This is a genomic window from Bradyrhizobium erythrophlei, assembly GCF_900129425.1.
In the GTDB taxonomy this organism is placed as follows: Bacteria; Pseudomonadota; Alphaproteobacteria; order Rhizobiales; family Xanthobacteraceae; genus Bradyrhizobium; species Bradyrhizobium erythrophlei_C.
The window spans coordinates 8,541,492-8,653,540 of sequence record NZ_LT670817.1; the positions used below are offsets into that span (position 1 = coordinate 8,541,492).

Consider the following 112,049-nt stretch of genomic DNA (forward strand, 5'->3'; position numbering starts at 1 on the left):
GTCATGGCCGGGCTCGTCCCGGCCATCCACGCCTTGCTTCCTCTGGGTTACGACAGACGTGGATGCCCGGGACGAGCCCGGGCATGACGCTGTTGAGCCGACTGCCGCGATCATCGCGCACCTGACGCACTGAGTGCCGTATCATTTTCGACCGCGCGCGCGGCGCGAATGAAGGCGCGGATCATCTCGGGATCCTTGATCCCGGCTGCCCGCTCCACGCCGGAGGAAACGTCGACGCCGCCGGCGCGGGTAACGCGAACGGCTTCCACGACATTGCCGGCATGGAGGCCGCCGGAAACCATGAACGGCAGCCGGAGATCGAGCTTCTCAAGCACATGCCAGTCGAACACGGCTCCGAGGCCGCCGGGGCGGGTGGCTTCGCTGGGCGCGCGGGCATCGAACAGGATGCGGTCGGCGACGGCGGCGAGGCCGGGCAGCGGCGCGAGATCGGAAGCACTTTCGACCGCGATCGCTTTCATGACCGGCAATCCGAAGCTCTGCCTGATGTCGCGCAGCCGTGCCGCGGTTTCCCGGCCGTGCAGTTGCAGGATATCGGGCTGCAGCGCCTCGACGATGTTGGCGAGCGTGGCATCATCGGCATCGACCGTGAGGGCTACCTTGATAGCGCGGCCCTTTGCCTGCCTGCCGAGTTCGCGCGCGGCCTCAAGACCCAGATGCCGCGGCGAGCCCGGAAAGAACACGAATCCCACCATGTCGGCGCCGGCCGCCAGCGCGACGTCGAGCGTTTCGCGCGTGGACAGGCCGCAAATTTTGACGATCAGGGACATGGTTCAAGGCACGGGTTAGGGCGACGACGGTGGAGCGGAAAAGCGCTCGCGATGGGCCGCGTTCTACAACGTCGCGCCCTGCTTGTCTCGCCCGCCCGCCCCATATCCGCCGCCCGGCTGCGGGGCAGGAATCCGCGGCAGATCGTATCGCGAGGGCGTCATGGCGCCGGCGCGCAGGTCGGCCATTTGCGCCCGCGCCTGCCGCGCGTCGGCTTCGTATTGCCGCGCGGCGCGGCGCCAGTGGCGCTGCCGGAACCAGGTCGCGGTGCCCCCCGCCACCACGCCCAAAATCGCTACCACGATGATGACGACGAACAGCGGCAGCGTGACGGCGACCGATGGATCAGTCGAATTGAACGGATCGAACGACACCGTCACCCAGTGACGATTGGCGACCGCGAAGACGACAAAGATCAGGCCCAGCGGAATCAACACCAAGCCTGTCAGAAATTTTCGCATGACCATCTCTCGCGTTGCTGGAGACTGGCGGGCGCGCAGACCAATCCGGGGCGGAATACGCGTAACGCCTAGGCGCCGGCGTCGGGCGCTCCGCCCTCGCGGTTCAGCCGTTCCCGCATTTCCTTGCCCGTCTTGAAAAACGGGACACTCTTCTGATCCACCGGCACATGGGCGCCGGTGCGCGGATTGCGGCCGGCACGGGCCGGACGATGCTTCACCGAGAACGCGCCGAAACCGCGCAGTTCGACCCGGTCGCCCCGCGCCAATGCGGCAACGATCTCATCGAGAATCGCGTTCACGATGTTCTCGACATCCCGCTGGTAAAGGTGCGGGTTGTGCTCGGCGATACGCTGAACAAGTTCGGATTTGATCATCGAGACTGGGACCCGGGAATGTGCGGACATCCATTTCCGTGAAAATGCCTTGAACTGTCAAGACGCTAAATCAGATTTGGGTCGCGCGAAAACACGTGACAAACGCCCCGATAGGGAATTGTGACAATACCCGCAGTGCGGGAGGAGGGGCGGAAACCGGACTTACGCGGCTTAATTCGTCCCCACCGGATGCCACAGTGCCAGCATGCCATCGAGACCCAGGCGATCGACGGCTTGCGCAACGCCGGCCTGCTCAACCTGCCGCGCGATCGCGCTCAAGCCGAGCGCGTCCAGGGTAATGGAGGCCGCCGTGCGCAGAAAAGTCAGGTCGCCGAACCGCGGCGCCAGCTTGTAATCGCGCACCGGCAGATCGGCCTTGACGCCCTTCTGGGCGACGAGCCAGGCCACGGCGGTTTTCTCGTCGCCGAGCTGATCGATCAGCTTGAGATCGACCGCCTGATGGCCGGTGAAGACCCGTCCGTCCGCAACCTGATTGAGCAAGGCGTCGTCCATGCCGCGCCGCTCTTTCACGAGGCCCCGAAACCACGCATAGGAATCCTTTACCAGCGCATCAAGCGCCGCGCGCGCTTCCGGACTGGTCGGCTCAAAACCGTTGGGCGCCGCTTTCAGCGGCGAAGACTTCACTTCTTCGACCTTGACGCCGACCGTTTTCAGCAAGTCGGTAAAATTCGGAAATTGAAACAGCACACCGATCGAACCGACCAGGGAGGTCTGCTGGGCGACGATGTGATCGGCCGCGATCGCGGTGATGTAGCCGCCCGATGCCGCCAGTCCCTCGACCACCACCACCAGCGGTTTCTTCGCCTTCAGGCGGACCAGCGCGTCGTAAAGCTGCTCGGACCCGGCGGTGGTGCCGCCGGGCGAGTTTATGTGCACGATGACCGCCGCCGCGTTTGATTTTTCCAGCCGTTCCAGCGCCTCGACGCGATCCTGGTCGCTGCGGATCAGGCCTTCGATGTTGACGCGGGCAATCGAGCCGGAGGTCGTTAGCGCGCTGCGGCCGCCCGGCGTCGCCAGGACAGCGATGGTGACGACCGCGGCGATCGCGACCACCGTCGCGACCACACGCCAGAACGTCAGCTTGCGGCGTATCCTGCGGCGATCGACGATCACGTCTGAATCAAGCGACATCGAAAATCTCCTCAGGAGCGGTCGTTAAGGGGGTCGCACGGTATTCCCTGCACAGCCTTAATATACCGTCCATCAGTTACATCAATTGCGGTGCAATATGAAGAAAACAAGGCCCCCGCGGCGCCATTCCCGCCGTCATGGCCAGGCTCGTCCCGGCCATCCACGTCCTTGTCTCAAGAAAGTAAGACGTGGATGCCCGCGACAAGCGCGGGCATGACGAAAGAGTGTTCATTTATCCGCCAACAAAAAAAGCCCCGGTCGAAACCGGGGCCCTGATTTGATTGTGACAATGAAGCGTGAGGCTTACTTGTCGGTGCGCTGCTTGAGCGCGGTGCCGAGAATGTCGCCCAGCGTCGCCCCCGAATCGGAGGAGCCGTACTGCGCGATGGCTTCCTTCTCTTCGGCGACTTCCAGCGCCTTGATCGAGACCTGCACCTTGCGGGCCTTCTTGTCGAACTGGATCACCCGCGCATCGACCTTTTCGCCGACGGCGAAACGCTCGGCGCGCTGATCAGAGCGCTCGCGCGCCAGTTCGGACCGCTTGATGAAGGTGGTGAAGTCGGTGCCCGAGATTTTCACCTCGATACCGCTTTCCTTCACTTCGAGCACTTCGCAGGTCACGACCGCGCCCTTCTTGACGTCGCCCGGCTCGGCGAAGGGATCGCCTTCGAGCTGCTTGACGCCGAGCGAGATGCGTTCCTTCTCGACATCGACATCGAGCACCACGGCCTTGACCATGTCGCCCTTCTTGAAGTTGTCGATCACCTGCTCGCCCGGAAGCTTCCAGTCGAGATCTGACAGATGAACCATGCCGTCGACGTCGCCCTCGAGCCCGAGGAACAGGCCGAACTCGGTCTTGTTCTTGACCTCGCCCTCGACCGTCGATCCGACCGGGAATTTTTCGACGAACACTTCCCAGGGATTGCGCATGGTCTGCTTGAGGCCGAGCGAAATCCGGCGCTTGACCGAATCGACCTCCAGAACCTGCACTTCGACTTCCTGCGAGGTCGAAACGATCTTGCCGGGATGCATGTTCTTCTTGGTCCACGACATTTCCGAGACGTGGATCAGGCCTTCGATGCCCGGCTCCAGTTCGACGAACGCGCCGTAGTCGGTGATGTTGGTGACGCGGCCGGTGAAGCGCGCATTAAGCGGGTACTTCGCCTCGATGCCCTGCCACGGATCGTCCAGCAACTGCTTCATGCCGAGCGAGATGCGGTGGGTTTCGTGGTTGATCTTGATGATCTTGACCTTGACGGTCTGGCCGATGGTCAGCACTTCGGTCGGGTGATTGACCCGGCGCCAGGCGATATCGGTGACGTGCAAGAGGCCGTCGATGCCGCCGAGGTCGACGAACGCGCCGTAATCGGTGATGTTCTTGACGACGCCGTCGATGACCTGGCCCTCTTCGAGATTCTGCACCAGTTCCTGGCGCTGCTCGGCGCGGGTCTCTTCCAGCACGGTGCGGCGTGACACCACGATGTTGCCGCGGCGCCGGTCCATCTTGAGTATCTGGAACGGCTGCGAATTGTTCATCAGCGGTGCGACGTCGCGGATCGGACGGATGTCGACCTGCGAACGCGGCAGGAAGGCCACCGCGCCGTCGAGATCGACGGTGAAGCCGCCCTTGACCTGATTGAAGATGACGCCGTGCACCTTCTCGTTATTGTTGAAAGCCTTTTCGAGCTTGCCCCAGCTTTCCTCGCGGCGCGCCTTGTCGCGCGACAGGACGGCTTCCCCGAGCGCATTCTCGATGCGGTCGAGAAACACCTCGACCTCGTCGCCGACCTTGAGTTCGCTTTCGCGGCCGGGCCCTGCGAATTCGCGCAGCGCCACGCGGCCTTCGGTCTTCAGGCCGACGTCAATGACGGCCATGTCTTTCTCGATCGCAACAACGATGCCCTTAATGACGGAGCTTTCCTGCAGATTGCCGCCGGCAAAGGACTCGTCGAGCATGGCGGCAAAATCGTCGCGGGAAGGATTATAGGAAGTAGCAGTCGAAGCCATTTGTTCTCCAGATGCGGGTGTCGCCGGCGATTGGGGTTAAGGGCGCATCGGGCGTGAAGTGTTAGAGGTCCGCAAACCCTAACGACCGCCTCGCGAAAAAAAATCGCAACAGCGGGCCGGCAGCATGCCTGCACGTTCGATACGTTGAATTCGTCCGGAACCTAAAACGAGTTTATCGATCTCGAAGCCTGGAGCGGGCTTTCCTCCAATGACGGCAGCGGTTTGGTTTGCAAGCCTTCAAATGAAAGCCTTCAAACCCGCTGCCGGCCCGCTCGGACGGCCTCGACAATGTCGATGGCGGCCCGGACGCCGCCTTCTATATCCAAATTGGAGTTGTCGAGCAAGTAAGCATCCGGTGCCGCTTTTAAAGGCGCGATGGTCCTGTTCTGGTCGCGCTCGTCGCGTTTGAGGATATCCGCCAGCACCGCCGCCTCGTCGGCGTTCTCGCCGCGCGCTTTCGCCTCCAGGGTCCGGCGCCGGGCCCGGACTTTCGGGTCGGCCACGACGAATATCTTCACATCGGCGTGCGGGCAGATCACGGTTCCGATATCGCGGCCGTCGAGCACCGCGCCGGGCGGATCGGCGGCGAATTGGCGCTGAAAATTCAGCAGTACCTCCCGCACCTTGGGGATCGCCGAAACCACCGAGGCGGCGTCGCCCACCTCCTGGGTCTTCAGCGCCGGGTTGCCGAACTTTTCGGGGTCGAGCTCGAGTGCCGCGGAGACCGCGAGCATCTCATCGGTCAGGTCGGCGCCGGCGTCCATGAGCGCCTTGGCCACCGCGCGGTAGATCACACCGGTATCGAGGTGACGATAGCCGTAATGCCTGGCGAGCCGCTTGCCGAGCGTGCCTTTTCCCGAGGCCGCGGGTCCGTCGATGGCGATGATCATGAAAACTCCGCCCCAAGCGAGCGCATCATCGGGATGAAATCCGGAAAGCTGGTGGCGATGAAGGCGGTGTCGTCGACCTTCACCGGCTTGTCGGAGGCTAGCCCCATCACCAGCGCCGACATCGCGATCCGATGATCCATGTGGGTGGCGACCAGGCCGCCGCCGGGCACGTAGCCCTTGCCCTCGACGATCATGTCGTCGCCGGATATCTCGACCCTGACGCCGTTGACGCGCAGCATGGCGGCGGTGGCTTCCAGCCGGTCGGATTCCTTGACCCGCAATTCCCGCAGGCCGCGCATGATGGTGGTGCCTTCGGCGAAGCTCGCCGCCACCGCCAGCACCAGATATTCGTCGATCATCGAGGGCGCCCGTTCGGGGGGCACCTCGACGCCGCGCAGTTTCGAGGCGCGCACGCGCAGCTGCGCCATCGGTTCGCCGGCATCGCCGCGCAGCTCGCTTTCCTCGATCGACGCGCCCATCTCGCGCAGCGTCGTGAGCAGCCCGGTGCGCAGCGGATTGGTCATGACATCCGACAGAACGAGGTCGGAGCCTTCGACGATCAGGGCCGCCACGATCGGGAACGCCGCCGATGACGGATCGGCCGGCACCACGACGTCGGCGCCGTGCAGCTCGGACTGACCGGTGAGCGCGATTTTGCGGCCGTGACGGCCCTCAGGCGTCGAGACGATCTGCGCCCCAAAATGCTTCAGCATCAGCTCGGTATGGTCGCGGCTCGCCTCGGTCTCGATCACGGTGGTAACGCCCGGTGCGGCCAGCCCCGCCAGCAGCACGGCGGATTTGATCTGCGCCGAGGCCACCGGCGTGCGGTACAGGATCGGCAAGGGATCGCGGGCCCCCTGAAGCGTCAACGGCAGGCGGCCGCCCTCCCCGCTTACGCCGACCCGCGCGCCCATCAATTCCAGGGGATCGAGCACCCGCCGCATCGGCCTGCTGCGCAGCGAGGCGTCGCCATCGAAGATCGCCGTGATCGGGCAGCCCGCCACCGCACCCATCACCAGCCGGCAGCCGGTGCCGGAATTGCCGAAATCGAGCGGATTCTCCGGCTGGGCGAAGCCGGCCACGCCGACACCCCGCACCGACCAGGCGAAATCGCCGGTTCGCTCGACCCGGGCACCCAACGCCCGCATCGCCTTGGCGGTATTGAGCACATCTTCGCCCTCGAGCAGGCCGGTAATCCGGGTTTCGCCGACCGCCAGCGCGCCCAAAATCAGGGCACGGTGCGAGATCGACTTGTCGCCGGGGACGCGGACCTTCCCGGTCAGGGAACCGCTGGGACGTGCCTCAAGCGGCGCTGGTTGATCGGGAAGGTGATTTGAATGAGTCAAGATTGTGTCCTCTGCGCCGGCGGCAGGTATCACATGGGCCGCCCGACGTCACGCGGCCGTCCGCCTTCCGCAAAGCGCTATTGACAGCAGCGTGGCAACTAGCCAAGTGAAGCACCGTTTTTCAGAAATTCCCAGGATTCCACACGTGGCCAAATCCGATCTCGGAACCAAACGCATTTGCCCCACGACGGGCAAGAAATTCTATGATCTCAACAAGAACCCGGTGATTTCACCCTACACCGGCGAGGTGGTGCCGATTGCGCCGATTCCGCCGCCGCGGACCCGCGCCGACGCCGCCGCCCGCGCCAGTGCGGCCGCCGCCGCCTCCGCCGCCGAGGCGACGCCGGAGCCGGTGGAGGCCGAAGAGTTGGTGCCGCTCGAGGAAGCCGATGCCGAGGAAAACACCGGCAAGGTCAAGGCGGTCGTTCCCGAGTCGGAAGACGACATCGAGATCGACGAGACCATTGAAGACGACGACGATGACGATTCCACCTTCATCGCCGACGAGGAAGAAGGCGACGAGGACGTCACCGACATCATCGGCGACGTCGGCGGCGACGAGGAGACTTGAGATCGGCCCTGAACTGTGTTCAGGGTTTTCTCCCGCGCATCACCCAAGGCGCGCGGGCAGCATGATCCGGAAAAGTGGCGACCGGTTTTCCGAAAAAATCATGCTCAAAAATAGAGTTAAGGGGCCATAGCTCAGCTGGGAGAGCGCTTGCATGGCATGCAAGAGGTCGGCGGTTCGATCCCGCCTGGCTCCACCACGCTTCGCCCTTCGGGCTACGCGTGGCGCAGCCACGCAAGAGCCCGAAGAGCGAAGCGTGCCCGGCGTAGCCCCCTTGGGCGAAGACGGGCTGGAGACGGGATCCGATACCATCTAAGATTTGGGCTCGCCCATAGGTGAGCGCCCATGTGGTACGTTTACATTATCCGCAGCATCCATTTTCCAGGACAGGAATACACCGGCGCGACCGCAGACCTGAAGCGGCGGATACCTGAACATAACGCCGGCAAGTCCACCCACACCGCAAAATTCACACCCTGGGAATTGGTTTGGTATTGCGCTTTTCCGGACAAATACAAAGCACTGGAATTCGAAAAATATCTCAAATCCCACTCCGGCCGGGCATTTGCGAAGAAGCGCCTCTGATGCTTAATGCGCGCGACGACGTCTCTCACTAACATCCGCAAGAAACGCCCATGACCGCAGAAACTGTCCCCGCCGGCGCGATGACCGGATTGCGCGTGATCGACCTGACGCGTGTGCTCGGCGGACCCTACTGCACGCAAATCCTTGCCGATCACGGCGCCGACGTGATCAAGGTCGAGCCGCCCGCCGGCGACGAGGTGCGTGACTGGGGACCGCCGTTCCACGACGAGGACGCGGCCTATTTCGTCGGCATCAACCGCAACAAGCGTTCGATCGGACTCGACCTCGCATCCGAGGGCGGGCGCGCCGTGCTGATGAAGCTGTTGGAGGGCGCCGACGTCCTGATCGAAAACTTCAAGCCCGGCACGCTCGACAGATGGGGCATCGGCAACGATGTGCTTCGGGCAAAATTTCCGAAGCTGGTGCACTGCCGGATTTCCGGCTTCGGCGCCGACGGCCCGCGCGGCGGCAATCCCGGCTATGACGCCATCATCCAGGCCATGACCGGAATGATCGCCGCGACCGGATCGCCGCAAAGCGGTCCGATGCGGATCGGCGTTCCCCTGGTCGACATCTCGACCGGGCTTTACGCGGCGATCGGGATTCTGATGGCGCTGTCGGAACGGCAAAAATCCGGCCTCGGGCAGTTTCTCGAAACCACGCTGTACGAAACCGGCCTGGCCATCATGCATCCGCACGCCGCGAATTATTTCATGCACGGCAAGCCGCCGCAGCTCACCGGCAACGAGCATCCGAACCTCGTGCCCTACGCGATTTTCCCGACCCGCACCGCCAATATCTTTATCGGCGTCGGCAATGACGGCACCTTCCGCAAGCTGGCCAGGGAGATCGGCAAGCCCGGACTCGGCACCGATCCGCGTTTTGCGCGCAACAAGGATCGCGTCGCCAACCGCGATGCGCTGCGCGTCGAGCTCGCCGCGGTGTTCAGCCAGCACGACGCCGAGCCATTGTGCGCCCGCCTGCTCGCCGCCGGTCTGCCGGCCGGCCCGGTGCAATCGATCGACACCGCGCTGACCAACGCCCACACCGTCCACCGCGGCGACGTCATCGAAAAGGACTGGTACAAAGGCGTGGCATCTCCGGTCCGCTTCGAGCGCACCAAGGCTGCGTTGCGCAACGTCCCGCCGAAATTCAGCGAGCACGCGGCCTCGGTGCTGACCGAGTTCGGATATTCCAGCGACGAGATCGAAGCCCTGGTCGGCCAGGGCGTGGTCTGCGGGCCCGAAAGGAAGCGCTAGAGAAAGATGGTTTTGGATTGAATCGGTCTGGACACTTCGGGTTCACACCTCTCCCCAGCGGGGAGAGGTCGATTTGCGCGGCAAATCGGGTGAGGGGGTGCTGCACCGACGATAGATCGTAACCCCTCACCCGGCGCTACGCGCCGACCTCTCCCTATGGGAGAGGTAAAGTTTCCGCTGCGTCGCAGCTCATCTCAACACGCTTTAGCCCCTATGGATGATGCGCTGCGCCCCGTCGGGTACGCCGGCGAGCCTCCGCCCATTTTACCGCTTCCCTTGGCCGGCGCTTCCCCCGTACCATCCGCTCGCTTATAGGTCATTTGCACGTCATCCGGCGCTGTTAACGCGCGCAATGATGGTGACGGTCCACTGGGGGAGGAATTTTTAATGGCTATCCGGCAATTAGGCGCTGCCGCGGCAGTCGCTGCCACGCTTGCACTCGCGACGCCCGCTTATGCGGTGACCGAGATTCAATGGTGGCACGCGATGACCGGCCCGAACAACGACGTCGTGGTCAAGCTCGCCAACGATTTCAACGCGTCGCAAAGCGACTACAAGATCGTCCCGACCTTCAAGGGCAGTTACGCCGATACGCTGAATGCCGGGATCGCGGCGTTCCGGGCCGGCAACGCGCCGGGCATCATGCAGGTGTTCGAGGTCGGAACCGCGACCATGATGGCCGCCAAGGGCGCCGTCAAACCGGTTTCCGAGCTGATGAAGGAGCAAGGCGAGACCTTCGATCCCAAATCCTATCTGCCGGCAATCACCGGATACTACTCGACCTCGAAGGGCGAGATGCTGTCGTTTCCGTTCAATTCGTCGAGCATGGTGATGTGGATAAATCTCGACGCTCTCAAGAACGCCAATATCGCCGAGCCGCCGAAGACCTGGCCGGAAGTGTTTGCCGACGCCAGAAAGCTGCATGCCACGAACCCGACCTGCGGCTTCTCCACTGCCTGGATCACCTGGGCGCTGATCGAACAGTTTTCCGCCTGGCATAACGTGCCGATCGGTACCAGGGCCAACGGCCTCGACGGCTTCGACACCGTGCTCGAGTTCAACACCCCGCTGGAAACCAAGCTGCTGGAAAACCTGGTCGAGCTGCAGAAGGACAAGAGCTACGATTATTCGGGGCGCACCAACACCGGCGAAGGCCGCTTCACGTCGGGCGAATGCCCGATGTTCATGACCTCCTCGGCGTTCTATCCGAGCGCCAAGGCCAGCGCCAAGTTCGCCTTCACCGCGATCCCGATGCCGTATTTTCCCGACGTCAAGGGAGCGCCGCAAAATTCCATCATCGGCGGCGCGTCGCTGTGGGTGATGGGCGGCAAGACGCCCGCGGAATACAAGGGAATCGCCAAATTCTTCACCTTCCTGTCCGACACCGACCGCCAAGTCTATCTGCACGAGGTTTCCGGGTATCTGCCGATCACGAAAGCCGCCTACGAAAAGACCAAGGCCTCCGGCTTCTACGAAAAAAACCCGATCCTCGAAGTCCCGCTGAAGGAATTGACCAACAAGCCGCCGACCGAAAATTCGCGCGGCCTGCGTTTCGGCGGCATGGTGCAGATGCGTGACGTCTGGTCCGAGGAGATCGAGGCGGCCCTCGCCGGCAAGAAGTCGGCGAAGGAGGCTCTCGATGCGGCCGTGTCGCGCGGCAACCAGATGCTCCGCCAGTTTGAGCGCACCGCCGTCAAGTGACGGCCGCGAGGATCGCGGCCGGGCGCAACCTGGCCGCGATCCGTCCAGCGAGGCATCATGGAAACCCGGGCGATCTTTTCAGGCAAGCTGCTGCCCTATCTTCTGATCCTGCCGCAGCTTGCGGTTTCCCTGATCTTTTTCTACTGGCCGGCGGTACAGGCGCTGCAGCAGTCGTTTCTGGTGCAGGACGCCTTCGGACTCTCGACCGAGTTCGTGTGGTTCGAGAACTACATCAACCTGCTGCAAACCCCTGAATATTATCAGGCGATCGGCGTCACCTTCGTGTTCTCGGCGCTGGTGGTGTTTTTCTCGCTCAGCCTCGGCCTGCTGCTGGCGGTGATGGCCAACCGCAACATCCGGGGCGTCCAGATCTATCGCACCTTTCTGATCGTGCCCTACGCGGTGGCGCCGGCGGTCGCCAGCGTGCTGTTCATCTTCATGTTCCAGCCCGGCCTCGGCATGATCGCGCGCGCGATGCAACGCGCGGGCATCGACTGGAATCCGGTGCTGAACGGCACCCATGCGATGATCCTGGTCGTCATCGTCGCGGTCTGGAACCAGATCAGCTACAATTTTCTGTTCTTCCTCGCCGGCCTGCAGGCGATCCCGAAAAGCGTGATCGAGGCCGCGGCGATCGACGGCGCCAAGCCGATGCGGCGCTTCTGGACCATCGTCTTCCCGCTGCTGTCGCCGACGACGTTCTTCCTGATCATCGTCAACATCACCTACGTCTTCTTCAACACGCTCGGCATCATCGACACCGCGACCGGCGGCGGCCCCAACGGTGCCACGCAAACCCTGGTCTACAAGGTGTTTCAGGACGGCAAGGCCGGCGCCGATCTCGGCGGCTCGGCGGCGCAATCGGTGATCCTGATGGTGATCGTGGTGGCGCTGACCGCGTTTCAGTTTCGCTACGTCGAAAAGAAGGTTCATTACTGAGCGCCATGGTCGAACATCGCCGATTTGGAAACTTGCTGCCCCATCTCGTCCTGCTGGCCGGCGTCGCCATCGTCGCCTTTCCGGTCTACCTCGCCATCATCGCCTCGACCCACGACAATGCGGTGATCGCCAACGGCCAGATGCCGCTGATCCCCGGCTCCCACGCCATCGAGACCTACTGGAACACCCTCGTCGCCGGCACCGGCAGGACCACGCGCCAGCCGGTCGGCGGCATGATGCTGAACAGCCTGATCATGGCGCTCGGTATCGCGGCGGGAAAGATCGCAATCTCGATCATCTCGGCCTATGCGATCGTGTTCTTCTCGTTCCCGTTCCGGATGACGGCGTTCTGGACCATCTTCATCACCCTGATGCTGCCGGTCGAGGTGCGCATCTATCCGACCTACAAGATCACCAGCGATCTGCACATGCTCGATTCCTACGCCGGGCTGATCCTGCCCCTGATCGCGTCGGCAACCGCGACGCTGCTGTTCCGCCAGTTCTTCATGACGGTGCCGAAGGAGCTGGTGGAGGCCTCCAAAATCGACGGCGCCGGCCCGATCCGGTTTTTCTGGGATACGCTATTGCCGCTTTCGGTCACCAACATCGCCGCGTTGTTCGTGATCCTCTTCATCTATGGCTGGAATCAATATCTCTGGCCGCTGCTGATTACGACGCGCGATGACATGCAGACCATCGTCATCGGCATCAAGAAGATCATCGACGTGCACGACGCCCTGACCGAATGGCAGGTGGCGATGGCGACCGCTGTGCTCGCCATGCTGCCGCCGGTCGCGGTGGTCGTGCTGATGCAACGCCTCTTCGTCAAGGGCCTGATCGAGACGGAGAAGTGAAGATGGCGAATAGCGAATGCCGAGGTGCGAGTAGAGCGGCTTGGCGCCCCTTGCCGGCTTGTACTTCCCTATTCGCCATTGGCTATTCGCTGTTCGCCCCTACCGGAAAATCGCATGGCTAGCGTCACGCTCAGAAACGTAACCAAGACCTATCCCGGCGGCTTTGACGCCATCAAGGGCATCGGCCTGGAAGTCGCCGACGGCCAGTTCTGCGTGCTGGTCGGCCCTTCCGGCTGCGGCAAATCCACGCTGCTGCGGATGGTCGCGGGGCTCGAGACCATCACCGGCGGCGAGATCGACATCGGCGGGCGCATCGTCAACTGGATCGAGCCGGCTGAGCGCGACATCGCCATGGTGTTCCAGAATTACGCGCTCTATCCGCATATGAGCGTCTACAACAACATGGCCTATGGCCTGCGCAACCGCGGCATGCCCAAGCCCGAGATCGACACCCGCGTCCAGGAAGCCGCCCGCATTCTCGAACTCGGTCCCATGCTCGACCGCAAGCCGCAGCAGCTCTCCGGCGGCCAGCGCCAGCGGGTCGCGATGGGCCGCGCCATCGTGCGGCAGCCGAAAGTATTTCTGTTCGACGAACCCTTGTCCAACCTCGACGCCAAGCTGCGGATCGCGATGCGCGTCGAAATCCGGAAATTGCAACGGCGGCTGAAGACGACGTCGATCTATGTCACCCACGACCAGCTGGAGGCGATGACGCTCGCCGATATTCTGGTCGTCATGAACGGCGGCCGCGTCGAGCAGATCGGCAACCCGCTTGATATCTACCAGAAGCCGGCGACGACCTTCGTCGCTTCCTTCATCGGCGCGCCGCCGATGAATCTGCTGCCGCTGCGGTCGGACGAAATCAAAGTGCAGTTCGCCGGCGACAGCGGCGCCGCGGCCGGCGAAGCCGGCATTCTGGGAATCCGCCCCGAGGACTTTGTGATTTCGAGCGATCCAATCGCCGGCGGCGGCCTCGCGCTCGAGCTCACCGTGGAAGCAATCGAGCGCGTCGGCGCCGAGACCTTCATCTACGGTACCCGCCGGCACGAAGTGCAAGGCGTTGCCGCCAATCCCGGGGAGTTGCCGCCGGGCGAAGTGATCGTCCGGATTCCCGGCGCGGTCGCGCCTGCCATCGGCGAGCGAATCAGGGCCATTGCGCCGCGCGAAAAATTGCACCTGTTCTCAGCCGACGGCCGCCGGCGGATCGACCTTTGAGCCCCGCCGCTCCGTCATTGAATGCGGTCCACCGCCCGGGTTCGCGGGGTGCTTGAACGCCTGCAGAATCATGCCCATATTCCCTGTCGACCCGGACGGCAGATTCGCCGGACGGCCAAAATGGGTGCCGCAAGGGCCCTGAAATGCCAAAGTCGCTTCGAGAGGACTTTGTAAATTATGTCTCGTGTTCCTTCGTTATCCAGTCCGTTCCTGCTGGGATTCGACGAAATCGAGCGTGTGCTCGACCGGGTCGTCAAGGGCGCAGACGGTTATCCGCCGTACAATATCGAGCGGTGCGACCGTAATAGCGGCCAACCCGAACGGTTACGCATCACGCTGGCGGTGGCGGGTTTCACCCGCGATCAACTCGATGTAACCATTGAGGAAAACCAGCTCGTGATCCGGGGCCGCCAGCAGGACGACAAGGCCCGGCAATATATCCATCGCGGCATCGCCGCACGCCACTTCCAGCGCACCTTCGTGCTGGCGGAGGGGATGCAGGTGCTGGGCGCGGACTTGAAAAACGGGCTGTTGTCGATCGATCTGGCCCGGCCCGAGCCGGAAAAGGTCGTTAAGACAATCGCTATCAATGAACACGAATAATGGAACGAGTAGCGGACTCGACCGCTTAGTCTGACAGAGGAGTCGAGACCATGACAGAAGTTGGTGTTGTGTTTGAACCCGAAAGCGTCTCCACCGAGGCGCTGGCGACACTTGGCGAGGGCCATATCGCCTATGTGAAGCAGATCCGTTCCGAGGACGTACCGGGACTGTTTCCGCAGGCGCCGAAGATCGCGCCGGGACTGAAGCTTTTCGCGCTGCATGCCGCCGACGGCACGCCGATCATGCTGACCGATAGCCGGGAAGCTGCGATCGCGAATGCATGGAGCAACGAATTGCAGGCCGTCAGCGTTCACTAAACGGAGGCTTTCGGCGTCGCTGAAGGAGTGCTTGCTGCGCTCTCGATTCAGCAAATTGAGATTCGTGATACGCGGGTTATGCGCCCAGTTTATCGGGAACATGCCCGTGTATTTTTTTGCCCGTCTTCCGCTTGTGAATATCCAATGCGCGCCCCAAAATCTGGTCACGGCGATAGCGATAGCGTTGTCATCCGGGCGCAATCACTTAAGTCGATCACTCGACAGAAGTTAAGCCATCGCCGACTGTGACCAGCCTGCGGTCGTTTTCAAGCTAAAAGCGCAACAATCCCTGAGCAATCCGAGTCGGGGGCCGCTCTACGCCGCACTCGCCGGGGGCAATGCCAGCACCGAATAGATCGCCTGCGCATCGCGCGAGGCGCGCAGCTTCTTGGCGACGTCCTGATCGCGCAACAGCCGCGCGATGCGGGCAAGGGCTTTCAAATGATCGGCGCCGGCGCCTTCCGGCGCCAGCAGCAGGAACACCAGGTCGACCGGCTGGCCGTCCATCGCCTCGAAATCGATCGGACGTTCCAGCCGCGCGAACAGTCCGAACAGCTTTTCCAGTTTGGGAAGCTTGCCGTGCGGGATGGCGACGCCGTAGCCGACCGCGGTGGTCCCAAGCTTTTCGCGCTGCAGCAGAACCTCGAAAACGGCACGCTCGTTCTGCCCGGTCAGGAGGGCGGCCCGCGCCGCCAGTTCCTGCAGCGCCTGCTTCTTGCTGTTGACCTTCAACGCCGGGAGAATCGCCTCGGGCGCGACCAGATCGGTAATCGTCATGGGGCGTTCCGAGGTGAATTGACCATCAGGTTGCGAAATGGGTTGCAGCGGGTAGCTTCAGGAAGATGGGGCGGGAGGCGGGCTTACGCCCGGGTCCTAATTGGGGGCTTCTACTCCAACGCAAGACCGGTGCCAACTCCCGTGAACCTGTTCCCTAGCCTCTATCCCCGGGGGCGGCGGACCATAGGGAGGGTCCCCGGAAGCGTCAACTCCGATTGACACGCTACTCCCCGGAGTTCACCGCCGGGGGGTCGACCCAGCCGACATTGCCGTCGGCCCGCCGGTAAATGATGTTCACCCGGCCGCTCGATCCGTGCTGGAACACGATGCAGGCGGCGCCGGTCAGATCCAGTTCCATCACGGCCTCGCTGACCGAAAGCCGCTTCAGCGACGTGGTCGCTTCCGCGATGATGACCGGGCTGTAGCCGGCCTCGTCGTGCTCGTCGTCTCCCGCGGGCGCCTCGATCACATAGCTGGGCGCATTGAGGGTCGGCGCGTCCATCCCGGCGAGCGCCGCCGAAGCCGCGTGGGCCTTGCGGGCCGAGCGGTCCTTGAGACGGCTCTTGTAGCGGCGCAGTCGCTTTTCGATCATGATCAGCGCCTGATCGGCGCTGGCATAGGCATCGGCGGCATTGGAATCCGCCTCGAGCGTAATTCCGGAATCCAGATGCAGCGAGCAATCGGTGCGGAAGCCGAAGCCATCCTTGCTCAGCGTGATGTGGCCGGAATAATTACCGTCGAAATATTTGCGCAGCACTTCATCGGTGCGCTCGCTGACGCGGCCGCGCAGTGCCTCGCCAACGTTGATGCTTTTTCCCGAGATCCGCAGAGTCATTGTTGGCGCCTCGATTCTGGAGCGGAACGGACACTATTCCGATTTGGCCCGGGCGCAATCACGCGGGCTGCGTATCCCGGGACCGGTCGGAGGATGCGGCGGGGGCCGAGAGCGCATTGCCGAGCATGCTTTGTTTGTCGCGGCGGCGCTGCACCGAGGACGGGATTCGCATCGCCTCGCGATACTTCGCGACCGTGCGACGGGCAATATCAATGCCGGATGCGCGCAATCGTTCCACGATGGTGTCGTCGGAAAGGATCACCGCGGGGTCTTCGGCATCGATCATCTGCTTGATGCGGTGGCGGACCGCCTCCGCCGAATGCGCTTCGCCGCCGTCGGCCGAGGCAATCGAGGCGGTGAAAAAATACTTCAGTTCGAAGCTGCCGCGATTGGTCGCCATGTATTTGTTGGCGGTCACCCGCGACACCGTCGATTCATGCATCTGGATCGCGTCCGCCACCGCCTTGAGGTTGAGGGGCCGCAGATGCGCCACGCCGTGGGTGAAGAACCCGTCCTGCTGGCGCACGATCTCGGTTGCGACTTTCAGGATAGTGCGGGCGCGCTGGTCGAGCGCGCGCACCAGCCAGGTCGCGTTCTGCAGGCAATCGGTGAAATAGGACTTGTCGCCGTCCTTGCGGACCGTCTTCGACAGCTCGGTATAATAGATCTGATTGACCAGCACCCTCGGCAACGTGTCGCTGTTGAGTTCGACGTGCCAGCCGCCATCCGGCCCCGGCCGCACATAGACATCCGGCACCATGGTCTGGGTTCGCGCCGAGCCGAACTTCAGACCCGGCTTCGGATCGAGACGACGAATCTCGCCGATCATGTCGGTGATGTCGTCATCGTCGACTCCGCAAAGCTTGCGCAGCGCAGCGATATCGCGCTTGGCCAGCAGATCGAGATGCTCGACCAGCGCCTGCATCGCGGGGTCGTAGCGATTGAGTTCGCGCAACTGGATCGCAAGGCACTCGCTCAGGTTTCGCGCGCAGACGCCGGGCGGATCGAATTTCTGCAGCACCGCGAGAACCGTCTCGACCTCTTTGGGCGAGGCTCCAAGCCGCTCGGCGGCCTGCCCCAGATCCGGCGGCACGTAACCCGCCTCATCGACGAGGTCGATGAGGTATTGCCCGATCATGCGCTGCGCAGGCGCCGCAAAAGCCACCGCCAGCTGTTCGGCAAGATGACTGCCGAGCGTGATCTCGGCAGCGACGAAGGCTTCGAGATTGTAGCTGTCATCGTTGGAGGCGCCGCCGCCCCACTCGGTATAGGCGGTCGGCGCCGCGTCCTGCGCGGTGCGCGCGGCGGCCTCCGCCGGCTCCTCGGAAAACACGTTGTCGAGGCCGGTATCCAGGGTCTGCTCGATCTCGGCGCGGCTGCCGAGGTCGCGATTCATCCACTCTTCCTGGGCCGGCTCGAAATTGTCGGAAGCGCCATTGTCCATCCCCGAACGCTCGGTGACAGCGTCGTCGTCATAGGCGGAACCGGAATCGTCGAAATCGGAAAATTCGGCTTGCTCAGGCGTCGGCTCACCCGGAACCGGGGGCTCAGTGCCGTCATTGGCGCGCTCGAGCAGCGGATTTCGCTCGAGTTCCTCCTCCACAAAGGCCGAGAGGTCGATATTCGACAGCTGCAGCAGCTTGATCGCCTGCATCAGCTGCGGCGTCATCACCAGCGATTGCGACTGCCGGAACTCTAATCTCTGCGTCAGTGCCATGGAGGCAAGAACCGATCCCTAAAAGTTGGTCCGATTCTTGCTTAAACTAGTCCGAAGCCGATGTACACGGCTTGACGGACTGGAAAAATGGACTATGCCGCCGCCGGCAAAAACGGGGTCCGGTTTTGCGTCCGGGCGCGCCATAGATTCTGAATGGAGGCATGACCTTATCGCCAAACCGCCCACACTTTGGTGGGTCGTGGGCTAAAGCCGGAATTCCTCGCCAAGGTAAAGGCGGCGTACATCCGGGTTATTGACGATTTCATCCGGATTGCCCTCGGTCAGGATTTCCCCGGCATAGACGATATAGGCGCGGTCGGTCAGTCCCAGCGTTTCCCGCACATTATGGTCGGTAATCAGCACGCCGATGCCGCGATTGGTGAGATGGCGGACAAGATCCTGAATGTCGCCTACCGCGATCGGATCGATGCCGGCGAAGGGTTCGTCGAGCAGCATGTAATTGGGGCGGGTCGCCAGCGCGCGTGCGATCTCGACGCGGCGCCGCTCGCCGCCCGACAGCGCAATCGACGGCGTCTTGCGCAGCCGCGTGATGTTGAATTCGTCGAGCAGGGAGTTGAGTTCGGCCTCGCGTTTTTTCCTGGAGGGTTCGACCACCTCCAGCACCGCACGGATATTCTGCTCTACCGTCAGACCGCGGAAAATCGAGGCCTCCTGCGGCAGGTAACCGATCCCGAGCCGGGCGCGCTGATACATCGGCAGCTTGGTGACGTCGTGGCCATCGAGCTCGATGGCGCCGCGATCGGCCTTGATCAGGCCGGTGATCATGTAGAACACCGTGGTCTTTCCGGCGCCGTTCGGACCGAGCAAACCCACCGCCTCGCCGCGGCGAACATAGATGCTGACGCCACGAACCACCTGGCGGGTGCCGAAACTTTTTTCCACGCTATGCACAGCCAGATAGCCCGTCCGCGGTGCCGGCCGCGGAGCCGCTGCCGCGCCATTGGTCTTCGGACGCGGCGGGGAAACCGGGCGCGGCTTTTCCGCCGGACGCGGCGTATCCAATTGCAGCGGGGCGTCGCGCGCGATCGGCGGCGCGTCGCGCACCGGACTGGTCAGGATCTCGCCCATGCTGTCGCCAAGCACGGTGATGTCTGCGCGGGAGCGCGCAAATCCTGGCGGACTGCGTTTCGCAGGGCGCCGACGGAACATGCCGAGTAAATCCACCATCCCCGCTTAGCTCAGCCTTTCACGGTGATTCCGTTGCGGCGCTCGATTCGCTCGCGCAACATGAAGGAATGGAGGTCGCTTGCCCAGCGGACCCCGCGCGATTGGAGGGCCGGATCGCGCCGCCGGGCTGTTCCGTAGATACAGGTTTACGCCGCGGGCTTCAACCTCGCCGCCCCGCGATAGCAGCCAAGCAATTGATATTATTTCGGTTTATTTGAAGCGCCGAAGGCCGGCAGAGGCGACCCCGCGCCGGGCGATGCCGGTCCGCAGCCCTGTCCCGACTGGATGAACAGCCCCTGGACCTTTCCGCTGTCGGATTCCACCCGCGATACCCCCGTGGTCATGTCGACCAACAGGCGGTCACCGCGAAGCACATTCTTGCATTGGGTCAGCACCACCCCGCCGAGCATGGTGATCAGGTTGGTCTTGGTATCGAACACGGCGGTGTCCCCGGTGACGACCTGATCCTTCTGGGTGACGATCACGTTGCCCTTGGCCTCCAGCCGCTTGATCGACGAACTTCCGCCGGGACCCGGGGTCGCGGACTGCATCGGCGCCGATTTTGCCGCCGCCGCCTTAGTGTTGGCGTTAGCGTTAGCAGCCGGCGCCTCCGATGGGGCCGGGCTCGATTCGTAAAACACCACAAGCGTCTTCGACGTCATGGTGGTGTCGCCCTGCACCACCTTCACATTGCCGGAGAAGGTCGCTTCCTTTTTCTTGTCGCGCATCTCGAGCGTGGCGGCTTCGATCTGGATCGGCTGGTCGCGATTCTGCGTAAACCCCTGCATGGCATTGGGCACGCCCTGCACCGAGCTCTGTGCACCGGCTTCGCCGGCGGCACTCATCGCCAGCACAAAAGCGGCGCTACAGGCGAAGCGCGCGATCCGCCTGTACGGGATGCAGCGCGAGAAAGACATCATCATGAACTTCATTTCGGGTTGGCGGCTTTGCCGGATTGAGACCGCGCTTTGGCCGGATGAACGACCGCGGGCTCGGGCGCCGCGGATACGCTGGCGGCGGGCGGGCTGGACGTCTCGGCGGGTGGCAGATGGTCCAAATTCATCACCACATTGCCTTCGAATCTCACGACTTCGCCGCCTCCTGTAATTCTGAGCCTGTCGGAGGTCAGGGTTCCGTTGAGCAATTTGACGTCGACATGCTCGTCCGACGTTACCGTGCCCTTGCCCATGTCGACGAACGCCTGCGTCAGGCGCGCCTCGTAGCCCGTGGAAGTCTGCAGAAAGATATCCTTGTGCAGATCCAGCAACTGGTCCTTGGAATTGAACAGGCCGTTGAGTGCATCCAGCGTGACGGTCGACTGGTCTTCCATCAACATCTTGGCCCGCAATGTCTTGAGATCGACGTGGTCCGGATCGGTCACATCCTGGGTCGCGGTTTTGGCCCACATTTCGTAGGGCCGCTGATCGGTCGTGTAGCCGGACAGATGCGGCGATTCCATCGTGATCTTGGTGCCGGAGACGACGAGGTTTCCGATGTCGAGCGGCAGCTTGGGCATCAGCATCCGGAACGGATTGAAAACCGACACCCCGACGATGGCCGCCAGCGCCAGGATCACGGCCGCCGGGACCGCGATGCGCAGCGCCCGCACCATCCGGCTGTGGCGCGCAGCGATGGCAAAGCGCGCCTCCATTCCGGCTTGATAGGCAGGATTCTGAACCGAATTCACCGCTGCTCCCAAGCGCTGGCGTCCCCTATTCTACCCGGGATGGCCGGATTATGCAGCCCGGACCTCCCGCTATGAGTGTGACCGAAACGGGGCGGAAGCCGGCCGGCTCGGCGCTTCAAAAGGGCCTCAGCCTACGAATGGGCAAAAATGTCCTCGGTGTCCCAGCCCTGCAGGTCGAGCCTCGCCCGCGTCGGCAAAAATTCGAAGCAGGATTGCGCCAGCCCCAGACGGCCCTCGCGCGCCAGCATGATATCGAGGCGCTCGCGCAGCGCATGCAGATGCAGCACGTCGGAGGCCGCGTAGGCAAGTTGCGCCTCGCTCAGGGTCTGCGAGCCCCAGTCGCTGGATTGCTGCTGCTTCGACAGATCGATGTTGAGCAACTCGCGCACCAGATCCTTCAGGCCGTGGCGATCGGTATAGGTGCGGGCCAGCCGCGAGGCGATCTTGGTGCAATACACCGGCTGCGGCATCACGCCGAAGGCGTTGTCGAGCGCGGCAATATCGAACCGCGCGAAATGAAAAATCTTGGTGATTTTCGGATTGGCCAGCAACGCCTTCAGGTTCGGCGTGTCGGTCTGGCCCTTGGGAATCTGCACCACGTCGGCGCTGCCGTCGCCGTTCGACAGCTGCACCACGCAGAGCCGGTCGCGATGCGGATGCAGCCCCATGGTCTCGGTGTCGATCGCCACCGAATCGGTGTAGCGGGTGAGATCAGGCAGGTCGCCGCGGTGCAGGCGTACGGTCATGTTGTTTACGAACCTCGTCGAATCGATGGGGGTCAAACTACCGCCCAAACGGTCAAGAGGCGAGCGTCCGGCGTGCTGTTCAGGCCACGAACATAGGTCAGAGCTGCGGAAAGCTCGCCGCGACGGCTTGTCGGCGATCCCGGTCGTTCCGGTCAAGGCCGAATCTGATCTGGAACGGATCGCCTCCGGTGCGGCCTGTTCCGGCCACCGTCCGGGCTTTAAAGGCGCACCGTTGCTCGCCTGAACCCATAGCAGTTGGAACCAGGGCCGCAGGGGATACATGCGGTAATTTTTATCGCGATTTTCCGGAATCGGCAGAATCGAGTCAATATAACTCGGCCGTCGCCACAACCGAAGGTGCCCTTGATGAAAATCGAACAGCAGCGCTTGCCCCGCCTCGCCGTGCTCATCGACGCCGACAATACCTCGCCGCAAATCGCCGGCGGTCTGTTCGAGGAAGTGGCGAAGTTCGGAGAAGCCAGCGTACGGCGCATTTACGGGGATTTTTCCGGCCCGCAGCTCAGATCATGGGCCGATATCCTGTCAAAGCACGCCATCGATCCCTACCAGCAGTTCGCCTACACCAAGGGCAAGAACGCCTCCGACATTGCGCTCGTCATCGATGCGATGGATCTGCTGCACAGCGGACGGTTCGAAGGATTTTGCCTGGTGTCGTCCGACAGCGATTTTACCCGGCTGGCATCCCGCCTGCGTGAACAGGGCGCCGACGTCTACGGATTCGGCAAACAGGACACCCCGGAAAGTTTCCGGCAGGCGTGCCGCCGCTTCATCTACACCGAGAATCTGGTGTCCGAGACACCGGCGGCCAATTCCGGCGCAGCACCGAAGTCCAGGTCACTGCAGCCGCCCAGCGCCGCGATCCCGATTCTGGAAAAGGCGATTTCTCAGATTGAAAGCGAGGATGGGTGGGTCAGGCTCGATACCGTGGGATCGGTGCTGGTAAATCTGGTGTCGGATTTCGACGTCCGCACCTTCGGTTTCAGGAAGCTGAGCGACCTCGTGCGCAACGGCGGCGGGTTCGACTTCGAGAAGATCGAGGGCGGCCACCTGCGTATCCGCGCCAAGCCCGCCGGCGGCGACAGCCCCAAGGTCAAAGCGAAGTGAATGCCACGGCGCGGTGATTTCGCGCAGGGCCGCCTGTGGGGTTCTCGGGCATGCAGAGAAATCATGGGCTTGGGCAGGAATGGTGCCCAGGAAAGGAGCGGACGATCCAGACAGCAATCCGGCGAGTCACAATGGCCCTGACCCACGTAGGGCACGCTTTAGACGGCTGTCGGTGTGCGGATCGACATAATGGAACAGGGCAGTCGCGCGCGTCTTGTCAGGATCGCAAGGCTCGTTGGTGTGGATGGAGCGATAGCCCCAGAAAAGATACAGGTTGCCCGGCTTCAATTTGATCCGGACCAGATGCGAAGAAGGCGCTTTCGCCAAACGCCTCAGCAGTAACTGTGTGAGCGGATTGTCTACGAGCAATTTATCAATCAGGTTTTGTGCATACCACGTTCTGACAGAGCGAGTGTTTGGAACCATGAGGAGTTCGCCGGAGTGCCGTCCTTCCGGAACACAGATCGGGAGCAAGGCAGTTAGCACATAGGAGTCGTAGTGGAACCGGAGCGAGTGTTGTTGACTCGAGGAGCCGGTCAGACAGCGCAGAATTTGGTAGTACGGCTGATCGGGGGCCTGATTTCCCGTCGCGCGTTCATAAACGCGCGTGCAAAGCCGTCGGAATATCGGGGATTTGGCCATTCGCTCAAGCGGCGTGCCTGCCAAATCTTCACAGCCCGTGAAACAGACATACTGGTTTCCCGCGGCCTGAACTGTATCTTCAACGAAGGCGTGAAGCTGATCAAGCTCGTGCTGCTTCAAATAATGGGAAACGACTCCATATCCGCCGCGATCGATCGAGCTGACCAACTCGCTGACCGACTCGTCCGACAAATCCGGAAATCCTCCGTTCAGCGAAATATCCGATGCACCCCCTGCAGTGGCCATGGGCGTACCCTTGGAATCCGCCCCCGCGCGCCGCGCGAAGCCATTTCAGCCGGCGCAGGCTTCGGACTGCTCGCGTGGCTGGCGGCATAATCTGCGGGAAACTTGGCGGCCCTTCCCCGATCTCTGGAAATCCATCGTCTAAATTGTGGCGGTATCGAGGCGTTATAGAGGCCGAGCAATGTCACAGGAACCAGCCTGCCCTGTCGTCTGCGCAACGACCCGACCACCCTGCCCCGCAAACCTATCTTCGGTGATTGGCTGCTCGAACGCGGCCTCGCCATGCTCTACGTCCCGAGCGGCATCAGGAAGAGCTGGCTACCATCGCCCGCCGCGATTGCTGGAGGCGGATCGCTCCATGACTGGAATGCGCCATCTGCTGAGCGGGTCATGCTGGAGGACGGAGAAATGGACCTCTCCGACATCAAGGACCGCCTGGGCATCGTCTTCAAGACAGTGAAGGGCGACCCATGGCCGTGAAGAACTGCTGGGGATCGTCGAGGCATGGAAGCCCAAGCTACTCGTGCTCGACAACCTCTGCACACTGGCCAAGTAATAACAGCACTATCTGACACGATGGTGCCCAGGAAAGGACTCGAACCTTCACGGCCGTTAAGCCACTGGCACCTGAAGCCAGCGCGTCTACCAATTCCGCCACCTGGGCCCGGGCCGGTTAGTACGGACCGGTTGCGCGCTTGTCAAATTGTTGAACCGTTGCCCAAATGCGCTGTACAGCGCCGGCATGTTGGCGTATCGCGAAACCGCTAAATCCTCCCACGACCGATCGAATTTGACCCCAGGAAATTGACTCCCATGGCATCGAATCTGGACACGCTGGTCACGGTTTTCGGGGGATCGGGCTTTCTGGGACGAAGCGTGGTCCGCGCGCTCGCCAAGCGCGATTACCGCGTCCGGGTCGCGGTGCGGCGGCCGGAACTGGCCGGGCATCTGCAGCCGCTCGGCAGGGTCGGCCAGATCCACGCGGTGCAGGCCAATCTGCGCTACCCGATGTCGGTGGAAGCCGCGATGCGTGACTCCCACGCTGCCATCAATCTGGTCGGCATTCTGACCGAAAGCGGTGAACAGACCTTCGAGGCGGTGCAGGGATCAGGCGCCGGCAGGGTGGCGAAAGCGGCGGCGGCCGTGGGCGCGCGGATGGTGCATGTCTCGGCGATCGGCGCCGACGAGAATTCGCCGGCGCGTTACGGACGCTCCAAGGCCGCCGGCGAAAGGGCGGTGCTGTCGGCCGTGCCCGAGGCGACGATCCTGCGGCCATCGGTGGTGTTCGGGCCGGAGGATCAATTCACCAACCGTTTTGCGGCGCTGGCACGGATGTCGCCGATGCTGCCCTTGATCGGCGGCGGCCTGACAAGACTGCAGCCGGTCTATGTCGGCGATGTCGCGACCGCGGTCGCCGATGCCGTCGACGGCAAGACCAAAGCCGGGGCGACCTACGAACTCGGCGGTCCGGAAGTGCTGACCATGCGCGAGATCCTGGAAATCATTCTCGCAACCATCGAACGCAAGCGCATGCTGGTTTCGCTGCCCTTCGGGCTGGCGAAATTGCAGGCGCTGATGCTGCAGTTCGCGCCCGGACCGCTGAAACTGACGCCGGACCAGGTGGTGCTGCTGCGGTCGGACAATGTGGTATCCCAGACGGCGAAGGCCGCCGGGCTGACCCTGGAAGGCCTGGGAATCGCGGCGGATTCGCTGGAAGCGATCGCCCCGCAATACCTCTGGCGCTTCCGCGCCGCCGGGCAGTTCCAACGCAATGGCGCGTGATTCATCCGTCGTCCCGGCGGACGCCGGGATGACCCGGAGCGAATTCTACCGCCCCATCGCCAGCGCGATCAGGCCGAGCGTGCCGACGATGACGCGCCACCACGCGAACAGCGTGAAGCCATGGCGGGTGACGTAACTCAAAAATGTTTTCACCACGACGATCGCGGTGATGAAGGACACCACGAAACCGATCGCGATGATCCCCAGATGATCGGCCGTCATCTCGGCGCGGCTCTTGTAGAAATCATAGGCGAAGGCGCCGACCATGGTCGGGATCGCCAGGAAGAAGGAGAATTCCGCCGCCGCGCGCTTGTCCGCCCCTAACAGCATCGCAGCCACGATGCTGGCCCCGGAGCGCGACACCCCGGGAATCATCGCCAGGCATTGCGCGACGCCGATCCAAAGATAGGTCAGCAGCGGAAACTTGGTCGCATCGTGTTCGTACGGCTTGTGATCGATCTGATCGACCCACAACAGGATCGCGCCTCCGACGATCAGCGAAAAGCAGACCACCCAGGGATTAAACAGAACTTCCTTGATATATTTCCCGGCGATCAGGCCGATGATCACCGCCGGCAGGAACGCCACCAGCAGGCCGATGACAAATCGCCGGTCGTCGGAATTGGAGAACATGCCGAGCGCGATCCGCCATAGTTTTGCGAAATAGATCACGACAATCGCGAGAATCGCGCCGAGCTGAATCAGCACGGTAAAACTGTTCCAGAAACTGCCCGCGCCGAGATCGAAGAATCGTTCCGCCAGCAACAGATGGCCGGTCGAGGAAACCGGCAGGAATTCCGTCACACCCTCGACGACGCCGAGGATCACCGCACGTACTGCATCAGACATCATGACTGGTCCGTTAGGATCGAAATGAGGCGAAAAGCCGGGCTCTTCTCGCTTATTCGTCCCTCTGCCGCAATCTCAAATAACGTGAAAACACAGGTTGCCTCATTCGCGCGCTCCGGTAGTTTGGCGCGTTGCCCCCGGTACAGCCGCCGCCTCGCGCGGTGAGGATTTCTTAAGCACCGCAAAACTATCAAGGGATACATGTTCACGCTGTTTCATCATCCGTTCTGTCCGCATTCGCGCTTTGTCCGCCTGGCGCTCGGCGAATACGGCCTCGATGTGCGGCTGGTGGAAGAGCGGGCCTGGGAGCGGCGCGAGGCTTTTCTCGCGCTCAATCCCGCGGGCACCACGCCGGTGTTGATCGCCGAAGGCCAGCCTTCGATTCCCGGCGCCGCGATCATCGCCGAATATCTCGATGAGACCCATGGCGCCGCGATGAAGCAACGCCGGCTGCTGCCGACGACGGCGGGCGAGCGCATCGAGGTGCGCCGGCTGATGGCGTGGTTCAACGAAAAATTTTTCGAGGAAGCCTCCAATCCGCTGGTCACCGAGCGTATCTACAAGCGCTTCATGAGCGAAGATGATGGCGGCGGGGCGCCGGCGGCGGATGTGATCCGCGCGGCGAAGGCCAATGTGCGCTATCATCTGGCCTATATCGGCTGGCTGGCGCAGACGCGGAATTTTCTGGCCGGCGACCGGCTGACCTATGCGGACCTCGCCGCCGCGGCGCATCTTTCGGCGATCGATTATCTGGGCGACGTGCCATGGATAGAGGACGACGCGGCAAAGGCGTGGTACGCGCGGGTGAAATCCCGCCCGTCGTTCCGCCCCTTGCTGAGCGAATGGCTGGCGGGCGTGCCGGCGTCGCGCACCTACGTGGACCTCGACTTCTGAACGCCCACCTCAAGCTGTCTCCCGCCGATCTGAAGGCTGGGCTCACGAGCGAAGCGCGCGCGCTCGGATTCGATTGCGTCGGCGTTGCCGATCCGGATGCGATCGGTCGCGCGGGCCCATATTTCCGCGCATTCCTCGACGCCGGCGCGCATGGCGACATGGACTGGCTCGCAGCTCATCCGGAACGCCGCACCGACCCGCGCGTGCTGTGGCCGGACGTGCGCTCGGTGATCATGCTGGGCGTCAATTACGGACCCGACCAAAATCCGCTGGCGATCCTCGAACAACGCACGCGCGGCGCGATCTCGGTCTATGCGCAGGGCGACGATTATCACGACCTGATCAAGAAGCGACTGAAGACGCTGGCGCGGTGGCTGGCCGCCACCTCGGGCGGCGAGGTCAAGGTGTTCGTCGATACCGCCGCGGTGATGGAAAAGCCGCTGGCGCAGGCGGCGGGACTGGGCTGGCAGGGCAAGCACACCAACCTCGTCTCGCGCGAATTCGGCTCATGGCTGTTTCTCGGCGCGATCTTCACCACGTCGGACCTGCCGCGCGACGAAGCCGACACCGACCATTGCGGCTCGTGCCGGGCCTGCCTCGATATCTGCCCGACGTCGGCATTTCCCGCACCCTACAAACTCGATGCACGGCGCTGCATTTCCTATCTCACCATCGAGAGCAAGGCGCCGATCCCACAGGAATTCCGCAAAGCCATCGGCAACCGAATCTATGGCTGCGACGATTGCCTCGCGGTCTGTCCGTGGAACAAGTTCGCGCAGGCCGGGCGCGAAACCAAACTCGCCGCGCGCGACGGGTTGCGCGCGCCATCGCTCGCCGAACTCGCCCGGCTCGATGATGCCGCGTTTCGCGCGCAGTTCACAAAATCGCCGGTCAAGCGCATCGGCCGCGACCGTTTTGTTCGCAATGTGCTGATCGCGATCGGCAACTCCAACGACCCTGCATTGGCGGCGGAGGCCGAACGCCTGCTCGATGACGCAAGTCCGCTGGTGCGCGGTGCCGCCGTGTGGGCACTGTCGCAACTGCTCGGGCGGGAGGAGTTTTTGGCACGCGCGGAAAAGGCGATCAACGCCGAGGTGGACGAGAGCGTGCGGACGGAGTGGCAGTCCGGTCGCACGAGCGCCCTTTCCTCATCCTGAGGAGCGGCCACTTGGCCGCGTCTCGAAGGATGGCCGCGAGTCCCTGCGTTGCATCCATCCTTCGAGACGCTTGCGGAGTTTATCATCGGGCCGCGCTTCGCGCGGACCCGGTGGCAAGCTCCTCAGGATGAGGTCCGAATCCTTCAGGCTCTGAGGATCAACATGGCCGCCCTTGATTTCATCGCGCATATTCCGTCATGGTCCCGCGCCATGACGAATCAGCCTTTCTTCACCAGAGACCGCGACGCCTACATTCCCACCGATGCCGCGCGCGGGCCGTGGGACCCTAATTCGCTGCACGGCCGTGTCATCATCGGACTGCTGGCATTCGCCATCGAGCAGCGTCACGGCGCCGACGACTTCGTGCCGGCGCGGCTGACGGTGGACATGTTTCGCCTGCCCACGCTCGCGCCGATCGAGGTCACGACGCGGCTGGTCCGCGATGGCCTGCGCATCAGGGTGGTCGAGGCCGATTTTTTCAGCGGCGGCGTCGGCATGGCGCGCGCCTCTTGCCAGCTGTTGCGCAAGACACAAGACCCGCAAGGCCAGGTCTGGTCGCCGCCGAACTGGGATGTGCCGGCGCCATCGGACATTCCGGCCCCGACCGATCCGCGGCTCGGCATGAACGGCAAATGGGCCACCCGGCCGATCGTGGGCGCGATGGGCACCGTCGGCCCGCGGCGGCTCTGGATGAGCGAAGTGCGCGACCTCGTCGAAGGCGCGGCGCTGACGCCGTTCGTGCGGGTCGCGGTGGCGGCGGATTTCGCCAGCCCCTTTGCCAATGCCGGCGACCAGGGCCTCGGCTACATCAACAGCGACGTCACGCTGTATCTGCACCGCCTGCCGGTGAAGGAATGGATCGGCTTCGAGGTGGTGAACCACCACGCCACCGACGGCGTCGCGATCGGCGAGTGTTTTCTGTACGACCAGCAGGGGGCGATCGGCACATCCACCGTGGCGGCCCTGGCGCAACGCAAGCCGATGGCGGCCCAACGTCCCGCACCGTGATGAAATTCACGCCGTCATTCCGGGGCGACGCACAGCGTCGAACCCGGAATCTCGAGATTCCGGGTTCGCACTATCGTGCGCCCCGGAATGACAAGTTGCCGGCTAAAGCCTCACCCGATCTCCGCTACCGCCGCGAGAATCCGCGCGATGTCCTGCGGCCGCGACAGGCGGTGATCGCCGTCCTGGATCATCGTCAGCACCACATCGTCGCTGGGCAGCCGGTCCGCCAGCGCGAACGCATGCCGCCATGGCACGTCCGGATCCTGTGCGCCCTGCAGGATGCGAACCGGGCAGCCCACATCGATCGCGCTGCCGAGCAGCAGATGGCTGCGGCCCTCCTCGATCAGCGCGCGGGTGATCGGATAGGGCTCGCCGTATGCCGAGGGCCGCAGCCAGACGCCCCGGCTCTCGATCTCCCGACGAATTTCGGGCGAAAATCCTTTCCACATCAGTTCCTCGGTAAAATCCGGTGCCGGCGCGATCAGCACCAGCCCGGCGAGCGAGGCGCGTCCTGCCGGGCGCCGCGCCAGTTCCCGCGCCAACAACAGCGCGATCCAGCCGCCCATCGACGAGCCGATCACGACCTGCGGGCCGGTACAGAATTGCTCGAACACCGCGACGCTCTCTTCCAGCCAGCGCCCGATGGTGCCGTCGACGAACGCGCCGCCGGATTCGCCGTGGCCGGAATAATCGAACCGGACAGAGGCGCGATCGCGCTCGGCGGCCCAGGCGTCCAGCGCCAGCGCCTTGGTGCCCCGCATGTCCGAATTGAAACCGCCGAGCCAGAACAGCCCGGGCGCGCCACCGGCGCGGGCGCGCACCGCGATGCTGCGCGCAGCGCTGTCCCTGCCTACCACGACGAAGGAGGGTGGCTGCTCGAATGCGTCGGAATTGGTCATGAAGGGGTCACTCTGGTTCGCTGCTGTTTGATTGAGCACACACGATCCGTCAACGGACGCCAATACCGGCATTAAGTATTTCGCCGAGCTTGCGGAACAGAGGCATGGTCTCTATGTGGCTGGTCTGAACGTTCCACGCGGCTAAGCGTTGTTCGGCGTGACCAAAATGCCTCGCATTTGAAGGTTTTCGCGCCGACAACGCGAGTTTGCTTGCCCGCTGAGCCTTATTCCTTCAAACTGTTGCCCTCGTTCACAACCTTGGAGAGTTACCCATTCGCCGTCCCAACAGAGCCCCGCCCGCTGCCACCAAAGACGGGCCGCGTACCAACGATGAAATCCGCAACGCACAGGTTCAGCTCATCGACCAGAACGGCCTGAATCACGGCACGGTCGAAACAGCGGCCGCCGTCAAGATGGCCCTCGAAGCGGGCATGGATCTTGTGGAGATTTCGCCCAATAACAATCCTCCCGTTTGCAAGATCATGGACTACGGGAAGTTCAAATATTCGGCGCAGAAAAAAGCCGCGGAGGCGCGCAAGAAACAGAAGATCGTCGAGATCAAGGAGATCAAGCTTCGGCCGATGATCGACGATCACGATTACGACGTGAAGATGCGCGCGATGCAGCGCTTTTTCGAGGAGGGTGACAAGGTCAAGGTCACCTTGCGCTATCGCGGCCGCGAAATGGCGCATCAGGAAATCGGCACCAAATTGCTGGACAAGGTCAAGAGCGACGTCGCGGAGATCGCGAAGGTCGAGCAGGACGCGCGCTTTGAAGGCCGTCAGGTCGTCATGGTTCTGGCGCCGCGCTAAGTCGCCCGGCACATCCCATTAGTCAATTTAGTCGCAGCGAAACGGCCCGTCAGAGCATCTGGCGGGCCGGTTTCTTTTGCGCGTCGCGCGCGTCTTCGACGCGCCATGGCGGTGCGCTGCGAGCGGGGGCCCACATTTCACCGGACGCAGTTTGGTCCCGGCTCTGCGGAGCGGCGTCACGAACGCTGCACCGCCTCAACGAGCAAGTGATGGTGTGTGGACGGCCCCCTACGGCATCAGTGTGCCAGAATGAGGTTGTTGCAAATCTCAGACAAAGGAGCCGTCCGTGAACCAGATTATCCGCATTGGAATGGATACGTCTAAGCATTTTTTTCAGCTGCATGGGGTGGATGCCACCGAGCGGCCAGTGCTGCGCCGGAGGCTGCGGCGCAATGAGGTGTTGGCGTTTTTTGCCAAGCTGCCGCCAACCGTTATCGGGATGGAGGCCTGCGGCGCAGGGCATTACTGGACGCGGGAGTTGCGCAAGCTCGGCCACGAGGTGAAGCTGATGGCGCCGCAGCACGTGAAGGCTTACGTCAAACGTAACAAGAATGACGGGCGCGATGCCGAGGGCCTGTGCGAGGCGATGAGCCGGCCGACGATGCAGTTCGTGCCGATGAAGACCGAAGAGCAGCAGGCGGCGCTGATGCTGGTGGGGGTTCGCCAGCAGCTGATCGCAAGGCGTACCCAACTCAGCAACGCGATCCGCGGCTACGCGGCGGAGTTTGGTCTGATCACCGCCAAGGGTCTGGACAAGATCGAGCCGTTATTGGCGCGGATCGCGCAGGACGAGAGCTTGCCGGAGCTGGCGCGCGAGATGTTTGCGGTGTACGGCAGGGAATATGCGCGGCTGCAGGTCGAACTGAAGGCGATCGAGGTCAGGCTACTGGCCTGGCACCGCGCCAATGCCGACAGCCGTCGTCTGGCGCAGATCCCGGGGATCGGGCCGATCGGCGCCACGGCGCTGGTCATGAAGACCCCCGACCCTCGCCTGCTCCCGTCCGGGCGGCACTTCGCGGCCTGGATCGGGCTGACACCAAGGGATCATTCCACCGCCGGCAAGACCCGGATCGGCAAGATCACCCGCGCCGGAGATGAGATGCTGCGCAGCGTGCTGGTGGCGGGAGCAACCGCGGTGATCCAGCAGGCGAGACATGGTCGCGGCCGTCCGTCGCCCTGGCTGATGGCCCTGCTGAAGCGCAAGTCAGCGAAGCTCGCGGCGGTAGCCCTCGCCAACAAGATTGCCCGCATCGCGTGGAAGCTGATGGTGACAGGCCAAAGTTACGATGGCGCGCGGATGCCCAGCGCACTCGCCGCCGCCTAAGAGATCGGCCGGTCGGCGGGTTCGCCGCACTGGCTGAGCCGGAGCTGCAAGAGGAGACAGATGGTAGGATCGATCGATCCGAGGTGCGAGACAGTCCGTGGGACCCATTGGCCTGTAAAGGTCGCTGGAGTGTTTGGAGCTCGCGTCGCGGAAAACCATCTTGGCCAGCGGTCCAAAGTGACCGCATCAACAGGCCGGACATATGGATGCAAGCGATCCGATCAGACCCTCAAAAAACTCTTGTGGCACGGGGGCCGTCCACATATGGGTCCCGGCTCTGTTGCGCACCGTGAGGGACGCTGCACCGCGTCCTCGACACGAGAGCCTTTGATCTAACTCCGCGTGGCCTGCCAGCTGCCGCTGCAGCGGTCGCCTGAAATAACGCCGCTCCACCGACCCGCCCCGGTATTGCCGAAGAGCCGGCCGCTGCCGCTGGCCACCGACAGGCCGACCGATATCCTGACCGACACCACGCCGGCCCGGCTGATGCCGCCCGTCACCTTGCCTCCGCCAGCAGATGACACGCGACGGCCGGACACGGCGAAGGGAGCACTGTTGGTCGGGCTGCAATTGCCTGCCCGGGTCACGAAGATCACGTTCCAGATACCGTCATAGGCTCCCGCCGCCCTGACGATTCTGGCCTGCCGGGCATCGGCGGTGCCGGGCACGACCAGTGCGGCGAGAACCGCTGAAGTAAACACCCAGCGCAAGCTACGCGACGGCCTGGATTGGGCGAAAAGGGCAACCGATCGGGCTGAAATCGTCATTTTTTTCCTGTTTTTTGGCCGCGTCCGGATGGCGTGAGACCATGTGTCTACCGATATGGTTCGACGGTTCATCGTTGCCAATCCCGCTCGGCTCTGCCATAAGCCCAACCTTCATCGCCCGGCTGATCAAGGGCTGCCGTGTCGATGCCCGTGCTGGTTGTTGCGTTTAGGCAATAACCGAGCACTTTCAACGCTCTAACGAGCATTTTAGCCGCGAAAGCGCCCCTTTGGGCGCGTTTTTGTGCGGCAACAGGAGAGCCAAATGCCCAAGCTGAAGACCAAGTCAGGCGCTAAAAAGCGCTTCAAGGTGACTGCCACCGGCAAAGTGATGCACGCCCAGCGCGGCAAGCGCCACGGCATGATCAAGCGGACCAAGAAGCAGATTCGTCAGCTTCGCGGCACCCGCGTGCTGTTCAAGACCGACGGCGACAACATCAAGAAATACTTCTTGCCGCACGCCTGATCGCGAAAGCGATCGCGGTCTTACGCTTTTGCCGAGCCGCGTTCGCGCGGCGATCCGTCACCCATTTTCCATGAAGGAGACCCGTCATGTCTCGCGTTAAACGCGGTGTGACCTCTCACGCCAAGCACAAGAAAGTCTACAAGGCCGCCAAGGGTTTTTACGGCCGCCGCAAGAACACCATCCGCGCCGCCAAAGCCGCGGTCGAAAAGGCCGGCCAATACGCCTTCCGCGACCGCAAGCGCAAGAAGCGCACCTTCCGCGCGCTGTGGATCCAGCGCCTCAACGCCGCGGTGCGTCCGTTCGGCATGACCTACAGCGTCTTTATCAACGGCCTTTCGAAGTCGGGCATCACGGTGGACCGCAAGGTGCTGTCGGATCTCGCCATCAACGAGCCGGCGGCGTTCCAGGCGATCGCCGAAAAGGCCAAGGCCGCGCTGGCGGCGTAAGTTTCGCGAAAGCGTTTGCTTCACCTCTCCCGTCGGGAGAGGTCGGCGCGTAGCGCCGGGTGAGGGGTTACGGACTATCGATGGATCGTAACCCCTCACCCCAGCCCTCTCCCGATGGGAGAGGGAGCGCACCGGCGTTGCGGCAGCCAAAGTAGTCCTTCAACTACCTTCGCCAGGGATCGCCATGTCCGACCTCGTGACGCTTGAACAAACCATCCTCGCCGATATCGCCACCGCCGGCGACGAAGCAGCACTTGAGGCCGTGCGCGTCGCCGCGCTCGGCAAGAAGGGTTCGATCTCCGCGCTGTTGTCGACGCTCGGCAAGATGTCGCCGGACGAGCGCAAGACCCAGGGTGCTGCGATCAATCTGGCCAAGGATACGGTCACGCAGGCGCTGACCGCGCGCCGCGATATCCTGAAAACCGCGGCCCTCGATGCGCGGCTCAAATCCGAGACCATCGACGTCACGCTGCCGTTGCGCGAGACCCCTGCCGAGCAGGGTCGGATTCATCCGCTCAGCCAGGTGATGGACGAACTCACCGCGATCTTCGCCGACATGGGATTCGCGATCGCCGAGGGTCCCGACATCGAGACCGACGACTACAACTTCACAAAACTGAATTTTCCCGAAGGTCATCCGGCGCGGGAGATGCACGACACGTTCTTCTTCAATCCGAAGGAAGACCCCGGTTCGGCGCCCGGAACAGGTGGTTCGCGGATGCTGTTGCGCACCCACACCTCGCCGGTGCAGGTCCGCACCATGCTGACCCAGAAGCCGCCGATCCGCATCATCTGCCCGGGCCGCACCTATCGGATCGATTCCGATGCTACCCACACGCCGCAGTTTCACCAGGTCGAGGGCCTCGTCATCGACAAGGGCTCGCATCTCGGCCATCTCAAATGGATCCTGCACGAATTCTGCAAGGCGTTCTTCGAGGTCGACCACATCAACATGCGATTCCGCCCGTCGTTCTTCCCGTTCACCGAGCCGTCGCTCGAGGTCGATATCCAGTGCCGGCGCGACAAGGGCGAAATCCGCTTCGGCGAAGGCGAGGACTGGCTGGAGATTCTCGGCTGCGGCATGGTGCATCCCAACGTGCTGCGCGCCTGCGGCATTGATCCCGACGTCTACCAGGGTTTCGCCTGGGGCATGGGCATCGACCGCATCGCGATGCTGAAATACGGCATGTCCGACCTGCGCCAGCTGTTCGAAAGCGACGTCCGCTGGCTCACCCATTACGGCTTCAAGCCGCTCGACGTCCCGACGCTGGCGGGAGGGCTGAGTTCGTGAGTCTCGTCAATGTCCTGACCCATCGCGCAGGCGTGCTCGAAACGATTGCCGCCGCGGATGCGGAGAGAGCCCCCACCCTGACCCTCCCCCGCAAGCGGGAGAGGGAATGGACCAACGTTGGGGTTGGCAGCAGTCCATCAACTCGACGAGATGAGCCCCCTCTCCCGCTTGCGGGGGAGGGTTGGGGTGGGGGTGCCTCCGCCCGGGAGGTCGTCATGGCTGAAGAGAAGTCGCCGACGTGGAAGGTGCCTTCCAGGCTGCGTTCGAATGCACGCGCACTCAGGAGGAATTCCACGGACGCTGAGCGCATCCTGTGGTCGGAGCTACGCGACCACCGTCTGAACGGCGCCAGCTTCCGACGCCAAGTGCCGATCGCGAACTACATTGCCGACTTCGTCTGCCATGCTGCCAAACTGGCAATCGAGCTTGATGGCGGACAGCACTTCTCGGATGGCCAAGAGGCCGCCGATGCCCGACGCAGCATGATTATCGAAGCGAAAGGCTTTAAGGTGCTTCGCTTCAGCAATCACGACGTGATGGCGAATCGCGCAGGCGTGCTCGAAACGATTGCCACCGCAGTTGCGGAGAGAGCCCCCGCCCTGACCCTCCTCCGCAAGCGGGAGAGGGAATGCGAACTGCCCGCGGGGAAGCGACCATCATGAAATTCACCCTCTCCTGGCTGAAAGAACATCTCGACACCGACGAGCCCCTGGAAAAACTCGCCGACAAGCTCACCATGATCGGGCTCGAGGTCGAGAACATCGAGGACAAGGCGAAGCAGCTTTCGCCGTTCACGATCGCGCGGGTGATCTCGGCCGAGCAGCACCCCAACGCGGATCGCTTGAGGGTCTGCATGGTCGATACCGGTGATGGGGCAGCACCCGTGCAGGTGGTTTGCGGTGCGCCGAATGCGCGGGCCGGTCTCGTCAGCGTGTTCTCGGCGCCTGGCACCTTCATTCCCGGCAAGAACATCACACTCGGCGTCGGCACCATCAGGGGCGTCGAGAGCCGCGGCATGCTGTGCTCGGCGGCGGAATTGCAGATCTCGGAAGATCACGACGGCATCATGGAACTGCCGGCGGACGCGCCAATCGGCGCTGCTTACGCGCAGTGGGCCGGGCTCGGCGATCCCGTGCTCGAAATCAACCTGACGCCGAATCGGCAGGATTGCGCCGGCGTGCACGGCATCGCCCGCGACCTAAGCGCCGCCGACATGGGCAAGTTCAAAGACCCCACGATCAAACCGATCAAGGGTGAATTCCCCTGCCCGGTGACGGTGACGGTCGAGGACGCCACGCTATGCCCCGGCTTCGCGCTGCGGCTGGTGCGCGGCGTCAAGAACGGACCCTCGCCGGAATGGCTGCAGCAGCGCCTGACCTCGATCGGGCTGCGTCCGATCAATGCGCTGGTCGATATCACCAACTTCATGACCTACGACCGCGCCCGGCCGCTGCATGTGTTCGACGCGGCCAAAGTCAGCGGCAATCTCACCGTGCGCCGCGCCCGCGACGGCGAGACGCTGCTGGCGCTCGACGGCCGCACCTACACGCTCGACAAGGATGTCTGCGTCATCGCCGATGATCACGGCGTCGAATCGCTCGCCGGCATCATGGGCGGCGAAGCCTCCGGCTGTTCGGAGGACACCACCGACGTGCTGATCGAATCGGCGCTGTGGAACGAGATCAACATCGCCCAGACCGGCCGCAAGCTCGGCATCAATTCCGACGCGCGCTATCGTTTCGAGCGCGGCGTCGACCCCGCCTTCATGGTGCCGGGACTGGAAATGGCGACCCGGCTCGTGATGGATCTGTGCGGCGGCGCGCCGTCGGAAAATGTCGTGGTCGGCAAGGCCTTCGCCGACGATCGCGTGATCGATTTTCCGCTCAGCGAGGTCAGGCGGCTCGCCGGGATCGACGTGCCGCTCCCGGAGATCAAGCGTATCCTCAGCCATCTCGGCTTCATGATTGCGGGCCCCGGCCCGGTGGTGAAGGTCGCGGTGCCGTCCTGGCGATCGGACGTGCACGGCAAGGCCGATATCGTCGAGGAGATCGTGCGCATCGTCGGCGTCGACAAGGTGCCGATGACGCCGTTCGATCGCGGCGAGGAGGCCCGCAAGCCGATCCTCACCTCGATCCAGCTGCGTACCCGCCGCGCCAAGCGCGCGCTCGCCGCGCGCGGCATGGTCGAGGCGGTGACATGGTCGTTCATCTCGAAACCGCATGCCGAATTGTTCGGCGGCGGGCAGCCCGAGCTCGCGCTCGCCAATCCGATCGCGGCGGATATGTCCGACATGCGGCCGAGCCTGCTGCCGGGTCTGGTCGCAGCGGTTCAGGCCAATGCCAATCGCGGCTTTCCGGATGTCGCGCTGTTCGAAGTCGGCCAGATCTTCAGGGGCGACCGGCCGGAGGATCAGCTGATCGCGGCATCAGGCGTTCGGCACGGCTTTGCGTCATCGAAAGGCATGGGGCGGCACTGGTCCGGCTCGGCAACGGCTGACGCACTCGACGCCAAGGCCGATGCGTTTGCGGTACTCGCCGCCGCCGGCGCGCCGATGCAGGCGCTGCAGGTGGTGTCCGGCGGCGCAAGCTGGCTGCATCCGGGACGCTCAGGCACCATCCAGATCGGACCGCAAAACGTGCTGGGCTATTTCGGCGAACTGCATCCGCGCGCGCTGGATGTGCTCCGCGCCGACGGCCCGATGATCGGGTTCGAGGTGATCCTCGATCGCATTCCGGCCGCCAAGCAGCGGCCGACCCGCGCCAGGCCGGTGCTCGAACTGTCGCCATTCCAGCCGGTGTCGCGCGACTTTGCGTTCATCGTCGATCGCAGCGTCAGGGCCGGCGACATCGTTCGATCGGCACAAGGCGTCGACAAGAAGCTGATCACTGATGTGACGGTGTTCGACGTCTACGAAGGCAAGGGCATCGACGAGGGCAAGAAGTCGATCGCGATCGCGGTGACGATCCAGCCGCGCGAGAAAACCCTGACCGATCAGGAGATCGAAGCGGTCGCCGCCAGGATCGTGGCCGAGGTGACGAGGAAGACCGGCGGCGTCTTGCGCGGATGAGCCTGATCGGCCTGATCCCGACCGATGTCGGCAGCAACGTCGCCATCGCCATCTGCGCCATTGCTTTCGTGTCGGGAACGGCGCGCGGATTTTCCGGTTTCGGCTCCGCGCTGATCTTCATGCCGCTGGCAAGCAGCCTGGCGGCGCCGCGCCTTGTCGCCGCCCTCCTGCTCGTTATCGATGTCGTCGCGGCAGCGCCGCTGCTTCCGAATGCGTGGAAACATGCGGACCGCAAGGCCACCGCCGTCATGGTATCGGGCGCGCTGGTCGGCGTACCCCTGGGTACTTACTTCCTCACCAGACTCGATCCGGTGACCACGCGCTGGATCATTTCCGGCTTCGTGTCCGCCCTGCTGTTGCTGCTGTTGTCGGGCTGGCGTTACCGGGGCAAGGACCACCCGGCGATTTCCGTCGGGATCGGCGGGCTGGCCGGCTTTTGCAGCGGGCTGGCGCAAACCGCCGGGCCGCCGATCGTCGGCTATTGGCTCGGCCGGCCGATCGCCTCGGCCATCGCCCGCGCCAACATCCTGCTGTTTTTCGGCGCTTCCGACTTCTTTTCCGCCGTCAGCTATGCGTTGAGCGGGCTGATCACCGCGGACGCGATCCGGTTTTCGTTTCTGATCGGTCCGGTCTACGGCGTCGGCGTCTGGTTCGGCGCTCGGCTGTTCGGCCGCGCCAGTGAGAGGCTTTTCCGCTCGCTCTGTTATGCCTTGATCGCGGCGGCGGTCATCATCGGCCTGCCGGCGCTTGACGGCGTGCTGCGTTAGAAGTTTGCGCGGTGCGCACCGTCATTCCGCCATCACCAGATCGCTATAGCCATAACCGTCGCGCTCGACGCGCTCGCCGGCAGCAACCGTGAGGCGGCGCGAGAAGATCGGCCCTGCCCGGCGAGAAACAGATCGCCGAAGACGATGTGGCTGATGCCTTCCCGGCTGGCGCGCGCGGCCGCTTCGCCCATGCGGGCTTCGTAAATTTCGTTCGGGCAAGGGTAAGGGATCGGCACGATCCGCGCCGGCCATGCGGCGGCATCGAGCTGCGCGTGCAGGATCTCCTGCCGCACGCCGTGGATCGACACCCGGCCGAACGTCTGGTCACCGTCGTCAAAGCGCCGACGACGTCGAATTCGCCGGCGCGCCTGACTTCATGAAGCGCGAACGCGCTGTCCTTGCCGCTCGACCACGAGATGAGTGCTTTCGGCCGCGCCATCAGTTGATCGGCGAGGTGGGGGTTGCAGACCTCGCTGGCGCGGCGCGGCGCGGGCGTTTTGCCGCTGGCGTCGGCGCTTGCGGCGGTCCGATATCCCGCAGCGCGCCGATCCTTCGCAGCGCGGCTTCCGCCGCGCGCTCGCCGCTTTCCCAGGCGCCGTCAACCGTTCCCCACAGGGTCTCGTGGGTGGCTTCGCCCGCAAGGAACATGCAGCCGACGGGCTCGGTTAGAATTTTTCGCGATGGTTCGCCGCCCGGCACGGCCGCCGACATCGCGCCAAGCACGAACGGCGCAGCGTTCCAGCGGGTCGCGCTCGATTTCTTGACGGCGGCAGCGGCTTCGCTGCCGAACAGTTTCGTCAGCCACTCGACGGCAAACGCCAGCATCGCCGGCTCGCCCTGGGCGGAAAGATCGCGGCCGAAGGAACCCGCGACATCGATCGAACACAGCGACGAGCCCGCCATGTTGGCGAACAACATCGCGGTGCGCGTCGAGCTGCTCTGCTCGATGATGATGTCGTCGCGGGCCAGCCCCAACGGATTGCCCGGCAATTGCAGGGCAATGCGATCATAGCTGCCGAGGCTCAATTTGGCCGCGGCATCGAGCTGGCGCCTGGGAATGTCCGGCGTGAATTTGATGTTGCCCGCGGTCAATACGTTGCTCGACACCGTGATGATGGCGGCACGGGCGGCGATCTTGCCCGCCGGCGTCTCCACCGTGACGTCGCGGCCGCTCCAGCTGATGCGGCTGGCGGGCGTCGACAGCGCAAGCGGGACCTGCTCGCCGAGCTTCGCGATCAGGGTCCCCAAACCCTGGCGGCAGGCGATCGCGGCGTTGCGCTCCTGGGCGCGGGCCTTGTCGATCACGGAGATGTCTCTCAGGTCCTTGCCGGTGGCGTTGGCGCCGAGCACGAATTCCGCCGTCGCCGCCCAGTCGCCGAGGTCCTTCGGCAGCACCGAGGCGCAGGACACATCGGCCTTGCCGCGCGAGGCATCGTCGATGGCGCGGTTGGCGCGCACCAAAGCGGCGAGAAATTCTTCAGTTTCCCCGGCCCGCGCGTTGCGGCGGCCGATGCGGATTTTCTGGCCGAGCGGCGCTGCGGAGACGTCGAGCCCGGCGCTGCGCCCGAGCCTGATCATCGGGTTGCTGTCGGGATTATGCATCCAGCGGGCGCCACGATCGAACGGCACCTCGAACGTCGCGGTGTCGGTGGCGCAGCGGCCGCCGACCTGGCTTGCGGCTTCCACCACAATGACCTTGCGGTTCGCAGCCTGGATGCGCCGCGCGGCGGCGATGCCGGCCACACCGGCGCCGATCACGACAATGTCGGCCTCGCGCGGCAATGGCGCGCCCCAGGCGCTGGCGCCGAGCAGCGGGGTCGCCGCAGCGGCCGCGGACGCCGAGAGAAAGTCGCGCCGCGTCATTGTCATGTCATGGTTTCCGGAACTTTGAAAAACAGGAGAACGGCTAGTGAACTTGCCGCATCCAGGGGCAGGCGGCAACCGTCATGGTGAATCAATCATGATTGATCCGCGCCATGCATGAACTAAATTGCAACAGCTTTCGACCATGATAAGAAAAGAGAAAAAAGCGGTCAGAAAGGCCGCTGGGGGGAAACCATCATGGGCGTTGTGCTCGATACAATCGGAAAGCTGATCGCGGATTACCTCCAGAAGGAGGTGCCGGGCTATGAGCCGTTCACCCCGAGCGACCCCGAGCATTTGCGCGGGATTGTCGAGCAGGGCGATGTCCTGCTGGTCGAGGGCAACAACCGCGTCTCCGGCATCATCAAATATCTGACGCAGTCGACCTGGTCGCATGCCGCGCTGTTTGTCGGTCCGATCGACGGCGCGGCGGAACCCGACGGCGAGCCGCATGTGCTGATCGAAGCCAATATCGGCGAAGGTGTAACTTCGGCGCCGCTGTCGAAATATCTTCCCTACCACACCAGGCTATGCCGGCCGGTCGGCCTGTCGTTCGAGGACCGCTACACGGTGTGCCGCTACGCCATCAACCGGATCGGCTTCGGCTACGACACCAAGAACATCGTCGACCTGATGCGCTATTTGATTCCGTTGCCGGTTCCGCAGCGCTGGCGACGACGGATGATCGCGTTCGGTTCCGGCGATCCGACCAAGATCATCTGCTCGGCGCTGATCGCGCAGGCGTTCGACGCCGTGCGCTACCCGATCCTGCCCAAGATCACCCGCGCCGCCAGCAAGAAGGCCCGGCGCGAAATCCTGCACATCCGCGATTCCTCGCTCTATATGCCGCGCGATTTCGACATCTCGCCCTATTTCGAAATCGTCAAACCCACCATCGTGCACGGCTTCGACTACACCGCCCTGCACTGGGCCGACAAGCAAAAGCCGCTCCGGGAGGTAGCGGGCGAATTCGGCCCGTTTCAAGAGTCGATCGAGTCGCCGCCGCTTGTTCCTGAAGAGATTGACGAAAAGGCGCCGCTTCCGGCTGAAGAAGTGACCTTGGCCGGCGAGGAAGCGACGCTGGAGATGGCGGCTTAAAAGATCGCTGTCAGATTCAAGCCGCCACGCCGGATTTGCGGTCGGGCAGCCCGGCACGGGCGAGCCCGCCATAGAGCGTCTCATTAGGCATTTCCGCTTCCAGGATCGAGCGTACCGCAATCAGCTTTTCGATATCGATGCCGGTCGCGAAACCCTTGCTCTCGCAAAGAAACACGAGGTCTTCGAACACGACGTTGCCGGTAGCGCCGGGCGCGAATGGACAGCCGCCCAAACCGCCCAGCGAGCCGTCGAGGATGCGCGCGCCGGCATCGAGGGCGGCGGACGCGTTTGCAATCCCCATGCCCCTGGTATCGTGCAGATGAACGCAGACCGGCCTCGCGCCGGAAATCTTCACGACTGCGCGGGTCAGCTCTGCCACCTGCCTGGGGCCGGCATAGCCGACGGTATCGGCGATGGCGACGAAATCGACGCCGGCCTCCAGACATTTTTCGACCAGTTTGATCACTTCATTGGGGTCGACGGGCCCGGTGATCGAACATCCCAGCGCCATCGAGATCGCGGCATTGACGAGCGGCTTGTGCACGCTGGCGTCGCGCAACTCGCAAAGCCGCCTCACATTGGCGATGGCCTCCTCGCGCGACCGCCTGGCATTGGCCTGGCTGTGCTCTTCGGTCGCCGAAACCACCGTCGCGACTTCGGCCACGCCCGACGCCAGCGCTTCATTGACGCCGCGCTCGTTGAGCGCCAGTGCCACGCCGTGCGTGCCCGGAAGCGCCGCAACGGTCCTGACAATATCGCGCACATCGGCGAATTGCGGAAACGTGCGCGCGGGCAGAAACGAGCCGACTTCGAAATGCCGCACGCCCGCGCCGTATTCGTCGCGGACCCAGCGTTGCTTCGCGGCTGTGGACGGAAAGGTCTTCACCAGTTGCAGACCGTCCCGCAAGCCGACCTCGCGCAAGCTGACGCGATCGCCGGGATACACGTCCTGAACGCGGGTCATGCGAGCCTCGCAGCGGGTTTGGCGGTTGCAGGAAGTTCTTCGGCGTTGAGTTCGGCGCGGACCGCTTCGGTATCGGCGCCGAGCGCCGGCACTTTGAGCCCTTCGCCGATGCTGGCGCCGTTCCACTCGATCGGAAGCGCGGGGACTCGGAACGGCTCGCCATCGGCATTAGTGTTGTTGACGAGACCGCCGGGGCGCAGCACATGCGGATCATCGAACAGGTCTTCGGGACGGTTGATCGGCGAGAAGCAGATGTTGAGCCGGTCCAGCGTTGCGGAGAGTTCGGCTGCGTTCCAGCGTTTGATGATCTCCGCGGCCCGCGGAATGATCCTGGACCGCGCCAGAATGCGGTCGGTCGTGGTCCGCAGAGCGGGATCTTCCAAAAATTCCAGCATGCCGAACTCCCGGCAAAAACTCTGCCAGTGGCCTTCGGTGACGACCCCGATGAAAATGCGTTCACCGCCCGCCGTCTCGAAAATATCATAGATCGGCCAGGCGTGTTCGCGCTCCGGCATCGAGCGCGGCTTGTTGCCGGTCATCTCGTACTCGACCATGTGCTGGGCCACCAGGAACAGGCAGTTTTCGAATAACCCGATGCGGATATCGGCGCCATCAGCGGTGCCGCCACGCTTCTGGTAGAGCGCGGCAAGGATCGCGATCGCGCCGAACATGCCGCCCATGATGTCGTTGGCGGAAGAGCCGACACGCTGCGGCCTGGCGCTAGTGCCGGTCATGGCGGCCAGTCCCGACATCATCTGCACGACCTCGTCCAGCGCCGGGCGATGCTCGTACGGGCCGGACAGAAAGCCTTTGTGCCCGGCGACAATCAAATGCGGATGTCTTTTGCGCAGTTCTTCAGCGCCGAGCCCCTGCTTTTCCAGCTGGCCATCGCGGAAATTTTCCAGAAACACGTCGGCGCTGGCGAGCAGCCGGTGCATCGTCTCGCGATCCTCGGTCTTGGCAAAGTCGAGTACGACGCTGCGCTTGCCGCGGTTGAACAGCGGGAAGAACGAAGTTCCCATGCCCCCCAGGCTGCGGGTCTTGTCGCCGGCCGGTGGCTCGACCTTGATGATCTCGGCGCCGAGCTGCGCCAGAACCATGCCGCAGGTCGGCCCCATCACCATATGGGTCATTTCGACGACCCTCACGCCGGCCAGCGGCAGTCCCGTCCCGGTCATCGTTGTCTCCCGTGCAATTTCGGCCGCCGGCCGTGCCCCAGACTAGGCTTCCGGGCGCTATCTGTTAAACATAATCGTGGCAAGCGACAACGGAAGCGCCGCGGGACAACGCAGCAATGCACGTTGCGCCTAAAAAAGAAAACCGCGGGAGAGGAAATCATGAGTGCCGTCGGCATCGACTCCGGGCTTGATTTGGCCGCCGCTCGCGGTGGGCCGGACGAAATATCCCGGCGGCTCGAAAGCCTGCCCGCCTCGTCTTATTTATGGCGCCTTGTGATCCTGCTGTCGCTCGGCGGCTGCTTCGAAATCTACGACCTGTTTCTGACCGGCTATATCGCGCCGGGCCTCAACCGCAGCGGACTGTTGACCACCACGACGCAGGCGTTTTTCGGCTTTTCGGGAATCGGCGCGTTCGTGGCGGCGACCTTTGCCGGGCTGTTCGCCGGCACCTTCTTTCTGGGCTTTCTGGCCGACCGGTTCGGGCGGCGCGCGATCTTCACCTGGGCGCTGCTTGGCTACAGCGCGGCGTCGGTGGCGATGGCGTGCCAGACCACGTCGGGCGGCGTCCTGCTGTGGCGGTTCATCGCCGGGATCGGCATCGGCGTCGAGATCATCACCATCGACGCCTATATCACCGAGCTGGTGCCGAGCTGGATCCGAGGCCGCGCCTTTGCAATCAACCAGTCCGTGATGTTTGCTTCCGTACCGGTGGTGGCATTGCTGTCGTGGTGGCTGGTGCCGCTGTCGCCTTACGGGATCGAGGGCTGGCGCTGGGTGGTCCTGATCGGCGCCGCCGGCAGCATGATCATCTGGGTCCTGCGGCTGTTGGTGCCGGAAAGCCCGCTGTGGCTCGCGCGCCATGGCCGAACCGAGGAAGCGCTCAAAATCCTTGGGGAGCTCGAAGCCTCCGCCGGCACCGCGCGTCCGCAAAGAACGGCCGACGTGCTGCCGGCGCGCGCGACGACGCAAGCGGGTTTTGCCGATCTGTTCCGGCCGCCATATGTGTCGCTGGTCGTGCTGTTCATGGTGTTCAATTTCTGCCAGGCCTTCGGCTTCTATGGTTTCGCCAACTGGGTGCCGGCGCTGCTGGTCGAAAAGGGCATCACCGTCACCAAGAGCCTGCAATATTCCTTCATCGTTGCGTTTGCCTATCCGATCGCGCCGCTATTGGCCGCAAGCTTCGCCGACCGGTTCGAGCGCAAATGGATCATCTGCGGCGCATCGGTTGCGATCTGCGCATTCGGGATGGCCTTCTCGCAATTTGCGGAACCCGTGCTTTTGATCCTGTGCGGCGTGTTGATTACCGCTGCGAACACGACCCTGTCGTACGCCTATCACGCCTATCAGACCGAGGTGTTTCCGACCTCGATCCGCGCCCGTGCGTCGGGCCTCGTCTATTCGATGAGCCGGATCAGCGCGACATTTTCGGGCTTCATCGTCGCCTATGTGCTGCGCGAGGCCGGGGTCCGCGGGGTGTTCGGCCTGATCACGTCGGCGATGATCGTCGTCATTGTCGTGATGGCGGCCTTCGGCCCGAATGTGCGCGGCAAACCGCTCGACGCCTGATGGAGGCCCTGCCAGGCCTTGCGGGCCGTTGCCGCAAAAGAATTCATCGGTCCTCGAGATCGAGCGTGACGTCATAAACGCCGCGGTCCTCGGTATCCGTCGTGACCTTGAACCCCAATTCCCGGCACATCTTCAGCATGACGAAATTTTCCTTTAGAATTTCGCCGTAGATGCGGCGCAGACCTTCGGATTTCGCGTATTCGATGATCAGCTGCATCAGGGTCCAGCCCAGGCCTCTGCCCTTGAGATCCGATCTCAGCAGGATCGCGTACTCCCCGGCCTCGCGGCTCGAATCGATATGGAGCCGGACGACGCCGAGCGTCTCCTGACTGGCTTCGTCGATGGCGATAAAGGCCATCGCGCGCGCATAATCGAGCTGCGTCAGTCTGGCGATGAATTGATGCGAGAATTCCTTGATGGAATCGAAGAAACGAAGCCGCAGGTCTTCCTGGCTCACATGTGCCAGAAGGTCGCGGTCCCGGAACTCGTCATCCGGCCTGATCGGCCGGACAAATATCCGCCAGTCGTCCCCGAGAACAAAATGCCGCTGCCATTTTGGATCGGTCGATGGATCAATGGACATCAGGACACCGGAGCATCTGGCTTGCACCATGTTCACTGGAACGCGCTACCGCGACACTTTTGTCAAGAACTCAGTCAACCCTGAATAAGCTATCGCCTTCCGAGGGTTCAATACATGCCCGCCATCGAAAGCGAATTTGCGCATGACCAACGCCAAGGCCACCAATAAGGTCCGGCTCTTGCCGAACCCCGTGCGCGTGTCTACCTGTCGCGGGGGTTTTTCGCAGAGGGCCAGCCAATATGTTGGATGCCGCCGTCAAGGCGTTTTCGCAGATCCTGTCGCCGCCGATGCGCTCCATCCTGTGGCGATCGATCGGGCTGGCGCTGATGCTGATCGTGGTGCTGGCGATCGGCCTGCAGCGGCTGTTGAGCTGGTTCGCGACCTCGGGCCAAGGCTGGGCCGAGGCGATGCTGGGCCCGGGCTTTCATACGCCGCTCGATGTTCTCGCATGGATCGTTTCGATCGCCGCCGGCCTCGGTGTGGTGGTCGGCGCGGTGTTCTTGATGCCGGCGATCACCTCGCTGGTCGCCGGCGTGTTCGTCGACGAGGTCGCCGATCATGTCGAGCGCGAACACTATCCGGCTGAACGTCCCGGCACCGCGCTGCCGCTCGGCCTGGCCATGACCGAAGGCGTCAAGACCGCGCTGCTCACCATCCTGGTCTATCTGATCGCGCTACCGTTCGTGTTGTTCGCCGGCGCGGGCTTCATCGCGTTCTTTATCGCGACCGCCTGGCTGCTCGGGCGGGAATATTTCGAGCTCGCGGCGATGCGGTTTCGCCCGCCGGCGGAAGCCAAGGCGATGCGCAGACAGAGCGCCGCTGTTATCTTCACCGCGGGCCTGGTGATCGCGGCTTTCGTGTCGATCCCGATCGTCAATCTGGCGACGCCGCTGTTCGGCATGGCCTTCATGGTCCACATGCACAAGCGGCTGTCGGGTCGGAGGCCCGAGATGATCGAGCCGGGGCGGAAGACCCGCGTGCCGGTCATCTGATTCCCCCTCATGGTGAGGAGCGCGTCTTCGCGCGTCTCGAACCATGAGGCCCATCCTTCGAAACGCCGCCCGTTATGGACGGGACAATCTGAACCATCCCGTCACGACTCGTGCGCCGCGAAACGGTACTGGCGTGAACGGCCCCGGAGGCGCCCGGGTCATCAGGGCCACCAGACCGAGGGCAATCATCGCAATCCAGAACGTCAGCCAGAAGCCGTCGATATAGGCCAGCACGTTGGCCTCACGCTGCACCAGCGCCGTGAGCGTCCCCAGCGCGCGCGCCGGCGCGGCTGCGGCGCCGTGGCCTGCGAAACCCTCCGAGAGTTGCTTCAGAATCCGGCCAACATCGAAGCTGCCGCCAGCGACATGCTGGCCGATGAAATTGGAATGGATCTGCTCGCGGACGCGGAGCCAGGTACCCATCAGCGCCACGCCGATCTCGGCGCCGCCGAGCCGCATCACCTGGATATAGGCCGCCAACGCCGTGGCCCGCGTGAAATCGGAATTGGCCACCGCGATGATGATGATCGGCAGCAGGGTGAACGCCTGCCCGATCGATTGCAGAACGACAATCATGACAAAATCGCCGAGCGCCCAGTCGTGCGTCAACTGCGTACCGAGCAGGTTCGCGCCAGCGAAAGCCGACAGGCCGATGATCAGCACGATGCGGGGGTCGAGATGCCTAAGCAGGAACACCGACAGCGGCACCAGCACGACCATCGGCAGCGCGCCATAGAGCACCAGCAGCACGCCGGTCTGTTCGGGGCGCAGTTGCGTGACGGTGGCGAGGAAATTCGGCACCAGCGATGAATTGGACAGGCTGGCGAGCGTGTAGAAAAGAATCACGATCAGCCCGAGCCCGACATTGCGCGCAAACAATACGTTGACATGGGCCCATGGCCGGCGAACCAGGGTCTCATTGATGAGAAAGGCGCCGAGCAACACGCCGCCTCCGATCAGCAGCGCCGCGACCGTTCCGGATCCGAACCAGTCGAGGCGATTGCCCTGATCGAGGCCGGCGTAAATCATCGCAACGCCGGCGCCCAGCAGCAGCATGCCGCCCCAGTCGGCATCCGCCAGCAGTTCCCGGTTGACCGGTTCGTAGGGCGTGCCGAGATAGACCATCAACCCCATCAGCGGCGCCAGCACCACGCCCTGCCAGTACAGCCACTGCCATCCCCAGTGATCGACGTAAAAGCCGACCAGCGAGTTGCCGGTGTCCAGCGCAAACCCGACCCGGATCGAATAGATCGCGATCGCCGGCAGCCACCACCTGGTCGGCAGATTGCGGAAGATGATCATCAACGTCGCGGGAACGAACATGCCGAGCAACAGGCCGTGAGCGATGCTGAGCACGATCAGCGTGTCGTAATTTTGCACGGACGGGATCACCAGCGAGACCAGGGCGTAGACAAGGCTTGGAATGCCGAGAACACGGCGCAGGCCGAACGCGGTGGCAAGCCAGGCCACCGCGGGTGCGATGAAGATCTGCGAACCGATCGACGCCGTCGAGAGCCAGGCACCCTCGTCGAACCCGAGCGAGAAAGCGCCGCGCAGGTCCGGCAATCCGACCGAGGTCAGCCGGCTGTCGAAATTGGCCAGAAAAGAACCGAGCAGCACGGCGCCGACCGCGAACAGCGGTTGCGGTGCGATGCCGCCCTGCGACAGCGGCCCGCAATCGGCGTCGCTACTTTGTGCCATCCGCGCCCGTTTCGTCGGTGTGAATTCGGGTGACGACTGACATCCCCGGCAGCAGGCGCTCCAATAGCGGCTGGCCCTTGTCGAGCGCGATCCGAACCGGGATACGCTGAACCACCTTGGTGAAATTGCCGGTCGCGTTGTCGGGCGGCAGCAGCGCGAATTGCGAGCCGCTGGCGGGCGCGATCCGCTCGACGTAGCCGTGCAGCCGCTCATGCGGGAAACTATCGACGGTCAGGTCGACAGGCTGGCCGGGTTTTACCCGGGTCAGCTGGGTTTCCTTGTAATTGGCGATGACATAGACGTTCGGCAGCGGCACCACGTTGATGAGATTGCTTCCGATGGTGACGTAGTCGTTGGGTTGCACCTGCCGCTCGCTCACCACGCCGTCGAACGGTGCGGTGATCCTGGTGTAACCGAGCTTGAGCTTGGCCGCGGACAGCGTGGCCTTGGCCGCCGCGATATCCGCCGCGCGTTCCTTCTTGTTGCCCGACAGCACCTCGAGCTGGTGGCGCTGTGCGGCGACGACGGCGCGGCTGGCGCGGACATCGGCCTGGGCGCGGGCGTAGGCAGCGGTCGCCTGCTCAAACTTTTGCCGGGTGCCGGCGTCGGTTTGCGACAGCGATTGTTGCCGCTCCTCCTCCTGACGGGCTTCGACTTCCTGGGCGAGCGCGGACACCTGCTGCGCCTCGGCCTGGGCGATGGTGGCGTATTGCAGCTCGATCTGGTTGGCGAGGTTGTCGAAGGCGGCCTGTGCGGCGGCGACGCCGGCCTCGGCCTGCGCCACCTGCGCTTCGTAGTCGGCAGGATCGATCTGAATCAGGAGATCGCCGGCCTTGACGTGCTGGAAATCCTTCACCGCGACGGTGAGAACCTCGCCAGCGGCCCGGCTGCTCAGCCGGGTGAGCTCGGCCTTGATATAGGCGTCGTCGGTGGTCTGGATCACGGCGGCGCCGACCCAGGCGTCCCAGCGCAGCGTTGCCAGCGCGATAAATCCGAATGCGGCCAGCACGGCGAACAACGGAATCGCGAGGCGGTTCCAGGAACTGCGCCAACCAGCCAGCGGCGGCTGTAGCGCCGGCGCAGCGACCGCCGCCGCGGCGGATGGTGTCGACGCGGTCTGACGCGCTTGTACCGCGCTGATCGGATCCTGCTGACTCAAGGGCGGCCCCTCTCAGATCATTCTTTCTTCGACGAAACCCAAGGGAAGATTCCGCATGGCGCATGATGCCGGCAGATCCGACCGACAGATATGATGGCTGTCATATCTCAAACCGTCTTTTCCGACCAGCGGCAGAGATCGTTGATCAGGCATACTTCGCAGCGCGGCTTGCGTGCGAGGCAGGTGTAGCGCCCGTGCAGGATCAGCCAGTGATGCGCGTGCAGCATGAATTCGGGCGGAATCACGCGCTCAAGCCCGAGCTCCACCTCGAGCGGCGTATTGCCGGGTGCCAGGCCCGTGCGATTGGCGACCCGAAATACATGCGTGTCGACCGCCATGGTGCGTTCGCCGAACGCCATGTTGAGCACGACGTTGGCGGTTTTGCGGCCGGCGCCGGGCAGCGATTCCAGTTCGGCGCGGCTGCGCGGAACCTCGCCGCCGAACTCGGCGATCAGTTTTTCCGACAGCGCGATGACGTTCCTGGCCTTGTTGCGATAGAGCCCGATGGTCTTGATGTAGTCGCGGACTTTGTCCTCGCCGAGCGCGAGCATCTTTTGCGGCGTGTCGGCAACCTCGAACAAGGCGCGTGTCGCCTTGTTGACGCCGGCGTCGGTCGCCTGCGCCGACAGCACGACCGCGACCAGCAGCGTGTAGGGATTGAGATGTTCGAGCTCGCCCTTCGGCTCCGGATTGGCTTTGCGAAAACGGCTGAACGCCTCGCGGACCTCGGCAGGAGTCCAGGGTTTGACGGCCCTGATGGATTTTTTCGCCGCGCGAAGCTGACCCGGTTTGGCCGCAATCTGTTTCGGCGTTTTGGCCGGGCCGGACCTTGCAACCGCCCGATCAGGGGCTTTTTGAACGCGTTTTGCGGCCGTCTGTTTCGGTTTGGGCTGAGGTCCGCGGGTGATTTTCGCCATGATGCGGGTATACTGACAGGTCATGACCGCAGGCAACGATTTTGATATTGAGCCGCAGCCGGAACTGTTTTCGGCGCTGCTGACGCCGCACCGCTCGCTGAACCGCACCGGCTTTCTGCTGGTAATGGCATTTGTCAGCGGGGTTAGTTTTGCCGCCGGCCTGGCGTTTCTGCTGATGGGCGCGTGGCCGGTGTTCGGCTTTTTCGGCCTCGACGTGCTGGCGATCTACTGGGCGTTCCGGATCAATTTTCAGCGCGCCAGGGCGTCCGAGGAAATCTCGGTCACGCCGTCCGAGCTGCGGGTGCGCCGGATCAGCCACCGCGGCCATGTGGTGGAATTCGTGCTCAATCCGCTGTGGGTGCGGCTCGATCAGAAGACGCATGCGGAATTCGGCATCGAAAAGCTCTATCTGGTCTCCAAAGGCCGCCACGTCGCGATCGCGAGCTTCCTGGGGCCCCACGAAAAAGCGAGCTTTGCCAAAGCTTTAACCGAGGCACTCCAGGCCGCCAAGCGTGGCCCGACCTACAACCCGATCGGGTGAAAGCCTGTCGGGAATCGGGTGGTTCTGACCGCGCGCCCGTCCTACATCAGAGCCATGATGAATCTCGCAATCAATGACCATCGCCTGACCGGGCCCGGGCCCCAGAACGCCGCGCTGCGCGACTATGATTCGGTGCGCCGCGCCATCGCCTTCATCTCGGAACACTGGCGCGCGCAGCCGACCATCGAAGCGATGGCGGACGCCGCGGCCGTGACGCCGGACGAGCTGCACCATCTGTTTCGGCGCTGGGCCGGACTGACGCCAAAGGCCTTCATGCAGGCGCTGACGCTCGATCACGCCAAGGGCTTGCTGCGCGATTCCGCCAGCGTGCTGGATGCCGCGCTCGACTCCGGGCTTTCAGGTCCGGGGCGGCTGCACGATCTGTTCGTCACCCATGAGGCGATGTCGCCGGGCGAATGGAAAGCCGGCGGCGCCGGCATGACGCTGCATTACGGATTTCATCCCTCGCCGTTCGGCACCGCCATCGTGATCGCCAGCGGCCGCGGACTGGCCGGCCTGGCGTTCGCCGATCCCGGCGAAGAGCCGGCCGCGCTCGCCGACATGCAGCGGCGCTGGCCACGCGCGAACTATGTTGAGGACCGCGCCGGCACTTCAGCGCTGGCGCAGCGCATCTTCGATACCAAACTGTGGCGCGCGGATCAGCCGTTGCGCGTGGTGCTGATCGGCACCGACTTCGAGGTTCGGGTGTGGGAGACGCTGCTGAAAATCCCGATGGGTCGGGCGGTCTGCTATTCGGACATCGCGGCCAGGATCAAAAGTCCCACGGCGTCACGCGCGGTCGGTGCGGCGGTCGGCAAAAATCCGCTGTCGTTCGTGGTGCCCTGCCATCGCGCGCTCGGCAAAAGCGGCGCGCTGACCGGCTATCACTGGGGCATCACCCGCAAGCAGGCGATGATCGGCTGGGAAGCCGGACAAGTGGGAATGAATTAACCGGCACGAGTGGGTCCTCGTTGGTTCGATCACCAGTCCAGCCGCTTCCACATGATCGCGGTGTCGCACAACCGGCCATCGGGAAACAGCGCATAATCCGGCACCAGTCCGGTCTGCGTCCAGCCTGCGCGCAGATAAAGGCGATGGCCGTTTTCGCCGGGCACCGTATCGAGCACCAGAAGCCAGCGGCCACGCCGGCTGGCTTCCTTCTCGACTTGCGCCATCAAGGCCGCGCCGACGCCATGGCCGCGAGCAGCGCGATGCACCAGCAATTTCTTGATGTCGGCGCGGTGCGGCTGATTGGGCGGCGTATCCAGTCCGAGCTGCACGGTGCCGACAATCCTGCCGTCCAGCGATGCCGCCAGCAACACCGTGTCCCCTGCCGCCACCGAGCCCGCGACTTTCCGAAAGAAGGCAAGCGCCAGCGCATGGGAGAACGGCGACATGAAGCTGACGCTGGCGCCGCCTTCGACACAATCGACCAGGACATCGGCCAGCTGGTCCAGCGCGCGATCGGTGACCGGCGCGTCGAGAACGACGATGTCGGCCGCTTCACTCACCCCGCCAGATCGAGCTTCGATGCCACGGTGGCGTCGGCATTGAGCCGGTAGATCACCGGCGCGCCGGTGGCGAGTTCGCGCGCGAGAATTTGCTCCGGCGAAAGCTTTTCCAGCACCATGATCAGCGCGCGCAGCGAATTGCCGTGCGCAGAGACCAGCGTGCGCTCGCCGCGCAGCACGCAGGGCAAGATCTCCTGAACGTAGTAAGGCAACGTGCGCGCCAGCGTGTCCTTCAGGCTTTCGCCGCCGGGCGGCGGCACGTCGTAGGACCGGCGCCAGACATGGACCTGATCCTCGCCCCATTTCTTGCGGGCGTCGTCCTTGTTCAGTCCCGAGAGATCGCCATAGTCGCGCTCGTTCAGCGCGAGATGTTTTTTGACTGGAATACCGGTCTGGCCAAGCTCGTTAAGCATCAGGTCAAGCGTGTGCTCCGCGCGCTTGAGCACCGAGGTAAAGGCGATGTCGAACGACAGTCCCTGCGCCTTTAATTTTCGCCCGGCTTGCTTGGCCTCGGCGATTCCCTGCTCGGTGAGACCGGGATCCTTCCAGCCGGTGAAAAGATTCTTCAGGTTCCATTCGCTCTGGCCGTGACGCACCAGCACAAGAAGACGCTCACTCATTTCCCGATCCGTTCAGATTTCTGGAAGTCGCCAAATCGTCAGAAGTCGCCGAGCCCGAGCACGTCGGCCATCGAATACAGTCCGGGCTTGCGCTGGCGCGCCCACAGCGCGGCCTTGACCGCGCCCTGCGCGAACATCGTGCGGTCCTCCGCCCGGTGGGTCAGTTCGATGCGTTCCATCGGACCCGCGAAAATCACGCTGTGATCGCCGGTGACGGTGCCGCCACGCAATGATGCAAAGCCGATGTCGCCGGCCGTGCGCGCGCCGGTGATGCCGTCGCGTCCGCGCGCGGAATGCTGATCCAGCGCGATCTTGCGGCCAGCGGCGGCGGCCTGGCCCAGCATCAGGCCGGTGCCCGAGGGCGCATCGATCTTGGCGCGGTGATGCATCTCCAGCACTTCGATGTCGAAGCTTTCATCGAGCGACTGCGCGACACGCTTGACCAGCGCCGCCAGCAGATTGACGCCGAGGCTCATATTCCCCGACTTGACGACAATGGCGCGCGAGGTGACGCTCGCGATCACGGCGTCGTCCGACGCCGACAGACCTGTAGTGCCGATAACGTGAACCAGGCCCCGCTCGGCGGCGATCGCAACATTGGCAATGGTCGCTCCCGGCACGGTAAAATCCAAAATGCCGTCGGCTTTTGCCGACATCGACCACAGGTCGGCCGACAGCAGGACCCCGTTGGCAGGCAGGCCCGCGAGCACCCCGGCATCCTTGCCAAGGAGCTCCGAACCCGGCGCTTCCAGCGCGCCGGCGAGAGCCGCACCAGGTGTTTCCGAGATGACGCGCGTCAGCGCACGGCCCATCCGGCCGCCGGCCCCTGCAACGATCAAGCGCATGTCGGACATTTTGAGACCTCGCCCTTGCGGTATAGCCGGGGCAGGCTGTTCCGGCAACGTCTCGTCATGCCCGGGCATAGCCGTCCGAAGGACGGCGTCGCTTCCGCTCGCCTATGTGCCGGGCATCCACGCCTTGGCACCACCAGAAAGCAAGACGTGGATGGCCGGGACGGCGCCCGGCCATGACGGAGACCGGGTGGTATTCCAAACCTTAGGGCTGCGCCCCGTCGTAGCCTTCGATAATCACGAGGTCGCTCTCGGCATGAGGGCTGCGGATCGCGACCAGGCGGGTGTATTCCGGCGAATTGTAGCAGGCCAGCGCGGTCTCATAATCCTTGAATTCCAGCACCACGTTGCGCGACCGCGCCGAGCCTTCCCTGGCCTCGTGCTTGCCGCCGCGCACCAGGAACCTGGCGCCGAATTTTGCAAATACCGCGCCGTTCTGGGCGACGTATTCCTTGTAGCCGTCCATGTTGTGGACGTCGATGCGCGCGATCCAGTAACCCTTTGCCATCGAATCTCTCCGTTTTGTTCAGCCCAGCGCCTGCACGATTTCAGCCTGGATGGCGTCCGCTGCTCCTCTGGGATCGGCGGCTTCCATCACGGGTCTGCCCACCACCAGATAATCGGCGCCGGCTGAAATGGCGCGGGCCGGCGTCATGATGCGCTTCTGGTCGCCGGTGGCGCTGCCCGCGGGCCGAATGCCGGGGGTGACCAGGTTCATGTGATGACCGACAGTCCCGCGCAAGGCTGCCGCCTCCTCGGGCGAACAGACGAGACCATCGACGCCCAGCACCTGCGCCTGCCGGGCGCGGGCCTCGACCAGATCGGACACACCCAGCCGGTAGCCGGCGGCGTGCAGATCGCCGTCGTCATACGAGGTCAGCACCGTGACGGCGAGGATTTTCAATCCCGATCCGGCGCGGGCCTCGACCGCCGCCTTCATGGTCTGCGGATAGGCGTGCACGGTCAGGAATGTCGCGCCCAGCCTGGCGACGCTCTCGACGCCGCGCGCCACCGTGTTGCCGATGTCGTGCAGCTTGAGATCGATGAAGATTTTTTTGCCGCCATCAGCGAGCTGCCGAACCAGCGGCAGCCCTCCGGCATAGGCGAGCTGATAGCCGATCTTGTAAAATGTCACGCTGTCGCCAAGCCGGGCGATCATCGCTTCCGCGGCGGCGACATCGGGCAGGTCCAGCGCCACGATCAATCGGTCGCGAGGGGCGATAACGGATGGCTGCATGTCACCTCACATCATGTGCTGGGAAACGTCGATCAGTTGCCGCACCAGCGCTTTCAGCGCCTCGGCATCGGCTGCGAGTTTCAGTCTGTCCATATCATCATAGGCCTCACCGGCGAACGACAGCGCGAGCTGATGCGGGATAACCGTGGCCTGGCAGGCGGCAAGAATCAGCCGCAGCGCCGCCAGCGCACGGGTTCCGCCGAGTCGGCTTTCCGACGCGGCCGCGATCGCAAAGGCACGTTCGCGAAATATCTGGCCGCGGGTTTCGTGCGCATCCTGCACGCGGCTGACCCAGTCGATGGTGTTCTTGACCAGCGCCGGCACCGACGAATTATATTCCGGCGTCACGATCAGGACGCCGTGATGCGCGCCGATCATGCGCTTGAGGTTGATCGCATTCTTCGGCACGCCGGATTTCGTCTGCAGGTCGCCGTCGTAGATCGGCAGCGGAAAATCGCCGAGCGAAATGCGCGTGACTTCGGCACCGGCTTGCGCGAATTCATGCACGGCTGCCGCCGCGAGCCTCGCATTGAGCGAGCCGGTGCGAAGCGAGCCGGGGATCACCAGGATTTTCAGCGCGGACATGATTTAAAATCGCGTTCAGGACGAACCCGCCGCCTTGGCGGTGTCGGACGGCTCAACCCTTGCGATACACCCAGACACGGGCCGGCGGAAGGTTCATCCAGATGCGCTCGGAGGCTTCTGTGGATACGCCGGGCAGCGATTTCGGAATCGGGGGCGCGACCGAATAAGTGAACTGCACGAACGGCGCACCCGGCGACAGCGCCGCGAAGGCATCGCGGACCAGCTTCAGCCGCGTCAGCATCGGCTTGGTGACGAGCGGCAGGCCGGACACCACGGCGCAAGCGGGAGCGCTCAATACGTTCCAGAGCGAATCGCGCAGCGCGTAGGCGTCGCCCTGCACCACCTTGGCATGCGGATAGCGGTCCCGCAGCAGCGCACAGAAACCCGGATTATATTCGACCAGTACGAGCCGCTTCTGATCGACGCCGTGCTCGATCAGCGCGCTGGTGATCGCACCGGTCCCGGGCCCAAGTTCGACGACCGGCCCATCGGAATCGATGTTCACATATTGCGCCATGGTGCGCGCCAGCAGCCGCCCCGAGGGCATCACCGCGCCCATGCGAAGCGGCTTCTCGATCCATGAACGGAGAAAACGCACCTCATCGTCGAGACGAAGAGGTTTCTTCAACGCACGCACGGACGATTGCAATGGCATGTCGCTACCAGGCGGGACCGCGCTTCGGCGGCAGTGTCAGAAAATAGTCATAAAGACGTATAGGTAGCAACCGATACGGTCAAGCGGCGAGCCCTCTAGGTGGCCCCGCGGTTACCGAAGAAGTCCTTGACCTTAGTGAAGAAACCCGCTGCCTCGGGCTGGGTTGCACCGGACGATAGTTTCTCGAATTCGGCCAGCAATTCCTGCTGCTTCTTGGTCAGATTCTGCGGCGTTTCGACCGCGACCTGGACATACATGTCGCCGGTCTGACGCGACCGCAACACTGGCATGCCCTTTGATGCGATCCGAAAGCGCCGGCCGGTTTGGGTTCCGGACGGGATTTTCACCTTGGTCTTGCCCTTGTCGATGGTCGGCACCTCGAATTCGCCACCCAGCGCCGCCGTCACCATCGAGATCGGCACGCGGCAGTGCAGGTCCGCGCCGTCGCGCTGAAAGAATTGATGCGTGGCCAGCGAGAGGAAAATATAGAGATCGCCCGGCGGTCCGCCACGGACGCCGGCCTCGCCTTCGCCGGCCAGCCGGATCCGCGTGCCATCCTCCACCCCTTGCGGAATATTGACCGACAAGTTCCGTTCGCGCGTCACCCGTCCCGAGCCTGAGCAGGAGGGACAGGGGTCTTCGATCATCTGCCCGCGGCCCTGACAGCCCGGACAAGTTCGCTCCAGCGTAAAAAATCCCTGCGCCTGCCGGACCCGGCCGGCGCCGCCGCACATCGAGCAGCTCTTCGGCTTGGTACCGGACTTGGCGCCGGTGCCCGAGCAGGATTCGCAGGTCACCGAAACCGGAATCTCGATCTGGGCGGTCTTGCCGAGGAAGGCTTCCTCCAGCGTGATTTCCATATTGTAGCGCAGGTCGGCGCCGCGCTCGCGCCCACCGCGGCCGCGTTGCCCGGCCATGCCGAACAGGTCCTCGAAAATATCGGAGAAGGACGAAGCAAAGCCGGCGCCGAAGCCCGGACCACCGGCCCCGCCTTGCTCGAACGCCGCATGGCCGAACCGGTCATAGGCGGCGCGCTTGTCGCCGTCCTTGAGGACTTCGTAGGCTTCGTTGATTTCCTTGAAACGGACTTCGCTGGTCGCGTCGCCCGGGTTCTTGTCGGGGTGCCATTTCATCGCAAGCTTGCGGAAGGCAGCCTTGAGCTTGGACTCGTCCGCGTTCCGCTCGACTTCAAGGGTTTCGTAGTAGCAGCGCTTGGTGGACATCCGTCAAATCCGCCCGAGGTTTGTCCTCATCCCGAAGAATGCGTCCTGGAGAATGCAGTCTCCGGCTTAACGAAAAATGACCCCCATCCTGCGAGACGCGGCTTGCGTGCTCTTCAGAATGAGGGCCATGGTTACAGCCGTTTACGCAGACTTCTTGGTGTTCTTGTCGTCGTCGACCTCGGTAAACTCCGCGTCGACCACGTCATCCTTGGCAGCATCCTTGGCCGCGTCGCTTTCGGCCTGCTGCTTGTACATCGCCTCGCCGAGCTTCATGGAAGCCTGCGCCAGCGTGTTGGTCTTGGCCTTGATCGCCTCGGCATCGTCACCCTTCAGCGCTTCCTTCAAATCGCTGACGGCGTCCTCGATGGCGCGGCGCTCGCTCTCCTCGACCTTCGAGTCATGTTCGGCCAGCGCCTTCTCGGTCGAATGGACCAGGGCGTCGGCGTGGTTCTTGGCATCGACCGCTTCGCGGCGTTTCTTGTCCTCGGCGGCGTTGGCCTCGGCGTCCTTGACCATCTTCTGGATGTCGGCTTCAGACAGACCGCCGGACGCCTGGATCCGGATCTGCTGCTCCTTGCCGGTCGCCTTGTCCTTGGCCGACACGTTGACGATGCCATTGGCGTCGATGTCGAAGGTCACCTCGATTTGCGGCATGCCGCGCGGCGAAGGCGGAATGCCCATCAGGTCGAACTGGCCGAGCACCTTGTTGTCGGCCGCCATTTCACGCTCGCCCTGGAACACCCGGATGGTGACGGCGTTCTGGTTGTCCTCGGCGGTCGAGAACACCTGGCTCTTCTTGGTCGGGATCGTGGTGTTGCGATCGATGATGCGGGTGAACACCCCGCCCAGCGTCTCGATGCCGAGCGACAGCGGCGTCACGTCGAGCAGCAGCACGTCCTTGACGTCACCCTGCAGCACGCCGGCCTGGATCGCCGCACCAATGGCGACGACTTCGTCCGGGTTGACGCCCTTGTGCGGCTCCTTGCCGAACAACTGCTTCACCACTTCCTGGACCTTCGGCATGCGGGTCATGCCACCGACCAGCACCACTTCGCCGATTTCGCCGGCGGTGAGGCCGGCATCCTTCAGCGCCTTGCGGCAGGGCTCGATGGTCTTCTGGATGAGATCGTCGACCAGCGCCTCGAACTTGGCGCGCGTCAGCTTCATGGTCAGATGCTTCGGCCCGGTCTGGTCGGCCGTGATGAACGGCAGGTTGATTTCGGTCTGCGTGGTCGAGGACAATTCGATCTTGGCCTTTTCGGCGGCCTCTTTCAGGCGCTGCAAGGCAAGCTTGTCGTTGCGCAGGTTGATGCCCTGCTCCTTCTGGAACTCATCGGCCAGATAGCTGACAAGGCGCATGTCGAAGTCTTCGCCGCCCAAAAATGTATCGCCGTTGGTCGACTTCACCTCGAACACGCCGTCGCCGATCTCGAGGATCGACACGTCGAAGGTGCCGCCGCCGAGGTCGTAGACCGCGATGGTGCCGGATTTCGACTTGTCGAGACCGTAAGCTAGGGCGGCCGCTGTCGGCTCGTTGATGATGCGCAGCACTTCGAGGCCGGCGATCTTGCCGGCATCCTTGGTGGCCTGACGTTGCGCGTCGTTGAAATAGGCGGGAACGGTGATGACGGCCTGGTCGACCTTCTGGCCGAGATGGGCTTCGGCGGTCTCTTTCATCTTCTGCAGAATGAAAGCGGAGACCTGCGAGGGCGAGTAGGTCTTGCCGTCGGCTTCGACCCAGGCGTCGCCATTGGACGCCTTGACGATCTTGTAGGGGACGAGCTTCTTGTCCTTCTCCACCATCGGGTCGTCATAGCGGCGGCCGACGAGGCGCTTGACTGCGAAGAAAGTCCGCTCGGGATTGGTTACCGCCTGGCGCTTGGCAGGCTGGCCGACGAGGCGCTCGCCGTCATCGCTGAAGGCGACAATCGACGGGGTCGTGCGCATGCCCTCGGCGTTTTCGATGACTTTCGCTGTCTTGCCATCCATTACGGCGACGCACGAATTCGTGGTGCCGAGATCGATCCCAATGACCTTTCCCATGGTCCTCATATCCTTCTTTTTGCGGCAGGTTGGCCAGGCCCTGACGGCGCACCAATCCAAACCCCCAAACGATCAAATGCTCGCGATATTGCGACGGTGAGCCTCATATAGGAGGGGGGCACTGGCCTGCAAGGACCGGGACGCAACGTTGGCCCATGAAAACCTCGCTCTTTGAAAGATAGTGTCCCCCTCACTGGGCCGGACAGCGCGGCCGGCGGAGAGGGTTAATGGGCGGCCTGGTCTGTCGCCGGACCGTTAAAACCGCTAAAAGCGGGGGGCCTGAAACGTGACCTCCGGGAATGAAGACCGTGGCCGGCCGACCATTGAACGGCCTCAATGCAAACCCAGTAGATTTTCATGAAGCTCATTCGACTAATATCCGCCGTTATTCTGCTCCTCCCGGCCCTATCGCCCGCCTTCGCCGCGGACGTTGTCTTTCCGCCGGGTATGCGGATCGGGATGACGCCCCTTGTGGGCATGGTCCAGGCAAAAACATTCCAGGGATTCGAAACCGACGACCAAAGCGTCAAGGTCCTGGTGGCGGAGCTTCCGCCCGAGGCCTATGGCGAGGTCATGAATGCCTTCAAGGCCAATCCCGCGGGCAGCGGCGGCATCAAGCCCGAGAGCATCGAGACATCAGCCGGCGTTGCCTACTATACTGCTGAATCCGCCAAGGATGGCGCAACCCCCGTACGGCGCTATTCGATGATTCTGTCGGGGGGCTCCTTCTCCGGTTATGTCGCGGTGCAGGTTCCCGAGAACGCCACCAAGATCTACAGCGATGACGCGGTACGGCAGATGTTCGCGACGGCGGCAATTCGCAAGGAGGTTCCGGTCGAGGAGCAGCTTGGCCAGATGCCGTTCAAGGTCAGCGAACTCAGCGATTTCAAAAATGTCCGCACGTTGGCGCTTGGCGCCGCCCTCATTCTCGCCGACGGCGACGAGGTAACCGGCTTTGAGGCCGCGCCCTTCATGGTGATCGGCGTGATCGGATCGGCGCCGGCACAGCCGGAAGATCGCGGCCGCTTCGCCCAGCAGATCGCAGCGACGATTCCTGGGGTACGCGACGCCCGGATCACGATGTCCGAGCCGCTCCGCATCGACGGCACGCCAGGTTATGAAACGCGGATCGATGCGACCAGCGGCAAGGACAATACCGCCGTCACCGTGGTGCAATGGCTGAAATTCGGCGGCGGCCCCAACGCGCTGCGCATCATTGGAAGCGCGCCGCGCGACCAGTGGGCGAAGGCATTTCCGCGCTTCCGCGCCGTGCGCGACGGCATTCAGCCGCGCGGATAGCCTCGCTCGACGGCGGGCTCAGGCTGCGCTGTTCGGCTCGTTGCCGTTCGCCGGCGCGCCCGCCTTGGCGCCACCCTTGGAGACCGCGACCAGCGCCGGCCGCAACACCCGCTCGCCGATCATGTAGCCGGCCTGCACGACCTGGAGCACCGTTCCGGCGGGCACCGACGCGTCGGGGACCTCATACATCGCCTGCTGGAAATTCGGATCGAATTTTTCGCCCGCCGGATCGAATTTTTTAACGCCGTTTTTCTCGAGCGCGTTGAGCAGCGACCGCTCGGTCAGCTCGACGCCTTCGATCAGCGCCTTCAGCACGGGATCGGCCGATGCCCTGGTGTCGGCCGGAACCGCGTCGAGCGCGCGCTGCAGATTGTCGGCGATATCGAGCACGTCGCGGGCGAAACCGGAGATACCATAGGTTCGCGCATCGGCGACCTCGCGCGTCGTGCGCTTGCGCAGGTTTTCCATTTCCGCCAGCGTGCGCAGCATCTTGTCGCGCGATTCCGCGAGCTCCTTGGCCAGCGCTTCGGCCGATCCCACTTCCGGATCGTCGGGCATGATGTACGGCTTGGAAACCACGGGCTCGGGGGACTGCGCCGGGTTCACCGGATCGTCCTTCTGCCGGTCGGGATCGGTCATAGGCTGCCTTCTTGAAAAATCGTCTGGGATCAATGGGGAGGAGAGTGGCTGGCCGGGATATCGTGCTTTAAGCGCCAAAAATCAAGCGCAACCGACGCCGTATCGGCGAGATCATCCGCCCAGCATCCGGCTGACGATGCGCGCTGCATAATCCACCGTCGGAATCACCCTTGCATAGTTGAGTCGTGTCGGCCCGATCACGCCGAGAACACCGACGATATGACCCGCGGCATCGCTGTAAGGCGCGATGATCGTGGAAGAACCGGACAGCGAAAACAGCTTGTTTTCCGAGCCGATGAAAATCCGCACGCCTTCGGCGCGCTCGGCACGTCCCAACAGATCAATCACGCCGCGCTTGGTCTCGAGATCGTCGAACAGCAATCGCACCCGTTCGAGATCCTCGAGCGCGTGCAAATCCTCCAGCAGATTGGCGTGACCGCGCACGATCAGCTGGCGGTCGTCGCTTTCGCCGCCGGACCAACTTGCGATCCCCGCGGCGATGACCTTCTGCGTCAGCTGATCGAGCTCGGCGCGATTCTGCGCCAGCGCGGTTTCCAGTTCGAGGCGCGCTTCGGCCAGCGTCCTGCCGCGAATCCGCGCATTGAGAAAATTGGTGGCCTCGATCAGCGCGGAGGAGGGAACGCCCGGCGGCAGCGACAGCACGCGGTTTTCCACCTGGCCGTCCTCGCCGACCAGCACCACAAGCGCCCGCTCCGGCTCCAGCCGCACGAATTCGATATGCTTCAACCGCGAATTGGATTTCGCGGTCAGCACCACCGCCGCGGCCCGGGTCAGGCCGGACAGCCGCGTCAGAGCTTCGCCCAGAGCGGCTTCGACCGACTGCGCCTTGCCGACCGAAGCAAGCTGACTCTGGATCGACTGCCGTTCCGGTTCGGTGAGATCGCCGAGCTGCATCAGGGCATCGACGAAAAACCGCAGGCCCAGTTCGGTCGGCAGCCGTCCCGCCGAGGTATGCGGCGCGTAAATCAGGCCGAGCTGCTCGAGGTCCGACATCACGTTGCGGACCGAGGCCGGCGACAGCGGCACCGCGATCAGGCGCGAAATGTTGCGCGAGCCGACCGGTTCGCCGGTCGCCAGATAGCTCTCGACGATTTGACGAAAGATGTCCCGGGAACGCTCATTGAGCTGGGCAAGCCCGGCATGCGGCGCGATCAGGCCAATCGGTTCGTGGTGGGCCACTGGGTACTCCTGACAACTGCCCCCTAATTTGTCGATCTCGCGGGTGAGTTACAAGCAGGCATTCGGCCCAAAAGGGGCGGCCAAGGGCCTTGCCGCTGCTGCCTTGCGCTCCTACAAGCACCGCGAGGTAACAACTTTTCCTGAATTTTCGGAGGATTCCCATGCGGCCAAGCCGCCGTGCGCCCGATGAACTGCGCGCCGTTTCGCTGGAACGCGGCGTCGTCAAATATGCCGAGGGTTCCTGCATGGTCAAATTCGGCGACACCCACGTGCTGGTGACGGCAACGCTGGAGGAACGGCTGCCGCCGTGGCTCAAGGGCCAGGGCCGCGGCTGGGTCACCGCCGAATATGGCATGCTGCCGCGGGCGACGCTCGAGCGTACCCGCCGCGAGGCTTCCGCCGGCAAGCAAAACGGCCGCACCGTCGAGATCCAGCGCCTGATCGGCCGCTCGCTCCGCGCCACCGTCGACCTCGAGGCGCTCGGCGAGCGCCAGATCACGGTGGATTGCGACGTGCTGCAGGCCGATGGCGGCACCCGCACCGCCTCGATCACCGGCGCCTGGGTCGCACTGGCCGATTGCATCTCCTGGATGAAGGCCCGAAACATGGTGAAGGGCAACGTGCTGCGCGATAACGTCGCCGCGATCAGTTGCGGTATCTATAACGGCACCCCGGTGCTGGACCTCGATTACGCCGAGGATTCCGAGGCCGATACCGACGCCAATTTCGTCATGACCGGCGATGGACGCATCATCGAAGTGCAGGGCACGGCGGAAAAGACCCCGTTCTCGCAGGACGAGTTTTTGGCGCTGATGGCGCTGGCGCGCAAAGGCGTGACGCGGCTGGTGGATCTGCAGAAAATGGCCGTGGCGTGATTCCAGAGCGCGCTATGGCCGATATAGACTGAAAGCATGCACCGCCGAATCACAAGCAGACTCGTGATCGCGACCCACAATCCCGGCAAGCTCGCCGAGATGCGCGAACTCCTGGCGCCGCACGGCGTCGAGGCGGTATCGGCGGGCGAGCTCGGCCTCGGCGAGCCCGAGGAGACCGGCGACAGCTTTGCCGCCAATGCACGGATCAAGGCGATCGCGGCGGCAAGAGCGACCCAGCTGCCGGCGTTCGCCGACGATTCCGGACTGGCGGTCGACGCACTCGACGGCGCGCCCGGCATCTTCTCCGCACGCTGGGCCGGTTCAGGCAAGGATTTTGGCGCCGCGATGACGCGGATCGAACGTCTGCTGGCGGAACGCGGGGCAACGACACCTCCGCAGCGAAAAGCACAGTTCGTGTCGGCGTTATGCGTCGCCTGGCCTGACGATCATCTCGAGGAAGTCGAGGCCCGCGCCGAGGGAACGCTGGTATGGCCGCCGCGCGGCAGCGCCGGCTTCGGCTACGATCCGATGTTCATGCCCGACGGCCACATCAGGACCTTCGGCGAGATGACCAGCATCGAGAAGCACGGCCTGCCGCCGCTCGGGCTCGGCCTGTCGCACCGCGCCCGCGCCTTCGTCAAGCTGGCGGAGATCTGCCTTGACTAGCGCGGGCGGCGCCTCTTTCTTTCTTCACCTCTCCCGCTTGCGGGGGAGGTCGGCGCGCGCTCGAGCGCGACGGGAGGGGGCACGTTGACCACATTGCAAAAGAGCCTCCACCCCGGCCCTCCCCCGCAGGCGAGCGAGGGGAAGCAGGCCTTCGGCGTTTACGTGCACTGGCCGTTCTGCCTGTCGAAATGTCCGTATTGCGATTTCAACAGCCATGTCCGGCATGCCCCTGTCGATGAAGACCGTTTTGCCCGCGCCTTCGCCCGCGAAATCGAAACCACCGCGGCGCGCGCGCCGGGCCGCGAGGTCTCGTCGATCTTTCTCGGCGGCGGCACGCCCTCATTGATGCGGCCGCAGACCGTCGGTGCGATCCTGGATGCGATCGGCAAGCACTGGCGCGTGGCGCCGGGCGTCGAGGTCACCCTGGAAGCCAACCCCACCAGCGTCGAGGCCACGCGGTTCGCCGGCTACCGCGCCGCCGGCGTCAACCGAGTTTCGCTCGGCGTGCAGGCGCTGGACGATGCCTCGCTGAAGGCGCTGGGGCGTCTGCACACCGCGCGCGAGGCGCTGGACGCCGTTGCGATCGCGCGCGGCGCGTTCGATCGTTATTCGTTCGATCTGATCTACGCCCGTCCCGACCAGACACCGCGGATGTGGACGGACGAATTGAAGCTCGCGATCTCAGAAGCCGCCGAACATCTGTCGCTCTATCAGCTCACGATCGAGGAAGGCACGCCGTTCTTCGGCCTGCACGCCGCCGGCAAACTGCAGACGCCGGATGAGGCGACCGCGCGCACGCTGTATGATGTTACGCAGGAAGTCTGCGGGCAACATGGCCTGCCCGCTTACGAGATTTCCAATCACGCCCGCTCCGGCGCCGAATGCCGGCACAATCTGGTTTACTGGCGCGGCGACGAATATGCCGGCATCGGTCCCGGCGCCCATGGCCGGCTCGACATCGACGGCGCCAGGCACGCGATATCAACCGAAAAGCGCCCCGAGGCGTGGCTGATGCGGGTCGAGGCCGATGGCCACGGCGTCGTCACCGACGATCGCCTCAACAGCGAAGAGCGCGCCGACGAATTTCTGCTGATGGGCCTGCGACTCGCCGAGGGCATCGACCCCCGCCGCTACGCTGATTTATCGGGCCGCCCCCTCGATCCCAACAGGATCGCGATCCTGCGCGACGAAGGCGCCATCGTGGTCGACGACAGCGGGCGGCTGCGGGTCACCCAGGCCGGATTTCCGGTGCTCGATGCGGTGGTAGCGGATCTGGCGGCGTAAAAAATTCGTTGTCGCCCCGGCGAACGCCGGGGCCCATACGCCGCGGCCCCTCATTGGAGCGATGTGGCAGTCGCCTTCGTGACCAGCAAACGCCGGTGGTTATGGGTTCCTGCTTTCGCAGGAACGACAAGAGAGAAACTACGCCCCAAAACTCTTCGGCGAGCCGGCGACCGGCGCGCCGCCGCTCGATGCGACGCGCATGACCGCAAGGCCGCGCTCGTTGCTGCCGTCGGCGCGGAAGCGGAACAGGCCGTCGATGCCGGCAAAGCCGGAAGGATTGGTCAGCACTTCAGGCGAAAACCGCTGCGGCCCCTGGGTTCGCGCCAGGGCCGCGACCAGCGCCACCGCGTCATAGGCCAGCGTCGCGGTGCGTACCGGGTCGGCGCCGTATTTGGCGCGGTAGCGGCCCGAGAAGCTGCGAAAGCCCGAAGGATCCGGCGCGGCATAAAGCCCGCCCTGCAAGGCGGGGCTCGCGAACACCCGCGGATTATCCCACAGGCCGGTGCCGAGCAGCTGGATGTTTTTCAGGTTCGCCCCGGCCGCGGTCAGCGCATCGGCCACGGTCACCAGCGAATCGCCGTCGTCGGCGAGAAAAAGCGCGTCCGCGCTGCCGAGCGCCTGCGCCACGGTTCGCGCCGGGCCGGCCCGGTCGGCGCCGTATTTTTCAAATGCGACGATGCGCCCGCCCTTGCGGCCGACCACCTGCTTGAAGGTCGCCTCCACCACATTGCCATAGGCATTTTCCGGCAGCAGCGCGGCGTAGGATCGCTTTCCGGTGCTGGTGGCATATTCGATGATGCGGTTGACATCGGATTCGGGAAGGAAGCTCAGGAGATAGACGCCCCGCCCGGCCACGCTCGAATCGGTCGAGAACGCGATCACGGAGACGCCGCGGGCGCGCGTCAGCTGCGCCGTCGCCGGCACCGACAGCGCAAACAGCGGACCGAGAATGATCTCCGCGCCCTCGTCGAGCGCCTGCTGGGTGCCCTGCTGGGCGCCTTGCGGGCTGCCGGCGTCATCCTTGATCAATAACTGGATGTTGGGATTCTGGAACTCGGCCAGCGCCATCTCGGCGGCATTCTTCATCGATTGCGCCGCGACGCCGGCATTGCCCGACGCCGACAGCGGCAGAAGCAATCCGACCTTGACCTGCCCCTTGCCGACCGCGAGCGGCTCCTGCGGCGGCCCGGCGGGTCCGGCCGCCGACGGCGAACTAAACTGGCTGAGGCTCTGCTGCACGCCGGCGCACGCCCCGAGCAGCGGCGCGCCGAGAATCAGGCCTACCGCCGTCCGCCGGGTGGCTCCCGAAGACTTGGCCCCCGAAGACTCGGGCCTTGGCAGTTCCCTGGAATTTCCGGACCCCATCGTATCTCTTCTCTAGACCGACCGAGATCGGTCGGGACTTCACCCTGCCAGATGATAGGCGGGGGGATTCAGGCATATTGTCGGCGAATAGTTAACCAAAACAAAAGGATTATGGCCTGCGGAACAGTCGCCAGTTGCAGCCTCCCGGTTCCTCACCGGCACGGAGACTTTCTGAGCCCGCACGCTTGTGGCGTGCGCGCTGTGTTCCCTCTAGATTAGCGTTATGCGCCCAAAAGCGGCTTCCACAAATAGAACTGAAGGCCTGACCGGACCCGCGGAGCGGACGTTTGCCGTGGCCGGCCATGTCCTGACCGCGCCGAAGCCGGTTCCCGGCCTGCACCTGGTGGCCACGCCGATCGGCAATCTCGGCGACATCACCCTGCGCGCCCTGGAAACCCTGGCTGGCGTCGACATCATCGCCTGCGAGGACTCCCGGATCACCCGAAGGCTGACCGAGCGCTACGCCATCTCGGCGCTATTGAAACCCTATCACGAGCATAACGCCGCGCTTGCGCGGCCAAAGATCCTGGAAAGGCTGGCGCAGGGCGCCTCGATTGCCCTGGTTTCGGACGCCGGCACGCCGCTGATTTCCGATCCCGGCTTCAAGCTTGTGCGCGAGGTCTGCGCCGCCGGCCATGCCGTGATCGCGCTGCCGGGACCCTCCTCGGTGCTATCGGCGCTGGCGGTGGCGGCGCTGCCCACCGACCGGTTTTTCTTCGAAGGGTTTCTGCCGCCGAAACAAACCGCGCGCCGGGCGCGGCTGGCCGAACTGGCGCGGATCGACGCCACGCTGGTCATGTTCGAATCCGGCAACCGCATGCAGGATACCCTGGCCGATCTTGCCGAAATCATGGGCGCGCGCGATGCCGCGATCTGCCGCGAGATGACCAAGATGCACGAGGACATCCGGCGCGCGCCGGTGTCCGAACTGGCGCGATCGGCCGACACGTTGGAGACGCGCGGCGAATTCGTGCTGGTGATCGGCCCGCCGCCCGCGGGCGCGCAGGCCATGGCCGGGCATGAACTCGACGATCTCCTGCGGGCTTCGCTCCGGCGCGACAGCGTCAAGGATGCGGTGGCGCATGCGGTCGAACTGTCCGGCCGGCCGCGCCGCGAGATCTATGCCCGCGCGCTTGAACTCGCCAAGGAAACGACCGCGAAGGGCGACGATGGCGAAGAGTAACGGCGCCTCCCCCTCGGATAAACTGACAAAGCCCGCTTCGCCGGCGCGCGTCGCCGCGTTTCGCACCGGCCTCTCCGCCGAAACCCGCGCCGCCGCCTACCTGATGGCCAAAGGCTATCGCATCCTCGCAAAACGTTTTCGCACGCCCTACGGCGAGATCGACATCGTGGCGCGGCGGCGCAACCTCGTGGCGTTCATCGAGGTCAAGGCCCGCGCCAGCCTCGACGACGCCGCCTATGCGGTGACGCCGCGCCAGCAGGCGCGCATCATCGAGGCCGCGCAGGCCTGGCTGATGGCGCATCCCGAACATGCCGAATTCGAACTGCGTTTCGACGCCATGCTGATTGCGCCGCGGCGGCTGCCGCGCCATCTTTTGGCGGCGTTCGACGCCAGCACCTGAAATCTCATTCAACAAACCCAACTTGCGGACCCCACAATGAAATTGAACGTCGCCGTCCAGATGGACCCCATCGAGCGCATCAACATCCGCGGCGATTCGACCTTCGCGCTGCTCTTGGAAGCGCAAAAGCGCGGCCACGGATTGTCCTATTACACGCCGGACAAGCTCTCGCTGCGCGGCGAGGAACTGGTCGCGCCGGTCCGGATCCTCGGCGTGCGCGACGATGCCGGCGACCATTTCACCCTCGGCGAACCCCGGCGCGAGCCGCTGGCGCAATTCGACGTCATCCTGCTGCGGCAGGACCCGCCGTTCGATCTCGCCTACATCACCTCGACGCATTTTCTGGAGCGGCTGCATCCGAAGACGCTGGTCGTCAACGATCCCGCCAGCGTCCGCAACGCGCCGGAAAAAATCTTCGTGATGGACTTTCCGCATCTGATGCCGCCGACGCTCATTTCGCGTGACCTCGACGAGATCAACTCGTTCCGCGACGAGCACGGCGCCGTGGTCATGAAGCCGCTGCACGGCCATGGCGGCGCCGCGGTGTTTCGCGTCATGCCGCAGGACATGAATTTCGGCTCGCTGTTCGACATGTTCTCCGTCACCTTCAAGGAGCCCTGGGTGATCCAGCGCTTTCTTCCCGCGGTCAAGCACGGCGACAAGCGCATCATCCTGGTCGACGGCGAATTCGCCGGCGCCGTCAACCGCGTGCCGGCAGCGGACGACCTGCGCTCCAACATGGTGCGCGGCGGTGCTGCGCAAGCCACCGACCTCAGCGACCGTGAGCGCGAAATCTGCGCCACCCTGGCCCCGGCCCTGCGCGCGCGCGGATTGCTGTTCGTCGGCATCGACGTCATCGACGGCAACCTCACCGAAATCAACGTGACCTCGCCAACGGGCATCCGCGCCATCGCGCGATTGGGCGGGCCGGATGTGGCGGCGATGATCTGGGATGTGATTGAGGGGAAGCGGGGGTAGGGCCTTACGGTCTGATTTCGTCATGCCCGGCCTCGTGCCGGGCATCCACGTCTTGGCAACACTACGCATTGCTCCGAGAAGCATTTGCATCGCTACCTTGCCGAATTTGATTTCCGCTATTTCAACCGCGTGGCGCTTGGCGTCAACGATGGGGAACGTGCGATTCTTGCCATGAAGGGTATCGAGGGCAAGCGTCTCACGTACCGACCGACTAACAAGGCAATCAGCTAAGATACTCGCCCGCCGATTCGTTCGGTGGAGAAAGCGGCGAATGACTCAAGACAAGCCGCGAATCACCCTAAAGTAGCAACGCCCGGACGTTGGAAGCGTCCGGGCGTAAATTAAACCGCCGATGCAGGGCGGTGCGCTAATCGCGCCATTTTCGTATCGTCCTGTTCGCGATTCACGTCAAGCTTTGCGCTGGCCCATTGAGGATATTCCCATGGCCGCGCCTATCGATAGCTTCGAAATTTTCCTCAACGAAAACACTGCCGATTTGCAGGTTTTTCGGATCACGCTGACCGCGCTTATTTTGCGTCTGGTAGGCCAGAATCCCCCAACGGCACTAGCAGCCGTGCATGATCTGAAAAGTGCGGTGATGGGTGCAATAGGTCGTATAGAAACTGATCCCGCAGAGGCTGGATCAAATCGCATGAAGCAAATGACATCCATGCGATCAGACAAGTTTTTTCTTGAACTTGAAGCGGTGGTTTCCGAAACCATGAAGAGGATGGGGATAGGGGCAGAGGTAGTGCGCCAAAATTGACCATCCCCGAATCGTACAGGCCACACGATTCGCAGCAACGCACCGTCGAATCTTACCGTTTCGCGGCCTTCTTCCGCCTGGGACTCGCGGTCTTTTTCGCCTTCCGCTTCCCGATCTTTATTTCGTCGTGATGCTTTGGCGGCTAGCGCAACAGCTCAGCCACGACCTGCTTTGTTTCAAGAGGATCATCTTTCATGGAATCGTCACCCATCAAATCACCCTCCCTTCTTAGTGACGCTCATCTTCGCGCCATCGGGGCCATCATTGTCAATTGGTCAGGCATCGAAATGCAGATGGAAGTCGCGATCCTGGGACTCTACGAAATCAACCCGGATCGCGGCCTAGTTCTCACGTCAAACATCAGCTTTCCCAACCGTTTAACACTACTCCGCATTCTCTCAATGCGCGGCGCGATCAAGGACGAAACCTTGGCCGAAGAATGCAAGGCCATACTCGGTCGCATCGAAGGCGCTTACTCACTCAGAAACACCGCAGCCCATGGGGTATGGGGCGCGGGCGATACTACAAACACAGCAAAGCGCATGGCGATTCGCGTCCGCGGCAACCGTCTACGCACCACCAGCGATCAAGTGACCGCCGATGAACTTGAGGCGTCCGCATTGCAGATTTTGAGGCTGAAAATCGACTTTTCCAACCTGCTAGCCAAACTTCAGTTCTTGCCCGCCAGCAGCCCGTCCCAAGACTGAAGCACGGTACATAGTTCGGTAAATGTGACTTCCTTTGCGCCGTCATCCACGGGCGCCGGCTGGCTTTCGCCATCGTCGGGCTCCCGAACAAGGCGGTCTCCGAGGCGCGCGAGCGGGTGCGTTCGGCGCTGATCGCCTCCGGGCTGGCACTCCCGGCACCTAGCGCCCGACGCCGCTGCTGATATCCGCGCGCGTGATCGAGGCCGGACGGAACGGAAAATAACCTTCCCCGTTTCGATGCGCGGCTGACGCGCTCCTGCTGCGCGCTTTGCAAAACCCAATTCTTCTTGCCAGCCTGCCAAACCGGGGGCAGCCTGCCGGCGCCCGTTGATCCAGCGGACCCTTCCGCGCGGGCGGCAAAATCAACGCGACAGAAACAGTGGAGGAAGACGCATGACATGCAATGTTTCGCGACGATCCCTGCTCGCTCTCGGCGCCGGTCTCGGCGCAAGCATGATCGGAGGCCGGGCCCGGGCAAGTGCCCCCAAACTCGGCACACAGCCGTCCTATTTTTACCGGTTCAATCACGGTGACGCCCAGGTCACCGTGGTTTCCGATGGTCCTTTGCCGCTCGGCCCTCCCAAGGGCACCTTCGTCGGCGCTCCGGATGAAGAAATAAGGAAGATGTTGACTGACAATTTCCTTTCGCCCGACAACATCGTGCTCGAGCAGAACTCGCCGATCGTCAACATGGGCGACAAGCTCGTGCTGTTCGACACCGGCATGGGCACGTCGAAGGCGTTCGGGCCGACCACCGGCCGTCAGCAGAAGAGCATGGCGGAAGCTGGCATCAAGCCGGAAGACATCGATGCGGTGGTGTTCTCGCACGCCCATATCGATCACATCGGCGGCGTGGTCGATGACAGCGGCAAGGTGCTGTTCCCGAATGCGCAGTTCTACATTGCCCAGAGCGATTTCGACTATTGGACCGATGAAGGCAAGATGGGCAGTCCCCTGAAGGATTTCATCGTCCACGCCCGCAAGAACCTGCTGCCGGTGAACGACCGCCTGTCGTTCTACAAGGACGGCCAGGAATTTCTGCCCGGCATCCAGGCGTTGGCCGCTCCCGGACATACCGTGGGTCACCACATCTTCCTGATCACGTCCGACGGCAAGTCGTTCGCGTTCCTCGGCGACCTCACCCACCATCAGATTTTGCTGATGGAAAAGCCGCGAATGCAATTCTCCTACGACACCGATCCGAACCAGGCGGCGGAATCTCGCGTGAAGATGCTGGGCATGCTCGCGGCCAACCAAATCCCCGTGATGTCCTACCACTACCCGTGGCCGGGATACGGACACGTCGTCAAGAACGGCGACGGTTTTCATTATATCCCCGCGCCGATGGTGTTGACGCTCTGAACATTGGAGTTTCGGAGGAGGGGGGTTGATGCCCGCTCCTCCGGAGCACTTGTCGCGTTCCCTTAATGTTCTTGCCAACCGCCGCCCCTTCCGCTACCTTCGATTGTGGCAGAGGGGCAGCATGGTCCAGCGCGTTTCCACGGTAGCCTTTGAGGGGATCGAGGCCCGCGCCGTCGACGTGCAGGTGCAGGTCGCACCGGGATTGCCGGCTTTTGCAATGGTGGGGGCGATTAACCCGGATCTGCAAAGCGAGACTGATTATAGAATGGCCCAAATATAATCAGAGTGAACCAGTGATAACGTTCACCGACGCCGAGTGCGCTCCGGGGACAGTAGGTCGATACTCGTTTCAATAATGCGTCTTTTTCTACTGTCCCTGTTGGGGCGCGATGTCTCCATCGAAGAGGGGGCCGGGTCGGATAGAAGCTTTGGGGGACAGTAGGCCGATACTTGTTCTAATAAATGCGTCCTTTTTATTGTCCCTGTTGTGGCACGCTGACCCCGTGGCCACACGATTCGGGCGTGTTATCCCACTACGAGCACCTTTTCGTGCTCCCGGCGGTCCTCCTCGATGCGGTAAGACTTGGCCAGCATCTCCATCGTTTCCAATCTTTTCCGATCCAACGCGTAGCGTCGGATCTTCATCCCCTGCACCTTCACACTGCCCGCGGGCGCGACCTTGAGGCCGATCCGTTGGAGGAAGCGGTTCAACTGGCGCACCGGATTCTCCGCCAGGTCGCCCCTCGATGGCTCGGAGAGGGCCTCCTCGATCATGGTCCGGTTTTCCCTGCACAGTTCCACGAACTCCGACAGAGCACCGATAGTGACAATGTGGTCGGGCTTGATGCCATCGGCGTCCGCCAAGCCGGCAGCCGCCATCAGCACCGCGATCAGGCGAGGCGGCTTCATCCGGCTCAGCCGCGCCTTCGGCTTCGCGGCCTCCCGCAAAATGTGGTCGATGACATCCGAAGCCCGGCGCCAGTGCGCGGTGACGTCGGCAAGCGCGACGATCCTCTCGATCAGGCGACCGTCCTTGTTCAGTTCGATGAGTTCAAGGTCTAGGCCAGCTCCGACCGTCCGCTCGAAGTGGTTCTTCTCGTGGGCGATTCGCTCGTGGGGCGTCACGGCAGCGCCCTTGGTGACCCGGGCGTCCAGTTCGATGAACTCGGGATCGGGGAGAGTTTCCGCGGCAAGCAGCATCTGGGCACGCTCCTCGGCCAGCATCCTCTTGGCTTCGCCGTAGGCGCCGGAACCGGTGTTGGGATCGACGCGCTCGATCGACCATCCGTTGGCTTCGCGCAGTTCGCAGAACAGCTCCAGCAACCGGTTCTTGGAAGCCCGGTGGACGGCCGTCACGTGAGCGCAGATCAGCAGTAGCGGATCGTCGCGGTCGTACTCGACCATGCCGTCTTCGCGCCGGCCCTTGACGGCGCGTTTGACAGTATAGGCCCGGGCAAGGTCGTCCATGACCACGTCGACGTTGGACGTGAAGTTGAACCTGCCTGGATCGATCCAGACGTCGACAGAGGCCGGGTTCCGGACCCGCGACAGCTGCTGGTCGATGTCCGTGTGCGTGTTCACGAACGAATAGAAGAATCCGAACACCCGGTCGATCCGGCATTCCCCGTCGGCGAAGGTGATGTCGATGCCGGTGCCGAGGGAGGGCGAGCAGACCAAGACCTGCACCGTCAATATCTCCGTCTTGATGTCCTTGACGAACTGCACCTGCATGGCGTCCCGCGAGTTGTCCCGGGTAATCTTGCGCACGGAGACGCCCTCCCCGCATTCGTTCAGGATCATCCTGTGGAGGGTGTCGACTAGTTTCTTGGAATTGCTGGTGACGAAGCAGCGCTGGCCCTTCTTGATGGCCTCGATCAGCTCATGTTCCAGAGCCTTCTTGCGCTTGAAGAGCCGCAGGGTACGTTTCACCACCGGCACCACGGGCGCGTTGCAGATGATCCGGCAGCGGGATTCCCAATCCTCGGGCCTCATAGTCCGCATGGCGTGTGACGTGACGAGACCGAGGTCGGCGTCGAGGCCGATGACCGCCTTTGCGCCCGCCACCTCGTACAGGAGTGCGTCGAAGCAGCGCTCGATGCCAGCGCGCTGTTGCAGGGTATCGCTCAAAAGGTGGCTCAGGACCTGCTCCACCTCGTCGATGATGACCAGGTCGAACGGGGGCGCGCGCTCGTAGATCGGCCTCCTGCCGTCGAAGCGAGCCACGTACGGCTCGTTATATTTTGGCAGACTATCCAGACAGACGGCCAGCGTGCGCATCCCTTCCGATTCGGTCGGTTGGTCCAGGTAGCAGTGCAACCCAAGCTTGGCCGCCGCTTCCCTCAGCAGCGTCTGCCTGTGGCCAACCAGCAGGATTGACCTAGGGCGATCCTTTCGCTTGATGCCGTGCATGTAGCGACCGGCCCGAATGTCGTCCAGGAGCTGAACCAAAACCTGGGTCTTTCCGGACCCCTTCGGGCTCTTGATCAGGGTGATGCCCGGCTTGTAGAAAACCCGCGGCAGGTAACGTTCTTGGCATTTCTCGAACGTCGGCTCCGGCGGGAAGAATCGGTCGAGGCCCTCTGCGAACGGGTCGACCGGCGGGCTCGCCCGGCCCTCCTCGCACATCCGGTCGAACCCGGCGAAGTCGTAGTCATCCACCGCATCGTTGAGCCAGAACGTGGCCTTGCAAGCCGAGCAGTGGATGCCGATGCCGCCCCTCCGTGACCATGACGGAACGACGAAGGCGCTCGGGTCGCCGTCGTTGTGGTGAGGGCAGTGGACTTTCTCACCACGCCGGATCTCGTCCATTCTGACCATCACTCCCGACGCCAGCTTGATCAGTTCGGGCCCGGCGAGGCGACGGGATGAATCGACGGGTAGCAAGCCGCCGTTCCGGGGTGACCGCGCCTCGCGAGCGTCGCGGCCTCTGGCGCGCAACTTAGCGAAGACGTCGGGTGGGAGGGTGCGCCCGATCCGGTGAACGATAGCGCTGGTGCTTCCGTAGAACATCCTTGCGCCGTCAGTGACCGACAGGTCGCTGCCCATGGTAAGCGCGATCCCGAGCTGAGCGTCCGCAAAATCCTGAGCATTCGGGACCGGTTCATCTAGGAGAAACACTACGCGATAGCGGTGTTTCACCGCAGTGTGCGAAGCCGTGGTGTGCACGAATGAGGCATGCTGCCGGATGAATGCATGGTCGAGGGCCTCTTCAAGCGAAGGGCCCCCGTCGAAATCGGCAGCGACGAAACCACAGCGGATGAAATTACGTGTCTTCCGGTAGCCGTCGACGAACTGCGCCGAATACGCGCGGCCCTGCGATATGTGACCGATGAAGTCTTCATCAATAACATCCATCGGCTGCCAGTCCTTGGCATAGTTCACCGGCCCAGGTGCTGTTGGCTTGCCGATGATGTTCGCGTTGATGCTGACGGGGTACGTCGCGGGGATTGATGACATTGTGGTGTCCAAGATCATGGGCGCGTCGAGCGTTGCCAGCAGCGACGCCTAAGGCCGGTGTTCGTTTCCGTGCGGGCCGAAAAAAGCGCCGCCCCGTGGGGCGGCGATCATCTTCGTTGGATAACGGGAACTAGTAGGTCTCTAACTCTGCCGCAGTAATCTGTACGCGGTCGAATCGCCGTAGGGCAGGTGCCACTTCGCTTCATCGACTACGTTCGCGAATGCAGGGTGTGCGTGGATGAACGTCGCCAGCGCAACGTGCACCGTTTCGAGGTCGGTCGTGCCCACATTCGTAGTGACCGCGCTGACCAGTGCAGCTTGATACGCGCGACCGGTGGCCTCGTCCGCCTGCCTCAGACCCAGCATTCCGGCTGTCCAGTCGGACCCCACCGAAAACTTCAGGTCATCCCAGATGACCGCTCCCGCTTTGTACCATTCGATCGGCATCGCTCGGATGTAGTCTAGGCTCGCCGTCCAAAACTGCCCCATAGATTCCAGCGAGATCTCTTCCGGTTTTCCCCTGTGGTTCCTGCGGTCGACGAAGACCAAGCTTGTTCCCTCGGTGGGGTTAGGTTCGTCGTTGGGCAGCCGAACCATGCCGACCACCATGCCCTCGCTATCTGCGGGGGTTTCAGGTCCGTACCATTTGGCGCCTTCTCGGAACTCGGCGCTAAGGCCGTTGAGTGCCTCGTGGTCGCAAACCTGGCTCTTTTTGATAGCTCGGCGCATCAGTGCCGCCGAACCAGCCCCTTCCATGAAAAGACGCTTCATCGGATGCCCTCCGATGAACGACGTAGAACGATCAGTCTCCCGAGCTCCTGCCGTTGAATTGCGATACAGAGGTCGAGCGCCCTAGTAATTATCACACTGGCGAGACCGACCACCGTCGCCTGCTCAACTTGCATCTCCCTGATGGCCACTTCCATGAGATCGTCCAAGATGTCAGCGCTCTCCGGGCCCAGAGTGGAAAGGAAGACACGGTCTTTTTCCTCGTCGGAGGTTCGCAAAAGAATAAAGTCATTGAGCGTGCCGAGATGCTCGGGATCGATCATCTGATCGGCTAGGATCTGCTGCCGCAGCGCATCGTCAGCCTCGATCGGCAGGAACCGCCGGTGTGGCGGCAGAGCGTCCCGATTGGGTTTGTTGTCCGGGGGCGAAGATCCCATTCGCTGCCGAGGAGTCTTAGTTTCGTTGGTCATGTTGGTCTCCCAATGCGTGGAAATCACGCTGGGGGACCCTGGACCTTCGAAAAGTTAGGCGGAACTCCTCGCGAGGATACGCCTAAGCGGTACCCATCACCGGGTTTGTCCTATTTCAGGCTGCGCGACTGTGCGCTTATGCCTTTGTTCACTTGCTTGATGCTGATCTCGGACAGTTCAAGCCAACGAAGAATGGTGACGGCCGGAGCAGCGTATCTTTTGGGATGGATTTCTTTCATCTTCTCAACGATGAGCATGCCGCTCCTGCTAGGATTTCGCCGGGCGCAAGACGTAAAGTCGCGCCGAAGAATTGCGGCCGACGGTCGGTCCCATGTCTTTGGCTTACCCCCGGTTTTCTCTATCAGAAGCTGATCGGCGAAAAGCCCGATCATCGCCAGCCATGCCCGCAGGTCCCGGTAGTCCGAACCGGCGCGCTCAAACAACTCGATGATCCGAGCGTTATCGGGTGACTGCTCAATTTCAGCGACGATCTGGCTGAACTCGATTGGCTCGATTCGACGTAGGGCCTCGCCAGGAAGCGGCCTCATCTCGTCCAGGAAATCGAGCAGATAAGTCTTATGGTTCGTCGCCATTCGCCGGTGAACTCCTGTGCAGGGCCTTGTATCATTCGGCACAATCTGACGGATGTCGAGCGAATGCTGGCGAGCGACGGTCCCTCCGGCATGAGTTGTTTCGCGGCAGGTTGGATCAGAACCGGTTTGAGTTTAGTGAGAACAGCGTCATCAAATTTTCTGCTGAAACACCCCCCGTGCGTCGCTAGTATTTTCGACCACGAGAGAACCACCCGAGCCAAGTTCTTTTCATCAACCCGACAATTGGCGGCCGGCACCTCACAAACAATTTTAGTAGGCGCAATTGCAACCCGGCTCAGATTGGTTCAGACGAATAACATCTGGAAGTCAAGATCGGGGTGCGGATTCAGGATGGTTGCCTATGCGAGCTACACGGCTGAGGAGTTTTTGAACGCACCAGAGGACTTAATCTTTGCACGGCTTGTTCGGAGCGATGCCGTATCTGGATTCAGTCAATTCTCCCACAAACAAGGATGGTCTTGGGGAGAAGCCATTCGACTCATGAAGTCGGCTTGCGAACAGCTTATAGCCGCCGATCATAGACATTCCGGCGTCGGGGTGGTTCTCGAATACAGGATACCGCGCAGGGAGAAGCGTCTTGATGCTGCATTTCTGTTCTGCAACACCGTCGCAGTAATCGAGTTCAAAGCGGGAAGCTCGTCCGCCACAAGCGAGGCTATCGCTCAAGTTTCGGACTACTGCCTCGACCTGGCCTATTACCATGCGCAAAGTCAAGGAAAGAAGATTGTCCCGATCGTCTGTTCAACGGAGGCGCTATCGAGTCATTTGCTGCCCGCATCCAACGAGACTCTGATAAGCGACATCCATTGCGCCGGTGGGTCAGACCTTTCGGCTCTGTTGCTGCAACTCGCGTCTGAGGACCCCAAGAGCCCTGATGGTTCGATCTCCCATGAACATTGGTGTTCGAGTTCTTACCGTCCTATCCCAGGAATAATCGAGACCACGGTCAGCTTGTTCAATAAGCATGGCGCAGAAGATATCGAAGCCGCGCTAGCCGACCGAGGAACGATCGATCGGTCCATCGAGGCGATACAGCGCATCATTGAGGAGTCTCGCGATGGGAACCAGAAGACGCTCTGCCTCCTTACGGGCGTGCCGGGAGCGGGTAAGACGCTAACAGGCCTTCGTATCGCTCACAGTCCTGATAGTTTACGGACGGGTTGGCGAAGCGTCTTTCTATCGGGAAACGGTCCTCTACTCAGAGTCCTCAAGGCGGCGTTGGCCGCGGACTACAAAGATAGACAGGGTTGCACCAAAGCCCTTGCGCAGCGTCATGCGGAATCGCTTTTACACAGCGTTCACGCCTACCTTGCGGAAGCGCAGAAGAGCCAATCTCCAACTTCGGAAAACATCATAATCTTCGATGAAGCGCAGCGTGCCTGGGACGCGGCAAAGATGCAGAAGATGGCGGGCCGACAAAGGAGCTTCGGCGTCGTGTCCGAACTGGCACCCCAACTCGATCAGGCCTCTGAACCGTCACAAATCCTTGCCGTAATGGATCGCCATGTAGAAGGCGCCGTCGTGATAGCCCTGTGCGGGAGTGGGCAGGAGATCCATGATGGCGAGGCCGGCGTTGGAGAGTGGATAGCAGCCCGGAACAAGGATTATCCGCACTGGAGACTCATTTGCAGCCCGAGCGCCCTTGAACTTGGTCGTGCGGATCCTGTGAAGGTAGACGCCGAGACGTCGTCCAGCATGCATCTCAACATTTCGGTTCGCAGTCACCGCGCTTCAGCATACGCTGCATGGGTTGATGCCGTCCTTAGGGGAAAACCGGTGGAGGCACGTCTCCATGCAGATCATGAAGAGTTTCCTGTTGTTTTGGTTCGGCAGCTTGACGAAGCGCGCCGATGGCTTCGCGCAACAACACTGGGATCTCGACGCTTCGGCCTCGTCGCGAGTTCAGGTTGTTCACGTCTTCGACCTTACGGCATCGAGGTGTCCGCCGGCTTTAGGAAGGAGCTGGACTATGCCGAATGGTTCACGGCGCCGAAGGGTGACCTCAGGTCTTCATTCGCCCTAGAGACGGCGGCAACTGAGTTTGAGTGCCAAGGCCTCGAACTCGACCGGGTGGCGGTCTGCTGGGGATGGGACCTCACCCTTGCTGAGAAAGAGTTGAGCCCGCGCACCTTTCGTGGAACGAGTTGGAATGCCGTAAGGAAAAGTCGAGACCGTCAATACATCATCAACAAGTACCGCGTCCTTCTGACCCGAGCACGAGAGGGGATGGTCATATGGGTGCCACTCGGTGACGAGCACGATCGGACGAGATCTGTAGCGGAGATGGATGAACTCGCGAATTACCTCGTTGAATGTGGAGTGAAACCAATATCAGGCGCAGATGATTCGAATTGATCGAGGGCTCATCGGGTGAACATGCTCTCATCTGTCGGTGAGCGCCATGGCCAACGTTGCCTTCCTACGGCGTGGGTTCACATACCGCGCTGGACTATAGTAGTTCGAATCCAGCAGATGGACTCTATTTGACGCCGAGTGAGCGAAGGTCGTTTGTCCCCCAGGGCCCGGGTAGATCAGCCTGCTTGCAGTACCTATAGGAGGCCTTCTCGAACGGAGTTGTCCCAATATATTCGGTTCGACTCACGACAGCATAGCTTGCGGTTAAAGCCGTCCACGGGCCACCGTCTACCTGCGTATCTCTGCATTGTTCGGCGATTTGGTGCGAACCATCGGCCAGTTTTTGGATTGAGTGATTTCGGCACTCGACGTGTGCCGTCCCGAACGAAATGCCATCGTAGAACATTATTGTGGCGTTCGACGCCTGCTGACAGGGACTGTCGCTCCGGACGTAATAGCCCCGCTCTATCGGCAGCGAGTCCACTCCTGCCGCCGTTGCCGCGGTCGTGACCGGCTCGTGCTCAAAAACCAAACGCGAATGCCTTGACGATTTCGACAGGCCGGCCAATGAGCAGCCAATGCCGCGTCGCGGTGCGGCACCCTCAAGGAATAGAAGGCCATTCTCTCGGCGGCTCGATACTTCATAACTCGCAGGTTGGCATCCGGCCTTGAAAACAAAGGCCTCGCCTTTGACTTGACCGTCGTGCTCGGCGCCGCGAAAGAGTAGGGTCCCCGGTTCCATGGCGAGAGCCGTTCGTGGCTCCCTGTACCGGATTTCGATTGCGCCGGCGCGAGATTCCTGCAGTTCGACAATTGACCCATTATGCTCCAAGGTCTCCCGGGTTGAGAAGCGACCGTCCAGTGTCCTGACGGCGTCCGAAACCGGATTCGTGTTGGTGAACGGTCGATCGATTTTGCACCTGAAGCTGGGTCCGTTGAGCTCAGCATGCTCACGCGCAACATCCATCGCCTGAGGTGATAAACCGCCGATGACCGCGATGGCGCAGGCACCCGTCGGTGTGACCTTGATTACCAACAACTCCTCGACGGCAGAGTCGTTCGACCCGTTCTGTTCATCCGCCAGTCGCCAGCGACCAACAATGGCAGCAACGGGCATTCCGTCCAGGAGACGCCATTCTACTCGACTGCTGATTCCCGAATTTGCGGGTGCCCACGTCATGCCGTCGCTAGGCAAGTCCTTGCCGTGAAAGCCAATGACAATTCCACCCTGTGTGGTGGAGTCGTAGTATTTCAAGCTGAAACCGCTTGGCCCGGGGCATCGCCACTCGCTTTCCTCGGCCGCGTGATCAGCGTCCATCCGGGTGGGCCTGCACGTGTCGCCTTTCGCCGGCATGACCAATGAATCTGTGGCCCCAGCTATGGGAATGCTGAAGATCGAGAAGAATAATGCAAATAAAATGTAACCAAAACTACGCATCCAGAGGAGCCCCCGCACAACCGTTCTCGGAAAAGCCCTTCATATCTCCGACATTTCAAAAGATTGCTGGCTAAAAGCCTAGCATTTTAACGTGTCTAGATAATGCGTGTGCTTGTTAAAGCTCGGATCGGATCAACGGTGCTCGATGCCAGATTGGCTTAGCTCCGTGCCGGCCTTGACCGGGTCGGTAAATTGAAGGCCGCCGACTACGGATCCCGCGTAGGCAGACAGGACGATTACCACGATGGCTCGAACGATAGACATTGACCCGTTCCCCTTCCTGATCTTGTTGAGGGGAATCTTGGCACGGGTCTCTTTCCGTCAGCTTAGGAAATGAGGTTTTCAAATCCTGGAGCGAGTTGGTAAACGGTTTGATCGCGCTCAATTTATAAATTTTCAACCCTAATTCTCACCCTCACTTCGTTCGGGTGAGCGCCCTTCGGGCGTTGTCAGGTTTTTCCAACCCGTATCAGTTTCAGTTCGGAAACGGGACACCGTTAACGCAGCTGTCAACGTGTGCGGAAACGGTTGAGTGATACACTTCGCCCTTTCAGGCGAAGCGGATCCAGAAATCGTGCGTCTAACGGCCTCGGGATACATCGGATCAGAGGAACCACGGCGTGGTCGGGACCGGCAGTGCGGTGAGCCCCGTTTCCGCTCTGCTTATCTGCGCAAAGTTGGCAGCAAGACCGATCCGACGATCATGCCACCCTTCGACGGTATACAGCTTTTCCGTCTCTCGTCGGGCTTGGTTTAGCGACCGTGCCCGACTTCGGTCGTTCATTTCCAGGAATGGCGTCAGGTCAGGGTGACCCGGACGCTCCGACCGGTGTCTCAGGCCACCGGGGTTTCCGCAGTGCCTCACACCTAGGAGGTTACGGGACGCTTCTGATCTCGCGCCGATACTGAGATTTCGGGGTATTTATTGAGGTTCAAGGGTCAAGATGCCTCGGAGCTGATTATATTTTGGCATCTCCGTTCCAAATCCTTGACCATCAGAGGGAATCTCGCAACCGAGCCTTCAACGATGTGCTTAGCTGAAAGGATCGCGCTGACCACATCGGATTGCGGAGCGGTGTGGATTTCGTAAAGGTGATGCTGGTTGATCGGCTTCGCCATGAATTGCCGCATGCACTCATCCAGCGTCCCCTCCGCTACGAGGTAGGGACTCGCGCCGAGGGACGAACTAACGCGCTCGTTCTTAATCGACGGCCATTTTCTGAGCACGGCCGGAGCGTTAAAATCTATCTGGAAGTTGGTGTCTGTCACGCTCATCAACCCTTTGACGACGGTGTGGGCGCTATGGCTTCAAGCATCTGGAAGCCTCGAAGCAGTGGGCACTATGAGGCGTTTGATCCGGGGAAGAAACTGACCAGAACCGATTATGTTTCGGCGACACATCTATACCAACTCCACGATGCGCACCTGCGCTTCCGCGTTGGGCTCTATGTAACGCTGCGTCGTCCGCAGGTTCGTGTGTCCCGCTAACACCTGAACATCACGGAGCGACCCCCCAACCGTCGAGATCTTCCTGGCTGCATTGGTGATGAAAGTGCGCCTCCCGCTATGGCTCGAACAGCCGACGAAACCGACGTGACGGTACCATCGCTGAAACATGTTCACGATCGCTTGGGGCGAGGTCTGCAGGGAGCGTTCGGTGCTGATCACGAAGGGGCCCGCATGCGGAACGGTTCGCCGATACTCGATCAGGGCGTTCCTGACCTCGTCGCTCAAGGGAATGACACGGCCGGACTTGCCCTTGCTAGCAGAATCCTGAAGGCAGATGGCCGGCGCTATCTCACCCTGGGAGTCGTTCGTCATCCACCAAGTCAGCCGGGCGATTTCCTTGGCCCTGAGACCGGCTTTGGCTGAGAGCAGGAAGATCAGCCGATTTCTCGCTGGCCGACGGGTCTTAGCCAAGTAACCCAGGGCGGCCTCGACCTGGCCCTTGCTCAACGTCTTCGCTTGTTTCCCTAATGCCATAACGTCCTCCATGACCGGTTATTTACCGGCAGCAGGACGCAGGACTGTAATCAGTCAGGAATGGTCGTACATGCCGACCAGAAATTTATCGACGCCGTTCAGGGACTTGGAAGGACTGGTGATAGAATGGTAATTCTATCATCAGTGTTCAGTGCGATTATGCTAGTGAAGCGCGCTAGCGGGTCACGCGATAGCTTCGTCAGGCAGCTTTAGAATTGTCATGACTTCCTCGTTTGGAAGAAGGAATGACTGCTCCTCAACCTCGAAGCGGTCGCATCCCTTGAAGTCAAACCAGGCATCGGCCGGCATTTTCCGTGGGAAATTTTGTTCTGCCGCACCATTGAAGAGCATGTCGGCCGCGAACGTCTGACGGTCCAGGGTTTTGACAGGACGCCACCACGGCTGAATCATCTTCGACGGTTCGAACCAGCGGCGCCTTTCCCTATTGTGGCATACGATCATCATCGGGAAGCGATTTAGCACCGTCATCTTGAAGAGCGTCGCCGTCAGACTGGTGCAGAACTCGTCCGCCAACTCACGCGCTGCCGATAACGTCAGTCTTTTCATCTTCCGGAGGCGGGGATCGACCATGTAGGTCGGCAGAATGAGATCTGACGCGAAGCCGTCTGCCTGACGTTCTGGGTTCAGGGCATCATTCGCAAAATTGCAGACATCGTTCTTGCCGCAGAAGAGAACGCGACCGCGGTGATGGTGCCAATGACCTAGTTCGTGGGCCAAGGAAAATCGCCTTCGTTCCGGCATGCTGCGGCTGTTGATGGAAATGACTGCACGGCGCATCGAGCCGACGATGGTGGCCTCGCATCTGTCGATGGGCCGATAGTTGACGATGGCCCCTCGGGTCCATGCGATCGTGTCGAGATCGATGTCCTTCGGTTCTGTGATGCCGAGATCCATCAGCGTGCGTTCCGCCGGCGACACGGTCTCACTCTTCTCCTTCGTCGGGGGCCTCGTTTTCGAGCGCCTCGAGTTGGGCGATGTCGTCCACGACGCCATCCTCGTCGCTCTCCGACAGATTGCCGCCTTTCCGCGCGGCCATCATAGTGTCGGTGGCGTTCCCTGTCTTCATGCTGTCGAATCGGCTTCGAGCCCTCGCCAAATCCAACGAACGGACGTTGCGCTGGTCGCGGAACGCCTTCATCTCGCGCTTCGCCCGTTCGAACTTTATCTTTGCGGCGGTAACCTTCGCTCTTTCGATCGTCGATCCGACGAGCGCGACAGCTTTGTCGAAATCGTGGCCCTGTTCAGCGAAATCCTCGCGAAGGTCCTTCTCGCTGGCATGGATAATGCTCTCGTCGATCGCCTGGTCGATCTTCGACAGTCGATCAGCGTTGCTCGGCTTCTTGCTCATAACGGCCACCCTTTCGGATAGTGTTTGGCCGCGATCCGCCGGACCCGTTTGGCGATGTAATCCAACCGTTCCTGAGTCACTCCGACAAACTCGCGAAGTTCCTTGCCTCTCATGCTTTCTTCCCAGCCGAGCAGCATCAGCTGCATCTCTTCGTCGCCCCGATAGTGCGGTTCGAGCGTGGCCCAGACCTCGGCCGCACGCTTATCGTTTTCGGCGCGGATGATCTGCACTTCTGCGCCTGGCGAATCGTCCTCGATATCGAAGTCATCACTGTCATCATCCCGAGTTGCGCCGCCGTCTATCGGAACCTGCCGACGAAGTTTTTTTCGCTGCCTACCCGCGATGTTCCGCATCGATTGGGCAAGAAAGGCGATGAACGGCGTGGTGCGAGGGCATTTTTTGTCTTCAAGGATAGCCGAGCAGACGGCTTCATGCAGGAGGTCGCCTTCTACGTAGTCGGTGCCGCCCAGATGGCGCAGCTCCAACCGGTCAAGTCGAGCCCGGTCCAGGGCTGACAAGGCGTCGATCGCTGCGATCACCTCGTCATAGTCAAGGTAATCCGCATCGGGCAGGGCCAGATCCGTGATGGGCGGCTCGGTCACGTCGTCCATGGCTTCATACTTCGCATGCCGGGCAGAGAATCCTTTCGGACAAAAATAATCGAGTCCGAAACGCCGGTCTGGTGGGCATACACCAATAGGGGCACCGGTCATCGAGCTACAACCGAAGCATGCTATTAGAAAAGCGATGTGAGAACAATGAATTACATCGAAGAACGCGCGCAGTTGCGCCAGTCGCGGCGAAAATGAAGGAAAATGCTGTGGAACACCTGAACCATGAAAATGACCATGGCGGCGAACGCCGCGAGTTTACGATCAAAATCGCAGTGAATGGTGTCGCTGACGAGTGGCACCACCATCGCATTACCTACGAGGAGGTTGTTGCGCTGGCTTTTCCCACCGGTCCTACCGGTGGAGACGTTCGCTATAGCGTCTCATGGACCAAACCGGACGGACAGGAAGGGTCCCTCCGTCCGGGACACTCAATCGACGTAGTCAAGGATATGGAATTCGATGTCCGCAACACTGACAAGTCGTAGCCCAGATCTTGAACGACTGGAGGCGGAAGGTTTCCGCCTCCGGATCATCCAAGGATCAGCAAACCACCTCCTGATCGAGGGCATCCCTGCCGTCACCTCACAAAGGGAGGTGGTCCTTGGCAGCCTTTATTGCCCCCTTGAGCTCGATGCGGAGGGAAAGACCAGAATCCCTTGCTCCAACCACCAGTGCTGGTGGATTGGCGAGCCACCGTGCGACGCCAATGGTCGGCTAATGCAGGAGATGATCTCGCACAACGCCAAGGAGGGCAAAGGCGACGGGATAGAGACAACCGTCGCGTTTTCCAGAAAACGCGGAGACAAGGCCGACTATAGCGACCTCCACGAGAAGATTTGGACGTATGTAAGACTCATCTGGCATGAAGCTCAGCTAATCGATCCCAAATGCGACCCGCGTGGCCAAAAGCCCATCCCAGTGGTTGTCGAAGCTCAGAAGCGAACTTTTCGATACCCCGATATGGCGACTACTCGAGCGGGCATCGGAGCAGCCACGGAGAAATTATTATCCGATAGGGTAGCTATCATAGGTCTCGGTGGCACCGGGTCTTACATTCTCGATCTCCTAGCGAAGAGCCCGATAAACGAGATCCACATCTTTGACGGTGACGTGTTCGATCTTCATAATGCGTTTAGAGCACCCGGCGCACCGAGCAAAGACGAACTAACAAAGCCAAAGAAAGTGGATCATTTTTATGCGATCTATGATCGGATGCACACTGGCATAATCCGGCATCCCCATCATGTTTTGGCCGAGCACATTCCTATCTTCAAGGAGTTTAGTTTCGTATTTGTCGCGATCGACGATCCCGAGGCGCGAAAGACTATCCTTGAGGGACTGATCGGGCTCGGCGTACCCTTCATTGATGTTGGTATCGACATTGCCTTTGATAAAGACGGCGCGCTTCGCGGCATTTCGCGGTTCACCGTCGCTACACCAGAATGCCATTCGCATATGCCGGAGGTAATATCGTTTGGTAAGGTCCCGGATGATGACATTTACCGCAACATCCAGGTAGCGGACCTGAATATGCTTAATGCCTCAATGGCTGTGATGAAGTGGAAGAAACTTCGTGGCTTCTACGCGGATACGATGCGCGAGCATCACTCACTGTACACGATAGCGACTCACGGGTTAACGAAAGAGGACAGACTGTGAAACAGTCCTTTCTTCGTGCGGAGCAGGTCGAATTTATCCCGAAAGAACTTGACGACGGGATTCTATACGTTTCCAGAAGATTTCGAACGGCGAGCCACCGCTGCTGCTGTGGTTGCGGAATAAAAATTGTGACGCCCTTGCGCGAGACGGAATACAAGCTAACAGAAGTCAATGGTGCAGTATCTCTCGAACCCTCAATAGGTAACTGGAATCATCCTTGCCAAGCTCACTATTGGATTAGGAACAATAGAGTTGTATGGGCTGCGGCGATGACGCCCGCTCAGATCGCCACTGGCAGGATGCATGATGAAGCAGTCAAGGCCGCCTATTTTGCCAAGGTGGCTTGGCCGTGGTGGAAAAAATTGTGGCGCCGCATTCTGGAATGGCCATTTAAAAAATCGAATTGACGATCTAATTTGCGGCTCGCTCTTGATAACGTAGAGCGGGCTCGACGGTCGGGAAAGTTCTCGATTTAGCTCGCATTCCGCGCAGTGCAGCCGCTGCGCTCCCAAGCAGGGTCGCCCAAAGCCTGGAACTGATGATAGAAGAGTAATTCCATCATCAGTCATCTGACGCACCGGTATACGGAGCTCAAGTCCACGCGCGGACAGAAATTATTGGTCTATGGGCTGTACGTCGAGCGCGGTGGGGCCTCTCAGAGTAAACCCCAGGTGATATCTTACTCTTTGACCATCCTCGATCGTTTCAAAAGCACCGTTGGCTTGATCGGGACTGAAGAAAGTCTCGAGCCCGTCCTGATCTCCGCGCAGAAAGCCAAAGCCGGGTCGCTTTGAATAGACTTGGCCATAGTACTCGACTGGATCTCCTGAAGCTGACTTTACAATTCCACGAATGCCTTGTTTTTGTCGGAACGGAACTGGGAGCTTCTTTAAGTCTTCGAAAAGCGTATTAGCAACCTCAGCCTTGCCACAGATACAAAGATGCCGTGCAAGCCAGAACCTCGCCTCATTGTTTCTATCACCGGGCGCGACCGATCGCTGAAGATGGTAAAGTATAGTGTCGCGCTGCATTATGTCAGCGTCGGGGGCCTCTTCCATCAATGCTCGGGCCAATTCGAAATGCAGAAACTGACTTCCCTGATTAAGGTCCAAGGTCTTCCGAAGAACATTAATGGCTTCCGAGGTTTGGCCTTTGGCACGGAGGGTCCGAGAATAGCGCCTTGCGATCAATTCGCTACGCGGATTGGCGTCGGACGCTTTTCGGAGAGCACTTAGCGCTCGCGTCGCGTTCTTGAGTATCTCACCGAGCGTAGCCTCTTCGTTGAGGAGGCGATCGTCATTGGGAAATTTCTGCAGGCCAGAACGCAGGACATCCTCGGCATTCTTTAGGGCTTGAGCCACGCCCTCTTGAGTAAGAGCGTTGTCGTCTTTTTCTGCTCTCTCAATGGCATCCCGCGCTCCGGCGATAGCTGCTTTCGCCAGTGTGTGATGTGGGTGGGACGTTCTTGTATTTTTTATGAGTGCATTTGCCTGCGACTCTGCATTTCTGATCCAAGACGCCTTCTCCACCTCGTTCGAGGAGACGGATGAATACCTCAAAGCAATTTCAGCAAGCGAATGCTTGATAGTCGGATTCCCCGGCGAAAGCTCGAGCGCATCTTCCAGATACCGGTTTGCCCGATCGAGAGCACTTACGTCGCCGGCGAGGCGCATTTCGTAAATGCCTCGCTGGTGGAATATATGGCTATCTTCGCCGAATATCTTTTCGGCGGCGTCGTAGATGGAGCTGCCCATTCTCCGATCTTTGAATAGTTCCGATAGTCGTGATCCACGAATCAGTTCGGCTAGAACCTCGCGGTCATATGAATAGGAGCGGTTCAACTTGCTTAAAATACGAATGAGGTTGTCGAACCGCTCTTGGGTGGTCGGCAATGCGACTTCATAAACTAAGTTCGCAATAACGGGGTGGCGGGCGCGGTACACCCAATCCTGGGATTTGGCATCGCGGGTGAGGTGTATAACCTGCTCAAGCGGCTTGAAAAACTTCTCGTTGAACTGCTCGAAGTTGATGCCGTGCACGCGAGAGATCAGCCCGGCTCTCACGGGCGGCCCGAACCTATGTAGAGAGCAGATATCGAGATACAGAAGGCGCGCATCTACTGGAAAGAGTTTTTTATATTCATCGGCAAGTATCTCTCGGAATTCCGCGTTTTCCGTCGCCTCGTGTAGAGCGACTAACAACTGACGACCCCAAAGCTCTTTTAGCTTTTTTTTCTGCTCTTCGGATGAGAGTTTTTGCAAATGCCCGAGGCAGTCGTGGATGGCAAGCAGGCGAAGCAAACCTTCGATCTCGAACTCACTCAGGTATCCAAGCTCGAACTCCTCATCTGTTAGCGACTCAAGTTCTTCACAGCGCATATTCCATTCGTTTACCCGTACGCTACCGATCACAACAATCGGCCACTTTTGACGCTGGGCGTGAATGTAGAAGCGAGAGAACGCGTTGGCGTCAGAAGCCAAGTCATCTACGAAAATGTAAATTGTTTGGTTTGTAAGGCCTGCTATTTCTTCAAATGCGTCTCGATCCAGATCCTCCCCGCTTCCAACCCAAAATACTAACCGGTCGGAGCTGTGAGCGGCATCCCACGCTAGCCGTCGCAATATGATGCTTTTGCCGCTTCCTGCGTGACCTTTCACTGCGGCAAAGCGAGGAGAAGATATTTTTTGCGTGCTAACAATGAACTCGTCGAATATGTCGCGCGTCAAGCGGCGAGAAACGTCCAAGGACGTTGCAACGGGGTACCAGTCCAGCTCAAAACCCTTGTAGAATTTTGCTGCTGTGCCGATTCCGGAAGGTGTTTCAGTAGAAACGTGTTTGCATTGTGCTCCGAGATACCGAACGAGAGAGAGCGTTTCCCGGACATGGGCGCGAGAGATGAAGCGCGTGAACGTCGTGTTTGATTGCGCTGCCGCAATCTGAGCAAGCGGTCTGATTGCAGAGTTGATCTTTGTGTCAATCTGTTTGAGGAAATTCTCAAAGTCTAAATTTATGCATTTTACGCGGCGATCTCTCCAGTAGTTTTCTTCAGCTTGAAGTATGCCTGGACGCACGAGATAGTGAATTGGGTGTGCGTCGCCTTCGCGTCGAATTTCATCAAAAATAGACCGAAAGTTATGGTCTGACATGCCGTAGCCAGCGAAGATGAGTGTCTTTGTCCGGGCCCATTCGAGAAATTGTGCTATTTGACCGCTTCGCCCTTCGCGGTGATTGAGGACTTGCTCGGTGCTTGCAACAAGCGGCGGCTTCATATCTTGATATTGCGTAATGCAGCCGTGAATCTTCACATATAGCACGCCTCGCTCACCAAGCCGCTCCGCCGCACCATCCCCGTCTTTACGGTTGACGACCAGAGTTTGAGCAGGAGACCCGACCGCTTTGTATGCGTCTTCGATAATCAGATCGTAATTTGTCGTGACGATCCCTCCCCAAACAAAGGTTGGTATCAACTTGTGGAAAGGAGACGGGTCGAAACCTATCAGCTCGTGATGAATCAACTGCTGCAGTTCCCGGCCGCTGCGCATAGAAGCCGCGAAATCACAAACTTGAGCAAAATCGAAGCCGTCATACCCCGGCCCTAACAGCTCTTTTGCGATAACTTTCTTCAGATCATCGGCGAGCGGTATCCTGGTTCCGTCAGGCTTCGTTGCGCCGCGAGAGGCGCCAGCTCCCAGGAAAAGCACCGCGCGACCGCCGGCTATCGCCTCAACCAACGGCTGCTCAACTTGGTCGGACATGCGGCTCCGGTTGCTAAATGAGGGACAGGACTACCTTTGACTGTTACCTGATAGCCTGTTCACCTGCAAAGACCCCCTCCGGTTTTGAACAGAGTTTCGGTCGGCGGTTAGTGAAGCCGGGCGGCTTGCTCGATAGGTACGGAGGGAAGGCTGCGAATCGGTACACCACCGGCCGATCACGCTAGAAGCATCGCGGTCGTGAATGATCGTTGCGAGCATCCTTATGTTTCGACCAATAATTCGCTCGGACTGTGTACAGTGTCATGCACGTGATTAGGATCGGCGAGGTTTTATCCAACAATGGAGAACCCAAATGCCAGTCCTCAAGTCACTCTCATTCACCGCGCTCCCCAAGGCCGCGAACGATCCGGTCCAACTGCGTCGGGTCAAGTTCGTCGCAAAACTGGAAGAGCAGAAGCTGCTCCTGAAGGACCCCAGCCACGTCCGGACCGTCCAGCGATGGACCAAGGTCAACGGGGAGCGGCAGGCCACCAATAAGCAATATGCCGTCCGGCCCTGGTGGAAGACGGACCCGTCCGGTCAGGTCGTAATGTCCATCAAGTTCGGGGCCAAGCCCATCGAGTTCGAGAAGGGCAAGGCCGGCATCGTCGTCCCGTCCAAGGAAAAGCTGCCGGCGGTGATCGACACCCTGATCGCGGCCGTCCGGGCAGGGGAGTTGGACGAGCTGTTCAACCAGGCCGCCAAGACCGGAACGATCGGGAAGGCGAAGAAGGCTGCTTGATAATCAGAGCCGGGCGATGAGGGATCGTCGCCCGGTTGCCACGTTCGTGGTTAGACGGAGGAGTAAGCTGCTGAATCATTCGTCGGCTGCAATGCTTTCGATAAGTGAGACAAACTGGCGTTGCACCGCTTGGCTTTTCACAGAGGCATAAGCCCGTAACAGTCGCAGGCTGAATGCGCTGTCGATAAACAGCAAGCTCTCGACCTCACGCTTGCCATCGCTTGCGCGCTTTCCAAGTCCATCATCGTCAAAGAAAAACGTCACTGGCACATCGAGCGCCGTGGCGACCTGCTGCAGGCGAGCAGCGCCCACCCGGTTGACGCCTTTCTCGTACTTCTGCACCTGTTGAAAGCTGACGCCGAGCTTGTCGGCAAGTTCCGATTGAGAAATTTTCATCTCCATCCGGCGCAACCGAATACGCATCCCCAGTTCAAAATCGTGCTTGCCAGTTGACCGCTGATTTTTGAGCCCGCCGTTCGATTCCTTGATAATTTTCAGTGTGGTTTTTTTTGCCATAGTCTTCTCTCATTTCCCTGAGCTTCTGGATCAACCAACGGGCATATTTCGCGGATTTCAACCTGTGAGACAATAGGGGAAAGGCCGCCGAGGCGTTTGATACGCGAATACCCTCTTGCCCAGGAACAGACACTGCCGAACCGCCCGTCCAATGAACACGGCTTAAAACTGGATCACACAGATTAGCGCCTCCGGCGTCTCCCACGTCGCCAGCAGTCCGTGCTCGTAGGACTCGAAGATCTTCAATTGATGATCTATCGCCACCGAGCCTTCGGACGCCCCGGTGCGCAGGAGCAGCTCGACGTTTGAAATGGCCTGCGCCGTGGCTTCGGCCAAGGATGTTTCCAGCCAGCCGATCTGAGCCGAGACCGCCCTGACCCGGAACACCTCTTCGTCGGAAGCATTCTCAGATTTCGCTTTGGACTTCGCCAGCAGCTTCGGAGCCATCAGGGTCCGGTCGCTCTCATCAATGCCGAGGAGTTCGTTGGCCATCATCCGGGCTTCAAAGGCACGGTCGAACGTTTCCTCGTCACGCGGTACCGGGGGCTGAGCCCGACGCCAGAAACTCGCCGTTCCCATGTCGAGGAGCGCGTCGAGGCCGTACCGGCTGAGGTGGTCGAACGCCTCCGTCGGGGTGTCCATCCATTTTATAACAAGAGGTTTGGTGCAGCCCGACCGGTCGGCGAACTGCCGGATGGTCCGGTCGACCATGGCTCGGTCGGGAGCACGGCAGCCCCGGCCGGTGATTCGGGCACGTTCGAGGAGGGATCGGGTCAACGGGTGCCATCGAGCCTCGCCTGGGATGAAGGGGAGGGGACAGGCACCCAAGGCCCCGAACGTTCCGGCCATGGCGGCGCAAGTCCCGCCTATTAATAGCTGCCGACGGTCGATGTTCACCCTGGGCCTCCAGTCTCCTGAGGATGCTGGCGGTAAACTGAAATCCCGGGGAAGGACATACGGGGCCGGCCGGTCTCAAGTGATGGGTCGGGCCGGCAGGCCAGCTAGCCAACCTTCGTGCGAGAGCCGGACCTGGAGGGTCGCTGGAATAACTCAGCCGGATCGACCTCGAGGATGGAGGCCAGCTTCCCGATGATCTCTAACCCCACGTAGGTCACGGCCCGCTCTACCCGGCTCACATACGCACGATCCACCCCGGCGTCATGGGCCAGTTGTTCCTGAGAGATTCCGCTCATGCCGGATGCGCCGGAGATTGGTCGCAAAAGTTGGCGTGGGTTCATGTACCCAGCCAACCAACCTGTGGTTTACTATCCCACCGCTTTAAAGCCTCAAGCTGTATTAGTGAACTGACGACGGGTGTGTCCAGCGTCAGTAACAAGGGGGTTGGAATGTTGGACTATATCTGGGCCGGCGCGGACGGCTCGACTGTACTCGAGGTCGTCGCAGTCTTGGTGCCGGCGCTCGTGCTTCTTTGGATCGTCATGACCGTCATGGCCCTTCACAAGCGGGACGTGTATTTTTGGAGCCTGGGCTCGACCTGGACCAGCGTCATCGCCTGTCCGATCGCCCTGGTCATCATGTGCTTCAGCTCCTTTAGCCAGTTGAACGACCCGAACGTGCCTCTCTTCCATGCGCCGATCGCAGCCGGTGCCATCCTCTATGTCGTCGCACTCGCATTCGCGATCTTCTATAACTACAACGCGACCCGATCAGCGATGCTAGCCTTCAGCACCAGCATGCTGCAACAGCTTGCCGTCCTGGGCGTGATCTTCCTGTTCTTCCGGTGGCAGGGTGATGAAGTGAACCGCGGCCGATAAATTCACCTGGAAAAAATGCGGCTTTTCGAGCATCTCTGGGTATCGCTCCACGAAGACAAGTGCATCGGGCAGAACTACCACGAGCTCCGGGACTTCTGCCCCGGGAGCGCGAACTTTCCCTCTCTCGCCACGGTCACTCCGTCACCTGGAAGCATGAGTACTATCAGGTGTTCATGTTTGCTGAAGAGGCCGACGCTGAAGTTTTCAGGAAAGAGTTTGGCGGCGAACCAACGCATTCTTCGGAGAAAGGGCACGGCAAGAACTGGGCAAGGTGGAAGAAGGGGACACACAATTCAAAATCTTGAAGTCGATGAACTCGTGGACTGATGTTTTTCTGGTCTTCCGGTAGTCGTTTTGCCATGAATTGATCGCGAAGTTCGCTGAAGAATTTCGTGCCCCCTTGCTATTCGGCCCAATCTTGGCGCTATGTCTGAGACTCCGGACGTAGGGTATCCTCATGACTGATCGAGAAAAGATTCTGACCGCCCTTCGCGAAAAGCCGCTAAAGACTTTCGAGATCATGAAGCGGGTTAACATAAAGAACCAGGACGACTGCCAATCGCTCCTATTGAAGATGCGCGACGACGGCGTAGTGAAGTTCGATATTCACAAGGGACATTGGCTCGCCGCGTGACGATGACGGCCGCGAGCCGACGAAGAGCCCGACACCAGCGCTATAATCGAATTACAAACACCGCGCATCCAATGAGGCTTAAGGGCTTGAACCTCGACAACAGCGTAAAACAAGGGCGGTTGATTGTTATTGACCACTCGTCTATCCGGCATTGGCATCAGTGTTTGTTACTAGCGGAAGCCTCTCGATCGAGCCTGTTGAGCAGGTCGGTAAGGTCGTCGGCGTCATCAAGATCAAGGTCGATCTGTTCCACGTCGTTCACCAACGCAGGCCGGTGCGTGACAGAATCAATAACTGCCCACAGGTCGCGACCCGGTAACTTTTCCATCGTGTACCGCATCATACAATTAAGCCTTTGAAATCGACTGTTGGCAAGCTCTGGATTAGGTCTGCTTCACGCTCAAGAACGCATTCACAAGCGGGGTCCTGATGTCCGTTTCGTGCCAACAAGGGAAGTGACCTAATCGATCACCTCATCAGCGATCGCGAGGACCTTATCCGGTACAGCTACGCCAAGCGCACGCGCGGCTTTGAGGTTGACCACCAGATCGACCTTGCTCGCCTGCATGACTGGCAGGTCGCTCGGCTTTTCGCCTTTGAGGATGCGACCAGCATACTCGCCTACCTGCTGATAAGTATCTAAAAAGCTTGGCCCGTAACTCAAGAGCCCGCCCGCCTCAGCGAACTCTCGCACGGAGTAGACTGCTGGTACCGCACGCTGCGCTGCAAGGGTGACGATTCGTGTGCGCAGATTGGTGAACAACGCATCCGGACCAACCATTAATGCGGAGCCGGAACCTGCCGACAGTTTCGTCACAGCACCCTCGATCTCGTCCGCGGTATCAGCATAGAGGATTTCTACCGGCAACCCGAGCTGCGGGGTTTCTGCATGCAGGTCTTTCAACGTGGCTTGCGTGAGCGGCCCATCGTGAGTGACAAGCACTGCAAAACGCTTTGTCTCAGGTGCCAACTCACGCAGCAGCCCAAGCCGCTTTCCGGCAAGCCGAGCGCTCGTATTGACGATTCCGGTGACGTTTCCGCCTGGCCGATTGAAGCTGACGACGAGGCCGAGCGCCATCGGGTCGCCGCCAGTGCTAAAGACAATCGGAATCGTCGTGGTCGCGGCCTTAGCCGCGAGTGCTGCTTGCGTCGTGCCAGGCGTCGCTATTACCGCAACCCTGCGGCGGACCAGATCGGCTGCAAGTTCGGGCAGTCGATCGTCGCGATTTTCCGCCCAGCGGTACTCGATTGTCACTTCGCGCCCGTCGACATAGCCGGCTTTGCTCAGACCGTTGCGGAAAGCCGCCACTTGCTTGACATTAGCCTCCGGCGAACCGGCATGGAGGAACCCAATCACCGGCATCGGCTGCTGCTGCGCTCGCGCAACGATTGGCACTGCCGCCGAGACGACGAGCAGCCCCATGAACTCACGGCGTTTCATAAGCTCACTCCCGATATGGACAGATTCTCTTTTTCATCAACGTCACCATGAACAAATTGTGCCAGATAAAAAATGGGTTCTCTGTCCGTATCGGGTCAAAAGCGTCGGGTTGACGACCTCTCCGTCACTTCCGCTTTGCCCCTCATAGCCGACCTTCGTCGAAAGGATCGGGACGTCCGAAACGTGCCACAACCGGACTCGTGCTACGCCGCATTGCGTCCTATTCGATCACCTCATCGGCACGCACGAGAAACGACTCTGCTATGACGAGACCCAGCGCTTTGGCGGTCTTAAGGTTGATTGCAAGGTCGATTTTGGTGGGCTGCGCCACCGGAAGATCGGCTGGCTTTGCACCCTTGAGGATCTTATCAACATAATCAGCGGAGAGCCGGAATTGATCCACCTCATTAGGGCCGTAAGATATGAATCCATCCGTGCGTATAAACTCGCGCGCACCCCATAAAGTCGCGACGTGAGCGCTACGCGCCAAGGCGTTGATATTGGCCGCATTGGTAACGACGAGCGACTCGGTGCACACGTAGAGCGCTTGTGAGCCGCCATTGAGCGACGCAATCGCAGGTGCAATATCTACGGCACGGTTGATCCTGAGAGCGTTAACCCCAATTCCAACCTTGCCGGCAACTTTCTGGACGATCTCGGATTCTCGGGTAGAGGGCGGATACCCTGCATTAGCCAACACCGCGATGCGGCTAAGGCCCGGGATGGCCTCGCGTAGAATTTCAATACGCTTTGGCGCGATATCCCTCGACTGAAGCGAAAGCCCCGTGACGTTGCCACCGGGTCGGGCGAGGCTTTCGACGAATCCACTGGCGACAGGATCTACGGCAACAGCAAAAACGATCGGAATCGTCGAAGTCACCTGTTTAGCTACCGGAACAGCGCTTCCCGCCGTAAGGATGACGTCAACCTTCAGCTTGACAAACTCAGCAGCAATATCCCGGAAGCCTTCGCTCTTGCCTTCTGCCCACCTGTAGACGATCGCGACGTTGCCTCCATTGATCCAGCCGAGTTCGCGAAGGCGTTGCTCGAACGCCGCGATCATCGGAGCCCACGCGGCCGCCCCGCCAGCGCCGAGGACCCCGACGGTCTTGGTCGGCTGTTGCGCGTGCGCCATAGCGGGCCACGCCACCGCGCCGCCCAAAACACCGAGAAAATCCCGCCGCCGCATGCTCGCCCTCACCCTCAGACAAGCCATCCTAACGGCTCAAACAAGTACTTTAAACCAGCATAAACACGATTGCCGCAATGGCGAGAAATGTCTCTTTGGGTCAAAAGGCGAAATACTCGTTGCGAGCAGATGTCTTCCGCTTTGGCCCCAACAACGGACATCGCTCAATAGGGTCGGCATGTCCGTTTGGTGCCAGATTCGGACATCACGGTTGTAGTTATCTCAAACAAAAAGCCGCCCGAAGGCGGCTCTTAATCAAACCAGATGATCGATGATCAGGCGGCCATCAATGCTCCCTTTGACTTCCGGCGATAGGCCATGAAGCCAACGCCAATAAATCCGAGGATCATCATCGCCCAGGTCGATGGCTCAGGGACTGCGCCGGCGAGCGTCAGATCACCGGTAATTGTTCTACAATCCTCAGCTTGACCACACAGACCACCCTCATCGACGACATAAGAAAAACCAGTCAACGGCATGGTTTGGCCGCTGAGTAAACTTGCAGTATTCACCACAAGATCAAGGTAAGAGCGTGCGTTATAATCTTCGTTATATACGTTGAATTGATAATCTGAAGTATTTTCGAACGGACCCTGAGTAATACCGGGACCCGGAACAATATCGAATAACTCAGAACCAGCCCTAATGCTCGCGCCGTCGACCTCTCCACCACCAACGCCATTTGTTATCACATCAACCGTGCCCGTGAATTGGACCGACGGACCGCCCCTGAGGGAGTGAACAAACCGTTCGTTAGCGTATAATCAAACACTGCAGCTGAAGCCGGCGTTTGCGCCAGAATAATGAGCGCTGCGGCCAATGCCGTAGCACTGCTTTTCGTTTTTACGGAAACCATGATTGATGTCGTCCTATGCTATTTGCGGTGCGCCGATCTTCCGTCGACAGGCCATAAAGCCGAGGCCTGCGAAGCCAAGGATCATCATGGCCCAGGTGGACGGCTCAGGAACGGCAGAGACGTTGTCCGAAGCAAGTTGGACGTCGAAAAAACTAAGAGTCGCAAAATTGCTGAACGTTACGGATGTGATCGGGGCCGAGGAGGTGAAACCTATAAAATCATGCGCGTACAGTTCTGGGTAAGTAACAGTGTAACCATCTCCGGTACTCAGCGTAATGTTAAATTGGGGTGCTATTGGGTTATATTCTGTGCCGAAATCGAAAGCGATTGCGGTCGTGGAACCTGTGTTCACCGTTAGATTGTATAGATTGGAACCAGGGGAAAACTCGGTAACCAGATCTGCCACGCCAAAGCGATTGGAAGGGGACGAGGCGCCCTCGGCGTACATGTTCACATATGAGAAGAAATCTACCGGCCCGACATGTGCATTCGGATCATACGTCGTGTAGCTATCGGCAGGCGCCAACCCAGCAACACCATACGTCGTAACACCCGTTGTCGCTGCATCGAATGCAGCGGCGCTGGTATATTCTATCGCGGCAGCGTTGGCTGCTCCGGAAAGGCTTATCAGCGCGGCCGCGAAGGCTGCCGCGGCGCAGAGATGGTTTCGCATTTTTGATCCTTTGGGTGGTCCTGGTAGGCACGCAATCGGCGCGTCGATAAACAATCTCCAGCGGAGTCTTTAATTCAAATGGCTGGCCCCATTTATTGCGGTACGATCCTTCGATCAGAAGTTTTATTACGCGAAGCCCAGGCAAGCCCAAATACCAAAACGTCGTTAAGGATTGGAACTTTTTGCGTGGATTGCCCGGGTAAATTTAATCGCCTGCCATTGCGGTATTGGCAGGGCCCTGTAGTTCTTTCCCCAAAATCCCGCTTGGTAGAAGATGATTCACAATCCCGGTCGACGCCTCGCCGACGTCAAATATCGCTCATCAGAGGAGATCTTGACGCATCCGTGTTTCGTGCCGGCGCGAAACGCTTTTGTTGACGCGGTGCTCGCCCTTTACGCGGGAGATCCGTTTCTGACCCGGCTGATTCTTGAGGCCGGACGCTTCGTCACCTTTGCCAACATCATGTGCCTGCACGCCCGTTATGACGAAGCCGATCGGTCGACTTGGCCGACCATAGGCCGGCTCAACGAATCGATGCTTCAATTCGGGCTGTCCAGCCCTCGCCGTGTGGAGGCGCTCGTAGCCCGCCTCGTGCATAGCGGATTTCTTGAAATGGTCCCCTCAAGGCAGGATCGTCGTGTACGCATCCTCACCCCTACCCAGCGGATGATTGACCACGATCTGGACTGGCTGGCCGCGCACTATCTGCCGTTGCATATCCTGTTCCCCGACGCTGGATTTGCACCGATGGTTCAACGTGATCGGGCGTTTCAATTGGCCCAGCGATTGGCCTCAATCGAGTTCTTTGGCCACGGCGCCCACATTCTGGCAAGCAATCCGGGGGTCATGCTGTTCATGAGCCGCGATGCCGGCATGCTGATCCTGATCAAGTTGATCCAGATGACACACGCTGCCACGAACGAATCCCGGACGGGCCTTTCCTACACAAACATCGGTGCACTGTTCGGGGTATCGCGGACGCATGTGCGCGAAATTTTGCTCGAGGCCGAACGCGCCGGCTTCGTTCAGCTGTCCGGCCGCGGAGGGCAATTGGTTCAGCTCACGCCTGCCGTGATACAGGTCTTCGACCATTTCATCGCCGATAGCCTATCCGGACTCGATCTGATGTTTCGGATCGCATTGAAAACAATGGCGAGCAAAAAGCCTTCCACACACGACACCGCGTCGTCGCCACGCTGACCAAAACGAGCGCAACGGCGCTTATGCGTCGCAGCAAACCGCTCCTGCTCATGTCGCAGTTGGGTCAGATTCGGCCCTCGGACCGCAACAGAGCGAGGTCCGTTCACCTCTTCATAGCGGACTTGCGGTGAAAGCACCGGCATGACCGTTTCGTGCCAAGACCGGACTCATGCACCGCAGCAAACCAACAACAAGCCGTGGCCGGTCCTGCAAGGTCCGGCCACTATCGCCAAGCCTGCGAATACCGCCTTACTGAGTAGCGAAGCAATAGAACAGCCCGTCCCCGCCGGTGCCGCGGAGGTCACTCTGGCTGCAACCGCCATCGGGCCCGCGCGAGGGATGAGATGAATTCCATGATCGCGACGCGACGTCATCGCGCAAGCCTTTGCGGTCGATATGGCCCACCATGGCCGCGCCTTGGGTGCTGCTCGTCCAGTTGCGGCAGGTGCGATCCTCGCCGGGCGGGAATGCGCGGCCCTCCGGGGTGGAGCCGGTCAACGCGTCGTGACGATTCGGCGCGAAGCCAACGCCCGGAATGATCTGGCCGCGCTCGCTCAACGACGTGTCGAAGCCTAATTTATTGTTGTCGCTGTGCAGATCGTCGACACTGGTCGCGAGGACCTGGCCTTTGAAATTCTGCCACGGGCCGTTGCCGATGCGGTCGCGTGCATTGACCGCCGGTTTACCGTCAGCCTCCTGGGTGCTCAAATAGGCGCGCCACGTTTTCCCTCCGGCGCCGTGACGCTGCGCCAGCATCTGGCAATGCTGGTCGGCGCCTTCGATGCCGCCCAGATCGGCGCCCTTGCCGGGCCCGGCGCCGGTGACAAAGAACGTCATATTAGGTGCTTGCGGCAATTGTGGTGGCGCCGGCTGCTGCTGTGCATTGACCCCCGACGTTACACCCAGTGCCAGCGCCGCAATAATAAGTGCCTTCGACTTGCTCATTTCAGTCCTCCCTTGGGGTTATTGATACCGTCGCTGAATTCCCACCTCTTGCTCCTTCAGGCATAAGAACAAGTGTTGCATCCGTCTTATTCCGTCAACGTGGAAGGGACGCTACATGCTGAGGGCGCGCCAATTGACCGATGGCCGCTTCGGGGTCAATCGCGTCGTTCTGACTCCGGACCGACCACTCCCGGTCTACCCCGAGGAACGGACATAGTCGGACCGCTCCGGCATGTCCGATAAGTGCCAGACGCGGAAGTAGCCCGACCTTCGCAATGGGGCCTGCCTACTATGCAGCCATCGTCTTCGGCCTTCAGCCCTTCTCGTCGATACAAACGCAAACACCGCCTCGGTGGTCAGACCGGGACGTTGATTGAGTTATGACGGAAGTGGTTGCGGAGGCTCCCGGCTGGGTCGAACGGCGCAGGATCTGGATAATCTGAAATAATCGATCGGCACGGCGCATTACAAACTCCTTGCTGCCAATATGCTGACACCACGCTGTCAGTAGGCTTCAGATACAACAGCCCTATGCCGAATTGTGGCTGGCCCGCCGAAGGAGAACATCATGAATTTCGTCTCGATCCGCATCATCACTGCCGACATCAAGCGCTTGGCGCGCTTCTACGAGCAGATGACCGGCATCTCGGTGACGATGTACACCGAAGACTTCGGGGAGCTGAAAACGCCCGCCTGCACCTTGGCGATTGGCAGCACGCGCACGTTGCAGCTGTTCGGCGGCGACGTCGCCCGACCCGCTGACAATCACACCGCTATCATCGAGTTTCGCGTGGACGACGTGGATGCAGAGTATCGAAAGCTGGTCGACGAAATTGGCGACTCCCTGGTTCAGGAGCCGACAACGATGCCGTGGGGCAACCGCTCGCTCCTGTTCCGCGATCCGGACGGCAACCTGGTCAATTTCTTTACGCCGGTCAGCGCCGAGGCCATCAAGAAGTTCGACGAGTGAGCGCGTGATCCGTTCGCATGCTGGATGGCTGTAAATGAATAGATTGTGGCCTGCTACGGCTGGTCTCGGAAGGTCGTCTTCCAAGATCAACCGACCATGTGCTGCCGTGACAAAGCGCGCCGTGCTCGAAGGGCGTCTATTGACGTGTTGGCATGCGTGGAGCGGGATCCCAGCAACGTTGAAGGGGATTGGATCCTCTGAGTGAGCGCGGACCAGAGCTTCAGGCGCATATCGCATGTCTGTTATGGGGTCAATCTCGGAAGTGGTGAGCCATTCGCGGAGAGTCCGCTCTACCCCGATGAACGGACATCGTCAGACCGGGCCGACTGGTCCGTTTCGTGCCAACAGCGGAAGTCGGCTCACCACTGATAGCGGACGACGCCCTTGCCGGCAGAGCTTGGATTGTCAGGGAAACACGGACATCAATGCCAAATCGCTGACCGTGTTTCCGGGAGACAACGCGGCAGCATAGATCGCACCCAACATACACATTGCTAATCCGAAATAGCCGAAAATGAAGTGCAGATCTCTTCCACTGGAGCGAACTTCGTATGATTGTAGCGCTTCAAGGATTTTCATTGGTTTCCCTTTCATTTTTGAGAGCCATCATCGATTTCAACCGTCAAAGGTGGTGCAAGGCGTAGGACCATAGCGGCAGTGTGAGAAACGAAAGTGATATGCCAACTCCAACCATCAACGAGACCAGTGGCGGGTTCAGGCCGTGCTGGGCCGCGACGATTGCACCGCCGATCATCGGGCCCATCCCAGCTTCAAACAGGGTCACTCGGGTGATTTCTTCGCCGGTGCCCAACACGATGAAGTAAATGGAAGCGATCACGATGGGGGCCAGGAACAGCTTGAACCCCAGGCCCGTCGCAAGCGCGGTCTTGAGCCCGGTGGTTTGGTCAAACCTCAATTGGAAACCGACTGAAACGAGGGCTAATGGGGAAAGGGTGTCGCCTAAACGCTTGAGCGCGTCGGAGACCCAATCGGGGAACTCGAAGGGCATCAGAATGAATGCCGCGATCAGGGCAAGCAGAGGCGGGAATGTGAGGACCCGCTTGAAGACAGCGGTTTTGGATTCCGTACCCGCCGAATAAATGGCGGCGACCGTGATCCCCAACGTGCTGAGGACCAGGTAGCTACCCAGCTGATCGATGAGGATGCCGGTCGCCATATTGGAAGCGCCGAAAAAGGCCTCGATCATCGGCAGTCCGACAAAAGAGGTATTCGCGAGCCCGCCGGCCAGCATCAGCGCCCCGGTGGTTTCGCGCGAGAATTTCAAACGCGAGGAAAGCGTCCAGAAAAAGCCGACACCGAGCGCGAACATCAACCACGGCATCGCGATGCTGAATAGCAGTTGCGTTTGGAGGGCAACGTGGTGGATCTGCAGGACGATGAGGGCAGGCAGGGAGATGTTGATGATGAACGCGTTGAGCGCAACATGTGCGTTTTCCGGCAGCCGTCGCGTGGTGCGAAGACCCATGCCGAGAAGGAGGCAGACGAACAGCAGATTGATATTATTCATTGAACGTGCCCCAAGCCGCTGGCGGTAACGTTAAATCGCCGAAATCGAGCGCCAAGCCGGCGCCTGCCATTATTTGATCGTCTCAGTAGAAAATCGGGCCAGACGATCCGAGCCAACTGAAGATCACCGCCACGGCGGCAAGTAGCAGGCTGATCCCACAAAAGATTGCGGCACCGTCATCAACGGATTCAGCAGTCTCGGTGGGAAATCGGGTGTAAAATCGCTCGACTACGCTCATTTACGTTCTCCCATTCGATCCTATGTCCACGCTCAGAAGCGCGCGTGAAGACCATCCAAACCGGTTTCAAGTTGGCTGTTCATCGACGTGCTCGCAAACGGATTTGTCAGGGTAGGTGATGGCGCTCACGCCGAGATTGCAGACCAGAATGCCGACGTTGGTGATCGCGATGCTCCGCCCATCAAGGAAAATGATGTTTGTTGCTCCTGGTTTCAGCGGCTGCAGGATCACCGAGCGATCGTCGCGCACAAGGACATCGACAACGTCGGGATCGCCGATCAACATGGTATTGAATGGCCTCTCGAGCAGCAGCGCCGACGTGGCACCGACTTTCAGAATGATCGTCCGATCCGCGGCGAGGGTTAGGGACGCCGCCGTTGCGAACACAGCCAATGCGAGAGCGAATACGAGCGCGCGTGGCATTGCGGCAATCAATGCGCGCCTGCAATATTTGTGGCTACTACTCATGGTACCGGACCATTTATCGGTTTGACGAACGGACTATCTGAGCCGAAGCGGGACAAACGGCCCTCAGCTCGCTGCAACAATCACCGATCTGTTCGTGACTGTCGTGAAGGTTTCCGCCGGCAGGCCGAGATTGTTGGCAAGCACGTGGTGAGGCGCCTTCGCGATCCAGTCGGACAGCGAGCTTTCCGCATACGTACCGCTGTCCAGGACGCCGACCATTTCGCTTTCTTCCGCGCTGATGTTCTGCACGGAATGACCGCACCCGCGCGGAATATAGGCGCAGTCGCCCGGCGAGAGCTCAGCCACAGCCATTCGCTTGTCGGGTGCAAACAAGGTGACCCGTGTCCGCCCCTTGGCAACGTAGTGCCATTCGTTGGCGTTCGGATGCCAATGGGGTGAGTGTATTGCTCCGGCTTTCAATCTTGTGACAACCCCGGTGATTGTCGTTGCGATCGGATATTCCTTGGCTGATGCAACATGGATGGCGCCCCCAGGTGAGCTGACACGCGGCTTCTGCGCCATGAGGGGGAAGCGATGCGTCCGCTTTCCATCCAGCACGCGAACAGTGCGCGCTTCCGCGCTATCGCGGCCGATCACGTCGCCCTGCCGGATGTAGACCTCGGCGGCCGGAATCTTGGCGACGTAGTCTTTGGGCAGACCCAGTGCCTGCGTAAGCATCCCCGCATCGAACCGGCTCATCCAGTCGCTGAGGCCGAATGTTCCGTGCTCCCCATACAAGCCGTCATCGAAAGCAAGGATGGCGTGGCAAGGCTCGGGTCCAAGCGTCTGAATCGAATGGGCATGTCCCTTGGGAAAGTACCAGAGATCGCCGGGAGCATAGTTGGCCACCTCGGTTTCGCCTTCGGGATCGACGACGGTCACCTGGCAATGGCCGCTCAAGACGTAGGCCCATTCCGCGGAATTGTGCCAATGCATCTCGCGGATCCCGCCGGCGCTGAGGAACAGATGCGCGCCTGCGATGCCGGTGGCGATCGGCAGTCCTTTGGTGGTGATGTCGCGGGCCCAGCCGCCGGAAGTCGACTTGATCGGCGATTTGTCGAGCGAGGCCGTAAATGTGACGGGATCGCCGGTGCGCCGCGGAATCAGCGGTACATAGTCCGAGGCGGGAGCGACGTCATATCCTGCAGCGTGGCCGTCATTGCCGGCGGCGAGTGACTGTGTCGCGGCAAGGCCACCGGCGGCGACAGCAAGGCCGCCAAGGAATACTCGACGATTTGTGTCGGTCATGATGCTTCCTCACTTTTTTTGGTACTGACCGCCGATCGTGGTAGTCAGCGGACGCGCGCCCTACCGAAAGAACGACTTTATGATGATGGCGGATCGTACGCAGGCGCGCGTCACCCGATCAGGGGATACTCGACCGGAGTCAATGAAAGTATCGGTTGATAAGCGGATTATGGAAATAGTCAGTAATCAGCATGATGTGTGCCAGTTGTTGTAAACAAGGTGGTTTTGATTGTCCCCTCAACTGTGTACGGACCAGATGAGGCATCGCCGAGATAAGGCGCAATGCCGTTCGCGGGAATGCGTGGGGATACGTCGCAGCAATTGCTGTTTGGGGCTACCCGTGTGTCGGCGGTGTGGAAGCCATGAACAACCTGGCCAACTCGGCTTGTCTTTTTGTCCCCGTCTTTTCGAAGGCACGATGAAGGTGTGTTTTTACTGTTTCCTTGCTTAGGCCGAGAAGTTCTGCTGCTTCTGGTACGCCCAATCCAGGCAACACCGCGAGCACAACGCGCAATTCACCACCCGTTAGTCCGTGTAGCCGTGCAAAAGCCTCCCCCGGTATTTGCGGAACGGACATCGGGTTCTGCGAGAACACCGCCCATTGTGCTGACCAAGGCGCCATCAGGCTCGAACGGTGGCCGTCGCCGATCGGCAGTATGGTCGCAATCAAACCTTCGCCATCGTTGGCCGGCATCGCGATCGAATGCATATTCTCAACTGATTTGCGGTCCCAATCGGTTTTTGGCGAAAGAGCCTTCATAAAATTTGCATTCGCAGAGCTATCAGTTGGGGAAAACCGGTCGTTGACGATGCGCAGCGCGTTTCCGGTCCTAACCTGTCGCTCGCCCGCGCGGTTGGCGTGCATGACGCGTGCCTGGCTGTCGAGAAGAAACACTCCAGTAGACAACGCGTCGAGTGCGGCCTCCAAATTTTCAGATTTGAGCGTGCGCAGGTCCAAAGCGTGCGAAATCTTGATCGTGCGACAGACATGGGGTGAGAGCAGCTGGAAAGCCTGGTTATCCGCGCCGGAAAATTGGGATGCCTCGCCCATTCTCGCGGCAGTAAACCAGACGGCCCGGCTTCCCGAGCGAAGCCCCATCAACCCCATCAGATCAACGAAACCTGATGGTTGAATGAATTCCTTGTAGAACCGGCTCTCAAACCATTCGTCACGACTAAAGAGATCGTCGGGGGTGTAGACTTCGCCAATCGGGCGAAGCCATGAGGCCGTGAATAGCGGGTTGATGGTCGCGTATTGCCCGCAATATTTCATCATCCACTCAGCGCGGCCACCATGTTGAAACACCCGTCCGGGCTGGTTCCGCTCGACGTCATGCGCCAGCACAAAGGCGAACGGTGCCTGGCACAATTCTCCGACTTGGCTAAGCGCTTGTGGCCAACGTTCTGGCTCCAGTGCGCAATCGTAAATAACGCCGATCGTGTCCGACAGCTGCTGCAGATTCATCGGGCATCTCCTGCCGGAAGCCCCGAGCCTACCGGTTCCGTCCGCCAATGTCATTCAAATCTAGGGTCCATAGAAACGGTGGCCGTCCGTTCAATCGATGTCGCATTTGGGTCAAAAGGCGAAATACTCGCTGCGAGCAGATGTCTTCCGCTTTGGCCCCAACAACGGACATCGCTCAATAGGGTCGGCATGTCCGTTTTGTGCTGCCAAAAGGCGACATTGCCCACAACATGGAGACTCTGTTTAGGCTATTCGCTCGCCATCGACGTTAGCGATGCCAGCGGCACGTCGAACGCGTACACAAAGCCGCTGGGCTCATACGTCAATCGCACATCGCCCTTGAGTTGCCTGCCGAGCGTTTCGATCAGCCGCGTCCCAAAACTGCGCTTCTCCGAAGCCTGAACCGCGGGGCCGTTCCTCTCAGTCCATTTCAGATGCAGACGCTGCGTCTTCGGGTCAAGCATCCATGCGATGTCGACGCGGCCCGCAGGCACCGACAATGCGCCGAACTTCGTGGTGTTGGTGCAGAGTTCGTTGAGGGTCATCGCAATCGCGATTACGGCTCCCGACGTCATCCGAACATCAGGTCCCGCAATCGTGAATTTCGGCACATCGGGATTGTCGAAAGCTTCGGTGGCGCCGCGAACGATCTTCGCGAGATCCGCGCTGTTCCATTGTGCTTCCAAAAGGAGGTCTTGAGCCCGCCCCAGCGCCAGGAGCCGGCCCTCGATGGCATGCTGCGCATGTTCGGCGCCCGCCACGCTGCGCAGGCTCTGAGAGGCAATGGCGCCAACCGTCGCGAGGGTGTTCTTGATGCGATGGTGCAGTTCTTCGAGGATCAACTTCTGAAGCTTGTCCGCCGCCTCGCGCTCCCTGGCCTCGATGCCAGCTTGAGCGAGCAAGCCCTGGGCATCGATTTCGGCCTGCGCCAACAGAAGCCGAAGGCTGACGTTCTCCGCCTCCAGAAACTCCTGGGCAAGTGCCGCGCCGTTCGATGGACGCTGATCTTGCTGACGATCGATTTTGGGCATCGCTTGTTCCGCCGGATGGTCCTCAAAGGTCGGGCCAACTAGCAGTGTCTTCAGGAAGAAGCCTCCGTCAGTTTGACGAAAACCCGCTTGAGTTCACGGTCATCTTCATCGGTGACGACGACGGCGAAACCCCGATATTGATCACCATCTTGTGCAAGTTCAGCAGCGATTTTGGCTGCGTGGGCGGCTGCATCTTGCGACGAGTCGAAGCGTAGGCCGTTGTCATCCCGGTATTCACGGTCGCCACCCACGACATGAAAAAAATAGCGGCTCATCTCACATCCCGAGCGGTGGGCTTGTCTTTCCATTGGCGCATCATGTTGGCGGGCTATTCGGGGGGTCGCAGGTGTTCCAGTAACTTGCTGATGTCGCGCGAGCGCCAAGGATCCTCGCCTTCACAATCGATGCACTGATATTTGCGGCCCCGCATACCCTTTACGAGCGCGAGCCTCATGGGCTTGTGGCATTTCAGGCAAATCGGGCGTGTTGTGGCATTCATGGCACAGATGGACCGGACATTTTCGGCAACGATGTTCGGTAGCGTACTCGTCAGAAACCAAGCTGTAAAGAAGTAAGTCATTGATATCATTATATCTTTTACTAATTTTTGGATTTTGTAGTATTCAAACGAACTTCGGTTGACTGAGTGAATTGAGTATTTTTACTAATTTCGCGTTAGACGCTGAAAAAACTCTTCTTGGAGGACGCCATGAACGATCTCCGTGGTGAGCGATTGCAGATCATGCTTTCGCCGGAAGAACTATCCGTGATTGACGACTTCAGATTTCAGCATCGTATGCCAACCCGAGCCGCCGCCGTTCGCGAGTTGCTTAAACTGGGCCTCGCGGCGAATGCGACCGCCGGTAACGGCATGAAATCCAGCAACTACGGGGTGTTTAGTCGAGGACCTACCGGTCATCTGGATGGCGACGCTACCGGCGAATAGCCCGTACCAGCGAAGGGTTCGCACTGATTGGGCTTGCGCCCAGCTGTTGCATGTCATGTCGATGTCCGCGTTGGGTGTGCGCACGCTCACGACGCTGCCAACCTTCGTCGATTTGTAGGATTACGCATTTCGCCGAGCGCGACGGTGAGAGCGGGGTGCCCCGGCGCGCTTGCGGCGGCTGGAGCCGACAACTGAGACGGACCCGGCGAGGGTAACCGGGCCCCCACATTTACCGCAACAGCGCCTCCCTCATGGCCGCTCGGTAAATGTTGGCTATAAAAACGGCATCTTGGGAAAAATGTTCCCAGGCCGCCGACCCCGAAGTGGGCCTTAGAGCTTCTCTACGACGACTTTTCCTCTTACAATATAAATCGTGCGTTCGCCGTCCGACACCTCCCAGGCAAGGTAGGTGTTCTTTTCGCGGCTGACCGATTTCCTGAGAGCCAAAGGCGTGCAGCGAACGGCGTGGGCGCATGCTTCGTTTTCGTTGCGAAGCGAAGTGCCTCGACGGTCCGGCACCTTTTGCCCATTTAAGTGCTTATGGAAATAGAATCTGGGCATCTGGAACTCTCCCGAGTTCGACTGCTGCCTTTACGCGGAGCGCGAGTTTTCGTTCCAAACAAATTGTATACAAGGAACTTGATAATGGGGCGGGACCCGCAAGACCGGTCTAATGCATCCGGCCGATAACACTTAGCCTCTGCCCAGAAGCCAACATTCGCCAGCGGTGATTTGGTCTCTCGATGTCGCCTATGGGTGTCATGTGTGGACGGCTCCGGATTGGCAAGGACTTTCTTCACGTTTTGCAGCATTGGTCGGTGCAGCCATGTGTCCGGCCTTTTGACGCGGTTCACATGACCGCTGGCCATAATGCCCTCCGCGGATCAGGTCCCGATCAAACTCGCGCATTTGACAATGCCTCGACCCAAGTGGGTTGTCCTGATCGCCGGATCGACCGGCTCTGCATTACGTGCTGTTCGCCCTCCCAACCTTCACATCACGCCGGTTGTCCGGCGCGATCTCGTTTACGCCGCAAGCGCGACGGGTTCCTTGTATCGCTCGCCCCTGGCCATCATGGCCCAGACCATTCGCGCGAGCTTGTTGGCAAGCGCAATAGCCGCAACCTTGGTCGGCCGTCGCGCCAGCAACGCCGTGAGCCAGGGGCGATGTTTGGTGCCATGGATCTTGGCGTAACGGATGACGGCGAGCGCGCCGGCCACGAACAGGCCGCGCAGATAGCGGTCACCTTGTTTGCTTATATTGCCGAGCCGGTTCTTGCCTCCACTCGAGTGCTGCTTCGGCACGATACCGATCCAGGCCGAGAAGTTGCGTCCTGATCGGAAGGACTTTGGATCAGCCACGGTGGCGACCACAGCAGTGGCCAGCACCGGACCGACGCCAGGAGCTTCATCGAGCCTCATGCTCATCTCGTCGGATCGGTGCCAGGCCCTGATCAGTCGGTCGAACTCCAGTACCTGCTCCTGGATCCTGCGCAATTGAGCCCCGAATGCCGAGAGACACGCACGAGCCATCTCCGGAACTCGCTTGTCGTTTGGATCAGCCACGACATTGAGCAGCTCCTCGACACCGTGGCGCCCAACCGACGCAACGATCCCGAACTCGGCAAGATGGGCCCGAATGGCATTGATCACCGCGGTCTGCTGACGGATGAACAGATGGCGCGTGCGGTGTAGCACCAGGCCGCTCTGCTGCTCCAGAGTCTTGGTTGGCACGAACCGCATGTTGGCCCTGGTGACCGCCTCGCAAATCGCCTCCGCGTCAGCCGCATCATTCTTCTGTCGCTTGACGTAAGGCTTCACATAGGCCGGCGGTATCAACCGTACCTTGTGACCCAGCGCTTGCAGTTCGCGCGACCAATGGTGCGCCGAAGCGCAGGCCTCAATGCCGACCAAGCACGGCGGCAACTTCTGAAAGAACGCCAGGACAGAGCGCCGTTTCAACTGACGGCGGATGACTACCTGGCCGGCGCCATCATGCCCATGAACCTGGAACACCGACTTGGCGATGTCGAGACCGATTGTCGTAACCGTTTGCATGGATAGCTCCTCCGAATCGTGGGACCCTCAACTACTCCCACAGCCGTGGCACTCTCGTGCCGGCGGAGGAGCCGGGCGCGATGCCCTCCGATCAATTCGCAGCCGCTAATCACATGGGCGCAGGGTCTTG

115 protein-coding genes, 2 tRNA genes and 6 pseudogenes are annotated in these 112,049 nt (G+C 61.3%); 53 read left to right on the forward strand and 70 right to left on the reverse strand.

Going from position 1 to position 112,049, the window contains the following annotated elements; translation table 11 throughout:
- Positions 1-110: 110 nt before the first annotated feature.
- The 7 genes from B5527_RS40570 to aroA all read right to left on the reverse strand — a co-directional run bounded on the left by B5527_RS40570 (position 111) and on the right by aroA (position 7,016).
- Positions 111-788, reverse strand: coding sequence for a phosphoribosylanthranilate isomerase (locus B5527_RS40570; RefSeq protein ID WP_079606499.1), 678 nt, complete (start codon positions 786-788; stop codon positions 111-113).
- A gap of 63 nt (positions 789-851) precedes the next feature.
- A complete protein-coding gene (locus B5527_RS40575; RefSeq protein WP_079607878.1) occupies positions 852-1,247 on the reverse strand; it encodes a lipopolysaccharide assembly protein LapA domain-containing protein in 396 nt (131 codons plus the stop codon).
- Between the two features lie 68 nt (positions 1,248-1,315).
- A complete protein-coding gene (locus tag B5527_RS40580; RefSeq protein WP_079606500.1) occupies positions 1,316-1,621 on the reverse strand; it encodes an integration host factor subunit beta in 306 nt (101 codons plus the stop codon).
- Positions 1,622-1,792: 171 nt separating this feature from the next.
- Positions 1,793-2,773, reverse strand: a complete 981-nt coding sequence (sppA, locus tag B5527_RS40585; protein ID WP_079606501.1) for a signal peptide peptidase SppA — start codon at positions 2,771-2,773, stop codon at positions 1,793-1,795.
- Positions 2,774-3,076: 303 nt separating this feature from the next.
- A complete protein-coding gene (rpsA, locus tag B5527_RS40590; protein ID WP_079606502.1) occupies positions 3,077-4,780 on the reverse strand; it encodes a 30S ribosomal protein S1 in 1,704 nt (567 codons plus the stop codon).
- Positions 4,781-5,031: 251 nt separating this feature from the next.
- Positions 5,032-5,670 carry a (d)CMP kinase gene (cmk, locus tag B5527_RS40595; protein WP_079606503.1) on the reverse strand — a complete coding sequence of 213 codons (639 nt, stop codon included), beginning with the start codon at positions 5,668-5,670 and terminating at the stop codon, positions 5,032-5,034.
- Positions 5,667-7,016 (reverse strand): 3-phosphoshikimate 1-carboxyvinyltransferase, encoded by a 1,350-nt coding sequence (gene aroA, locus B5527_RS40600; RefSeq protein ID WP_079606504.1) that lies wholly within the window; start codon positions 7,014-7,016, stop codon positions 5,667-5,669. Before aroA ends, cmk begins: the two co-directional genes overlap by 4 nt.
- A gap of 145 nt (positions 7,017-7,161) precedes the next feature.
- On the opposite strand from aroA, the gene B5527_RS40605 reads away from it, so the two are divergent.
- From B5527_RS40605 to B5527_RS40650, 10 genes are all read left to right on the forward strand, one after another.
- Positions 7,162-7,587, forward strand: coding sequence for a TIGR02300 family protein (locus B5527_RS40605; RefSeq protein WP_079606505.1), 426 nt, complete (start codon positions 7,162-7,164; stop codon positions 7,585-7,587).
- A 120-nt stretch (positions 7,588-7,707) separates the two neighbouring features.
- Positions 7,708-7,783: transfer RNA gene (locus B5527_RS40610), tRNA-Ala, on the forward strand.
- A 146-nt stretch (positions 7,784-7,929) separates the two neighbouring features.
- Complete coding sequence (locus B5527_RS40615) at positions 7,930-8,169, forward strand: GIY-YIG nuclease family protein (RefSeq protein ID WP_079606506.1); 240 nt, start codon at positions 7,930-7,932, stop codon at positions 8,167-8,169.
- A 50-nt stretch (positions 8,170-8,219) separates the two neighbouring features.
- Entirely contained in the window at positions 8,220-9,428 is a 1,209-nt protein-coding gene (locus tag B5527_RS40620) for a CaiB/BaiF CoA transferase family protein (protein ID WP_079606507.1), read from the forward strand.
- A 387-nt stretch (positions 9,429-9,815) separates the two neighbouring features.
- On the forward strand, positions 9,816-11,129 hold the full coding sequence (gene ugpB, locus B5527_RS40625) for a sn-glycerol-3-phosphate ABC transporter substrate-binding protein UgpB (RefSeq protein WP_079606508.1): 1,314 nt from the start codon (positions 9,816-9,818) through the stop codon (positions 11,127-11,129).
- A 57-nt stretch (positions 11,130-11,186) separates the two neighbouring features.
- A complete protein-coding gene (gene ugpA, locus B5527_RS40630) occupies positions 11,187-12,068 on the forward strand; it encodes a sn-glycerol-3-phosphate ABC transporter permease UgpA (RefSeq protein ID WP_079606509.1) in 882 nt (293 codons plus the stop codon).
- A 5-nt stretch (positions 12,069-12,073) separates the two neighbouring features.
- On the forward strand, positions 12,074-12,922 hold the full coding sequence (gene ugpE, locus B5527_RS40635; protein ID WP_079606510.1) for a sn-glycerol-3-phosphate ABC transporter permease UgpE: 849 nt from the start codon (positions 12,074-12,076) through the stop codon (positions 12,920-12,922).
- 114 nt (positions 12,923-13,036) lie between these two features.
- Positions 13,037-14,137 (forward strand): sn-glycerol-3-phosphate import ATP-binding protein UgpC, encoded by a 1,101-nt coding sequence (locus B5527_RS40640; RefSeq protein WP_079606511.1) that lies wholly within the window; start codon positions 13,037-13,039, stop codon positions 14,135-14,137.
- A gap of 177 nt (positions 14,138-14,314) precedes the next feature.
- Positions 14,315-14,740 (forward strand): Hsp20 family protein, encoded by a 426-nt coding sequence (locus B5527_RS40645; RefSeq protein ID WP_079606512.1) that lies wholly within the window; start codon positions 14,315-14,317, stop codon positions 14,738-14,740.
- Between the two features lie 50 nt (positions 14,741-14,790).
- The gene (locus tag B5527_RS40650) at positions 14,791-15,057 is read left to right on the forward strand and encodes a DUF1150 family protein (RefSeq protein WP_079606513.1); all 267 of its coding nucleotides are present in this window, start codon (positions 14,791-14,793) and stop codon (positions 15,055-15,057) included.
- A gap of 315 nt (positions 15,058-15,372) precedes the next feature.
- On the opposite strand, the gene ptsN is transcribed toward B5527_RS40650, so the two are convergent.
- The 7 genes from ptsN to B5527_RS40685 form a co-directional block, all read right to left on the reverse strand.
- Positions 15,373-15,834, reverse strand: coding sequence for a PTS IIA-like nitrogen regulatory protein PtsN (gene ptsN / locus B5527_RS40655; RefSeq protein ID WP_079606514.1), 462 nt, complete (start codon positions 15,832-15,834; stop codon positions 15,373-15,375).
- A gap of 223 nt (positions 15,835-16,057) precedes the next feature.
- Positions 16,058-16,669 (reverse strand): ribosome hibernation-promoting factor, HPF/YfiA family, encoded by a 612-nt coding sequence (hpf, locus tag B5527_RS40660; protein WP_079606515.1) that lies wholly within the window; start codon positions 16,667-16,669, stop codon positions 16,058-16,060.
- A 58-nt stretch (positions 16,670-16,727) separates the two neighbouring features.
- A complete protein-coding gene (gene rpoN, locus B5527_RS40665; protein WP_079606516.1) occupies positions 16,728-18,386 on the reverse strand; it encodes an RNA polymerase factor sigma-54 in 1,659 nt (552 codons plus the stop codon).
- A gap of 204 nt (positions 18,387-18,590) precedes the next feature.
- The gene (lptB, locus tag B5527_RS40670) at positions 18,591-19,574 is read right to left on the reverse strand and encodes an LPS export ABC transporter ATP-binding protein (RefSeq protein ID WP_079606517.1); all 984 of its coding nucleotides are present in this window, start codon (positions 19,572-19,574) and stop codon (positions 18,591-18,593) included.
- A 200-nt stretch (positions 19,575-19,774) separates the two neighbouring features.
- Positions 19,775-20,497 carry an LptA/OstA family protein gene (locus B5527_RS40675; RefSeq protein WP_079607879.1) on the reverse strand — a complete coding sequence of 241 codons (723 nt, stop codon included), beginning with the start codon at positions 20,495-20,497 and terminating at the stop codon, positions 19,775-19,777.
- Positions 20,498-20,502: 5 nt separating this feature from the next.
- Positions 20,503-21,261, reverse strand: coding sequence for an LPS export ABC transporter periplasmic protein LptC (gene lptC, locus B5527_RS40680; protein ID WP_079607880.1), 759 nt, complete (start codon positions 21,259-21,261; stop codon positions 20,503-20,505).
- A gap of 131 nt (positions 21,262-21,392) precedes the next feature.
- On the reverse strand, positions 21,393-22,007 hold the full coding sequence (locus B5527_RS40685; RefSeq protein ID WP_079606518.1) for a ribonuclease D: 615 nt from the start codon (positions 22,005-22,007) through the stop codon (positions 21,393-21,395).
- Here B5527_RS40685 and B5527_RS45050 point away from each other — a divergent pair.
- Both B5527_RS45050 and B5527_RS40690 read left to right on the forward strand, forming a co-directional pair.
- A complete protein-coding gene (locus B5527_RS45050) occupies positions 22,006-22,251 on the forward strand; it encodes a hypothetical protein (protein ID WP_154072789.1) in 246 nt (81 codons plus the stop codon). The two genes, B5527_RS40685 and B5527_RS45050, sit on opposite strands and share 2 nt — an antisense overlap.
- A gap of 122 nt (positions 22,252-22,373) precedes the next feature.
- Positions 22,374-23,132, forward strand: coding sequence for an NYN domain-containing protein (locus tag B5527_RS40690; RefSeq protein WP_079607881.1), 759 nt, complete (start codon positions 22,374-22,376; stop codon positions 23,130-23,132).
- A 126-nt stretch (positions 23,133-23,258) separates the two neighbouring features.
- Here the strand turns inward: B5527_RS40690 and B5527_RS40695 are convergent, their stop codons facing one another.
- A complete protein-coding gene (locus B5527_RS40695) occupies positions 23,259-24,020 on the reverse strand; it encodes a hypothetical protein (RefSeq protein ID WP_245332434.1) in 762 nt (253 codons plus the stop codon).
- A gap of 279 nt (positions 24,021-24,299) precedes the next feature.
- On the opposite strand from B5527_RS40695, the gene B5527_RS40700 reads away from it, so the two are divergent.
- Positions 24,300-24,497, forward strand: coding sequence for a hypothetical protein (locus B5527_RS40700; protein ID WP_079606519.1), 198 nt, complete (start codon positions 24,300-24,302; stop codon positions 24,495-24,497).
- A gap of 97 nt (positions 24,498-24,594) precedes the next feature.
- On the opposite strand, the gene B5527_RS40705 is transcribed toward B5527_RS40700, so the two are convergent.
- A tRNA-Leu gene (locus tag B5527_RS40705) sits at positions 24,595-24,681 on the reverse strand.
- Between the two features lie 149 nt (positions 24,682-24,830).
- On the opposite strand from B5527_RS40705, the gene B5527_RS40710 reads away from it, so the two are divergent.
- Positions 24,831-25,799 (forward strand): complex I NDUFA9 subunit family protein, encoded by a 969-nt coding sequence (locus tag B5527_RS40710; RefSeq protein ID WP_079606520.1) that lies wholly within the window; start codon positions 24,831-24,833, stop codon positions 25,797-25,799.
- Positions 25,800-25,844: 45 nt separating this feature from the next.
- Here the strand turns inward: B5527_RS40710 and B5527_RS40715 are convergent, their stop codons facing one another.
- Entirely contained in the window at positions 25,845-26,651 is an 807-nt protein-coding gene (locus B5527_RS40715) for an undecaprenyl-diphosphate phosphatase (RefSeq protein WP_079606521.1), read from the reverse strand.
- 198 nt (positions 26,652-26,849) lie between these two features.
- On the opposite strand from B5527_RS40715, the gene B5527_RS40720 reads away from it, so the two are divergent.
- The 3 genes from B5527_RS40720 to B5527_RS40730 all read left to right on the forward strand — a co-directional run bounded on the left by B5527_RS40720 (position 26,850) and on the right by B5527_RS40730 (position 29,707).
- Entirely contained in the window at positions 26,850-27,542 is a 693-nt protein-coding gene (locus tag B5527_RS40720; RefSeq protein WP_079606522.1) for a glutathione S-transferase family protein, read from the forward strand.
- Positions 27,491-28,699, forward strand: coding sequence for a tRNA epoxyqueuosine(34) reductase QueG (gene queG / locus B5527_RS40725; RefSeq protein WP_079606523.1), 1,209 nt, complete (start codon positions 27,491-27,493; stop codon positions 28,697-28,699). The genes B5527_RS40720 and queG overlap by 52 nt, the downstream gene beginning before the upstream one ends.
- Before the next feature lie 210 nt (positions 28,700-28,909).
- Positions 28,910-29,707: an acyl-CoA thioesterase domain-containing protein gene (locus tag B5527_RS40730; protein WP_079607883.1), complete on the forward strand. Its 798-nt coding sequence runs from the start codon at positions 28,910-28,912 to the stop codon at positions 29,705-29,707.
- Positions 29,708-29,817: 110 nt separating this feature from the next.
- Here B5527_RS40730 and B5527_RS40735 read toward each other — a convergent pair whose 3' ends face one another.
- Positions 29,818-30,606: an alpha/beta hydrolase gene (locus tag B5527_RS40735; protein WP_079606524.1), complete on the reverse strand. Its 789-nt coding sequence runs from the start codon at positions 30,604-30,606 to the stop codon at positions 29,818-29,820.
- A gap of 272 nt (positions 30,607-30,878) precedes the next feature.
- Between B5527_RS40735 and infC the strand changes: the two genes are divergently transcribed.
- The gene (gene infC / locus B5527_RS40740) at positions 30,879-31,418 is read left to right on the forward strand and encodes a translation initiation factor IF-3 (protein WP_079606525.1); all 540 of its coding nucleotides are present in this window, start codon (positions 30,879-30,881) and stop codon (positions 31,416-31,418) included.
- Between the two features lie 286 nt (positions 31,419-31,704).
- Positions 31,705-32,742 carry an IS110 family transposase gene (locus B5527_RS40745; RefSeq protein WP_079606526.1) on the forward strand — a complete coding sequence of 346 codons (1,038 nt, stop codon included), beginning with the start codon at positions 31,705-31,707 and terminating at the stop codon, positions 32,740-32,742.
- Positions 32,743-33,074: 332 nt separating this feature from the next.
- On the opposite strand, the gene B5527_RS40750 is transcribed toward B5527_RS40745, so the two are convergent.
- Positions 33,075-33,509: a hypothetical protein gene (locus tag B5527_RS40750; protein WP_079606527.1), complete on the reverse strand. Its 435-nt coding sequence runs from the start codon at positions 33,507-33,509 to the stop codon at positions 33,075-33,077.
- Positions 33,510-33,771: 262 nt separating this feature from the next.
- Here B5527_RS40750 and rpmI point away from each other — a divergent pair, with 262 nt between their 5' ends.
- The 6 genes from rpmI (at position 33,772) to B5527_RS40780 (ending at position 39,543) form a co-directional block, all read left to right on the forward strand.
- Positions 33,772-33,972 (forward strand): 50S ribosomal protein L35, encoded by a 201-nt coding sequence (rpmI, locus tag B5527_RS40755; protein ID WP_079606528.1) that lies wholly within the window; start codon positions 33,772-33,774, stop codon positions 33,970-33,972.
- 86 nt (positions 33,973-34,058) lie between these two features.
- On the forward strand, positions 34,059-34,418 hold the full coding sequence (gene rplT / locus B5527_RS40760) for a 50S ribosomal protein L20 (protein ID WP_029585523.1): 360 nt from the start codon (positions 34,059-34,061) through the stop codon (positions 34,416-34,418).
- 184 nt (positions 34,419-34,602) lie between these two features.
- Positions 34,603-35,709 (forward strand): phenylalanine--tRNA ligase subunit alpha, encoded by a 1,107-nt coding sequence (gene pheS / locus B5527_RS40765; RefSeq protein ID WP_079606529.1) that lies wholly within the window; start codon positions 34,603-34,605, stop codon positions 35,707-35,709.
- Positions 35,710-35,924: 215 nt separating this feature from the next.
- Positions 35,925-36,371, forward strand: a complete 447-nt coding sequence (locus B5527_RS40770; protein WP_079607884.1) for an endonuclease domain-containing protein — start codon at positions 35,925-35,927, stop codon at positions 36,369-36,371.
- Positions 36,368-38,776 carry a phenylalanine--tRNA ligase subunit beta gene (pheT, locus tag B5527_RS40775; RefSeq protein ID WP_079606530.1) on the forward strand — a complete coding sequence of 803 codons (2,409 nt, stop codon included), beginning with the start codon at positions 36,368-36,370 and terminating at the stop codon, positions 38,774-38,776. Before B5527_RS40770 ends, pheT begins: the two co-directional genes overlap by 4 nt.
- Positions 38,773-39,543, forward strand: coding sequence for a sulfite exporter TauE/SafE family protein (locus tag B5527_RS40780; protein WP_079606531.1), 771 nt, complete (start codon positions 38,773-38,775; stop codon positions 39,541-39,543). Before pheT ends, B5527_RS40780 begins: the two co-directional genes overlap by 4 nt.
- A gap of 32 nt (positions 39,544-39,575) precedes the next feature.
- Here the strand turns inward: B5527_RS40780 and B5527_RS40785 are convergent, their stop codons facing one another.
- Both B5527_RS40785 and B5527_RS40790 read right to left on the reverse strand, forming a co-directional pair.
- Positions 39,576-39,851 (reverse strand): hypothetical protein, encoded by a 276-nt coding sequence (locus B5527_RS40785; RefSeq protein WP_245332435.1) that lies wholly within the window; start codon positions 39,849-39,851, stop codon positions 39,576-39,578.
- Between the two features lie 130 nt (positions 39,852-39,981).
- Positions 39,982-41,412, reverse strand: a complete 1,431-nt coding sequence (locus B5527_RS40790; protein ID WP_079606532.1) for a flavin monoamine oxidase family protein — start codon at positions 41,410-41,412, stop codon at positions 39,982-39,984.
- A gap of 192 nt (positions 41,413-41,604) precedes the next feature.
- Between B5527_RS40790 and B5527_RS40795 the strand changes: the two genes are divergently transcribed.
- Positions 41,605-42,504, forward strand: a complete 900-nt coding sequence (locus tag B5527_RS40795; protein WP_079606533.1) for a YiiX/YebB-like N1pC/P60 family cysteine hydrolase — start codon at positions 41,605-41,607, stop codon at positions 42,502-42,504.
- Positions 42,505-42,520: 16 nt separating this feature from the next.
- On the opposite strand, the gene B5527_RS40800 is transcribed toward B5527_RS40795, so the two are convergent.
- Positions 42,521-43,468: a hydroxymethylglutaryl-CoA lyase gene (locus B5527_RS40800; protein WP_079606534.1), complete on the reverse strand. Its 948-nt coding sequence runs from the start codon at positions 43,466-43,468 to the stop codon at positions 42,521-42,523.
- Positions 43,465-44,646 (reverse strand): CaiB/BaiF CoA transferase family protein, encoded by a 1,182-nt coding sequence (locus B5527_RS40805; protein ID WP_079606535.1) that lies wholly within the window; start codon positions 44,644-44,646, stop codon positions 43,465-43,467. The genes B5527_RS40800 and B5527_RS40805 overlap by 4 nt, the downstream gene beginning before the upstream one ends.
- Positions 44,647-44,805: 159 nt before the next feature.
- Between B5527_RS40805 and B5527_RS40810 the strand changes: the two genes are divergently transcribed.
- Complete coding sequence (locus B5527_RS40810) at positions 44,806-46,212, forward strand: MFS transporter (protein WP_079607885.1); 1,407 nt, start codon at positions 44,806-44,808, stop codon at positions 46,210-46,212.
- Between the two features lie 43 nt (positions 46,213-46,255).
- Here the strand turns inward: B5527_RS40810 and B5527_RS40815 are convergent.
- Positions 46,256-46,768 (reverse strand): annotated as a pseudogene (locus B5527_RS40815) (GNAT family N-acetyltransferase); the annotation flags it as partial.
- Positions 46,769-47,034: 266 nt separating this feature from the next.
- Between B5527_RS40815 and B5527_RS40820 the strand changes: the two are divergent.
- The gene (locus B5527_RS40820; protein ID WP_079606537.1) at positions 47,035-47,787 is read left to right on the forward strand and encodes a sulfate transporter family protein; all 753 of its coding nucleotides are present in this window, start codon (positions 47,035-47,037) and stop codon (positions 47,785-47,787) included.
- Positions 47,788-47,859: 72 nt separating this feature from the next.
- Here B5527_RS40820 and B5527_RS40825 read toward each other — a convergent pair whose 3' ends face one another.
- The 3 genes from B5527_RS40825 to nth all read right to left on the reverse strand — a co-directional run bounded on the left by B5527_RS40825 (position 47,860) and on the right by nth (position 51,564).
- The gene (locus B5527_RS40825) at positions 47,860-49,488 is read right to left on the reverse strand and encodes an MFS transporter (protein ID WP_079606538.1); all 1,629 of its coding nucleotides are present in this window, start codon (positions 49,486-49,488) and stop codon (positions 47,860-47,862) included.
- On the reverse strand, positions 49,475-50,647 hold the full coding sequence (locus tag B5527_RS40830; RefSeq protein WP_425305049.1) for an HlyD family secretion protein: 1,173 nt from the start codon (positions 50,645-50,647) through the stop codon (positions 49,475-49,477). The genes B5527_RS40825 and B5527_RS40830 overlap by 14 nt, the downstream gene beginning before the upstream one ends.
- Positions 50,648-50,754: 107 nt before the next feature.
- Complete coding sequence (gene nth, locus B5527_RS40835) at positions 50,755-51,564, reverse strand: endonuclease III (RefSeq protein WP_172842807.1); 810 nt, start codon at positions 51,562-51,564, stop codon at positions 50,755-50,757.
- 22 nt (positions 51,565-51,586) lie between these two features.
- On the opposite strand from nth, the gene B5527_RS40840 reads away from it, so the two are divergent.
- The gene (locus B5527_RS40840) at positions 51,587-52,105 is read left to right on the forward strand and encodes a DUF2244 domain-containing protein (RefSeq protein WP_079606540.1); all 519 of its coding nucleotides are present in this window, start codon (positions 51,587-51,589) and stop codon (positions 52,103-52,105) included.
- A gap of 54 nt (positions 52,106-52,159) precedes the next feature.
- Positions 52,160-53,056, forward strand: a complete 897-nt coding sequence (locus B5527_RS40845; RefSeq protein ID WP_079607887.1) for a methylated-DNA--[protein]-cysteine S-methyltransferase — start codon at positions 52,160-52,162, stop codon at positions 53,054-53,056.
- 29 nt (positions 53,057-53,085) lie between these two features.
- Here the strand turns inward: B5527_RS40845 and B5527_RS40850 are convergent, their stop codons facing one another.
- From B5527_RS40850 to dnaK, 9 genes are all read right to left on the reverse strand, one after another.
- Positions 53,086-53,616, reverse strand: coding sequence for a GNAT family N-acetyltransferase (locus tag B5527_RS40850; RefSeq protein ID WP_079606541.1), 531 nt, complete (start codon positions 53,614-53,616; stop codon positions 53,086-53,088).
- Entirely contained in the window at positions 53,613-54,236 is a 624-nt protein-coding gene (locus tag B5527_RS40855; RefSeq protein WP_079606542.1) for a 2,3-bisphosphoglycerate-dependent phosphoglycerate mutase, read from the reverse strand. The genes B5527_RS40850 and B5527_RS40855 overlap by 4 nt, the downstream gene beginning before the upstream one ends.
- A 38-nt stretch (positions 54,237-54,274) precedes the next feature.
- The gene (gene dapB / locus B5527_RS40860) at positions 54,275-55,090 is read right to left on the reverse strand and encodes a 4-hydroxy-tetrahydrodipicolinate reductase (protein WP_079606543.1); all 816 of its coding nucleotides are present in this window, start codon (positions 55,088-55,090) and stop codon (positions 54,275-54,277) included.
- A gap of 202 nt (positions 55,091-55,292) precedes the next feature.
- Complete coding sequence (locus tag B5527_RS40865; protein WP_079606544.1) at positions 55,293-55,595, reverse strand: DUF1330 domain-containing protein; 303 nt, start codon at positions 55,593-55,595, stop codon at positions 55,293-55,295.
- A gap of 18 nt (positions 55,596-55,613) precedes the next feature.
- Complete coding sequence (gene pyrF, locus B5527_RS40870) at positions 55,614-56,324, reverse strand: orotidine-5'-phosphate decarboxylase (RefSeq protein WP_079606545.1); 711 nt, start codon at positions 56,322-56,324, stop codon at positions 55,614-55,616.
- Between the two features lie 6 nt (positions 56,325-56,330).
- A complete protein-coding gene (locus B5527_RS40875; protein WP_079606546.1) occupies positions 56,331-56,909 on the reverse strand; it encodes an NADPH-dependent FMN reductase in 579 nt (192 codons plus the stop codon).
- Between the two features lie 52 nt (positions 56,910-56,961).
- Positions 56,962-57,564, reverse strand: a complete 603-nt coding sequence (locus B5527_RS40880) for a class I SAM-dependent methyltransferase (RefSeq protein WP_079606547.1) — start codon at positions 57,562-57,564, stop codon at positions 56,962-56,964.
- A gap of 95 nt (positions 57,565-57,659) precedes the next feature.
- The gene (gene dnaJ / locus B5527_RS40885; protein ID WP_079606548.1) at positions 57,660-58,787 is read right to left on the reverse strand and encodes a molecular chaperone DnaJ; all 1,128 of its coding nucleotides are present in this window, start codon (positions 58,785-58,787) and stop codon (positions 57,660-57,662) included.
- 141 nt (positions 58,788-58,928) lie between these two features.
- Complete coding sequence (gene dnaK, locus B5527_RS40890; protein ID WP_079607888.1) at positions 58,929-60,830, reverse strand: molecular chaperone DnaK; 1,902 nt, start codon at positions 60,828-60,830, stop codon at positions 58,929-58,931.
- A 357-nt stretch (positions 60,831-61,187) separates the two neighbouring features.
- Between dnaK and B5527_RS40895 the strand changes: the two genes are divergently transcribed.
- Positions 61,188-62,129, forward strand: a complete 942-nt coding sequence (locus B5527_RS40895) for a hypothetical protein (protein WP_079606549.1) — start codon at positions 61,188-61,190, stop codon at positions 62,127-62,129.
- Between the two features lie 18 nt (positions 62,130-62,147).
- On the opposite strand, the gene grpE is transcribed toward B5527_RS40895, so the two are convergent.
- Positions 62,148-62,768, reverse strand: a complete 621-nt coding sequence (gene grpE / locus B5527_RS40900; RefSeq protein ID WP_079606550.1) for a nucleotide exchange factor GrpE — start codon at positions 62,766-62,768, stop codon at positions 62,148-62,150.
- Positions 62,769-62,879: 111 nt separating this feature from the next.
- Positions 62,880-63,968, reverse strand: a complete 1,089-nt coding sequence (gene hrcA / locus B5527_RS40905) for a heat-inducible transcriptional repressor HrcA (RefSeq protein ID WP_079606551.1) — start codon at positions 63,966-63,968, stop codon at positions 62,880-62,882.
- A gap of 161 nt (positions 63,969-64,129) precedes the next feature.
- Between hrcA and rph the strand changes: the two genes are divergently transcribed.
- From rph to hemW, 3 genes are all read left to right on the forward strand, one after another.
- Positions 64,130-64,843: a ribonuclease PH gene (gene rph, locus B5527_RS40910; RefSeq protein ID WP_079606552.1), complete on the forward strand. Its 714-nt coding sequence runs from the start codon at positions 64,130-64,132 to the stop codon at positions 64,841-64,843.
- 36 nt (positions 64,844-64,879) lie between these two features.
- Complete coding sequence (rdgB, locus tag B5527_RS40915; RefSeq protein ID WP_079606553.1) at positions 64,880-65,509, forward strand: RdgB/HAM1 family non-canonical purine NTP pyrophosphatase; 630 nt, start codon at positions 64,880-64,882, stop codon at positions 65,507-65,509.
- A 93-nt stretch (positions 65,510-65,602) separates the two neighbouring features.
- A complete protein-coding gene (hemW, locus tag B5527_RS40920) occupies positions 65,603-66,793 on the forward strand; it encodes a radical SAM family heme chaperone HemW (RefSeq protein ID WP_079607889.1) in 1,191 nt (396 codons plus the stop codon).
- Positions 66,794-66,931: 138 nt separating this feature from the next.
- Here hemW and B5527_RS40925 read toward each other — a convergent pair whose 3' ends face one another.
- Positions 66,932-68,158 carry a penicillin-binding protein activator gene (locus tag B5527_RS40925; protein WP_079606554.1) on the reverse strand — a complete coding sequence of 409 codons (1,227 nt, stop codon included), beginning with the start codon at positions 68,156-68,158 and terminating at the stop codon, positions 66,932-66,934.
- 223 nt (positions 68,159-68,381) lie between these two features.
- On the opposite strand from B5527_RS40925, the gene rsmI reads away from it, so the two are divergent.
- The 9 genes and pseudogenes from rsmI to B5527_RS45060 form a co-directional block, all read left to right on the forward strand.
- Positions 68,382-69,341: a 16S rRNA (cytidine(1402)-2'-O)-methyltransferase gene (rsmI, locus tag B5527_RS40930; RefSeq protein WP_079606555.1), complete on the forward strand. Its 960-nt coding sequence runs from the start codon at positions 68,382-68,384 to the stop codon at positions 69,339-69,341.
- On the forward strand, positions 69,328-69,741 hold the full coding sequence (locus B5527_RS40935) for a YraN family protein (protein ID WP_079606556.1): 414 nt from the start codon (positions 69,328-69,330) through the stop codon (positions 69,739-69,741). Before rsmI ends, B5527_RS40935 begins: the two co-directional genes overlap by 14 nt.
- Before the next feature lie 36 nt (positions 69,742-69,777).
- Complete coding sequence (gshB, locus tag B5527_RS40940) at positions 69,778-70,719, forward strand: glutathione synthase (RefSeq protein WP_079606557.1); 942 nt, start codon at positions 69,778-69,780, stop codon at positions 70,717-70,719.
- Positions 70,720-70,785: 66 nt separating this feature from the next.
- Positions 70,786-70,950: pseudogene (locus B5527_RS45055) on the forward strand (IS1595 family transposase); the annotation flags it as partial.
- 211 nt (positions 70,951-71,161) lie between these two features.
- Positions 71,162-71,485, forward strand: a complete 324-nt coding sequence (locus tag B5527_RS40945; protein ID WP_079606558.1) for a hypothetical protein — start codon at positions 71,162-71,164, stop codon at positions 71,483-71,485.
- 194 nt (positions 71,486-71,679) lie between these two features.
- Positions 71,680-72,192, forward strand: coding sequence for a hypothetical protein (locus tag B5527_RS40950; protein ID WP_079606559.1), 513 nt, complete (start codon positions 71,680-71,682; stop codon positions 72,190-72,192).
- 62 nt (positions 72,193-72,254) lie between these two features.
- Positions 72,255-72,350: pseudogene (locus B5527_RS40955) on the forward strand (magnesium chelatase domain-containing protein); the annotation flags it as partial.
- A 235-nt stretch (positions 72,351-72,585) separates the two neighbouring features.
- On the forward strand, positions 72,586-73,554 hold the full coding sequence (locus tag B5527_RS40960) for an MBL fold metallo-hydrolase (RefSeq protein ID WP_079606560.1): 969 nt from the start codon (positions 72,586-72,588) through the stop codon (positions 73,552-73,554).
- Between the two features lie 121 nt (positions 73,555-73,675).
- Positions 73,676-73,780: pseudogene (locus B5527_RS45060) on the forward strand (ATP-binding protein); the annotation flags it as partial.
- 299 nt (positions 73,781-74,079) lie between these two features.
- Here B5527_RS45060 and B5527_RS40965 read toward each other — a convergent pair.
- The 4 genes from B5527_RS40965 to B5527_RS40980 all read right to left on the reverse strand — a co-directional run bounded on the left by B5527_RS40965 (position 74,080) and on the right by B5527_RS40980 (position 78,802).
- On the reverse strand, positions 74,080-77,010 hold the full coding sequence (locus B5527_RS40965; RefSeq protein ID WP_154072793.1) for a plasmid replication protein, CyRepA1 family: 2,931 nt from the start codon (positions 77,008-77,010) through the stop codon (positions 74,080-74,082).
- 141 nt (positions 77,011-77,151) lie between these two features.
- Positions 77,152-77,781, reverse strand: a complete 630-nt coding sequence (locus tag B5527_RS40970; RefSeq protein WP_079606562.1) for a hypothetical protein — start codon at positions 77,779-77,781, stop codon at positions 77,152-77,154.
- Positions 77,778-78,209, reverse strand: coding sequence for a hypothetical protein (locus tag B5527_RS40975; protein ID WP_079606563.1), 432 nt, complete (start codon positions 78,207-78,209; stop codon positions 77,778-77,780). Before B5527_RS40975 ends, B5527_RS40970 begins: the two co-directional genes overlap by 4 nt.
- A gap of 110 nt (positions 78,210-78,319) precedes the next feature.
- A complete protein-coding gene (locus tag B5527_RS40980) occupies positions 78,320-78,802 on the reverse strand; it encodes a hypothetical protein (RefSeq protein WP_079606564.1) in 483 nt (160 codons plus the stop codon).
- A 351-nt stretch (positions 78,803-79,153) separates the two neighbouring features.
- On the opposite strand from B5527_RS40980, the gene B5527_RS40985 reads away from it, so the two are divergent.
- Positions 79,154-81,178, forward strand: a complete 2,025-nt coding sequence (locus tag B5527_RS40985; protein ID WP_172842808.1) for a DNA/RNA helicase domain-containing protein — start codon at positions 79,154-79,156, stop codon at positions 81,176-81,178.
- 124 nt (positions 81,179-81,302) lie between these two features.
- Here B5527_RS40985 and B5527_RS40990 read toward each other — a convergent pair whose 3' ends face one another.
- The 7 genes from B5527_RS40990 to B5527_RS41015 form a co-directional block, all read right to left on the reverse strand.
- A complete protein-coding gene (locus B5527_RS40990) occupies positions 81,303-82,616 on the reverse strand; it encodes a hypothetical protein (RefSeq protein WP_079606566.1) in 1,314 nt (437 codons plus the stop codon).
- A 132-nt stretch (positions 82,617-82,748) separates the two neighbouring features.
- Entirely contained in the window at positions 82,749-82,880 is a 132-nt protein-coding gene (locus B5527_RS47265) for a hypothetical protein (protein ID WP_276329301.1), read from the reverse strand.
- A 675-nt stretch (positions 82,881-83,555) separates the two neighbouring features.
- Complete coding sequence (locus B5527_RS40995; protein WP_197689250.1) at positions 83,556-83,885, reverse strand: hypothetical protein; 330 nt, start codon at positions 83,883-83,885, stop codon at positions 83,556-83,558.
- A gap of 132 nt (positions 83,886-84,017) precedes the next feature.
- Positions 84,018-84,599 carry a tyrosine-type recombinase/integrase gene (locus B5527_RS41000; protein WP_079607890.1) on the reverse strand — a complete coding sequence of 194 codons (582 nt, stop codon included), beginning with the start codon at positions 84,597-84,599 and terminating at the stop codon, positions 84,018-84,020.
- Between the two features lie 183 nt (positions 84,600-84,782).
- Entirely contained in the window at positions 84,783-85,538 is a 756-nt protein-coding gene (locus B5527_RS41005) for an ImmA/IrrE family metallo-endopeptidase (RefSeq protein ID WP_245332436.1), read from the reverse strand.
- 4 nt (positions 85,539-85,542) lie between these two features.
- Positions 85,543-85,968, reverse strand: a complete 426-nt coding sequence (locus tag B5527_RS41010; RefSeq protein ID WP_079606569.1) for a hypothetical protein — start codon at positions 85,966-85,968, stop codon at positions 85,543-85,545.
- Complete coding sequence (locus B5527_RS41015) at positions 85,965-86,579, reverse strand: sigma-70 family RNA polymerase sigma factor (protein WP_079606570.1); 615 nt, start codon at positions 86,577-86,579, stop codon at positions 85,965-85,967. Before B5527_RS41015 ends, B5527_RS41010 begins: the two co-directional genes overlap by 4 nt.
- A gap of 194 nt (positions 86,580-86,773) precedes the next feature.
- Between B5527_RS41015 and B5527_RS41020 the strand changes: the two genes are divergently transcribed.
- Genes B5527_RS41020 through B5527_RS45065 form a run of 3 tightly spaced genes read left to right on the forward strand, consistent with a single transcriptional unit; the run spans position 86,774 to position 88,648 of the window.
- Positions 86,774-87,067, forward strand: a complete 294-nt coding sequence (locus B5527_RS41020) for a multiubiquitin domain-containing protein (protein WP_172842809.1) — start codon at positions 86,774-86,776, stop codon at positions 87,065-87,067.
- Positions 87,042-88,241 carry a ThiF family adenylyltransferase gene (locus B5527_RS41025; protein ID WP_079606571.1) on the forward strand — a complete coding sequence of 400 codons (1,200 nt, stop codon included), beginning with the start codon at positions 87,042-87,044 and terminating at the stop codon, positions 88,239-88,241. Before B5527_RS41020 ends, B5527_RS41025 begins: the two co-directional genes overlap by 26 nt.
- On the forward strand, positions 88,238-88,648 hold the full coding sequence (locus tag B5527_RS45065; RefSeq protein ID WP_154072794.1) for a DUF6527 family protein: 411 nt from the start codon (positions 88,238-88,240) through the stop codon (positions 88,646-88,648). Before B5527_RS41025 ends, B5527_RS45065 begins: the two co-directional genes overlap by 4 nt.
- Before the next feature lie 207 nt (positions 88,649-88,855).
- Here the strand turns inward: B5527_RS45065 and B5527_RS41030 are convergent, their stop codons facing one another.
- Entirely contained in the window at positions 88,856-91,996 is a 3,141-nt protein-coding gene (locus B5527_RS41030) for an SIR2 family protein (RefSeq protein WP_079606572.1), read from the reverse strand.
- A 313-nt stretch (positions 91,997-92,309) separates the two neighbouring features.
- Here B5527_RS41030 and B5527_RS41035 point away from each other — a divergent pair, with 313 nt between their 5' ends.
- The gene (locus B5527_RS41035) at positions 92,310-92,738 is read left to right on the forward strand and encodes a DUF6641 family protein (RefSeq protein ID WP_079606573.1); all 429 of its coding nucleotides are present in this window, start codon (positions 92,310-92,312) and stop codon (positions 92,736-92,738) included.
- A gap of 75 nt (positions 92,739-92,813) precedes the next feature.
- Here the strand turns inward: B5527_RS41035 and B5527_RS41040 are convergent, their stop codons facing one another.
- The 3 genes from B5527_RS41040 to B5527_RS41050 form a co-directional block, all read right to left on the reverse strand.
- The gene (locus B5527_RS41040) at positions 92,814-93,254 is read right to left on the reverse strand and encodes a helix-turn-helix domain-containing protein (protein ID WP_079606574.1); all 441 of its coding nucleotides are present in this window, start codon (positions 93,252-93,254) and stop codon (positions 92,814-92,816) included.
- A 162-nt stretch (positions 93,255-93,416) separates the two neighbouring features.
- Entirely contained in the window at positions 93,417-93,965 is a 549-nt protein-coding gene (locus tag B5527_RS41045) for a hypothetical protein (protein ID WP_079606575.1), read from the reverse strand.
- 290 nt (positions 93,966-94,255) lie between these two features.
- Positions 94,256-94,492, reverse strand: coding sequence for a helix-turn-helix domain-containing protein (locus B5527_RS41050; protein ID WP_338065078.1), 237 nt, complete (start codon positions 94,490-94,492; stop codon positions 94,256-94,258).
- A gap of 108 nt (positions 94,493-94,600) precedes the next feature.
- Here B5527_RS41050 and B5527_RS41055 point away from each other — a divergent pair, with 108 nt between their 5' ends.
- Positions 94,601-95,029 (forward strand): hypothetical protein, encoded by a 429-nt coding sequence (locus B5527_RS41055; protein WP_079606576.1) that lies wholly within the window; start codon positions 94,601-94,603, stop codon positions 95,027-95,029.
- A gap of 457 nt (positions 95,030-95,486) precedes the next feature.
- The gene (locus tag B5527_RS45625; RefSeq protein ID WP_172842810.1) at positions 95,487-95,663 is read left to right on the forward strand and encodes a hypothetical protein; all 177 of its coding nucleotides are present in this window, start codon (positions 95,487-95,489) and stop codon (positions 95,661-95,663) included.
- A 157-nt stretch (positions 95,664-95,820) separates the two neighbouring features.
- Here the strand turns inward: B5527_RS45625 and B5527_RS41060 are convergent, their stop codons facing one another.
- The 5 genes and pseudogenes from B5527_RS41060 to B5527_RS47955 form a co-directional block, all read right to left on the reverse strand.
- Positions 95,821-95,991 (reverse strand): hypothetical protein, encoded by a 171-nt coding sequence (locus tag B5527_RS41060; protein WP_245332438.1) that lies wholly within the window; start codon positions 95,989-95,991, stop codon positions 95,821-95,823.
- 132 nt (positions 95,992-96,123) lie between these two features.
- Positions 96,124-97,104 (reverse strand): ABC transporter substrate-binding protein, encoded by a 981-nt coding sequence (locus B5527_RS41065; RefSeq protein ID WP_079606578.1) that lies wholly within the window; start codon positions 97,102-97,104, stop codon positions 96,124-96,126.
- 220 nt (positions 97,105-97,324) lie between these two features.
- Positions 97,325-98,293, reverse strand: coding sequence for an ABC transporter substrate-binding protein (locus B5527_RS41070; RefSeq protein WP_172842811.1), 969 nt, complete (start codon positions 98,291-98,293; stop codon positions 97,325-97,327).
- Positions 98,294-98,568: 275 nt separating this feature from the next.
- A pseudogene (locus tag B5527_RS47950) lies at positions 98,569-98,685 on the reverse strand (PEPxxWA-CTERM sorting domain-containing protein); the annotation flags it as partial.
- A gap of 477 nt (positions 98,686-99,162) precedes the next feature.
- A pseudogene (locus B5527_RS47955) lies at positions 99,163-99,264 on the reverse strand (PEPxxWA-CTERM sorting domain-containing protein); the annotation flags it as partial.
- An 832-nt stretch (positions 99,265-100,096) separates the two neighbouring features.
- On the opposite strand from B5527_RS47955, the gene B5527_RS41085 reads away from it, so the two are divergent.
- Complete coding sequence (locus tag B5527_RS41085; protein WP_079606582.1) at positions 100,097-101,023, forward strand: hypothetical protein; 927 nt, start codon at positions 100,097-100,099, stop codon at positions 101,021-101,023.
- A 249-nt stretch (positions 101,024-101,272) separates the two neighbouring features.
- Here B5527_RS41085 and B5527_RS41090 read toward each other — a convergent pair whose 3' ends face one another.
- Entirely contained in the window at positions 101,273-101,968 is a 696-nt protein-coding gene (locus B5527_RS41090) for a lectin (RefSeq protein ID WP_079606583.1), read from the reverse strand.
- A gap of 568 nt (positions 101,969-102,536) precedes the next feature.
- Between B5527_RS41090 and B5527_RS41095 the strand changes: the two genes are divergently transcribed.
- Positions 102,537-102,938 carry a VOC family protein gene (locus tag B5527_RS41095; RefSeq protein ID WP_079606584.1) on the forward strand — a complete coding sequence of 134 codons (402 nt, stop codon included), beginning with the start codon at positions 102,537-102,539 and terminating at the stop codon, positions 102,936-102,938.
- A gap of 405 nt (positions 102,939-103,343) precedes the next feature.
- Here the strand turns inward: B5527_RS41095 and B5527_RS45070 are convergent, their stop codons facing one another.
- The 8 genes from B5527_RS45070 to B5527_RS41125 form a co-directional block, all read right to left on the reverse strand.
- On the reverse strand, positions 103,344-103,517 hold the full coding sequence (locus B5527_RS45070; RefSeq protein WP_154072370.1) for a hypothetical protein: 174 nt from the start codon (positions 103,515-103,517) through the stop codon (positions 103,344-103,346).
- A gap of 43 nt (positions 103,518-103,560) precedes the next feature.
- On the reverse strand, positions 103,561-104,466 hold the full coding sequence (locus tag B5527_RS41100) for an AEC family transporter (RefSeq protein WP_079602932.1): 906 nt from the start codon (positions 104,464-104,466) through the stop codon (positions 103,561-103,563).
- Between the two features lie 82 nt (positions 104,467-104,548).
- Positions 104,549-104,704: a hypothetical protein gene (locus tag B5527_RS45075; protein ID WP_154072369.1), complete on the reverse strand. Its 156-nt coding sequence runs from the start codon at positions 104,702-104,704 to the stop codon at positions 104,549-104,551.
- A 66-nt stretch (positions 104,705-104,770) separates the two neighbouring features.
- Positions 104,771-105,127 (reverse strand): pilus assembly protein N-terminal domain-containing protein, encoded by a 357-nt coding sequence (locus tag B5527_RS41105; protein ID WP_172842601.1) that lies wholly within the window; start codon positions 105,125-105,127, stop codon positions 104,771-104,773.
- Between the two features lie 108 nt (positions 105,128-105,235).
- Positions 105,236-106,420 carry a cupin domain-containing protein gene (locus B5527_RS41110; protein ID WP_079602930.1) on the reverse strand — a complete coding sequence of 395 codons (1,185 nt, stop codon included), beginning with the start codon at positions 106,418-106,420 and terminating at the stop codon, positions 105,236-105,238.
- Positions 106,421-106,754: 334 nt separating this feature from the next.
- Positions 106,755-107,885 (reverse strand): helix-turn-helix transcriptional regulator, encoded by a 1,131-nt coding sequence (locus tag B5527_RS41115; RefSeq protein ID WP_172842600.1) that lies wholly within the window; start codon positions 107,883-107,885, stop codon positions 106,755-106,757.
- 248 nt (positions 107,886-108,133) lie between these two features.
- A complete protein-coding gene (locus B5527_RS41120; RefSeq protein ID WP_079606586.1) occupies positions 108,134-108,916 on the reverse strand; it encodes a sensor histidine kinase in 783 nt (260 codons plus the stop codon).
- Between the two features lie 50 nt (positions 108,917-108,966).
- Positions 108,967-109,191: a DUF6894 family protein gene (locus B5527_RS41125; protein ID WP_154072795.1), complete on the reverse strand. Its 225-nt coding sequence runs from the start codon at positions 109,189-109,191 to the stop codon at positions 108,967-108,969.
- 434 nt (positions 109,192-109,625) lie between these two features.
- Here B5527_RS41125 and B5527_RS41130 point away from each other — a divergent pair, with 434 nt between their 5' ends.
- Positions 109,626-109,862 carry a hypothetical protein gene (locus B5527_RS41130; protein ID WP_079607892.1) on the forward strand — a complete coding sequence of 79 codons (237 nt, stop codon included), beginning with the start codon at positions 109,626-109,628 and terminating at the stop codon, positions 109,860-109,862.
- Positions 109,863-110,192: 330 nt separating this feature from the next.
- Here the strand turns inward: B5527_RS41130 and B5527_RS45085 are convergent, their stop codons facing one another.
- Entirely contained in the window at positions 110,193-110,423 is a 231-nt protein-coding gene (locus B5527_RS45085; RefSeq protein ID WP_154072796.1) for a DUF6894 family protein, read from the reverse strand.
- Between the two features lie 464 nt (positions 110,424-110,887).
- Entirely contained in the window at positions 110,888-111,919 is a 1,032-nt protein-coding gene (locus tag B5527_RS41135; protein WP_079606588.1) for an IS110 family transposase, read from the reverse strand.
- Positions 111,920-112,049 lie beyond the last annotated feature (130 nt).

Coding starts and splice junctions, on each gene's coding strand:
- B5527_RS40875 (WP_079606546.1), bottom strand. CDS start 56,909: ATGTCCGCGCTGAAAATCCTGGTGATCCCCGGCTCGCTTCGCACCGGC.
- B5527_RS45050 (WP_154072789.1), top strand. CDS start 22,006: ATGTTGTTTACGAACCTCGTCGAATCGATGGGGGTCAAACTACCGCCC.
- B5527_RS40805 (WP_079606535.1), bottom strand. CDS start 44,646: ATGACCGGGACGGGACTGCCGCTGGCCGGCGTGAGGGTCGTCGAAATG.
- dapB (WP_079606543.1), bottom strand. CDS start 55,090: ATGTCCGACATGCGCTTGATCGTTGCAGGGGCCGGCGGCCGGATGGGC.
- B5527_RS41105 (WP_172842601.1), bottom strand. CDS start 105,127: ATGCCACGCGCGCTCGTATTCGCTCTCGCATTGGCTGTGTTCGCAACG.
- B5527_RS40880 (WP_079606547.1), bottom strand. CDS start 57,564: ATGCCATTGCAATCGTCCGTGCGTGCGTTGAAGAAACCTCTTCGTCTC.
- B5527_RS40750 (WP_079606527.1), bottom strand. CDS start 33,509: ATGACGATTTCAGCCCGATCGGTTGCCCTTTTCGCCCAATCCAGGCCG.
- B5527_RS40960 (WP_079606560.1), top strand. CDS start 72,586: ATGACATGCAATGTTTCGCGACGATCCCTGCTCGCTCTCGGCGCCGGT.
- B5527_RS40675 (WP_079607879.1), bottom strand. CDS start 20,497: ATGATGATGTCTTTCTCGCGCTGCATCCCGTACAGGCGGATCGCGCGC.
- B5527_RS41020 (WP_172842809.1), top strand. CDS start 86,774: ATGAAGGAAAATGCTGTGGAACACCTGAACCATGAAAATGACCATGGC.
- B5527_RS40895 (WP_079606549.1), top strand. CDS start 61,188: ATGAAGCTCATTCGACTAATATCCGCCGTTATTCTGCTCCTCCCGGCC.
- B5527_RS40935 (WP_079606556.1), top strand. CDS start 69,328: ATGGCGAAGAGTAACGGCGCCTCCCCCTCGGATAAACTGACAAAGCCC.
- B5527_RS41040 (WP_079606574.1), bottom strand. CDS start 93,254: ATGGCAAAAAAAACCACACTGAAAATTATCAAGGAATCGAACGGCGGG.
- ugpB (WP_079606508.1), top strand. CDS start 9,816: ATGGCTATCCGGCAATTAGGCGCTGCCGCGGCAGTCGCTGCCACGCTT.
- B5527_RS40825 (WP_079606538.1), bottom strand. CDS start 49,488: ATGGCACAAAGTAGCGACGCCGATTGCGGGCCGCTGTCGCAGGGCGGC.
- B5527_RS40855 (WP_079606542.1), bottom strand. CDS start 54,236: ATGAGTGAGCGTCTTCTTGTGCTGGTGCGTCACGGCCAGAGCGAATGG.
- rdgB (WP_079606553.1), top strand. CDS start 64,880: ATGCACCGCCGAATCACAAGCAGACTCGTGATCGCGACCCACAATCCC.
- B5527_RS40570 (WP_079606499.1), bottom strand. CDS start 788: ATGTCCCTGATCGTCAAAATTTGCGGCCTGTCCACGCGCGAAACGCTC.
- pheT (WP_079606530.1), top strand. CDS start 36,368: ATGAAATTCACCCTCTCCTGGCTGAAAGAACATCTCGACACCGACGAG.
- B5527_RS41055 (WP_079606576.1), top strand. CDS start 94,601: ATGTTGGACTATATCTGGGCCGGCGCGGACGGCTCGACTGTACTCGAG.
- B5527_RS41090 (WP_079606583.1), bottom strand. CDS start 101,968: ATGAGCAAGTCGAAGGCACTTATTATTGCGGCGCTGGCACTGGGTGTA.
- B5527_RS40710 (WP_079606520.1), top strand. CDS start 24,831: ATGGCATCGAATCTGGACACGCTGGTCACGGTTTTCGGGGGATCGGGC.
- nth (WP_172842807.1), bottom strand. CDS start 51,564: ATGGCGAAAATCACCCGCGGACCTCAGCCCAAACCGAAACAGACGGCC.
- B5527_RS40770 (WP_079607884.1), top strand. CDS start 35,925: ATGGCTGAAGAGAAGTCGCCGACGTGGAAGGTGCCTTCCAGGCTGCGT.
- rpsA (WP_079606502.1), bottom strand. CDS start 4,780: ATGGCTTCGACTGCTACTTCCTATAATCCTTCCCGCGACGATTTTGCC.
- B5527_RS41100 (WP_079602932.1), bottom strand. CDS start 104,466: ATGAATAATATCAATCTGCTGTTCGTCTGCCTCCTTCTCGGCATGGGT.
- B5527_RS41025 (WP_079606571.1), top strand. CDS start 87,042: ATGTCCGCAACACTGACAAGTCGTAGCCCAGATCTTGAACGACTGGAG.
- dnaK (WP_079607888.1), bottom strand. CDS start 60,830: ATGGGAAAGGTCATTGGGATCGATCTCGGCACCACGAATTCGTGCGTC.
- B5527_RS41000 (WP_079607890.1), bottom strand. CDS start 84,599: ATGGCATTAGGGAAACAAGCGAAGACGTTGAGCAAGGGCCAGGTCGAG.
- B5527_RS41125 (WP_154072795.1), bottom strand. CDS start 109,191: ATGAGCCGCTATTTTTTTCATGTCGTGGGTGGCGACCGTGAATACCGG.
- dnaJ (WP_079606548.1), bottom strand. CDS start 58,787: ATGTCCACCAAGCGCTGCTACTACGAAACCCTTGAAGTCGAGCGGAAC.
- gshB (WP_079606557.1), top strand. CDS start 69,778: ATGAAATTGAACGTCGCCGTCCAGATGGACCCCATCGAGCGCATCAAC.
- B5527_RS41050 (WP_338065078.1), bottom strand. CDS start 94,492: ATGAACCCACGCCAACTTTTGCGACCAATCTCCGGCGCATCCGGCATG.
- B5527_RS40640 (WP_079606511.1), top strand. CDS start 13,037: ATGGCTAGCGTCACGCTCAGAAACGTAACCAAGACCTATCCCGGCGGC.
- B5527_RS41060 (WP_245332438.1), bottom strand. CDS start 95,991: ATGGAAAAGTTACCGGGTCGCGACCTGTGGGCAGTTATTGATTCTGTC.
- B5527_RS41085 (WP_079606582.1), top strand. CDS start 100,097: ATGATTCACAATCCCGGTCGACGCCTCGCCGACGTCAAATATCGCTCA.
- sppA (WP_079606501.1), bottom strand. CDS start 2,773: ATGTCGCTTGATTCAGACGTGATCGTCGATCGCCGCAGGATACGCCGC.
- B5527_RS40615 (WP_079606506.1), top strand. CDS start 7,930: ATGTGGTACGTTTACATTATCCGCAGCATCCATTTTCCAGGACAGGAA.
- B5527_RS40990 (WP_079606566.1), bottom strand. CDS start 82,616: ATGCGTAGTTTTGGTTACATTTTATTTGCATTATTCTTCTCGATCTTC.
- B5527_RS45070 (WP_154072370.1), bottom strand. CDS start 103,517: ATGAAAATCCTTGAAGCGCTACAATCATACGAAGTTCGCTCCAGTGGA.
- grpE (WP_079606550.1), bottom strand. CDS start 62,768: ATGACCGATCCCGACCGGCAGAAGGACGATCCGGTGAACCCGGCGCAG.
- B5527_RS41070 (WP_172842811.1), bottom strand. CDS start 98,293: ATGCGGCGGCGGGATTTTCTCGGTGTTTTGGGCGGCGCGGTGGCGTGG.
- B5527_RS41065 (WP_079606578.1), bottom strand. CDS start 97,104: ATGAAACGCCGTGAGTTCATGGGGCTGCTCGTCGTCTCGGCGGCAGTG.
- B5527_RS40720 (WP_079606522.1), top strand. CDS start 26,850: ATGTTCACGCTGTTTCATCATCCGTTCTGTCCGCATTCGCGCTTTGTC.
- B5527_RS40795 (WP_079606533.1), top strand. CDS start 41,605: ATGGGCGTTGTGCTCGATACAATCGGAAAGCTGATCGCGGATTACCTC.
- pheS (WP_079606529.1), top strand. CDS start 34,603: ATGTCCGACCTCGTGACGCTTGAACAAACCATCCTCGCCGATATCGCC.
- B5527_RS40715 (WP_079606521.1), bottom strand. CDS start 26,651: ATGATGTCTGATGCAGTACGTGCGGTGATCCTCGGCGTCGTCGAGGGT.
- B5527_RS47265 (WP_276329301.1), bottom strand. CDS start 82,880: ATGTCTATCGTTCGAGCCATCGTGGTAATCGTCCTGTCTGCCTACGCG.
- B5527_RS45085 (WP_154072796.1), bottom strand. CDS start 110,423: ATGCCCAGATTCTATTTCCATAAGCACTTAAATGGGCAAAAGGTGCCG.
- ugpE (WP_079606510.1), top strand. CDS start 12,074: ATGGTCGAACATCGCCGATTTGGAAACTTGCTGCCCCATCTCGTCCTG.
- B5527_RS40810 (WP_079607885.1), top strand. CDS start 44,806: ATGAGTGCCGTCGGCATCGACTCCGGGCTTGATTTGGCCGCCGCTCGC.
- hpf (WP_079606515.1), bottom strand. CDS start 16,669: ATGACTCTGCGGATCTCGGGAAAAAGCATCAACGTTGGCGAGGCACTG.
- B5527_RS40780 (WP_079606531.1), top strand. CDS start 38,773: ATGAGCCTGATCGGCCTGATCCCGACCGATGTCGGCAGCAACGTCGCC.
- cmk (WP_079606503.1), bottom strand. CDS start 5,670: ATGATCATCGCCATCGACGGACCCGCGGCCTCGGGAAAAGGCACGCTC.
- B5527_RS41110 (WP_079602930.1), bottom strand. CDS start 106,420: ATGACCGACACAAATCGTCGAGTATTCCTTGGCGGCCTTGCTGTCGCC.
- queG (WP_079606523.1), top strand. CDS start 27,491: ATGGCTGGCGGGCGTGCCGGCGTCGCGCACCTACGTGGACCTCGACTT.
- B5527_RS41115 (WP_172842600.1), bottom strand. CDS start 107,885: ATGAATCTGCAGCAGCTGTCGGACACGATCGGCGTTATTTACGATTGC.
- lptB (WP_079606517.1), bottom strand. CDS start 19,574: ATGGTGGATTTACTCGGCATGTTCCGTCGGCGCCCTGCGAAACGCAGT.
- B5527_RS40650 (WP_079606513.1), top strand. CDS start 14,791: ATGACAGAAGTTGGTGTTGTGTTTGAACCCGAAAGCGTCTCCACCGAG.
- B5527_RS40735 (WP_079606524.1), bottom strand. CDS start 30,606: ATGACCAATTCCGACGCATTCGAGCAGCCACCCTCCTTCGTCGTGGTA.
- rph (WP_079606552.1), top strand. CDS start 64,130: ATGCGGCCAAGCCGCCGTGCGCCCGATGAACTGCGCGCCGTTTCGCTG.
- B5527_RS40695 (WP_245332434.1), bottom strand. CDS start 24,020: ATGGCCACTGCAGGGGGTGCATCGGATATTTCGCTGAACGGAGGATTT.
- B5527_RS40840 (WP_079606540.1), top strand. CDS start 51,587: ATGACCGCAGGCAACGATTTTGATATTGAGCCGCAGCCGGAACTGTTT.
- B5527_RS40790 (WP_079606532.1), bottom strand. CDS start 41,412: ATGACAATGACGCGGCGCGACTTTCTCTCGGCGTCCGCGGCCGCTGCG.
- B5527_RS41030 (WP_079606572.1), bottom strand. CDS start 91,996: ATGTCCGACCAAGTTGAGCAGCCGTTGGTTGAGGCGATAGCCGGCGGT.
- B5527_RS40975 (WP_079606563.1), bottom strand. CDS start 78,209: ATGACCAACGAAACTAAGACTCCTCGGCAGCGAATGGGATCTTCGCCC.
- B5527_RS40845 (WP_079607887.1), top strand. CDS start 52,160: ATGATGAATCTCGCAATCAATGACCATCGCCTGACCGGGCCCGGGCCC.
- B5527_RS41120 (WP_079606586.1), bottom strand. CDS start 108,916: ATGCCCAAAATCGATCGTCAGCAAGATCAGCGTCCATCGAACGGCGCG.
- B5527_RS41010 (WP_079606569.1), bottom strand. CDS start 85,968: ATGAGCAAGAAGCCGAGCAACGCTGATCGACTGTCGAAGATCGACCAG.
- B5527_RS40575 (WP_079607878.1), bottom strand. CDS start 1,247: ATGCGAAAATTTCTGACAGGCTTGGTGTTGATTCCGCTGGGCCTGATC.
- B5527_RS41045 (WP_079606575.1), bottom strand. CDS start 93,965: ATGGTCGACCGGACCATCCGGCAGTTCGCCGACCGGTCGGGCTGCACC.
- B5527_RS40645 (WP_079606512.1), top strand. CDS start 14,315: ATGTCTCGTGTTCCTTCGTTATCCAGTCCGTTCCTGCTGGGATTCGAC.
- rpoN (WP_079606516.1), bottom strand. CDS start 18,386: ATGGCACTGACGCAGAGATTAGAGTTCCGGCAGTCGCAATCGCTGGTG.
- B5527_RS41095 (WP_079606584.1), top strand. CDS start 102,537: ATGAATTTCGTCTCGATCCGCATCATCACTGCCGACATCAAGCGCTTG.
- B5527_RS40580 (WP_079606500.1), bottom strand. CDS start 1,621: ATGATCAAATCCGAACTTGTTCAGCGTATCGCCGAGCACAACCCGCAC.
- B5527_RS40730 (WP_079607883.1), top strand. CDS start 28,910: ATGACGAATCAGCCTTTCTTCACCAGAGACCGCGACGCCTACATTCCC.
- B5527_RS40985 (WP_172842808.1), top strand. CDS start 79,154: ATGGTTGCCTATGCGAGCTACACGGCTGAGGAGTTTTTGAACGCACCA.
- B5527_RS40925 (WP_079606554.1), bottom strand. CDS start 68,158: ATGGGGTCCGGAAATTCCAGGGAACTGCCAAGGCCCGAGTCTTCGGGG.
- B5527_RS40700 (WP_079606519.1), top strand. CDS start 24,300: ATGCTCTACGTCCCGAGCGGCATCAGGAAGAGCTGGCTACCATCGCCC.
- rsmI (WP_079606555.1), top strand. CDS start 68,382: ATGCGCCCAAAAGCGGCTTCCACAAATAGAACTGAAGGCCTGACCGGA.
- rplT (WP_029585523.1), top strand. CDS start 34,059: ATGTCTCGCGTTAAACGCGGTGTGACCTCTCACGCCAAGCACAAGAAA.
- B5527_RS41135 (WP_079606588.1), bottom strand. CDS start 111,919: ATGCAAACGGTTACGACAATCGGTCTCGACATCGCCAAGTCGGTGTTC.
- B5527_RS40945 (WP_079606558.1), top strand. CDS start 71,162: ATGGCCGCGCCTATCGATAGCTTCGAAATTTTCCTCAACGAAAACACT.
- B5527_RS40685 (WP_079606518.1), bottom strand. CDS start 22,007: ATGACCGTACGCCTGCACCGCGGCGACCTGCCTGATCTCACCCGCTAC.
- B5527_RS40865 (WP_079606544.1), bottom strand. CDS start 55,595: ATGGCAAAGGGTTACTGGATCGCGCGCATCGACGTCCACAACATGGAC.
- ptsN (WP_079606514.1), bottom strand. CDS start 15,834: ATGACGATTACCGATCTGGTCGCGCCCGAGGCGATTCTCCCGGCGTTG.
- rpmI (WP_079606528.1), top strand. CDS start 33,772: ATGCCCAAGCTGAAGACCAAGTCAGGCGCTAAAAAGCGCTTCAAGGTG.
- B5527_RS41035 (WP_079606573.1), top strand. CDS start 92,310: ATGCCAGTCCTCAAGTCACTCTCATTCACCGCGCTCCCCAAGGCCGCG.
- B5527_RS40965 (WP_154072793.1), bottom strand. CDS start 77,010: ATGTCATCAATCCCCGCGACGTACCCCGTCAGCATCAACGCGAACATC.
- B5527_RS41130 (WP_079607892.1), top strand. CDS start 109,626: ATGAACGATCTCCGTGGTGAGCGATTGCAGATCATGCTTTCGCCGGAA.
- B5527_RS40800 (WP_079606534.1), bottom strand. CDS start 43,468: ATGACCCGCGTTCAGGACGTGTATCCCGGCGATCGCGTCAGCTTGCGC.
- B5527_RS40820 (WP_079606537.1), top strand. CDS start 47,035: ATGTTGGATGCCGCCGTCAAGGCGTTTTCGCAGATCCTGTCGCCGCCG.
- B5527_RS40950 (WP_079606559.1), top strand. CDS start 71,680: ATGGAATCGTCACCCATCAAATCACCCTCCCTTCTTAGTGACGCTCAT.
- B5527_RS40980 (WP_079606564.1), bottom strand. CDS start 78,802: ATGGCGACGAACCATAAGACTTATCTGCTCGATTTCCTGGACGAGATG.
- ugpA (WP_079606509.1), top strand. CDS start 11,187: ATGGAAACCCGGGCGATCTTTTCAGGCAAGCTGCTGCCCTATCTTCTG.
- pyrF (WP_079606545.1), bottom strand. CDS start 56,324: ATGCAGCCATCCGTTATCGCCCCTCGCGACCGATTGATCGTGGCGCTG.
- B5527_RS41015 (WP_079606570.1), bottom strand. CDS start 86,579: ATGGACGACGTGACCGAGCCGCCCATCACGGATCTGGCCCTGCCCGAT.
- B5527_RS40620 (WP_079606507.1), top strand. CDS start 8,220: ATGACCGCAGAAACTGTCCCCGCCGGCGCGATGACCGGATTGCGCGTG.
- B5527_RS40690 (WP_079607881.1), top strand. CDS start 22,374: ATGAAAATCGAACAGCAGCGCTTGCCCCGCCTCGCCGTGCTCATCGAC.
- B5527_RS45075 (WP_154072369.1), bottom strand. CDS start 104,704: ATGAGCGTAGTCGAGCGATTTTACACCCGATTTCCCACCGAGACTGCT.
- B5527_RS45625 (WP_172842810.1), top strand. CDS start 95,487: ATGACTGATCGAGAAAAGATTCTGACCGCCCTTCGCGAAAAGCCGCTA.
- B5527_RS40970 (WP_079606562.1), bottom strand. CDS start 77,781: ATGAAGCGTCTTTTCATGGAAGGGGCTGGTTCGGCGGCACTGATGCGC.